At 39.1% G+C, this 86,098-nt stretch carries 76 protein-coding genes, 2 tRNA genes and 1 pseudogene (1 of these 79 cut by a window edge); 42 read left to right on the forward strand and 37 right to left on the reverse strand.

Annotated features, from left to right (window positions below; all coding sequences use genetic code 11):
- A protein-coding gene (locus tag ABDZ97_RS13410) for a carboxypeptidase-like regulatory domain-containing protein (protein ID WP_343788585.1) crosses the window boundary here: on the reverse strand, positions 1–225 show its beginning. It extends 411 nt beyond the left edge of the window; 225 of the gene's 636 nt are visible here — the first part of the coding sequence; it begins with the start codon at positions 223–225; the stop codon falls past the left edge of the window.
- A gap of 147 nt (positions 226–372) precedes the next feature.
- Here ABDZ97_RS13410 and guaB point away from each other — a divergent pair, with 147 nt between their 5' ends.
- The 5 genes from guaB to ABDZ97_RS13435 are packed head-to-tail and all read left to right on the forward strand — an operon-like array spanning position 373 to position 6,975.
- Complete coding sequence (gene guaB, locus ABDZ97_RS13415; protein WP_343788589.1) at positions 373–1,845, forward strand: IMP dehydrogenase; 1,473 nt, start codon at positions 373–375, stop codon at positions 1,843–1,845.
- Positions 1,846–1,853: 8 nt separating this feature from the next.
- Positions 1,854–3,812 (forward strand): peptidylprolyl isomerase, encoded by a 1,959-nt coding sequence (locus ABDZ97_RS13420; protein WP_343788592.1) that lies wholly within the window; start codon positions 1,854–1,856, stop codon positions 3,810–3,812.
- A complete protein-coding gene (locus tag ABDZ97_RS13425; RefSeq protein WP_343788595.1) occupies positions 3,799–4,665 on the forward strand; it encodes a hypothetical protein in 867 nt (288 codons plus the stop codon). Before ABDZ97_RS13420 ends, ABDZ97_RS13425 begins: the two co-directional genes overlap by 14 nt.
- Positions 4,622–5,998: a peptidylprolyl isomerase gene (locus ABDZ97_RS13430; protein WP_343788598.1), complete on the forward strand. Its 1,377-nt coding sequence runs from the start codon at positions 4,622–4,624 to the stop codon at positions 5,996–5,998. Before ABDZ97_RS13425 ends, ABDZ97_RS13430 begins: the two co-directional genes overlap by 44 nt.
- Positions 5,999–6,021: 23 nt before the next feature.
- The gene (locus tag ABDZ97_RS13435; RefSeq protein ID WP_343788601.1) at positions 6,022–6,975 is read left to right on the forward strand and encodes an AAA family ATPase; all 954 of its coding nucleotides are present in this window, start codon (positions 6,022–6,024) and stop codon (positions 6,973–6,975) included.
- On the opposite strand, the gene ABDZ97_RS13440 is transcribed toward ABDZ97_RS13435, so the two are convergent.
- Complete coding sequence (locus ABDZ97_RS13440; RefSeq protein ID WP_343788604.1) at positions 6,976–8,136, reverse strand: THUMP domain-containing class I SAM-dependent RNA methyltransferase; 1,161 nt, start codon at positions 8,134–8,136, stop codon at positions 6,976–6,978.
- A gap of 8 nt (positions 8,137–8,144) precedes the next feature.
- On the reverse strand, positions 8,145–8,759 hold the full coding sequence (locus tag ABDZ97_RS13445) for a trimeric intracellular cation channel family protein (protein ID WP_343788607.1): 615 nt from the start codon (positions 8,757–8,759) through the stop codon (positions 8,145–8,147).
- Positions 8,760–8,885: 126 nt separating this feature from the next.
- On the opposite strand from ABDZ97_RS13445, the gene ABDZ97_RS13450 reads away from it, so the two are divergent.
- Entirely contained in the window at positions 8,886–11,096 is a 2,211-nt protein-coding gene (locus ABDZ97_RS13450; RefSeq protein WP_343790993.1) for a patatin-like phospholipase family protein, read from the forward strand.
- Positions 11,097–11,198: 102 nt separating this feature from the next.
- Complete coding sequence (locus tag ABDZ97_RS13455) at positions 11,199–12,263, forward strand: VOC family protein (protein WP_343788610.1); 1,065 nt, start codon at positions 11,199–11,201, stop codon at positions 12,261–12,263.
- A gap of 7 nt (positions 12,264–12,270) precedes the next feature.
- Here the strand turns inward: ABDZ97_RS13455 and ABDZ97_RS13460 are convergent, their stop codons facing one another.
- The 5 genes from ABDZ97_RS13460 to ABDZ97_RS13480 all read right to left on the reverse strand — a co-directional run bounded on the left by ABDZ97_RS13460 (position 12,271) and on the right by ABDZ97_RS13480 (position 18,506).
- Entirely contained in the window at positions 12,271–12,765 is a 495-nt protein-coding gene (locus ABDZ97_RS13460; protein WP_343788613.1) for a hypothetical protein, read from the reverse strand.
- Between the two features lie 18 nt (positions 12,766–12,783).
- Positions 12,784–13,422 carry a hypothetical protein gene (locus ABDZ97_RS13465; protein WP_343788616.1) on the reverse strand — a complete coding sequence of 213 codons (639 nt, stop codon included), beginning with the start codon at positions 13,420–13,422 and terminating at the stop codon, positions 12,784–12,786.
- 78 nt (positions 13,423–13,500) lie between these two features.
- A complete protein-coding gene (locus ABDZ97_RS13470; protein WP_343788619.1) occupies positions 13,501–15,600 on the reverse strand; it encodes an alpha-ketoacid dehydrogenase subunit alpha/beta in 2,100 nt (699 codons plus the stop codon).
- A 107-nt stretch (positions 15,601–15,707) separates the two neighbouring features.
- The gene (locus tag ABDZ97_RS13475) at positions 15,708–16,382 is read right to left on the reverse strand and encodes a hypothetical protein (protein ID WP_343788622.1); all 675 of its coding nucleotides are present in this window, start codon (positions 16,380–16,382) and stop codon (positions 15,708–15,710) included.
- Positions 16,383–18,506, reverse strand: a complete 2,124-nt coding sequence (locus tag ABDZ97_RS13480; protein ID WP_343788625.1) for a S9 family peptidase — start codon at positions 18,504–18,506, stop codon at positions 16,383–16,385. It abuts the gene before it with no gap.
- 199 nt (positions 18,507–18,705) lie between these two features.
- On the opposite strand from ABDZ97_RS13480, the gene ABDZ97_RS13485 reads away from it, so the two are divergent.
- Genes ABDZ97_RS13485 through ABDZ97_RS13500 form a run of 4 tightly spaced genes read left to right on the forward strand, consistent with a single transcriptional unit; the run spans position 18,706 to position 22,536 of the window.
- Positions 18,706–21,060: a T9SS type B sorting domain-containing protein gene (locus ABDZ97_RS13485; protein WP_343788628.1), complete on the forward strand. Its 2,355-nt coding sequence runs from the start codon at positions 18,706–18,708 to the stop codon at positions 21,058–21,060.
- A gap of 60 nt (positions 21,061–21,120) precedes the next feature.
- Positions 21,121–21,600 carry a hypothetical protein gene (locus ABDZ97_RS13490; RefSeq protein ID WP_343788631.1) on the forward strand — a complete coding sequence of 160 codons (480 nt, stop codon included), beginning with the start codon at positions 21,121–21,123 and terminating at the stop codon, positions 21,598–21,600.
- 10 nt (positions 21,601–21,610) lie between these two features.
- Positions 21,611–22,036, forward strand: a complete 426-nt coding sequence (locus tag ABDZ97_RS13495) for a PaaI family thioesterase (RefSeq protein ID WP_343788634.1) — start codon at positions 21,611–21,613, stop codon at positions 22,034–22,036.
- A gap of 53 nt (positions 22,037–22,089) precedes the next feature.
- A complete protein-coding gene (locus ABDZ97_RS13500; protein WP_343788637.1) occupies positions 22,090–22,536 on the forward strand; it encodes a MarR family winged helix-turn-helix transcriptional regulator in 447 nt (148 codons plus the stop codon).
- A 55-nt stretch (positions 22,537–22,591) separates the two neighbouring features.
- Here the strand turns inward: ABDZ97_RS13500 and ABDZ97_RS13505 are convergent, their stop codons facing one another.
- Positions 22,592–24,490, reverse strand: a complete 1,899-nt coding sequence (locus ABDZ97_RS13505) for a M1 family metallopeptidase (protein ID WP_343788640.1) — start codon at positions 24,488–24,490, stop codon at positions 22,592–22,594.
- Positions 24,491–24,692: 202 nt separating this feature from the next.
- Here ABDZ97_RS13505 and ABDZ97_RS13510 point away from each other — a divergent pair, with 202 nt between their 5' ends.
- The 3 genes from ABDZ97_RS13510 (at position 24,693) to ABDZ97_RS13520 (ending at position 30,000) form a co-directional block, all read left to right on the forward strand.
- Complete coding sequence (locus tag ABDZ97_RS13510; protein WP_343788643.1) at positions 24,693–26,480, forward strand: peptide MFS transporter; 1,788 nt, start codon at positions 24,693–24,695, stop codon at positions 26,478–26,480.
- 27 nt (positions 26,481–26,507) lie between these two features.
- Complete coding sequence (locus ABDZ97_RS13515) at positions 26,508–28,652, forward strand: peptide MFS transporter (protein WP_343788646.1); 2,145 nt, start codon at positions 26,508–26,510, stop codon at positions 28,650–28,652.
- 169 nt (positions 28,653–28,821) lie between these two features.
- Positions 28,822–30,000, forward strand: a complete 1,179-nt coding sequence (locus ABDZ97_RS13520) for a histidine kinase dimerization/phosphoacceptor domain -containing protein (RefSeq protein WP_343788649.1) — start codon at positions 28,822–28,824, stop codon at positions 29,998–30,000.
- Positions 30,001–30,015: 15 nt separating this feature from the next.
- Here the strand turns inward: ABDZ97_RS13520 and ABDZ97_RS13525 are convergent, their stop codons facing one another.
- Together ABDZ97_RS13525 and pyrE are read right to left on the reverse strand one after the other, a co-directional pair.
- Complete coding sequence (locus ABDZ97_RS13525) at positions 30,016–30,420, reverse strand: SRPBCC domain-containing protein (protein WP_343788652.1); 405 nt, start codon at positions 30,418–30,420, stop codon at positions 30,016–30,018.
- Position 30,421: 1 nt separating this feature from the next.
- Positions 30,422–31,072, reverse strand: coding sequence for an orotate phosphoribosyltransferase (gene pyrE / locus ABDZ97_RS13530; RefSeq protein WP_343788655.1), 651 nt, complete (start codon positions 31,070–31,072; stop codon positions 30,422–30,424).
- Positions 31,073–31,080: 8 nt separating this feature from the next.
- Between pyrE and ABDZ97_RS13535 the strand changes: the two genes are divergently transcribed.
- Positions 31,081–31,686 carry an NUDIX hydrolase gene (locus tag ABDZ97_RS13535; RefSeq protein ID WP_343788658.1) on the forward strand — a complete coding sequence of 202 codons (606 nt, stop codon included), beginning with the start codon at positions 31,081–31,083 and terminating at the stop codon, positions 31,684–31,686.
- On the opposite strand, the gene ABDZ97_RS13540 is transcribed toward ABDZ97_RS13535, so the two are convergent.
- The 4 genes from ABDZ97_RS13540 to ABDZ97_RS13555 are packed head-to-tail and all read right to left on the reverse strand — an operon-like array spanning position 31,664 to position 34,676.
- Positions 31,664–32,188, reverse strand: coding sequence for a hypothetical protein (locus tag ABDZ97_RS13540; RefSeq protein WP_343788661.1), 525 nt, complete (start codon positions 32,186–32,188; stop codon positions 31,664–31,666). The genes ABDZ97_RS13535 and ABDZ97_RS13540 overlap by 23 nt on opposite strands.
- Positions 32,181–32,666 (reverse strand): GDYXXLXY domain-containing protein, encoded by a 486-nt coding sequence (locus ABDZ97_RS13545; protein ID WP_343788664.1) that lies wholly within the window; start codon positions 32,664–32,666, stop codon positions 32,181–32,183. The genes ABDZ97_RS13540 and ABDZ97_RS13545 overlap by 8 nt, the downstream gene beginning before the upstream one ends.
- Positions 32,663–33,727, reverse strand: coding sequence for a DUF4401 domain-containing protein (locus ABDZ97_RS13550; RefSeq protein ID WP_343788667.1), 1,065 nt, complete (start codon positions 33,725–33,727; stop codon positions 32,663–32,665). Before ABDZ97_RS13550 ends, ABDZ97_RS13545 begins: the two co-directional genes overlap by 4 nt.
- Positions 33,720–34,676: a DUF2157 domain-containing protein gene (locus ABDZ97_RS13555; protein WP_343788670.1), complete on the reverse strand. Its 957-nt coding sequence runs from the start codon at positions 34,674–34,676 to the stop codon at positions 33,720–33,722. The genes ABDZ97_RS13550 and ABDZ97_RS13555 overlap by 8 nt, the downstream gene beginning before the upstream one ends.
- A gap of 232 nt (positions 34,677–34,908) precedes the next feature.
- On the opposite strand from ABDZ97_RS13555, the gene ABDZ97_RS13560 reads away from it, so the two are divergent.
- Both ABDZ97_RS13560 and ABDZ97_RS13565 read left to right on the forward strand, forming a co-directional pair.
- Positions 34,909–35,283, forward strand: coding sequence for a BlaI/MecI/CopY family transcriptional regulator (locus ABDZ97_RS13560; RefSeq protein WP_343788673.1), 375 nt, complete (start codon positions 34,909–34,911; stop codon positions 35,281–35,283).
- The gene (locus ABDZ97_RS13565) at positions 35,273–36,466 is read left to right on the forward strand and encodes a M56 family metallopeptidase (protein ID WP_343788676.1); all 1,194 of its coding nucleotides are present in this window, start codon (positions 35,273–35,275) and stop codon (positions 36,464–36,466) included. The genes ABDZ97_RS13560 and ABDZ97_RS13565 overlap by 11 nt, the downstream gene beginning before the upstream one ends.
- A gap of 70 nt (positions 36,467–36,536) precedes the next feature.
- On the opposite strand, the gene ABDZ97_RS13570 is transcribed toward ABDZ97_RS13565, so the two are convergent.
- Together ABDZ97_RS13570 and ABDZ97_RS13575 are read right to left on the reverse strand one after the other, a co-directional pair.
- The gene (locus ABDZ97_RS13570) at positions 36,537–37,085 is read right to left on the reverse strand and encodes a hypothetical protein (RefSeq protein ID WP_343788679.1); all 549 of its coding nucleotides are present in this window, start codon (positions 37,083–37,085) and stop codon (positions 36,537–36,539) included.
- Entirely contained in the window at positions 37,078–38,673 is a 1,596-nt protein-coding gene (locus tag ABDZ97_RS13575) for a peptide chain release factor 3 (RefSeq protein ID WP_343788684.1), read from the reverse strand. The genes ABDZ97_RS13570 and ABDZ97_RS13575 overlap by 8 nt, the downstream gene beginning before the upstream one ends.
- A gap of 90 nt (positions 38,674–38,763) precedes the next feature.
- On the opposite strand from ABDZ97_RS13575, the gene ABDZ97_RS13580 reads away from it, so the two are divergent.
- Genes ABDZ97_RS13580 through ABDZ97_RS13590 form a run of 3 tightly spaced genes read left to right on the forward strand, consistent with a single transcriptional unit; the run spans position 38,764 to position 42,333 of the window.
- Positions 38,764–39,537 carry a murein L,D-transpeptidase catalytic domain family protein gene (locus tag ABDZ97_RS13580; protein WP_343788687.1) on the forward strand — a complete coding sequence of 258 codons (774 nt, stop codon included), beginning with the start codon at positions 38,764–38,766 and terminating at the stop codon, positions 39,535–39,537.
- A gap of 60 nt (positions 39,538–39,597) precedes the next feature.
- The gene (gene feoB / locus ABDZ97_RS13585) at positions 39,598–41,652 is read left to right on the forward strand and encodes a ferrous iron transport protein B (RefSeq protein ID WP_343788690.1); all 2,055 of its coding nucleotides are present in this window, start codon (positions 39,598–39,600) and stop codon (positions 41,650–41,652) included.
- Between the two features lie 9 nt (positions 41,653–41,661).
- Positions 41,662–42,333, forward strand: coding sequence for a hypothetical protein (locus ABDZ97_RS13590; RefSeq protein WP_343788693.1), 672 nt, complete (start codon positions 41,662–41,664; stop codon positions 42,331–42,333).
- A gap of 14 nt (positions 42,334–42,347) precedes the next feature.
- On the opposite strand, the gene ABDZ97_RS13595 is transcribed toward ABDZ97_RS13590, so the two are convergent.
- From ABDZ97_RS13595 to tgt, 5 genes are all read right to left on the reverse strand, one after another.
- Entirely contained in the window at positions 42,348–43,241 is an 894-nt protein-coding gene (locus ABDZ97_RS13595; RefSeq protein ID WP_343788696.1) for a YihY/virulence factor BrkB family protein, read from the reverse strand.
- Complete coding sequence (locus tag ABDZ97_RS13600; RefSeq protein WP_343788699.1) at positions 43,228–44,160, reverse strand: ABC transporter ATP-binding protein; 933 nt, start codon at positions 44,158–44,160, stop codon at positions 43,228–43,230. The genes ABDZ97_RS13595 and ABDZ97_RS13600 overlap by 14 nt, the downstream gene beginning before the upstream one ends.
- A gap of 3 nt (positions 44,161–44,163) precedes the next feature.
- Positions 44,164–44,592, reverse strand: a complete 429-nt coding sequence (locus ABDZ97_RS13605; protein ID WP_343788702.1) for a hypothetical protein — start codon at positions 44,590–44,592, stop codon at positions 44,164–44,166.
- A gap of 83 nt (positions 44,593–44,675) precedes the next feature.
- Positions 44,676–45,749: an LptF/LptG family permease gene (locus ABDZ97_RS13610; RefSeq protein WP_343788705.1), complete on the reverse strand. Its 1,074-nt coding sequence runs from the start codon at positions 45,747–45,749 to the stop codon at positions 44,676–44,678.
- Positions 45,750–45,752: 3 nt separating this feature from the next.
- Complete coding sequence (tgt, locus tag ABDZ97_RS13615; RefSeq protein WP_343788708.1) at positions 45,753–46,883, reverse strand: tRNA guanosine(34) transglycosylase Tgt; 1,131 nt, start codon at positions 46,881–46,883, stop codon at positions 45,753–45,755.
- 80 nt (positions 46,884–46,963) lie between these two features.
- On the opposite strand from tgt, the gene ABDZ97_RS13620 reads away from it, so the two are divergent.
- Both ABDZ97_RS13620 and ABDZ97_RS13625 read left to right on the forward strand, forming a co-directional pair.
- Entirely contained in the window at positions 46,964–48,106 is a 1,143-nt protein-coding gene (locus tag ABDZ97_RS13620; RefSeq protein ID WP_343788711.1) for a glycosyltransferase, read from the forward strand.
- On the forward strand, positions 48,097–48,702 hold the full coding sequence (locus ABDZ97_RS13625; protein ID WP_343788714.1) for an RNA polymerase sigma factor: 606 nt from the start codon (positions 48,097–48,099) through the stop codon (positions 48,700–48,702). The genes ABDZ97_RS13620 and ABDZ97_RS13625 overlap by 10 nt, the downstream gene beginning before the upstream one ends.
- Positions 48,703–48,728: 26 nt before the next feature.
- Here ABDZ97_RS13625 and ABDZ97_RS13630 read toward each other — a convergent pair whose 3' ends face one another.
- Positions 48,729–49,553: an ABC transporter permease gene (locus ABDZ97_RS13630; protein ID WP_343788717.1), complete on the reverse strand. Its 825-nt coding sequence runs from the start codon at positions 49,551–49,553 to the stop codon at positions 48,729–48,731.
- Between the two features lie 181 nt (positions 49,554–49,734).
- Here ABDZ97_RS13630 and rfaD point away from each other — a divergent pair, with 181 nt between their 5' ends.
- The 3 genes from rfaD to ABDZ97_RS13645 all read left to right on the forward strand — a co-directional run bounded on the left by rfaD (position 49,735) and on the right by ABDZ97_RS13645 (position 52,568).
- Positions 49,735–50,700 carry an ADP-glyceromanno-heptose 6-epimerase gene (gene rfaD / locus ABDZ97_RS13635; protein WP_343788720.1) on the forward strand — a complete coding sequence of 322 codons (966 nt, stop codon included), beginning with the start codon at positions 49,735–49,737 and terminating at the stop codon, positions 50,698–50,700.
- Entirely contained in the window at positions 50,701–51,462 is a 762-nt protein-coding gene (locus ABDZ97_RS13640) for an exodeoxyribonuclease III (RefSeq protein ID WP_343788723.1), read from the forward strand.
- Positions 51,463–51,548: 86 nt separating this feature from the next.
- Positions 51,549–52,568, forward strand: a complete 1,020-nt coding sequence (locus ABDZ97_RS13645; protein WP_343788726.1) for a hypothetical protein — start codon at positions 51,549–51,551, stop codon at positions 52,566–52,568.
- Here the strand turns inward: ABDZ97_RS13645 and ABDZ97_RS13650 are convergent.
- The 4 genes from ABDZ97_RS13650 to ABDZ97_RS13665 all read right to left on the reverse strand — a co-directional run bounded on the left by ABDZ97_RS13650 (position 52,557) and on the right by ABDZ97_RS13665 (position 56,858).
- Positions 52,557–53,291: a helix-turn-helix transcriptional regulator gene (locus tag ABDZ97_RS13650; RefSeq protein ID WP_343788729.1), complete on the reverse strand. Its 735-nt coding sequence runs from the start codon at positions 53,289–53,291 to the stop codon at positions 52,557–52,559. The two genes, ABDZ97_RS13645 and ABDZ97_RS13650, sit on opposite strands and share 12 nt — an antisense overlap.
- Positions 53,292–53,387: 96 nt before the next feature.
- Complete coding sequence (locus ABDZ97_RS13655) at positions 53,388–53,804, reverse strand: response regulator (RefSeq protein ID WP_343788731.1); 417 nt, start codon at positions 53,802–53,804, stop codon at positions 53,388–53,390.
- Between the two features lie 175 nt (positions 53,805–53,979).
- Positions 53,980–55,968, reverse strand: a complete 1,989-nt coding sequence (locus ABDZ97_RS13660; RefSeq protein WP_343788734.1) for a S8 family serine peptidase — start codon at positions 55,966–55,968, stop codon at positions 53,980–53,982.
- A 251-nt stretch (positions 55,969–56,219) separates the two neighbouring features.
- Positions 56,220–56,858, reverse strand: a complete 639-nt coding sequence (locus tag ABDZ97_RS13665) for a response regulator (RefSeq protein WP_343788737.1) — start codon at positions 56,856–56,858, stop codon at positions 56,220–56,222.
- A 216-nt stretch (positions 56,859–57,074) separates the two neighbouring features.
- Here ABDZ97_RS13665 and ABDZ97_RS13670 point away from each other — a divergent pair, with 216 nt between their 5' ends.
- Genes ABDZ97_RS13670 through ABDZ97_RS13680 form a run of 3 tightly spaced genes read left to right on the forward strand, consistent with a single transcriptional unit; the run spans position 57,075 to position 62,539 of the window.
- On the forward strand, positions 57,075–59,480 hold the full coding sequence (locus tag ABDZ97_RS13670; RefSeq protein WP_343788740.1) for a 3-hydroxyacyl-CoA dehydrogenase/enoyl-CoA hydratase family protein: 2,406 nt from the start codon (positions 57,075–57,077) through the stop codon (positions 59,478–59,480).
- A 58-nt stretch (positions 59,481–59,538) separates the two neighbouring features.
- Complete coding sequence (locus ABDZ97_RS13675) at positions 59,539–60,720, forward strand: acetyl-CoA C-acyltransferase (RefSeq protein ID WP_343788743.1); 1,182 nt, start codon at positions 59,539–59,541, stop codon at positions 60,718–60,720.
- A 43-nt stretch (positions 60,721–60,763) separates the two neighbouring features.
- Positions 60,764–62,539 (forward strand): acyl-CoA dehydrogenase family protein, encoded by a 1,776-nt coding sequence (locus tag ABDZ97_RS13680; protein ID WP_343788746.1) that lies wholly within the window; start codon positions 60,764–60,766, stop codon positions 62,537–62,539.
- Between the two features lie 26 nt (positions 62,540–62,565).
- Here ABDZ97_RS13680 and ABDZ97_RS13685 read toward each other — a convergent pair whose 3' ends face one another.
- Positions 62,566–63,516: a PorP/SprF family type IX secretion system membrane protein gene (locus ABDZ97_RS13685; RefSeq protein WP_343788749.1), complete on the reverse strand. Its 951-nt coding sequence runs from the start codon at positions 63,514–63,516 to the stop codon at positions 62,566–62,568.
- An 83-nt stretch (positions 63,517–63,599) separates the two neighbouring features.
- On the opposite strand from ABDZ97_RS13685, the gene ABDZ97_RS13690 reads away from it, so the two are divergent.
- The 8 genes and pseudogenes from ABDZ97_RS13690 to ABDZ97_RS13725 all read left to right on the forward strand — a co-directional run bounded on the left by ABDZ97_RS13690 (position 63,600) and on the right by ABDZ97_RS13725 (position 70,693).
- Positions 63,600–64,535, forward strand: coding sequence for a sulfatase (locus tag ABDZ97_RS13690; RefSeq protein WP_343788751.1), 936 nt, complete (start codon positions 63,600–63,602; stop codon positions 64,533–64,535).
- Positions 64,536–64,615: 80 nt separating this feature from the next.
- On the forward strand, positions 64,616–66,250 hold the full coding sequence (locus ABDZ97_RS13695; RefSeq protein ID WP_343788754.1) for a DUF1800 domain-containing protein: 1,635 nt from the start codon (positions 64,616–64,618) through the stop codon (positions 66,248–66,250).
- Between the two features lie 13 nt (positions 66,251–66,263).
- Positions 66,264–67,826 (forward strand): DUF1501 domain-containing protein, encoded by a 1,563-nt coding sequence (locus ABDZ97_RS13700; protein WP_343788757.1) that lies wholly within the window; start codon positions 66,264–66,266, stop codon positions 67,824–67,826.
- A gap of 156 nt (positions 67,827–67,982) precedes the next feature.
- Positions 67,983–68,055, forward strand: a tRNA-Gly gene (locus tag ABDZ97_RS13705).
- A gap of 42 nt (positions 68,056–68,097) precedes the next feature.
- Positions 68,098–68,182: transfer RNA gene (locus ABDZ97_RS13710), tRNA-Leu, on the forward strand.
- Positions 68,183–68,346: 164 nt separating this feature from the next.
- Positions 68,347–68,454: pseudogene (locus ABDZ97_RS13715) on the forward strand (ATPase); the annotation flags it as partial.
- Positions 68,455–68,633: 179 nt separating this feature from the next.
- Entirely contained in the window at positions 68,634–69,734 is a 1,101-nt protein-coding gene (locus ABDZ97_RS13720; protein ID WP_343788760.1) for a PDDEXK nuclease domain-containing protein, read from the forward strand.
- 122 nt (positions 69,735–69,856) lie between these two features.
- A complete protein-coding gene (locus tag ABDZ97_RS13725; RefSeq protein WP_343788763.1) occupies positions 69,857–70,693 on the forward strand; it encodes a protein NO VEIN domain-containing protein in 837 nt (278 codons plus the stop codon).
- A gap of 149 nt (positions 70,694–70,842) precedes the next feature.
- Here the strand turns inward: ABDZ97_RS13725 and ABDZ97_RS13730 are convergent, their stop codons facing one another.
- Both ABDZ97_RS13730 and ABDZ97_RS13735 read right to left on the reverse strand, forming a co-directional pair.
- Entirely contained in the window at positions 70,843–71,637 is a 795-nt protein-coding gene (locus ABDZ97_RS13730; RefSeq protein WP_343788766.1) for a LytR/AlgR family response regulator transcription factor, read from the reverse strand.
- The gene (locus ABDZ97_RS13735; RefSeq protein ID WP_343788769.1) at positions 71,573–73,312 is read right to left on the reverse strand and encodes a histidine kinase; all 1,740 of its coding nucleotides are present in this window, start codon (positions 73,310–73,312) and stop codon (positions 71,573–71,575) included. Before ABDZ97_RS13735 ends, ABDZ97_RS13730 begins: the two co-directional genes overlap by 65 nt.
- 407 nt (positions 73,313–73,719) lie before the next feature.
- Here ABDZ97_RS13735 and ABDZ97_RS13740 point away from each other — a divergent pair, with 407 nt between their 5' ends.
- The gene (locus tag ABDZ97_RS13740; protein WP_343788771.1) at positions 73,720–74,079 is read left to right on the forward strand and encodes a hypothetical protein; all 360 of its coding nucleotides are present in this window, start codon (positions 73,720–73,722) and stop codon (positions 74,077–74,079) included.
- Between the two features lie 116 nt (positions 74,080–74,195).
- Positions 74,196–75,092, forward strand: coding sequence for a hypothetical protein (locus tag ABDZ97_RS13745; RefSeq protein WP_343788774.1), 897 nt, complete (start codon positions 74,196–74,198; stop codon positions 75,090–75,092).
- Between the two features lie 348 nt (positions 75,093–75,440).
- Here ABDZ97_RS13745 and ABDZ97_RS13750 read toward each other — a convergent pair whose 3' ends face one another.
- Entirely contained in the window at positions 75,441–75,632 is a 192-nt protein-coding gene (locus tag ABDZ97_RS13750) for a hypothetical protein (RefSeq protein ID WP_343788777.1), read from the reverse strand.
- A 111-nt stretch (positions 75,633–75,743) separates the two neighbouring features.
- The gene (locus ABDZ97_RS13755) at positions 75,744–76,148 is read right to left on the reverse strand and encodes a helix-turn-helix domain-containing protein (protein WP_343788780.1); all 405 of its coding nucleotides are present in this window, start codon (positions 76,146–76,148) and stop codon (positions 75,744–75,746) included.
- A gap of 348 nt (positions 76,149–76,496) precedes the next feature.
- Here ABDZ97_RS13755 and ABDZ97_RS13760 point away from each other — a divergent pair, with 348 nt between their 5' ends.
- The 4 genes from ABDZ97_RS13760 to ABDZ97_RS13775 are packed head-to-tail and all read left to right on the forward strand — an operon-like array spanning position 76,497 to position 82,276.
- A complete protein-coding gene (locus ABDZ97_RS13760) occupies positions 76,497–77,324 on the forward strand; it encodes a hypothetical protein (protein ID WP_343788783.1) in 828 nt (275 codons plus the stop codon).
- Between the two features lie 2 nt (positions 77,325–77,326).
- A complete protein-coding gene (locus tag ABDZ97_RS13765) occupies positions 77,327–79,357 on the forward strand; it encodes a hypothetical protein (RefSeq protein WP_343788786.1) in 2,031 nt (676 codons plus the stop codon).
- Positions 79,358–79,389: 32 nt separating this feature from the next.
- A complete protein-coding gene (locus ABDZ97_RS13770; protein WP_343788789.1) occupies positions 79,390–81,312 on the forward strand; it encodes a T9SS type B sorting domain-containing protein in 1,923 nt (640 codons plus the stop codon).
- A gap of 49 nt (positions 81,313–81,361) precedes the next feature.
- Complete coding sequence (locus tag ABDZ97_RS13775) at positions 81,362–82,276, forward strand: PorP/SprF family type IX secretion system membrane protein (protein ID WP_343788792.1); 915 nt, start codon at positions 81,362–81,364, stop codon at positions 82,274–82,276.
- Positions 82,277–82,713: 437 nt separating this feature from the next.
- On the opposite strand, the gene ABDZ97_RS13780 is transcribed toward ABDZ97_RS13775, so the two are convergent.
- The 5 genes from ABDZ97_RS13780 to ABDZ97_RS13800 form a co-directional block, all read right to left on the reverse strand.
- A complete protein-coding gene (locus ABDZ97_RS13780) occupies positions 82,714–83,571 on the reverse strand; it encodes a hypothetical protein (protein WP_343788795.1) in 858 nt (285 codons plus the stop codon).
- 146 nt (positions 83,572–83,717) lie between these two features.
- The gene (locus ABDZ97_RS13785) at positions 83,718–84,203 is read right to left on the reverse strand and encodes a hypothetical protein (protein WP_343788798.1); all 486 of its coding nucleotides are present in this window, start codon (positions 84,201–84,203) and stop codon (positions 83,718–83,720) included.
- Between the two features lie 111 nt (positions 84,204–84,314).
- Positions 84,315–84,890 (reverse strand): hypothetical protein, encoded by a 576-nt coding sequence (locus ABDZ97_RS13790; protein ID WP_343788801.1) that lies wholly within the window; start codon positions 84,888–84,890, stop codon positions 84,315–84,317.
- A 188-nt stretch (positions 84,891–85,078) separates the two neighbouring features.
- Positions 85,079–85,339, reverse strand: a complete 261-nt coding sequence (locus tag ABDZ97_RS13795; protein WP_343790996.1) for a tyrosine-type recombinase/integrase — start codon at positions 85,337–85,339, stop codon at positions 85,079–85,081.
- Positions 85,340–85,585: 246 nt separating this feature from the next.
- The coding region (locus tag ABDZ97_RS13800; protein WP_343788804.1) for a hypothetical protein at positions 85,586–86,098 on the reverse strand (513 nt) is incomplete at its 5' end.

Here is an 86,098-nt window from a genome sequence, read left to right on the forward strand (position 1 = left end):
ATCTCCCGGTTTCGTTACCATAGAGAAATAACCGTAATAATCAGAAATAGTACCTCTTCGTGTAGTCTTATCATAAATAGCAGTAAACGGCATGCGTTCAAGACTATCAGAACTCAAAACAACTCCTGATAATTGAATCAACCTCTTGTCATCTTCCTGCCCGAAAGAAAACTGACTATATCCTGCCAGCAGGACACAAACCAACAAAGCTGCAAAATATCTCATGCTTACAAGTTTACAAAGGTTTATCAAAAGAAGTGCCAATTTAAGGTAAATTAACAAAAAATTTACTTTTTTCAATGACTTCGAAAGAAAATAGCACGTGCATTTTTATTACATTTGCAAGAATTTCTTTAAGAAGTAGTTCAATATATGGCTTTATCTGATATCAGCAAAGTGAGAGAAGGGTTGACATACGATGACGTTTTACTTGTCCCCGCGTACTCAGAGGTTCTTCCAAGAGACGTTCAATTAGAAACAAAATTCACAAAAAACATCCGGCTAAAAGCTCCGATTGTTTCTTCGGCAATGGATACAGTAACAGAATCTGCGTTGGCAATTGCCATTGCTCAACAAGGAGGAATTGGTGTGATTCACAAGAACATGACAATCGAAGAGCAGGCTTTGGAGGTACGTAAAGTCAAGCGATCAGAAAGTGGAATGATACTTGATCCCATAACCTTATCTGAAAATGCGGTCGTTCAGGATGCATTAAACCTGATGCGTGAAAACAAAATCGGGGGAATTCCTGTAACAGATGAAAACCGGATTTTGAAAGGAATTATTACGAACCGTGATTTGCGATTTGAAAAAAATCTGTCACGTCCGGTACGTGAAATAATGACTGCACAAGATATCATTACCACAAAAGACGGAACAGACCTTACGCAGGCAGAACATATATTGCAAGAATTTAAAATTGAAAAATTACCCGTTGTAGACGACAACAACAAGTTGGTTGGTCTGATCACCTATAAAGACATTATAAAAGTACGAAAGCATCCTAATTCATGTAAAGACAGCTTCGGTAGACTTCGTGTTGCTGCCGCTGTTGGAGTTACTGTTGATACGGTAGACCGTGTAAAAGCGCTTGTAGACGCAGGAGTAGATGCGATCGTTATTGATACGGCACACGGACACACAAAAGGTGTTGTTGAAAAATTAAAGTCGGTTAAATCACTATTTCCTCAATTGGATGTAGTTGTCGGAAACATTGCAACAGGTGAAGCAGCAAAGTATCTTGTCGAAGCAGGTGCAGATGCGGTGAAAGTAGGAATTGGTCCCGGATCTATTTGTACAACACGTATTATTGCAGGTGTCGGAGTTCCGCAATTAACAGCTGTTAATGATGTTGCCCGCGCTATTGAAGGAAGCGGTGTTCCTGTTATTGCAGACGGAGGAATCCGATACACGGGAGATATTGTAAAAGCAATATCAGTCGGAGCGGATACTGTAATGGTTGGTTCAATGTTTGCCGGAGTTGAAGAATCTCCGGGAGAAACGATCATCTACCAGGGAAGAAAATTCAAATCATACCGTGGTATGGGATCTTTGGAAGCCATGCAAAAAGGATCTAAAGACCGTTATTTCCAGGATGCTGAAGACGATGTTAAAAAACTGGTTCCAGAAGGAATTTCAGGACGTGTACCATACAAAGGACACTTATTTGAGGTGATGTATCAGATCATAGGAGGTCTGCGCGCCGGAATGGGATATTGCGGGGCTCCAACTATCGAAAATCTGAAAGGCGCTCAACTCGTTCGGATAACAAATGCCGGAATGACAGAATCGCACCCTCATGATGTCTCAATAACAAGAGAAGCACCTAATTATAGCTTAAAATAATATAAACTATGAAAAAACTAATCGCAGGTTTATTCTCAGTTACTGTTCTTTTTAGTTCACTGGCACAAAAAGATCCGGTTATTTTGACCGTTGATGGAAACCCGGTGACCAAAAGTGAATTTCTTCAGATTTACCTGAAAAACAATCCGAATCCACGTTATGATAAAGAAGCGCTGGATGAGTATATGGAGTTGTTTAAAAAGTTTAAACTAAAAGTTTTAGAAGCCGAGAAGCTAGAGTACGATACCATTCCCAAACTAGTCAAAGAATTGGATGGATATCGCAAGCAACTGGCTCTCCCTTATCTTGTAGATTCTACAAAAAACAATGAGCTGGTAAAACAAGCTTACGGACGTTTGCAGGAAGAAGTGCACGCCAGTCACATTCTTATCCGTGTGGATGAAAATGCATCTCCTGAAGACACCCTTAAAGCGTATAACCGCATTATGGAAATCCGTAAACGGATCGTAAACGGAGAGGATTTTGCTCATGTTGCACGTTCAAAAGGAGGTTCGGAAGACCCTTCTGTTCGTGATAATGGAGGTGATCTCGGTTATTTTTCCGCATTTCAAATGGTCTATCCATTTGAAGAAGCCGCTTACTCAACAAAAGTTGGTGATGTAAGCATGCCTGTTCGAACTAAATTCGGTTATCATATTCTCAAAGTTCATGATAGAAGACCTTCCAGAGGACTTATCAGTACTTCACATATCATGATCATGACTCCGAAAACGGCTAATGATCAGCAAAAAGATAATGCAGAAGAACGCATACATGAAATCTACGAACGGCTTCAGAAAGGTGAAAACTTTGAAGATCTTGCACGCAAGTATTCCGAAGATCAAACCTCCAAGTCAAAAGGAGGGTTACTTCCCGAATTTGGAACCGGAAGCCGTCAGAGAATGGTACCTGAATTTGAAGACGCAGCATTTGTCTTGAAAAACGATGGTGATTACTCTCAACCGTTCCGCACAGATTATGGTTGGCATATTGTAAAAAGAAACAGTCTTACCCCTCTGGAGTCATTTGACCAATTGAGAAGTGAAATTCAACAAAAAGTTAACCGTGATGAAAGATCACTGAAAACGCAGGCTTCTTTTATTGAAAAGTTGAAAAAGCAATACAAGTTCAAAGACAAAAGCAGCAAAGAACTGGCATGGTTTTACAATAACATTGACTCCAGTTATTACGAAGGCAAATGGAAAGCTCCCGATACAAAAGAAAACCCGGTGCTTTTCTCGTTCAACAAAATTACTTTCCACCGAAAAGACTTTGTAGAGTACCTGGAGAGTCTTAACGCAAAAGGAAGTAAAGGAGACTTGAATGTATTGGTAAATGATGCGTACAAAACATATGTTAAAGAACAGCTACTTGCATATGAAGAGGCTCAACTTGACAGTAAATATCCTGAATTCCGTGCATTAATGAATGAGTACAATGACGGAGTATTGCTCTATGAAATCATGAACGATAAAGTTTGGAATAAAGCAATCCGCGATACATCCGGACTGAAAGCATTCTTTGAGGAAAATCGTAACCAGTTTATTTGGGGAGATCGTATCGATGCAGAAGTTTATGAGTGTGATACGAAGGACATCGCTGCAAAAACGGCTGCTTTACTGAAAAATGATACCATCACTCCGATGGAGATCATGGCTAAAATTAACGAAAACTCTGCCCTTAACGTAAAAGTTAAAACCCAGAAATTTGAAGTTCAAAACACACCTTTCCTTGAAGGAAAAGAATTCAAAAAAGGAGTAAATGAAACATTTCAGTACGATAACAAATACTATATCGTTAAAGTGAAAGAGTTCATCCCCTCTCAGCCAAAGGAACTGACAGAAACAAAAGGGGCTGTCACCGCTGCTTATCAGCAACATTTGGAAGAACAATGGTTAAACGAACTGTCTGCCAAATATCCGATAGAAGTTAAAACTGAAGTTTTATACAGCCTTGACAAGAAGTAAAAACATAGTATTTCTCACAAAGGCTGCCCTACGTGGCAGCCTTTTATATTTCATTTGTCTCCTGTCTTCCTGCGATTCAGACAATGATCCTAAGGTCGTTCAATTAGGAAACGAAGACCTCCGGGAATCAGAACTGGAGTATTTATCAGAAACACACTCAAATCAAGAGGTAGGTGAAGAAGTTATAATTGACCAGTGGCTTCGAAAAGCTGTAATTCTGAATCAATTTGATAGTTTACCAGCTGACAAACAACATGAAATTAATTTCAAATTAAAAGAATATAAAGCCTCTTTAGTTCGTTATGAACTGGAAAACCTGTGGATAGAAAAGAATCTGGACACATTGATCACAGAAGACGAAATGCTTGCATTTTATGAAGAAAATAAAAAGGATTTTGAACTGAGCGACTTTATTGTAAAAGTGCTCTACCTGAAAATTCCATACAATGCACCTGAATTGGAAAAAGTAAACCGTTGGTATTTATTAAAACAACCCAAAGACACGGTACAACTGACAGAATACGCCAATAAATATGCTGCCAACTTCTTCTATAACACACAGAAGTGGATTTATTTCGACGATATTCTAAAAGAAATTCCCCTCGAAGGCATTGATAAAGAAAAGTTCATTCTTAACCGAACAAAAACAAGTTTTGAAGAGAATGGTTTTCTTTATTATTTAAACATACTGGATTACCGATTGAAAAATACACCTTCCCCTTTTTCATTGGAGCGTGATCACATACGTCAGCGTATTCTTACCCGGCGTATAACACAAATGCGGGAATCTCTCGACAAACAATTTATTGATGAAGCAATTAACAAATATGAAATACACTATTTTAATCGTTAGCCTGTTATCGGCATTTTCAGCTTTTGCTCAACCGGACTCACAACTGATTGACAAAGTTGTTGCCAAAGTAGGAACCAATGTGATCCTACTTTCAGACCTGCAATCGCAAAAGATTCAGGCTATGCAGGAAAACATTGAAGTTACTGACGAGTTAGAATGTACAATTCTGGAAGAACTTCTCTACCAAAACCTACTGCTTAATCAGGCTGATCTGGATAGTGTGACTGTTACCGACGAACAGGTTGACGCAGAGATGGAACAGCGTCTGCGAGTTATCGAAGGACAGATCGGAGGAAGAGAAGAGTTGGAAAAATTCTACGGAAAAACCGTTTCACAAATAAAAAAGGAATTCCGACCTGCGATCCGAAAACGACTGATAGGTCAGGAAATGGAACGTCAAATTACTGCTGAAGTAGTAATCAGTCCGAAAGAAGTTCGAGATTTCTTTCACTCGCTTCCCGAAGATTCTCTCCCGTATATTAATTCGAAACTGGGATTACAGCAAATCGTTATTTACCCTGAAATTACAGAAGCTGACAAACAAAAAACGTATGACCAACTAAATACGATCAGGGAACAGATTATTTCCGGAGACAAAACCTTCCGTGCAATGGCAGGCGTTTACTCTCAGGATCCCGGATCACGAAGTAAAGGAGGGGAAATAAAAGCGAGCAGAGGACAAATGGTAAAAGAGTTTGAAGCAACTGCTTTCAGTCTGAAACCCGGAGAAATTTCCCCTGTATTTGAAACGGAATATGGATTCCACGTTATGGAATTAATCGAACGAAAAGGCGATGACTATGTTTGTCGTCATATTCTAATGGTTCCCGAAGTTTCGGAAGAAGCTTTTATCATCGCCAGTGAAAAGATTGAAAAATGCCATGCAGAGCTTAAAAAGAATGAAATCACCTGGGAAGATGCTGTTTTAAAATATTCAAACGATAATTCGACCAATCAGAATAAAGGTTTATTAAGCAATCCTTATTCCGGAGAAACGCTTTGGGACATGGAAGACCTTAACCAGATTGATCAACAAATTTTCATCCTTGTCAATTCTCTTGAGGTAGGCGAAATTACCCGACCTTCTGTATATGACAACATGATGGAACGCAAACAAGGGGTTCGGATTGTCAGATTGTCTGAGCGTACAACTCCTCACAAAGCTAACCTGAAAGACGATTATCAGTTGATTCAAAATGCAGCACTGAATGAGAAGCGTCAAAAGATCATTAAAGAATGGACAGACGATAAAATCAACAATGCCTACATTCGAATTGACGAGAAATACAATGCGTGTGATTTCCGCTATAACTGGTTCAAAAATATTAATTAATTTAGGGTCAAATTAATCGAAACATGTCGGAAACAAAAGCAATTGACGAACTCGTACAAAAGTACAACCGTTTAAAACAAGAGATTCATAAAGTTATTGTCGGACAGGATGAAGTAGTTGACCAGGTTCTTATTTCGATTTTCTCCAAAGGACATTGTCTTTTGGTTGGTGTTCCCGGACTGGCAAAAACACTTCTTGTCAATACAATATCCCAATCTCTCGGGCTTTCCGGCAACCGGATTCAGTTTACGCCTGATCTGATGCCTTCTGACATTATCGGGTCTGAAATACTTGATGAAAACCGTCAGTTCAAATTTATAAAAGGACCTATTTTTCACAATATCGTCCTCGCTGATGAGATTAATAGGACACCTCCTAAAACTCAGGCTGCACTACTTGAAGCCATGCAGGAGAAATCGGTTACAGCTGCAGGTGTTACTCATAAACTACCACAACCATTTTTTGTTCTGGCTACTCAAAATCCAATTGAACAGGAAGGAACTTATCCCCTGCCTGAAGCACAATTGGATCGTTTCATGTTTAACATTTGGGTTGATTACCCTTCTTTTGAAGAAGAGGTCGCTATTGTAAAAGCAACAACGACCAATCAGGAAACAAACATCTCACCCCAGTTAACGGCTGAAGAAATACTACATTTTCAAAACAGTATACGACAACTTCCTGTTTCAGATAATGTAGTGGAATATGCTGTGAAACTGGTTGCCAGAACACGAAAAGACGATTCGTCTGCTCCTGAATTAACCAAACAATATATTTCATGGGGAGCAGGTCCAAGAGCATCTCAAAACCTCATCATAGGAGCGAAATGCCATGCCGCTCTGAATGGTAAATACTCTCCGGATATCGAAGATGTAAAAGCTGTAGCTCTCCCTATCCTACGACATAGAATTGTACGGAATTACCGGGCGGAAGCCGAAGGATATACGGTCGAAAAAATTATCGGTGAGCTTTTATAATTACTCTTCCTGTTGTATTTTCTTTTTTGATCCTTCGTAGATTGAGTAGTTTCTGAAACTACACTCAAGACTACCATTGAATATCTTCATCTTTCGGGAAGGTTTTAAAGCGACCGATTTCAAAGCATCTTCATTGGAGGAAATAACCCAGCATTCGTAACCTGCCAATTCATGCTTAAACCAGTCTCCTAAACGAGCATATAGTGCTTCTATCTCCTCTCCCATGCGTTCTCCGTAAGGTGGGTTTGTAATTAAGACTCCATTCCCCTCAGGAATTTTCAAATCCTCAAAATCTCCCATTACAAACTGCACACACCTCGAAACGGGAAGGGCCCGAATATTACGTTTTGCCTTGGTGACAACAATCTGATCAATATCTGAAGCTATAATCGAAAAATCTAATTTCACCGGCTTTTTAGGTGCGGCTTCGTAAATCCCCTCCCACAGCTCCCGATCAAAATTCAGGAGATTTTTGAATGCGTAATGCCTTCTTTCGATATTAGCCGGTATCCCCGCAGCCAATAATGCGGCCTCAATAACAAGGGTTCCTGATCCGCACATCGGGTCAATAAAAGTAGACTTACGATCCCACCCTGATAAATACAATAAACCGGCAGCAGCAACTTCGTTAAGCGGAGCTGGTCCTGTTTCGGTACGATATCCCCGCTTGTACAAGGGAGCTCCGGTTGTATTTAAAGAAAGTACACAATTCTTTCCTGATATATAGACATCAATACTTACCTGTGGGTTCTTAGCGTCAATATTAGGTCTGTCTCCTGTTTGTTCCCTGAACTGATCAACAATCGCATCCTTAATCAGAAGTTGAGGAAATTGTGTATTCGTAAACACATCACTGAAAATTGCTCCTTTAATAGCAAAGGTTTTTCCCTTATCAAACAGGGAAACCCAATTAATCTTTTTTGCCTGTGCGTACAAATCATCCTTATCCTTAAAAGAAAAAGCTGCCAGTTCCACCAACACGACAAGTCCGGTTCTGAGATACAGATTCAGATAATAGACATCTCGCCAGGCTCCTGTAATTCGTACTGCCCGATTCAGGATTTCCGGGTCATGGTACCCCAGTTCCTGCAACTCTTGTTGCACTGCTTTTTCGAAACCATATAATGTCTTAATCGTAATCTTCAATTTTTCTTCACTCATGACCTTTCTCACCATTTACTAATTTCTCTTATCTGCGGCATCTGCCATTTTTTCCAGACCGCCAAAACACGAATAATCATTATTATCAGGGCAGATACAATTGCATTAAACTCGGTTGAAAACCACCCCAAAACACTAATAATCATATAAAAAACACCTCCTACAATGACTGCTGTTGCGTAAATTTCCTTTCGAAACACCAACGGAATCTCATTACAAAGCACATCACGCAGAACCCCACCAAAAGTAGCCGTAATTACTCCAAGGAATATAGCCACAACCGGATATTGTTCCAGTCCAAGACTTTTTTCAATTCCATAAACCGCAAACAACCCAAGTCCGATCGTATCAAAAATGAAAAACGTCCTTCGCATTTCCTTGATGCGTTCACGAAAAATAATTCCGACAATTGCCCCGGCAAAAACAACAGAGATATAACTCAACGATTTCAACCATTCCACTTCAACAGATAACAATACATCACGAATTGTTCCTCCGCCAATGGAAGTCATAAATGCAATAAATATTCCTCCGAGCAAATCCATGTCTTTATCTGCTGCAGTCAGTAGCCCACTAATTGCAAAGAAAAAGATTCCTACATGGTTGATCAGATCAATTATCACAACTTATTCAGTCAAAAATTATAACTTTGAAATAAAACTCTGAACACAAAGGTATCATACCGTTTTATATTTGGCCTATTTCTATGCATTCTTTTCGCATTTTCAGCCCGTGCTCAGCGTGTAGGGCTGGTTTTTAGCGGCGGGGGAGCAAGTGGACTGGCTCATATAGGTGTGTTAAAAGCACTGGAAGAACACAATATCCCTGTTGATTATATAACCGGAACTTCGGCAGGTGCTTTAGTTGGTGCCTACTATGCCTGTGGGTATTCAGCCAGTGAAATCGAAGCGATTGTTCTGAGTGATCTTTTTCAGCTCATGACAAAAGGGGAGATTGAACCGGAGCATAAATTCAGCTTACGTCAGGAGGAAATAAACGCCTCCATGCTTAACATACCTTTCAGTAAAGACAGTATTCTATCAAAAAGTCTTCCGACCAGCTTCATAAAACCCGCTTTAATGGATTTTGAAATGCTGATCAGTCTGGGTGTCACATCTGCATCGACAGGAGAAAATTTTGATAGTCTGTTCATTCCATTTCGGTGCGTGGCTTCGGATATTGCTGACAAAAAATCGGTTATTTTTTCTGGAGGAGCACTCAATAAAGCAGTAAGAGCCTCCATGACTTTTCCATTTTACATGAATCCAATTCGTGTAAACGGGCGATTATTATTTGACGGGGGACTGTATAACAACTTCCCGGCAGATGTTATGTACCATGAATTTGATCCGGATTTCATCATAGGGAGTAATGTTTCTTCCAATGAACCTCCTCCTACTGAAGATGACGTATTCTCTCATCTGAAAAATATGTTGGTGAGTAAAACGACCTTTGATCTTCCCTGTGAAACAGGGGTCATGATAGAACCGAACATTGATGTTTCTACATTTGATTTTGACAAAGCACGAGAAGCAATTAACGGAGGTTATGAATCCGCTATTCTTTTAATGGACTCAATCAAACAGCAAATACACAGGCGAACCTCTCCCGAAGAATTGAAAGAAAAAAGAAAGCAATTCAGAAGTAAAATAATTCCCTTACAAATTGACCAGGTACATGCACAAGACAAAGGAGGAAAAACATCCTCTTTTGCGGAATCCACTATATCCGGAAAATTAAAACGTGGTTTTCTGGATGAACACAAATTGAAAAAACAATATTTCAGACTGATTGAAACTCCTCAGATCAGCTACCTGTTTCCAACGATTGATAAAACATCAGACAGTACGTACGGATTACATTTGAAAGTCAACAAATCCAAAGACTTCAAGCTTGCTGTAGGTGGTCATTTTTCGTCACGCCCTGTCAACACAGGTTACATAGGATTTTCTTACTACTCTATGGGAAAGGCCGCCTTTCGGGTAAATCTGGAATCCTATTTCGGGAAGTTTTACGGTTCAGTAAAAGCAAATATTGACTTTCATGTTCCATCAGTCCTTCCTGTAACTATTCAGCCGTATTTTGTCATGAACAGATGGGATTATTTTAGAAGTTTTGCCACATTTTTCGAACCCGTCAAACCTTCCTTCCTGATTCAAAACGAACTGTATTTCGGAAGTAAATTCTCTGTTCCGTTAACCAATACTACCAAAACAGGAGGAGACTTCCGACTCTTTTATCTGGATGATAGTTATTACCAAAGTGAGGACTTTGGCTTGTCCGACACCGCAGATCACACCTATTTTGATGGTGTTTCTTTACGATGGAGTTTAGAAAAAAATACGCTCAACAGAAAACAGTTTGCATCAGAGGGGCATGCATTCAAGCTTTTGGTAAATTATGTTTCAGGGCGGGAACACAGTGTATCCGGTTCAACAGGAAATGACAAATATGATATTGTAAAGGATCACAATTGGATTAACGTACAGGCTGAAGCCAACTATTTTTTTCTCAACACAAAGATCAGCCATACCGGAGGGCATCTGGTTGGTGTTTTCAATAGTCAGTCCCTGTTTAAAAACTATACAGCATCAATACTAAGTACCACCGCATTTGCTCCTACACCGGATTCAAGGACTTATTTTTTGCCGGAATACAGATCTCCGCAATACATCGGTTTTGGTATTAATCAGGTTTTTACGTTTAAAAACAGAATTGACCTTCGAATTGATGCTTATGGTTTTCAGCCTTTTGTAGAAATTGAGCGAAATCCGGACGGTTCATTCGGATACGATAGGGATGTTGGTCCTCCCCGATTCCTGGGATCTGCTTCGATTATTTATTTCAGCCCTTTGGGACCGATTCGTGGAACACTTAATTACTTCCCTTATCAAAACAAACCGATCTCTTTTCAGATTAGTTTCGGCTATGTTCTCTTCAATGAACGCGCCATACGATAAGTTGAATAAAAACTAATCCCTCTTCGATTTTTTCACTTATATCCCCTAATTCTGCAATCATGGAACAATCTTTACTATTTTTGGGGCAAATTATTAGGAGCTATGGAAAAAATCATCTGTGGAATTCAGCAAATGGGGATTGGTGTTCCCAACGTTCAGGAAATATGGAAATGGTATCGAAAGTTTTTTGGTGTTGATGTACGTATTTTCGAAGAAGCGGCTGAAGCTCCGTTGATGACTCGTTATACCGGCGGAACAGTACATAGCCGAACTGCTACACTTGCTTTAAGTATGCAAAGTGGAGGAGGTTTTGAGATCTGGCAGTTTACCAGCCGCCCTACCGAGAAAGCAGACTTTGAGATTCAGTTAGGTGATTACGGTTTATATGCCTGTCGTATAAAATCCCGTGATGTTCAGGCAAGTTATGTCTATATGAAAAGTAATGGTGCAGAGGTACTTGGAGAACCACAAAAAGCACCGGACGGATCATTCAACTTCTTCGTAAAAGATCCGAATGGGAATCTGTTTAATGTCGTAGAAGGCTCCGGTTGGTTCAAAGAAACGAATCACCCGGCACGAACAGGTGGTGTGGCAGGTGCGTTGATAGGCGTTAGTGATATTGAGAAAGCACTTCCTTTGTATCGTGATATACTGGGGTATGAAACCGTAGTATATGATTATACCGGTGTTTCGGATTGTTTCTCTGATCTTCCGGCGGGAAAAGGGAATTTCCGAAGAGTACTTTTGAAGCACAAAGACGAGCGCATGGGACCTTTCTCAAAGTTATTAGGTCCGACTCAGATAGAACTTGTTCAAAGTACAGATCGTACAGATTGTCGAAAGATATTTGAAAACCGATTCTGGGGGGATTGGGGATTCATCCACTTGTGTTTTGATGTTCAGGGCATGGATACTTTGCAGAAAGAATGTGAAGAAAAAGGATTTCCTTTCACTGTGGACAGCGGAAAAACATTTGATATGGGAGAAGCCGGCGGTCGTTTCTCGTACATAGAAGATCCTGATGGAACCTGGATAGAATTTGTTGAGACACACAAAGTTCCGGTAATGAAAAAGCTGGGTTGGTATATAAATCTGAAAAATAAAAAGCCCGGAAAACGACTTCCAAACTGGATGCTTTCTGCAATGGGAATGAACCGGGTGAAATAGACCGGTTTTATATCACAAATCCCATCAAAAGAGAAAATATAGCAATACCAATCATTATCATTTGGTGATTCATATCCCGTGTATCACCAAGTGAACTATCTGATTTTGAAACACTCGAATACCAGTTGTTTGAAAACCGAAATCCAGAAGAAGATCCCAGTACAAGGTCTTTTTGATACTTGCTTACAAATCGTATTTTAAAAACCAAGTACAATACTACCGTGAAGAACAATCCTTTCGAAAAAAACCAATCGAATTTGGCCCCTACTCCTAGGATACCTAAAATCCATGCTATAAGAAAAGGAAGATTGGACAAGTTATTCCCAAATGTTGAAACAGGTAGTATATAAGCAATTATATAAACAAAAACTATCTTATTCGTATCAAACCAGTTTCCAATCGCTAAAGAACTGCCGTATAAGAATAGTAGTAAACCAATCTCAGTCAGAGTAAATCGATCAATCCTAAATTTATATTTCCTTACAAAATTTCCGATTTGCATTTTTCAGGTCTCTTTCATTCAAAACACAGCACACACATTACGTAACACCCAAACTCCGCCTATTTTTTTCATTGACACAAAGTAACTAATTCCCTGATGTGTACAAAAACGCCACTCCGGATGAAACGTATAAAAGAAATAAACAGTTTTATAATCACTACTAAAAAACATTCTTGAATAGGCAACGGTTCCTATTGTTCTGATAGTATCCGTATTCTTTTTCCTATCAGATAAAACAGAAATACTGTCATAATCCATTACTCGCTCTACAGCTAGTTTTTTTGAATGGCAGCAATAAAAAGAACTCAAATCCAAACCAAGTTCTGCCTCTATAAGATACAAGTAGCTATCACCCGGACAATACAATGAATCGTACAAAAACAATAACCATCCGGAAGAATCTATAGCTGCTCTTTTTTGTTGAACATACGATTTTAAAATTGAATCAGCCTGCTCGTTACTTATATCTGCAGGTATCTCAGGTATGATAACTTCTCCTTCTCTCGGAGTAAAAATAGATACAGTCTGATTGATGACCTCAATTTCCAGTGCGTCTTCATCCATAGACCACTTATCCTCTTTACTGCCCCTACATGAACTCAGGAAAAATAAAACAGCAGATAAAACATATACTATTTTACATCTATTCTGCATCATTCAGCATCGCTTTATAGAGATAAAAAAAGGGTAAGCTTCATCCTGCCTACCCTTATAACAATCTTTTTATTAACTTATTTAATATCCCAAAAGTTCTTCCAGGACACTTTCTACTTTTTCTGCATTTGGCAACAATTCTGCTTCCAGAATCGAATTAAGTGGAATAGCAGGAGTATCAACAGATCCCACTATTTTAACCGGAGCATCCAATGCTTCGAAACAATTTTCCTGAATTCTTCCGGCAAGCCCTAAGGTAAAGCTGGCTTCTTTGGATTCTTCAGTAACCAGCATACATTTCCCATGCTTTTTAGTAGCCGCATACATTGCATCCGTATCAATTGGATTTAATGTCCGTAAGTCAACGATTTCAACTTGTCCAGGATAGTTTTTTGCAGCTTTCAAAGCCCAGTAAACACCCATTCCATAAGTAATAATCACACAAGACTTACCCTGCTGTATGTTTTCCTCAGTTGCTTCCTGTACAATACGTGCTTTTCCGAAAGGAATCACATAATCTTCATCCGGCTCTACTGTCACGGCTCCTTCCGTTCCCGGAATCTTACTCCAGTACAATCCCTTGTGTTCAAAAATAACCACAGGATTCGGATCATAAAACGCAGACTTCAACAATCCTTTCAAATCTGCTCCTGTCGATGGATAAGCTACTTTAACTCCTCTGATATTTGTCACTACAGACTCTACACTCGAAGAGTGGTAAGGTCCCCCTGATCCGTACGCTCCAATAGGAACGCGAATCACAGCGGAAGCAGGCCATTTACCATTTGACAGGTAATACGAACGACTCAGCTCAGTAAACAACTGATTTAATCCCGGCCAGATATAATCGGCAAATTGGACTTCGACAATCGGCTTTAATCCTGTACAGGCCATTCCGACGGTTGAACCGATAATAAATGCTTCCTGAATCGGAGTATTGAATACCCGATCATCTCCAAACTGCTGTGCAAGAGTTGCTGCTTCACGAAAAACACCTCCTAAACGACCACCAACGTCTTGTCCATACAACAACGCTTCCGGATGCTTTCCAAGGATTTCACGAACAGCAAAAAGTGCACTATCGACCATCACAGTTGGCTTTTTCCCTTCAGGCTGACGAGTCCCTCTTTCTTCAGTAATAGGTGTTGGTGCAAAAATATGATCCGTAACAGAAGATGGCTCCGGTTCCGGTGCATTGAATGCCTTTTCATATTCATCATCCACCAGCGAACGAACTTCTGCCTCAAGGTTAATAATATCAGCCTGATCAAAACCAGCCTGTACCATCAATTCTTTCATCTTTGGGTACGGATCCCGCGTTGCATGTTCATCCAGATCATCCCGGTACCATTCTTTTCGTACGCCGGAAGTATGGTGTCCCAACAAAGGAACCTTAGCATGAACAATAAACGGACGCCGTTCTTTACGCACAATGGAAATAACCTCTTCCATCGTCTGATATGACTCTTCAAAATCACTTCCATCGATTGTTCGGACTTCAATACCATTAAATCCTTTTGCATAATGTGAAATATCCTGCGCTCTGGTTTCTTTCGAATTGGCAGAAATATCCCACTCATTATCCTGAACAAGATAAATTATCGGAAACTGCTTCAAGGCCGCCATTTGGAATGCCTCTGAGACTTCTCCTTCTGTACAGGAAGCGTCTCCCAATGAACAAACGACTACCGGATTATTTCCTTGGTAGTCTTCCGATAACCCTTGTTTTTCTTTATATTGAATCCCCATGGCCACCCCGGTCGTAGGAATAGCCTGCATTCCGGTCGCTGAAGACTGATGTGGGATTTTCGGCATTGTATCGCGATCCAGTGAAGGGTGAGAATAGTACGTTCTACCTCCACTAAAGATGTCATCTTTTTTTGCAAACACCTGCAACATTAACTCGTAGGGAGTTACTCCAATTCCTAAAAGAATACTGTCATCCCGGTAATACGGAGAAACCCAATCCTGAGGAAGCAACTGCATACCTGTTGCTAGTTGAATGGCCTCATGTCCCCGCGATGTTGCATGCACATACTTTGCCGTCACTTTTGCATTCGCTTCATACTTTTCAGCTAATGTCTTGGCCGTAGCCATCAAAGTGAATGCTTTCTTAATAATACTCTTATCTGTTTTCGGTGTTTTTCCGGTCTTTTGTTGTTCCTTCAACGCCTCCGCCATAATCTCAATATTTTGCGGCTCGAAGATACGAAATAAAATTCCAGTTCAGAAGCATTTACAGGGATTTAACCGATTTTGTAATTGAGGTGAGAATCTCAATTCGCCTACTATTTACCGATACCAACACGAACGCCACTTCGGATACCAAACCGGTGTGCCCAATTCGCGTATGGCAGTAAATTTCTGTCCATCTCTCCCCTATCTGAATATGCTATTACGGGAACATCCAAGTCCAGAAAGAGACCTAACCGAAGTGCCGCTTTTTTTCGTTTTCCTAATCCTATTTTGTATCTGAAAAGTGATTTAATCAGCACCGATACATAATTTTGGTAACCCGATTCCTGATAATACTGTCCATAGCTTGAACTGTACTCCATCCAATCGGAATATACATTAGTCAACCAACTCACTCCTCCTCCGACAAGAAAAGACATCTCTTTTTCCGCCCACACTCGCCTCACGGTATACACCTGAACATGAGGGAGAAATAAATTTTTAAACAGCTTTCTGCTTTTGTGTTTATAACCAAAAGCAGCAGCAGCTCCTATCCCCCATTTTCCTTCACCAGGAATCATCTCAACTCCTCCTCCTATCATCAAAAAACGAGAAGTATATGAGGAATTGGAACGAACTGCATCCATGTAGCCCGCCCTAATATAAAATTCTCCCGCATACACCTTCTGCGGAAGAAACAAAGCTAAACTATCCTCTTCTGTTTGCGCATAAACAGCAGGTAGGATTACGATTCCTGAAAATACTGCTATAATAAAGGTCTTCAGCAATTATTTATTGTTTTCGAGAATATAGGTAAGCACCTTTTGCATAAGGTGTACCCTGTCTTTTCCTCGTACGTTGTGCTCATGCATAGGATACACAAAAAAGTCAACTTGCTTTCCTTTATCAATAAATGATTTGATCAACGAATGACTGTGTTGCATCACCACTACATCATCAATCGAACCATGGATTAGCAATAACTTCCCTTCCAGGTTTTCTGTTTTATTCAACAGACTGGCAGCTTCATATCCTGCTTCATTCTCATCAGGACGATCCATATAACGTTCACCATACATTACCTCATAGTATTTCCAATCCGTTACCGGGCCACCTGCCACACCTGTCGTAAACACTCCTGGCTCCCGCAACATGAGAGACGAAGTCATAAATCCTCCGAAACTCCATCCATGAACGGCCATTCTGTTTCCATCTACGAATGGCAAGCTTTTCAGATACGCAACACCTGTCAACTGATCTTCAATTTCGATTGTTCCTAACTGGCGGTGGATTACATTTTCAAATGCAAATCCCCGGTGCGCAGACCCTCTGTTATCCAGCGTATAAACAAGATACCCCTGCTCTGCCATCCAGTACATCCAAAGACTTGCTCCACCGAACCAGGAATTAGTAATTAATTGCGCGTGAGGACCTCCGTAGACATAAACAAGTACCGGATATTTTTTATTCGGATCAAAATCCGATGGTTTTATCAATCTTGTATATAATTCTGTTCCGTCTTTTGCTTTAAGTGTACTTATTTCAGCCTGCCCTAACACCAAATCTTTCATTTTATTTTCCGCCTCAACCAACGTTTTCACGGTTTTCCCTTTACGGTTCAAAATGCGAGCTATGTTAGGGATAGTAGTTGACGAATACTGATCAAAAACATGTGCTCCGTCATAACTAACAGTTACACTATGTGTTCCTTCTCCGGGAGTTAATTCAGTTTGTTTTCCACTGCTTACCTGAACAGCAAAAGCACGCATTTCCAACGGACTTTCTCCTGTCCCTTCAAAATAAACTTCTGTTCCTTTTGCATTTGTTCCTAAAATCCCTAAAGCTTCCCATGTATTATGTGTCAGTTGTCTGACAAAGCCTTTTTCTACCGAACATAAGTACAAGTTCATAAAACCGTCCTTTTCACTCATCCAAACAAATTCATCAGCTGACTGATTAAAGAAAAAAGCTGGATGTTCCGGCTCTACCCACTTATCATGTTTTTCTTCAAGTATCGTTTTAACAAACGCTCCCGATTCAGCATTATACATTTGCAATTGCATGTGATTTTGACCTCTGTTAACTTCTGCGATCAACACATGTTTTTCATCAGGTGTCCAGGAAAGATTCGTGAGATAATCCTCTTTGGCTCCCTTGGGTTCGATGTAAATTGTCTTTCCTGTTGTCATATTATATACCCCAACGCGCCCATGTTCACTTTTCTGACCTGTCATTGGATACTTAATAAAACTCGTTTCCCCCGGAGTTTTTGTAATATCCAACATCGGATACTCAGCTACATTTGTCTCATCCTTCTGATAAAAAGCCAGATAATTTCCCTTAGGGGACCAGAAAATTCCATCTGTAATTCCAAACTCACTTCGGGCTATCGCCTGCCCGGAAACGATATTTTTATCTTCATTGGCAGTAACAGGAATCTGCTTTCCGGAAGGTGTAGCAACATACAGGTTATTGTCAATCGTATATGCAACTGCTCCCGTCACAATCTCTAACTCGCCATTTTCTGCAAGCGCATCAAATTCCAGCGTTTTTTCCCCTTCTCCTGTTTTATAATTGTACAAAAAGTACTTATTGTTGTCCGCGATATAAAACGATGAAGCATCTTTCCATTGCAACCCCGAAAACCACATAATATCTTCTCCGGTTACTTTACTCACTTCTTTGATTGAAATGCGTTCTGTTTTTCCTTTCCCGGAAACAATTACCATATTCACATAGCCATCCAGGTAAGCATAATCTGAAGACTCCGGCAACCAATTAAATCCGAAAACATGCTCCGGATAATACCCCCTGTACTGATTCATCACAGCATCTTCAAGTGTAAGCTCCTTTTGAGCAAATAAAACAGGAAGAGTCACCAACGTAAGAATGAGAAAAAATATCGCTTTCATTTTATTTTTATTTTTCAGGGTAAAGATGCTAAAAAAAATGCTACTTCACCAAATAACACTATGGATTAGGAAGAAACGAACTGGTCTCCTTTTTTGACACTTTCATCGAATTAACAAACAGTTAACCTCCATTTTGTTTTAATTTTCAACAACTAAGCGTAATTTTGCCCCGTGAAACACACCTTAAAAAAGTGATTTAATGCGAGTATTGTTATTCGGAGTAGTAATTCTTGCACTTATGGGGAGCCTTACAACTGTCAACGCTCAGGTGACTCTTGCTTTTCAGGGTGGAGAAAATGGTGATAACTGGACTTACACTTCTACCGGTGCTGATGCCACTGCTACTTTTGAAGCCGGTCAATTTGCCAATCTTGTTTCAGGACAAAGATCCATTGTTGTCGGAGGAAATACCGGAGGAGGAAGTTGTATTGATGGAGGAAGTGGAAACGGTACACGAATGGACAACACATTCACCTTTGACCAGGTAGATATATCAACTTCCAATCAAAGTGCGAGAACACTCTCGTTTTTTTGGGGAAACCGACACCCTGTATGTAACGGAACAGGTTGGGACTCCGGAGATGACCTTACTTTTACCCCTGTTTTAGACGGAGTTGCTCAACCTACAATAACAATTGTTCAGGGAGCAGGAGACGCTGCGTTTGACATAAAAGAAAATCAGTATATTTACGATATCCCTGCCTGTGTAAACACATTTTCCTTTGCAATCTCAATCTCAACAAACAGAGACGATGAGCATTTATTTTTGGACGATGTAACTCTTTCGGCTCCGGTACTCAACAACATTCCTTCTGTAACAGCTTTAGCTTCGGGACCTTTGACTGTTTGCAACAGTGAAACATCGACCTATTCGGTAGCGCCTCAAAATGGTGTGGGTTTTACCTGGTCATTTCCCAATGGAACAAATGTTATCGGTAATAACGGCTCCGAGAGTACCAGTACAATTTCTGTCGACTGGAATGCACTTCCGACAGGTACCTATCAGATTTCTGTTACTCCCAATTACTCCGGATGCGGAACTTCCATGAACGGATCTCCCTACACATTTGATGTAGAAGTTAGTAGCTCATCTTTGACACAGGTCAATGCTCAAATTTGCGAAAACGACAGTTATACAATCGGAGGGCAAACTTACACAACAACAGGAAATTATTCCATTCTACTAACAAACAGCGCTGGTTGTGATTCAACTATCGAATTGTCACTTACTGTGACTCCGGAAACTTCAGTCGCTTTACAGGAGACGATCTGTGAGGGGAATTCCTACACGTTTAATGGTCAAAATATAGATCAACAAGGTACCTATACAGCAGTTTTTCAGTCACAAAGTGGTTGTGACTCGACTATCACATTGAATTTGACTGTACTTCCCTCCTATTCAGTACAAGAGCAATATTCCGTGTGTTCCGGAGATGATATGACCTATAACGGGACATCCTACACCTCTCCCGGAACGTATACTATTGCTTTTACCACACAGGATGGGTGTGATTCAACGATTACCCTGAATCTTATCGCTCCGGACGAAGAAACGGTAGAGTTAGATGTTTCCATTTGTGACAATCAATCGTATGATTTTAATGGCACTTCATTAACAACCGCCGGTACATACCCGGCAACATTTACCAGTTCATCGGGTTGTGATTCTGTCGTACAATTGAATCTGGCTGTCTACCCAACGTATTCTTTATTGCGTCCGGTTTCCTTATGTGGAAATGAATCGTTTGAATTTAATGGAACTGATTATAGTTTACCGGGCGACTACCCTGTGTCATTTATTTCTTCTGCCGGATGTGATTCGGTGATCACTCTCCGTATTTCGATTGACGATCAGATTGTACACTATCGCGAGGCAACAATCTGTGAAGGGGAAACTTACGAACTGGAAAACTTTACATTTACCGAGGCGGGTGAGTTTGAAATTTTTCACCCCAATCAAAATGGCTGTGATTCAATTACGCGTCTGAATCTTATCGTTTCACCTTCTCCGAAAGCTTCGTTTTCATACGAGATTATCCAAACAGGGGATGAATTCACAACCGTATCTTTCACCGATAACACGGATTACATTTCAGGATTTGGCAATAATGAATGGGATTTTGATGAAGGAACTATCCTCAATAACGTCAGTGAAACGGAACATGATCTCCCAAACGAAAACAATCGTGTTTACGCAGTTCAACTTATTGCAGAAAACAATCTGGGATGTATTGATTCTACCACTGCCCTTATTGAAATCACACCTCCTTTAAATGTTTATGTACCCAATACCTTCACTCCTAACAGTGGAAAATACAACAATACGTTTTACTTTGAAGTAAACGGGGATATTGACGTATACACTTTCTCTATGTTAGTCTTTAATCGTTGGGGGGAAATTGTATTTGAATCACAGAATAAAAATCGTCATTGGGACGGTACGTACAACAACACACCTGTGCCCTCCGGAACCTATACCTGGGTTATCCAGTTTACCCGAAAAAGCAATAAAGAAGAATTGCAATACAAGGGGCACGTTAACGTTTTACGTTGATAAAATACGATTGCTACTTATATATCAATCTATTTTCCGAACTTTGGAAAAAATCATAGGATGAGTTTAGTAAAATTTGAGAACATTGAAAAGGCTCTTGACAAAGTTGATAGTCTTGATGATGCCAGTGTAGAGAAATTATCAGAAACCTATACCCTGGCACAAACTGAGTTGGTTAATTACATTATGCAAGCCACTCTTGAGTATGAAAATGAAGACCTTGGCCCTTATATCATTTACTACTTCTGTATTGCAATGGAATCTTTTCAGCAAGCAGGAATAGAACTTGACAGAATAACTGACGACATGATTGACGGGTTCCATGATGAATTCATGGATGTTCTGGAAGAGTATACAAGAGAAGAAGATCCTCAAATTCTTGATACGTATATCAACCAACCGAATTTGCTTGCTTTCCTTGCGGAAGAACTGGACGGAGAAGACGAAGATGGTGAAGAGCTGGATATTGAAACTTCTTCTCAGTTGTTCATTGTATTATCAGCTATGACAGGGCTTTTGAACAGAGCTATAAAGAAATAAAACATACTGTATGAGTCCGGAAGAGATTACAAACACAATGATGCGTAATGATGCTTTCAGTCAATGGCTGGGCATTCAGGTTACCAGTACCCAATCCGGTTATTGCAAACTCTCTATGAAAACCCGTGATGAAATGTTAAACGGGTTTGGCATTCTGCATGGAGGTATCTCGTATTCGTTAGCGGACTCAGCACTGGCTTTTGCTTCAAATTCTCATGGGCAACACGCCGTAAGTATAGAAACATCAATCTCTCATCTCAAACCGGTGAGGACTGGTGAAACACTTACTGCCATCGCAACCGAACGTTCGATTTCCCACAAAATCGCAATTTACGATATTGAAGTCTTTAATGAGAACTCAGTTAAAATTGCTCTCTTTAAAGGGACTGTCTATCGCAAATCTACTGAATGGAAGAACGATAGCAAAAGTAGTTGACAATAGAACAAAGTAATTATATTTGTTTAGTTTATTGATTCAACCGACATTTCATGAGTGAACAGAATGACAAGAAAACACCAACGGTAGACTTTGTAGTCCGGCATATCTGGCATAAGATTGCACGGATGTATAATCAGAAAGCTGCCGAGCATGATGTAACCATCTCAATTGCATTCATATTGCTTATTATTGATAAAGAAGGAACTCCCAGTACCCAGCTTGGCCCGCGGTTAGGTATGGAACCTACGAGTCTTTCCAGAACCCTTAAAGCAATGGAAGAAAAGGGATTGATTTTCAGAAGTCCGGACAAAGAAGACAAACGAAAAGTCAGAATTTTTCTCACAAAATACGGTATTGAACAAAGAAAGCTTGCAAAATCAGTAGTTCTTGAATTCAACGAAAAGTTATATGCAAAAATCCCTAAAGGAAAATTAGCTGTCTTTTTTGACGTCATGGAACGTATTGACAAAATTGTAACACAGGAAATGGATAGTTAATTCCATTGTAAAATACAACTCAAAGCCCGGATTCCAGAAAATCCGGGCTTTTTATTTATTTACTACCGAATAGGATTCTGTCTATAGTCCCCGCAGTAATCGAATGGTAATTTCCTCTGGCCTTTTTATAGACTTGTTTTGCCCATTCTTTGTCGTCCTCTTTCTCTGTCAAAGCTTCGTATATCGGCTCAAGAAACTTTCTTCTTCCTACCTGTACTAAAAAAGCCTCCATTTCCGGGCGCACATCTCTATAACCTGTTCGAATACTCTTAATGTACCATTCAGACATAATTTCCGAATTTCCCCAATTCTTAAAACCAAACACCTGATCTAACTCTTTCATTCTATCCGTTTCTGTTGAATCAGGTAGTTTCCGAATAAAGTTCATCCATTCCTGTGTCACCCAACTTTTTCGGTTTACCCCCAATTGTTCTGCAGGCTTCCCTCCGATAAACAACGCTGCAATACTATCTACTTTCTCAAACCTGTCTGATGTGATCTTACGACAGTTATCAGGAATACCGGGACCATAAATCCATTCATCCGTATTAAAAGAGATAGACTCAGGCTCCAGCAAGTTCTTTTCTAAATACACCAAAAACTCTTCGGTCGTTAGGGTCTCAAAAGCATGAGAGGCAAAATAATCTCTGATAAAACGATCAAATTTCTCTCTCCCCACCTTATCTTCTAGTGTCATCAAAAACAAAGCCCCTTTGTTGTAGGCAATTGTAGTCATCCCTTCATCCGGGTCCCGTCCTGACAATGTTAATTTCAGGTGCGTGTCTTCAGGATGTTTTCCATCACCAATATCCTCTACTTCATGCATCAATTCCTGATACTCAATCAGTGTAAGCATTTCTGCTATTTCACGTCCGGCCACAGCCTCCATGATACGTGACTCAAAATAGACCGTAAATCCTTCATTCAGCCAAAAATCTTCCCATGTCGCATTGGTTACAAGATTTCCGGACCACGAATGTGCCAATTCATGCGCGATCAGAGATACCAAACTTCGATCTCCCGCCAATATGGTCGGTGTTGCAAATGTCAACCGCGGGTTTTCCATCCCTCCGAAAGGAAACGCCGGAGGTAGCACAATCACATCGTATCGCTCCCATTTGTACTTCCCGTATAAGTCCTCTGCCGTATTTATCATCTCCGGCATATCAGCAAATTCATAAACAGCAGCATCAATTACAGAAGGCTCGGCATATACACCTGACCTTTCATCCAGCGCTTTAAACCTAAGGTCGCCCACCGCCAGAGCAATTAGATACGATGGAATAGACTGATCCATTCTAAAGTGATAAATTCCATCTTTTGTTTTTTCCTGAGGATTTGTGGCACTCATCACAGCCATTAACTCTGACGGTACCTTCACGCGAGCACTATAGGTAATACGATTAGCAGGAGTATCCTGAATAGGAATCCATGTCCTAGTGAGAATAGCTTGTCCCTGCGTATATAAAAAAGGATATTTCTTTCCGGCAGTCAGATTCGGGCTCAACCAGTCTACCGCCTGCGTATTTTCGGTAGTTGAATAATGAATATGAACAATTGTCTCTCCTGAAAGAGCCACATAAAGAGGTTGCCCCAATAACGAGTCCATCGTCCCCAATCTAAAGAAAGTCGGTTGCTCTTGTTCACCTACTGTTACTTTATCAATCACAAGGTTTTTAGCATCCAAAACCATCGTATCAGTACCTTGCTTATTCTCGATCAGATGCGTAGCTACTCCTGAAATCGTTCTAGTATCAAAATTCACTTCGATATTCAGATCCAGATGTTTTGTGTACACCTCGTCTATATTGGCATAACTGTGCTTATCATCTACCCGAACTGTATTCAACTCCTTCTCTCCAACGGACATAACCTGTTCTTCTTTAGCCCCATCCGAACAAAACGAAAAAAGGAATCCACTAACCAGAACTGGGAAAAATACTTTATAATTCATAAAGACATCACTTGTTTTGCGTGCAAATTTACAACTATTACATTTGGTTTTCAACTCCATAAGATCAAGCCCCTTAAAAAAACGGCAAACAAACGAAATATCGGGACAGGACGTGATTTATCGAAATATTAATCAAAAGATAACCTCTTTTGAAAAGTTTTAACTATTTTCACCGACCAAACTTCACACTAAGAGCATAGTCATGACTAATTCAGATAGTATCACTGCTGAGAAGACGATTTTGGGACATCCCGTTGGTTTGTTTGTACTGTTTTTCACAGAAATGTGGGAGCGGTTTTCTTACTACGGAATGCGAGGACTACTCATCTTATACATAGCAGAATCAGCCTCTGCTGACGACCCAGGACTTGGATGGACAAATAAAGATGCAATCTGGTTATACGGTTGGTACACAATGTTAGTTTATTTGATGGCTATACCTGGTGGTATTGTCGCTGATAAGTGGCTCGGTCAAAAGAAAACCGTATTGATAGGTGGGCTTCTACTTTGCGCGGGACACGGTGTGCTTGCCATTCCGACAAGTTGGGCTTTCTTCTTAGGTCTTGCTTTAATTATATTAGGTGTAGGAGGTTTAAAGCCTAATATCTCGACTATGGTTGGTGGATTATATAAGCCCGGAGATATTAGACGAGACAAAGGATTTACAATCTTTTACATTGGAATCAACCTTGGTGCATTTTTAGCAGGAATAACTGTTGGAATTGCTGCTAAGATGTGGGGATGGCATGTTGGGTTTGGATTAGCTGGTATAGGAATGCTTTTAGGTCAGATTGTATACATGGCTGGGCAAAAGCATCTTAGACACGTCGGAAACTTCATTGGTAAATCTACAGATCAGACTGTTCTGGAAGCTGCTAAAAAACCTTTAACTAAAATTGAAAAGGATCGCATCGTCGTTTTACTACTTTCTTTCCTTATTATCATTGTATTTTGGGCAGCTTTTGAACAAGCAGGAGGCTTAATGAATCTGTACACTGATGAAAAGGTGAACCGAAATCTTGGAGATTGGTGGGAAATTCCTGCTGCTGTTTTCCAATCCCTTAACGCCGGATATATTATAATATTTGGAGCGATTGTAGCTGCTTTTTGGGCACATAGAAAATTGAAAGGAAAAGAGTCTTCATCTCTTTTCAAGATGGCTATCGGAACTATCATCATGGGATTAGGTTTTATTTTCATGATGTTTGCTTCCAGAGAGGCTTCTTCTGAGAACTTTGGTAAAGCGTCAATGGTTTGGATCTTTTTAGCATATCTGTTCCATACCATCGGAGAATTATCCACCTCACCAGTTTCTCTTTCTTTTATAACAAAACTGGCTCCTCTAAAATATGCATCTATTATGATGGGTATTTATTTTGCGGCAACAGGTCTTGGTAATAAACTAGCAGGAACAATTGGTTCTACCTCACAGTTAGAGGTCTATGAAGGAAAATTAACTTCTTCAAAAGATACAATTAATGCAATCACCGGAAAACAGGAGATTGAAACCAGTAAAAATAAAACGGAATTAGTTTACCCTATCAATTGGGATAAAAACATTGAACTTCAAAGTGAAGTTTATCTTTCAGGAAATACAATCGTATTCAAAAAATATCAGGGCGATAGAGTAATTTCCGATTTATTCGAACTTGACTCAAAGAACGAAAAACGTCTAAAGGAAGAACTATCAGAATACCAGGCTTCACAAGAAAAACCGCTACATGCTAAACTTTTATTAGAGAAGGATGAAGAAGCGGTAAAAGTTAAGGAAAACAGAGGTGACGGTAAAGACTATTCCGTATCGTTCGTTATATCTGAAACGCAAAATGCTCAGGAACTCAAAATATTTACCTGGATTACAATATTTACGGTAGCATTTGGTATTCTATTGATTATTTTCCTCAAAAAACTAAAAAAGCTGACACACGGAGCAGAAGAAAATGAGCGGGACATTCATGAAAATGAAGGCTTCGAATTAGCGGAAAATTAATTTTAATTACTCAATTACAGATTTTTTATGTCGACTCAAAAACCAGCATTTTTTCAATCTCAGGTTTTAGGACACCCTTCTGGTTTGTTCGTACTATTTTTTACAGAAATGTGGGAACGCTTCTCATTCTACGGAATGCGGGTTCTCTTAATAAACTTCCTCACAATGGCTGTGATTGGAGTGAATCCCGGATGGGAGTGGTCTGCTGAGAATGCAGGTACTCTTTTCGCAACCTATGCAGGACTATTGTATCTGACTCCTATTTTGGGGGGAATGATTGCAGATAAATTTTTGGGTTATCGGAATGCTGTAGCTGTAGGTGCGCTTATAATGACATTGGGACATGCTCTTATGGCAATAGAAACTGAAGCTTCACTATATGGAGGACTCGCTCTTCTTGTAATCGGAACAGGTTTCTTTAAACCAACTATGACATCTATTATATCCGAAATGTATAAAGACCTTCCTGAAAAGAAAGACGGTGCTTATACCATCTTCTATATGGGAGTAAATGCAGGAGCATTTTTTGGGATGATGCTCTGTGGATATCTCGCAGAAAAAATTGGCTGGTCCTGGGGATTCGGTTTAGCCGGAATATTCATGATGCTAGGTCTATTACAATTTTGGTTTTCGAAACCTCTTTTTGGAGAAATCGGTTCTGCACCTAAAAAAGAAGAGAAAAGTAAACCACAAACTTCTCAACTTGATACTTTAGAGGATATTTCATCTGATGATGAAAAGCAACCAAAAGAGACGTTAAATCCATTTACAACCTTCGACAAAGTATTTACTGTACTATCCGTTATTTTTGGGTTAGTATTTTTATTACATGGTCCATTTGCTATTAATGGCGTACCATTAATCCCTGATTTCTTTGGTATCTACTCCGATGGAGAAGAAATTTTGTCTCCTAAAATTACGTTTATACTGATTGGATTGGTTGTATTCTTCTTCCCTCTCATTATTTCAAGGATTTCAAGATATGAACGTGTAATCAGACATCGTATGATTACTGTTGTCATTTTTGCTTTCTTTACTATTTTCTTCTGGATGTCATTTGAACAGGGAGCTAGTTCTCTAGTAATATTTGCTCGTGACTTTACCGATCGAATTTTAGAAGGAAGTGCTGCTACAACGTTTTTAGTAATTGACTTACTTTTAACTTTTACTCCTCTTATTATTATCACATGGGTTCTGATAAAACTTTGGGGTGCATCAGCAAAAATAATCCGACTATCCAATATTATACTCGTTGTCTGTTTTATGGGAATTTGGGGACTTGCTATCTGGAAAACCAATCGTGACCTAAATACAAAATCGTACGAGTTAACAGTAGCGATGCATGTTACTCCGGATTTAGATAAAGATGGAAAGCAAAAAGTTGATAAAAAAACAGGAGAGTTATTATTTGCTAAAACCCCAGTAACAGTTGCAATGGAAAAAACACTTACTGACTCAGATAGTGTTGAGATAGTTACTAAAACAATTGGAGAATACAAAGAGTTAATCCCTGGTAATGAAATTCTGGCAACTTTTGAGCTTGGAGCTTTCCGATATGTTGATGAAGTTAAGGAAGGAATGATCTTAAAACAAATTGAACAACATCCAGGAAAATCAAGTCCTATTATTAAAGCTACATTGGGAGAAGTAGCCGGAAATGAAGTAGAGATTACAACCTCGTGGTTTTCTATCCTAAACTCTTTCTTTATTATTGCCTTCGCTTCACTGTTTTCTAAATGGTGGGAGAGTAAATATAACCCAAGTGCAGCAGTAAAATATGGATTGGGACTTATCGTAATGGCATTAGGATTCGGAATCCTTGCTATTGGAGCTAATGGACTAGAAGAAGGGATGAGAGTTAGTCTTGTTTGGCTTGTTTTTGCCTACCTCTTCCATACACTCGGTGAACTCTGCTTATCTCCTGTAGGGCTTTCTTATGTTAGTAAGCTTGTACCTGCACGCATGATTGGGTTTATGTTTGGTATGTGGTACCTAGCAATAGCAATAGGGAATTATGCTGCGGGATATCTCGGAGGTAAAATCGAAACGATACAGGAACAATATTCGATGTCTACGTTCTTCCTGATCTTCACTATTATCCCTATTTTCATGGGAATAGTAATCATCTTATTAAACCCTATGTTTAAACGATTAATGCACGGAGTACGTTAAAAGACACATACTACCCAGATATATTGCGAAAGCGGTGGTAATAACCACCGCTTTTTTTATCCCAAAAATCAGGATCATTCGTATTCAACTATCTATTTATTCATTTAATCCACAATAAATATAAATTAATCGTTGATTTATATTTTTAATTACTGTACTTTAGCAATAGATGTCACCCAAATCTCTATATCAGACAGAGTTAGAGACAATAGCTAAAAGTCGTATTCTTTTCAGTGAGGATACGGATGGTGTACTGCGGGATATCGGACAGCGACTTGCCAACTGCCTCGGAATACAACGGGTTAATATCTGGTTATTTAACGAAACGCGTAAGCAGTTAATTTGCATCGCTAATTACGACAATACTTCGGGTAAATTCTCAAAAGGGGAAAGTATCTATGAAGCAGATATCCCTTATTACTACTCACATCTGCTCACGGACGAGATTCTGGTAATTAATAACATTCATACAAACCCGGTTACAAACGAATTAAAAGACAACTACTGTAAGGAGCATAATATTTTCTCGATGATGGATGTTCCTATCTTTATTGAAGGAGAATTAGCCGGTGTTATGTGTTATGAACAGGTTGGGAAACTGAAAAAGTGGACCGAAGAAGAACAATTCTTTGTGCTGGCCATTAATCAATTAGTTTCACTGGTGCTGGAAACCAGAAAAAGGAAAGAAGCTCAGGTGAATCTGCAAAAAGCCTTACGGGATAAAGAACGACTATTAGCAGAAATGCATCACCGTATCAAGAATAACTTGTCTATGCTCGTAAGTTTACTTCGTTTGCAAGTGCGGGAAAGCAAAAACAAAGCTTTTATCCAGTTAGCCAATGATTTTGAAAACAGAATTTTTGCCATAGCCAAGATTCACGAACAATTATATTCGACCCGTAACTACATTGATATCTCACTCAAATTGTACCTGGAACAGTTGATTCACGAATATAGTACCTCTTATCCGGAGATTACATTTAACGTGCATCTGGCCGATTGTCACATCAGTACACATCAGATTGTACCACTGGGACTCATGTGTAATGAGGTTATCACCAACTCTATAAAACATGCCTTCCCCAAGTACACCTTTTCTGGAAAACCGGAAATAAACATCTCCCTACAATGTTCTGAAGAGCATATTATATTCATACTATCCGACAACGGAAACGGCTTTGATGTTACTAAAGAAAAAGAGAAAGAAACTCTCGGATTGAGCCTCGTTGACGATCTTGTTCAACAAATTAACGGAACACTCCTGATAGAAACCGCTACTAATAAAGGAACTGTTTACACAGTCACCTTTGATAATCCTGACATCTTTATTGAACGAGTAGAAGAGTAATCAGCGAAATTCGTTTTATGCTTCGAACCGCTTCTTAAGTCTTTCAGACATGTAGTTAAACAGATTTGTAAGCGGTTTTTCTACCATCATCTTCAAAAAGGTATTTACCTTTCCATCGAAGTGTAAATAACCGGATGACTGCCCTTCTCCCTCTTCGTTTATAAGGATCGTTAAAGAAAAAGGAAATGGTGTTTTCGCTCCGGAAACCATCTTAATTGTTGCTGGTTCATTCAATTCATCCTGAATCAACGATATTGTAGCAGCTTGCTGAACTTTAAAAGAACACGATTTTTCGTCCGCTTCCCAATTGGTTACCTTATCCTGAGGAAGAAGATGATAGATGTTTTGTGCATCTTTCAAAAAGTCAAATACTTCCTTTTGCGAAGCGTTAATCGTAACCTGTGTACTTTTAATTTCCATATTACTGGTTTTTTGGCGTCCATTCAGAAGGATTTTCCTTCCATTCACGTAAACTTTCCAAATCTGATTCCGTTACATAATTAGAATGAAGTGCCTGTTCAATCAGAAAATCATAATTCGAGAGTGTAATATAAGGACAATCTGCCTTTTCAAAATTCTCTTCTGCCACAGCAAATCCGTAGGTAAAGATTGCTACCAATCCCTTCACATTGCACCCTGCTTCTTTTAGCGCCTCAACAGCTTTCAGTGAGCTTCCTCCTGTTGAAATCAGATCTTCAATAACAACGACGTTCTGTCCTTCTTCAAAAACTCCTTCAATCTGATTCCCCAGACCGTGACCTTTAGCCGATGAACGTACATAAATAAATGGAATACCCAATTCCTGAGCAACCAAAGCTCCCTGAGCAATTCCCCCGGTAGCTACACCGGCTATTACATCCGGTTTACCAAATTTCTCCAATATCGCCTGACTGTAGCTCTGGCGAAGGAAAGTCCTGATATTTGGATACGACAGCGTCTTGCGGTTATCACAATAAATTGGTGATTTCCATCCCGAAGCCCATGTAAAAGGTTGAGCTACATTCAATTTTATTGCCTTAATTTGCAAAAGAAATTCGGCAACTTTAAGCGCGTTATCGTTGTTCAAAATCATGGCGACAAATGTACAAAGTTTTTATCGATAATAATATACTTTTTATAGGTTCTTCACAGGAACTCTCCTCACTTGAAGATCATATACGTAAACAGGCTTTTTCTTTAAAAAGGTCTGAGCTAAAGCTTTTTCACAAGCTTATTACAAAAGAAAAGTTTATTTTCATTGAAGCAGGCAATGAAGCAGAAGAAGTTCTTCAGGAACTTTTTTCCGACTACGAAAAAATTTCAGCAGCCGGAGGAATTGTACAACGAAACGATGAATTTCTGTTTATTCAACGTCATGGTTTATGGGATATTCCCAAAGGTAAAATTGAAACCGGAGAATCCATTGAAGAAGGGGCTATACGTGAGATCGAAGAAGAATGCGGTATTACCGGGCCTGTTATCAATCGAAAATTATGTGATACCTACCACACCTATTTCTTCAGGGGGAAAGACGTTCTTAAACGAACCCACTGGTACTTGTTTGACTACAATGGAGACGAATTGCTGATTCCACAGGAAGAAGAAGGAATAACAGAAGTCCGCTGGTTCAAAGAGAAGGATTTTGACCATATTCTGAAAAACACCTACGCATCCATTCAAGATGTTATTCTTTCAATGCGCTCCTGATTTTTTTACTTTTTTTTATCCATTTATCGAAAATAAGAATAGTAACTGATAGCATGATTGAAACACCTGCTATACTCCCATAACTTATACTAGATCTTTTTAAAAACAGTACTCCATCATCACACATTGTACACGACATATATTCTAAGTATCCGTATAAAATAGTCTGTATGATCATTGTAAAAGTAAAGAGTAATACAACTATTCCCAACTTTTTACTACTGCCTCTTTTCGAGACAGGAAAAATAACGTAGTAAAAGAGCATGCTGCTTATTCCAAAACTCAAATAATAAAACTCTGTATTCAAAAAATGAAAATACTTTCCAGTAAGTTGGATCTTTCCCCCACCAAAAAACACAAGTATTTCATTGATCATATCAATAATCATACTATCACATAAGAATGCAATACTAACACCGAGAATAAAAAATAAGAAAAGGAAGAATGTTATGCTTAATTTTCTTTTTACACTCATCTTTTCTTCTAAAAACCTATTATTCAATCAATTTTAATTTTTCGTCATATAACCCTACCAACACACTATTTCCTTTCTGGTCAATTCGCAAACCTCCATACTTTGCACGATCATACTTATCTCCCATCCCCTCCTGAAAGAAAAAAGACTCTGCTCCGATAGTTACTCTCCAGTCTTGCCGGGTATACTCAATTGGTAATTCATCCTCAGCGAGCCCCTCCGGTTTCTTCTGATAGCGGACAAACGAAGCAACGCCGTCCTCATCCAAACGAACGATACAAACACCTCGCCTGGGAATATCAGTATCAAAACTGTTATTGGTAATATCATATCGTAGGGTCATATAATCACCCTGCATTAAGGATCGGGGATCAACAGGTGCGAGTTTCAGAAGCACCAACTTACCCTCACTGAGTATCTCCTCCTTTTTAACAATTGAAAAAATGAAGAACAATAAAAAAAGAAGCAAATTTCCTAATAAAACATAACGAACCCACCTTTTCATTTCCAGTCAATTTTTTTATTCAAAAAGTAAAAGAATAGCAAAAACAATACTCCGGAAGTAAACAATACAACTGACTTTGTCAATAACGTAAATTCCAGATCATAGTAGTACTGAGAAATAAAATAAATTAATCCCACAATACCAACAGCTGCCCCTGTTTTGTGATTAACGTGAAAGGCCAGTAAGATCAGTAAAAAAGAAGAAGATATTGCGGGAGCATAAATCGTCGGAAGTAAGACGCATATAACAACAGCATAAATACTCCACTTTCGCTTTAACGAACGGACATCTAATGTTTCAAACAGATTATGCAGCACGTAAAAAATAGTTCCAAAAATGGATATGGATGTTAACCAGTAATAAGCATGGGAGAAAGGCAGAAGACCTCTTTTACCAATAAAAATCAGTGTCATCACCAAAGCAAAGACCATGCCTGTTCGTACCGGATAATAAATTCGGCTCAGGAGATTTCGTGCAGTGAGAATTCCGGCTTCATTGTAATACCATAAAGCAAGCAACCATGCCTGCAAAGGAATAAGCACCAAAATATAATGCTCTCTATATTCATTCATCAACAAGGTCAGTAGAGATCCGTTCACCATCAAAACAGCTACGAAACTCAATAAATATCCGGGAGTTACTAATAAAGACAGTACAGCTAAAAGAAATACCGTAAGACTCACAAAATCCTCGCTTTTATCCAGTTCTATAAGGCTTATACCTATAAAAACAAACCCGATTAAATAGGAACTCACACTGATTGTTCCAACAATAACTTTATTGTACTGCCTGTTAACCAAGGTTGATACTCCCACCATAATAAGCCCGAGAACCAACATCCCAATTCTATGTTCATAAATCCCGGTCAGGAACAGAAAAACCAGAAAAAAAAGGGTCGCTAATATTCCACCCAAGATGATCAGCACCTTTATTGCCAGATTATCTGATTCCCCGTCATCCAGTGCCGCAAAAATAGCTTGCTCATTCAACGCTTCGGTAGTATCTTCTTTGACATGAATTTTCTCGATAAACGCTTTAACCACTCCTGCTTCTTTACTCATTATTCCACTTCTTTTGTAAGTTAACGAACAGGCTCACTACCAGGGTTACGCTCAATATAACGAAAAGAGCTACCATGAAAAATACGATCTCGCTTTTTCCTTCTTTTAGAATCCATGTCGAAACAATCGTAATACCACTAAAGGCAACAAGTGCCAGATAAAATAAGCTTCTGTCTCTAAGCCCCTTGATAACTGCAAGAGAATATGCAATTGCAGCCAAAAGAAATAACAACCAGTAGCCTGTACTCACCTCATCAAACATTCCTACTGTAAGCCCCAAAGTAGCGTAAGTTACTGTAATCAGGGCAAGCGTATTTATAAACCAGCCCGGCAATTTCAACCTCTCTACTTTATGTCCTAAGATTTCAAAAGCCAGTAAAAAGAAACCGTTTACAAGGTAGAGTATGGTATAAAAAAGAATTTCGGACCAATCTCCGGCAACCTGCTCTTCAAACAAAAACAATGTTGTATTGACTAAAACAATAAAAATCAGCCATAAAACTGAAAAGTGTGATACAATCGTCCAGATTAAAATAAACAATGTCCACCCCAAAAAGAAATCGTAAGCATTTGCTCCTGTCTGATAAATCTGACCAAAAACAGCAAATAAGACACCAACCAGTACGGATGCAATAGTAATCAGTACATGCCTTGTAAACGTCGATACATGAATAAATAATGTAACAGAAACCGTAGCGATCAATACAACACTTACCAGGCCAAGTTTGAAGAATTTATGCATATCCTGCCAATTGTATGCAAAAAAGAAAATAATACCTGCCAGAGTAAACCCTACTCCCAAAGCCAGAATAAAATAAACAATAAACTTTTTTAGTGTGGAAGCATCATTATAGATGTATTCCTGTAACACTCCTTTTACTCTGTCCTTTGACCAGTTACTGTTTTGTACAATAAGATCAATATGTTTGTTCCTTAACGTATTTTTCATTCCTTTTTATCTGTAACTGCTACATAAGTTATCTCTCTCCGAAAATGAGCTTTCCGTCCAATTTGTTCGCTACTAGTTTCTTAAATATACTAAACAATTATGAGCATCCCCCAAAATCCTTTTCGACAAAGCAAAGATACCTTAATCATCTAATAAAATAGTTATACATCTAAAAAAATAGTTGTATATCTAATTTTTTAGTTATAAGTTTACAGAAATGAAATTCAATACTATGCAAAAAGTTGAACTTACAAAAGCTGAAGAACAAATTATGCAGGTACTATGGAAACTGGAAAAAGGCTTTGTTAAGGATATCATTCCTCATCTGCCAGATCCCAAACCCGCTTACAGTACAGTATCTACGATCATTCGCATATTGGTCGACAAAGGAGTTGTTTCCTATAAAGCCTACGGTAAAACACATGAATACTATCCACTTGTATCAAAAGAAATATACTCCAGACAACGGATAAAAGATCTTATGTTGGCTTTTTTTGACGGATCTCCCAGACAATTACTCTCTTTTCTTGCTAAAAAAGAAGATGTTTCACTTCAGGATTTTGAAGAAATTGTTAAAACCATAAAAAAAGGAACAGATGATGAATAATGGGATCACGTATATACTATGCTTCAGTTTTCTGGTACTCCTCTATAACTTGTTACTAGCTAAAAGAGGACTCGCCAAATGGGATCGTTTTCTGTTATTGTCCATTCCCGTTTTGGCTTACCTTCCTGTTGGAATTCAGACATTATCAATTTCTTCTGATTTGTCCTATCAACTTACACTTCCCTTATTTGAGGTTTCCCCGACTACATCTTCTCAATCCACATCCGGCACCTCATTTATTCTCCCGATCATCTATTTAACGGGTGTTCTACTCTCTGTTTCGGTTCTGTCCTATCGCCTTCTGCGAATAGTCAAACTGATCCGATCCTCTCAGTTCATTACTCAAAAAAAGGGTATTAAAATTTATCACTCCACGGTAAACGCATCCTTCGGGCGCATTGTTTTGATAGATCCATCCGCTACAAAAGAAGAGCAGGCGTTGATTCTTACCCATGAAACATTACACATCCATAAAAAACATACTATTGATCGCATTATTTCCTCTCTGGTACAGTGCTTTCTCTGGTTTAATCCTTTTGTCTACCTGTGGAAAAAAAACATTGAGGTGAATCATGAATACGAAGTAGATGAAATCATGATCCGCTCCGAAAATATCGAAAAATATTCATCCTTTCTGTTGCAACAAATGATGAAAACCAGCCACCCTATCCAATTATCACCTTTTAGTCAAATGTCTAATTTTAAAACACGAATTATGAGAATGTATCGTAAAAATTCTACAACAAAAAAGACAGGGACCATCTTGCTTTACAGTATGATTCCTGCAAGTCTGTTTTTTCTTTCTTTCGGAAGTTATTCTTTTACATTTCAGGAAAATTCTCCTCAAACAGTAGAAACAACTCCTCCCGATACTATTCAGGTACCTGACGAAAATCCTGAATTTATAGGTGGCCAAGAAGCACTTAATCAGTATCTCATCAAAAATATCAAGTACCCTGAAGAAATGAGAAAAAACAACATCGAGGAAAGAGTATATGTAGGTTTTGTGATCAACAAAGATGGCAGTGTCAGTGATGTTCAAATCAAACGGGGGAACTACGAACAATTTAACCAGGAAGCTATCCGTGTGATTTCTAAAATGCCGGCCTGGAATCCAGGTAAAAAGGATGGGAAGCCGGTAAAAACACAATTAGTTTTACCCGTACTTTTTGCACTTTCCTGATACTTCTACGGGAAGTATTAAATAAGAAAGCTGTAACTTAAAAAGTTGCAGCTTTTTGTATGAATACTGATTACTGGTATTCGTAACCTTTTTTCTTTACACCAAGATATACGGGAATAGTAAGTGGTAAAATTCTTTCCCTGATAATATTGTCGAGCTCTTTCTTTTCTCCCTTACAGATTTCATACATTTCCCGATTCTTCTTACTCTTTCCCAGAATGGCATAATACTTTTCACGATGTACCCCTTCATTTATAACCATTCCGGCACCCATCCCCTGTTTAACGACAAATGTCTTTCTAACGACCCGGCAGATAAAATAAGAATAGCCGGCAAATTTTTTCCTGACCGAAAAACGAAAGACACCTAAAATCCGATAGCGGTAATAAAATGCTTCCGTATCTTCTGGTCGTAACAAAAAATCCTTGTAAGAAAATTGCATCAAAGCAAAACAGAGAAGTAATAAGTAAGGCCAAAAAGTAAAAAACACATACGCACTTCCCTTAATAAAGAAAAGCATACCATAAAACAGCAAGAACATGTAACTTATTCCGACACCTGTTATTGGTAGTACAGTTCCCTGTCGGATAATTAGCAGTTTTCCTTCCTTCTTACTCACTACCCAATAAAAATTCTGAGGTTCTGTGGAATTTGATTTCCGGATAATCCCTCTCCGCCATCTGAAGAAGGAATGGTGTTTCCGCAAGAAAAACCCGGTTCCCGTCTTTATCTACAGCAACATTCGTTGTTTTGGCTTTCAGAAATTCCTGCATTTGCTGTTCATTATCCGATGTAATCCATGTAGCCAGGTGGAAATTTCGCGGACGGAACGTACACTTGGCTCCGTATTCATGCTCAAGGCGATACAATATCACCTCAAACTGAAGCTGCCCTACTGTTCCTACAATTTTACGATTCCCCGGTTGTTGAATAAACAGCTGTGCAACTCCTTCATCCATCAACTGCTTGATCCCTTTATCCAATTGTTTGGATTTCAACGGATCTAAATTCTCCAGTTCCTGAAAAATTTCAGGCGAAAAACTCGGAATACCTTTGAACGAAAAATTATCTTTTTCCGTCAATGTATCCCCAATCTTAAAGTTTCCTGAATCATACAAACCAATTACATCCCCCGGGAACGCCTCATCAATGACATTCTTATCCTGAGCCATGAAAGAGGTCGGGTTCGGAAATTTCATCTTCTTTGCATTTCGGACATGATTGTAAAATGTATTGCGCTCAAATCGTCCGGAAACAATACGAAGGAAAGCAATACGATCCCGGTGTTTTGGGTCAAGGTTTGCGTGAATTTTAAAAACAAATCCACTAAACTTATCATCTTCCGGTTCTATAAATCCTTTATCCGTATCCCTTCCTCTGGGAGCCGGAGATATTTCAATAAACGAATCCAACAGTTCCTTTACTCCGAAATTGTTTACCGCCGAACCAAAAAATACGGGGGCAACATCCCCTGCCAGATACTTCTCTCTGTCAAAAGGCTCATAAACCCCATCAATTAACTCCAGATCTTCCCGTAGTTGATTCGCTCCTTCTTCGCCAATAATCTCATCAATCTGAGCGTCATCAACATTTGTAAAAGAAACAACGTCTTTTGCTATTTTTGTTTTGTCCGGTTGAAAAAGGTTCAGTTGGTTCTGGTAAATACTGTAAACTCCCTGAAAGTTATATCCCATTCCGATAGGCCATGCCAACGGACGAACATTAATATTCAATTTTGACTCTAACTCATCCAGCAATTCGAATGGATCTTTCCCATCCCGGTCCATCTTGTTAATGAAAATAATAACAGGAGTTTTTCGCATACGACAGACTTCCATTAAACGCTCAGTCTGTTCCTCTACCCCATTTGCACAATCCACAACAAGTATAACGCTGTCCACTGCAGTAAGGGTTCTGTAGGTATCTTCCGCAAAATCCTTGTGACCGGGTGTATCCAGAATATTGATCTGTTTCCCGCGATACTCAAAAGCCATTACAGAAGTTGCAACGGAAATTCCCCGCTGCTTTTCAATTTCCATGAAGTCAGAAGTAGCCGATTTCTTAATTTTATTATTCTTCACCGCTCCGGCTGTCTGTATAGCACCTCCAAAAAGCAGAAGTTTCTCTGTCAAAGTAGTTTTACCGGCATCCGGGTGAGCAATAACTCCAAAAGTACGTCGTTTCCCTATCGCTTCTTTATGCTTCATCTTCAATCATTTGAGTATCGTGGAAATTTTCCCGCCGTTCATCTAAAACGGGCTGCAAATCTACAATATTTTCAGTAATTTAGTTGCATCATGCAAGGACTAAAAGCTACTTTTTTGAGAAGAGCCGCTCTCGTGTTTCTTCTTTTTTTTATTGGCTCACGGGAAAAAGCTTTGGCTTCTCTTCTTTCCGTTCACGACTTTGAGCAGCAGTATGTGGAATGTCAGATACAATCCGTTTATACACATTTACAGAACAAGGAGTTGTCTTTCGATGTCTGGGAAAAAGGTTTCAGAGGATACATCAGTCTCTACAAACAAGGGAAACTGGAAAATCCACGCTACCTGACTTTGGTTGACTTTTCACAACCTTCTTCGGAAGAACGTTTGTTTGTCATCGATCTGGTACAGCAAACTATTTCTTTTCAATCCCTTGTCTCACATGGAAGAAACTCAGGAGGACTTATGGCTACTTCTTTTTCTAATCGAAATTCTTCTTATCAATCCAGTCTTGGTTTTTATGTCACAGCTGAAACTTATTCAGGGAAGTTTGATTATGCGATGCGACTGGACGGTCTTGAGTACTCAAATTCAAATGCAAGGGAAAGAGCAATTGTTGTTCATGGTGCAGACTATGCCACTCCCGAATTCCTGAAGAAAAATAACGGAATATTGGGACGAAGTCTGGGATGTCCTGCCGTACCAAAAGAGTCCGCACATCACCTTATCGACCTTGTAAAAAACGGAAGTTGTTTCTTCATCTATTCCGAAAACAGAGAATATGCACGGCTTTCACGATTGCTGCGTTTCATTCCCGGAGTAGATGATCTGGCGCAACTTGAATGTCTCAGGGAACAATATTCCTGATTTTTCTTCACCGTTTGACTTTTCACAGCTAAATTTGACGTTCAATTAAATCAGAGAGCATTGAGGAAAATTGCGCTAGTGGGGAATCCCAACTGTGGGAAAACAACTTTGTTTAACCGTTTAACCGGACTAAACCAACGCGTTGGTAACTATCCGGGAATTACAGTAGACAAACGTTCGGGGAAACTAAAGTTAGGAGAGAATCATGACGTTGAACTCATTGACTTACCGGGAGCATACAGCCTTTCGTCCAATAGTATGGACGAACAGATTGTGCAGGATGTTCTGCTAAATAATGCTGCTGAAAGCCATCCCGATCTCATTCTTTCGGTAGTGGATGTCAGTAATCTTCACCGCAATCTTTTTCTCGCTTCACAGGTACATGATCTTGGCATCCCTATGGTATTGGTGCTGAATATGATTGATTTACTGGAAGGAGAGGTCATCCGTACAGAAGAGTTGGAAAAAGCATTCAACTGTCCGGTTATCAGTATCAGTGCTAAAGACGGTAAGGGAATGGATTCCCTTAAAAAGCTGTTGCTTCACAGTACACAACCCGAAGACAATCCTCATATCAATCTGGATGATAAATGGATTACAGATCCTGAAGTAATTCGGGAATTACTTCCTGACACATCTGTATACCAACGTTTCAAAATCACCAACCACATTGACAAACTCAGCTGGGTAGAACACCAACAAAAAATCAGTGACCTGGCTCATCAAAGTGGTAATTCAACTTATAAAGCAGAATTAAACGAAATCAATGCCCGTTACCGGTTTATTGATCAGCTTGTAAAAAAGGTGAAACTTACCAAAACGGATCTCCGTTCAAAACAAATTACAGAAAAGATTGATGCGATAACGACGCATCCGATTAAAGGACTTGCTGTATTCTTGCTTACGTTCTTTATCATCTTTCAGGCGGTATTCACCTTCGCTGCTTATCCCATGGATCTTATCGATTCCGGATTTGTCTGGTTGGGCGAATCAGTTGCTACTCTCCTTCCGGAAGGCATGTTAGCCGACTTCTTGGTGGATGGATTGTTAGCCGGAATAGGAGGTGTACTTGTATTCCTTCCACAGATCATGATTCTATTCGGGCTTTTCACCATACTGGAAGATTCCGGATATCTCGCACGGGTAAGTTTTATGACAGACGGGCTATTACGCAAATTCGGAATGAACGGAAAATCGGTTATTCCGCTTGTCGGAGGTTTTGCCTGCGCAGTTCCTTCCATTATGGCAGCCCGGACCATTGAAAACAGAAAAGAGCGTCTGATTACTATCTTTATCACTCCTTTGATGAGCTGTTCCGCACGACTTCCTGTTTATGTTTTTCTGGTTTCCTTTATCGCTCCTGATGACTATCTTCTCGGATTTATCAGTGTACAGGGACTTGTGATGATGGGAATGTATCTCCTTGGAATTGTTGTGAGTTTACTGGTGGCTTTACTGATCAACTATTTCATGAAGCACAAGTCCGGTTCTTCGTTTATTCTCGAACTCCCCAGGTATCGTTTCCCGAATTCCAAGAACATCCTGAGCTCGATGATTAACAAAGGAAAAACGTTTGTTACCGAAGCCGGAAAGATTATTCTCATTGCTTCGCTTGTATTATGGACATTGGGGTATTTCGGACCGCAAAAGGAAATGGATCGTATTGAACAAAAGTACGAACAGATGGCTTTGGAAAGCAACCTGAGTGAAGATGAACTTTCCTATCTGGAGAGTAGTGAAAAACTGGAATACTCCTACCTGGGATACATCGGAAAAGGCATAGAACCTGTTATCCGTCCGCTTGGTTTTGACTGGAAAATCGGAATTGCACTTGTTGCCAGTTTTGCTGCACGAGAAGTTTTTGTCGGAACTATGGCAACGATCTACTCGGTAGAAGACGATCCTGAAAGTGAAGGAGGATTAAAAGCTATAAAATTCAGTTATGCAACAGCTTTTTCACTCTTGATTTTCTACGTTTTTGCTCTTCAATGTTTAAGTACAGTTGCAATTGTAAAACAGGAAACAGGCGGATGGAAATGGCCTTCAATTCAGTTGGTTTCTTTTACAGCTCTGGCATATTTTGCCAGTTGGCTGACCTATATATTTGTTAAATAAGATTGGACAATGAAAATCATAAAACGCTTTCAATATTACGGCATCGGATTACTAATCGGTCTTATGCTTACGTTTGTTTTCTTCCAAAACAGAGGATGTTCCTGGCTTCCTGAAAACCGTGTGAAAAATGCCATTCTGGACAACGTAGTTGTTTTCAGCCAATCGGAGGAACTTACTCCGGAGCAAAAAGAAGATTACTTTCTCTTACTCAATAATGGTGACGTCAAGTTTGGTCTGAGTAAAAAAGACGGTGAACCCAAACTCTACTTTCTGAAAGGAGAGGACAGAAACGGAAGTGAAATTCAGGCTCAGTTCGAACTTCGAAAAGACGGTTTTATCAGTTTATGTACACCACTGACAAATAATACGGTCATTACGGATGGAATTTTTTCCGGAACCGCAAGCATGGAACACTTTCCGTTGGACACTGCTTTAGTAGCCTTCGAAAACGTAGCTAAATGTCAGGCAAAATACCTGGGGATATCCGAAAAACAAACACTGGAAGCTTTACAAAAAAGCGGGAAAGTGGATTACGACAAGAGTAATCCGGAAAATCCAGAAAAACCTGTTTATCACCTTACATTTACCTATCTGGATCAGGTCTATGCTACACGTGCGAATTGGTATAAAGACAAAATTTACATTACGTACTTTTATGATTCCGGTTCCGACTGTAAATAAATAACCGAAAGTAATCAGATCAATGGAGGCTGCACATAACTTCTGGGCTTAATCGGTCTTCCAATCGTTCGCGCATAGACCATTGTTATTTTTGCTCCGAGAAAAATAATCTGGGACGAATAAAACATCCAGGCCAGAATTACGAGTATAGTTCCCACAACACCTCCTCCCGCTGCAAAGAAATAATTCGTCAGGTAATATTTAATCAACAGTTGCCCGATGTATAATAAAACAGCTGTAAAAATGCTTCCCCGGATAGCAATTCCCCACTCGACAATACCATCATGCAAATATTTAAAAACAAACAAAAAGATAACTGTATTACTTAATAACGAAGTAATATGTTCTATTCCGAAAGTTAACCAACCATTAAATTCTCCTTCAAACAGGTCTGCTCCAAATGATACAAATGCTGTTTCCAGGAAATAAAAGACAACCACAACAACAGCCACTAGTGTCAACATTAAAAAGGCGACTAAACGAGCAAGAATATTATGAAAAATCGCTCGTTTCATCTGCACAACCTCTATATCAAAGAAATCATTTAAACTCGTTCGTAACGAACTGAAAATCGCAGAAGCAGAAAACGCCAACACCACAATCCCCACAACCTGTAACACAAAATTTCCCGCTCCCAGATCCACCAGTTTTAATGCATCTACTAACCAACTGACGTCCTCAATCCCTATCTGTTCTTTTGCTATCGCTGCAACAATTGAAATCAACTGATCCTGCCCCAGTATTTCTCCTATAGAAATAAAAAGTAAATACAACAAGGGAACAAGTGCAACGATTGTGTAATAGGCAAGAGAGGCTCCATGAATAAAACTTTTCTCCTGAAAAAACTCGTAAAAGCTCGTCTTCAAAAGTCTCCAAACCTGTTGTATTGTAATCCTATTCTTTGGCATAATCCGGTTCTATCATTAGTTTTTGAGGCAACGGAGAACTGGCATACAAGACCAACTCTTCTTCGCTGGCGGTCGTCCTGACCAGATGTGAAAAATACCCTCCCTGAAATGCTGTTTTCAATACTTTTACTTCAACTCCATCAGCTACAATACTGTAAGCATCCGGTCTGAACAAACGCTCTCTACCGTTTGAATGTATCACATTAATTTCCCCAAAAAATTGCGCTTCTTTACTATTTGTAGGATGAATATAAAAATTTACGGCTGAATCAACACGTTTTATCACTCCATCCTCCATATAGGCAATGTGATCTCCCCAGGCCATTGCTTCTTTACCATCGTGGGTAACCAGTATAATGGTTGTATTCCACCTGGAACGCATTTCATGAATATACAATTCCACACGTCTTCTGGTAAGTGGATCGAGATGAACAAAGGGTTCATCAAGTAGCAATATATCCGGTTCATTCGCCAACGCCCTTGCCAATGCCAGACGTTGCTGTTCTCCGCCGGAAAGTAAATAAGCTTGTTTCTTCCGTAATGATTCCAGCCCCATTACGGTGATCAATTCTTCTACAATCTCATCCCGGTCTCCCGTCTGATAATGGAGTACTTTCAGGCGAATATTTTCTTCTACCGTGTGGTACTTATCCAATGCAAAATCCTGATTAACAAGTTTTATCTCCGGATGCCCGGCAACCAAACGAAGGGAAGGTCCAACCACTCGTTTACCATGAAAGAAAACCTCTCCGTCATCCGCATCTTCCAGTCCTGCCAGGATTTTTAAGAGAGTTGACTTACCTCCTCCACTTCGCCCTACAACAACCAATGTTCCTCCCTCGTGTAGTTCCAGAGTTACTCCATCAAGCACCCATTTATCAGCGTACTTCTTTGTAATATTTCGGGCAGAGAGAATCATTTGTTAGCGTGCCAATTCTTCAGGAAAATCAGCTGCTGTTATATAAACCCCGGGAATAGGATTAGAAAACACCTCATAATCCTTAAAATATACCCGGATTATATGCATTCCTTCTTCCTCATCTACCGTAAACTCATGAAAGATATTCTCTGAAAATGCCAGCGGTGTAACCGAACCATCTTCACTCTTTACAAGTAATTGACGCATATTAGGAATGGAAAACGAAAAATGCTCTCCTTCTCCCATCATTCCCTGAAGAACATACTCAGACTGCTTCAATTCTTCGATATCAGAACATTCTCCCTTAATTTCCAATGCATCTTCCCAATAATACCGAAGGTTATTTTCTGACTCTTCCCCGTCATAGTTAGCATCTGCAAACTCCGGAGAGAAATCCTCATTCACAAGAAAAAAATGAGCCTTTACTCGCATAAAACTATTATTTTAAACAAAACTAATCAATTGTTCGGAAGGACTGAAATAAACTTCTCCGGCCAGGGATTGATGTTTACATTCTATTTGGGCGCCAGACGATACAAAACCAATCCGATTACACCAAAAACAAGATTCGGTATCCAGGATGCCAGCAAGGTAGGGAAACCAATATTTATTGCCGCAACGGAGGTTACCTGCATAGCGAAAATGTAAATAAACACAAATGCCAGACCTGTTGCAATATGTACCCCTATTCCCCCTCTGGATTTCCTGCTGGATACTGCCACTCCTATCAGTGTCAATACATACGATGCAAAGGGATAAGATGTCCGCTGGTGTTTAACCAATTCAAAAGCAGGAACGTTTTCATTTCCTTTCTGCTTTTCTCTTTCGATAAAATTGTTCAACTCTTCATAGTCCATAGTTTCAACAATATTATCTCTCCGGGCAAACTCATCGATACCAAAAGCAAATGTGGTATCCATTTTATCTCCATGTACTATTTCATCTCCTGTTTGACCAACTTTCCGTAAAAAGTAATCCTCCAATGTCCAGGTTTTATCCCCTGTAGGACGCAGCCTCTTCGCACTCAGAAAATATTCAAGTTTGTTATCTTCACTCCACTTTTCCATGTAGAAATCCTGGATGTATCCCTGATCTGACTTGTAATTCTTAAAATACACAGACTCTCCATTGGGAAAATCAGCGTGATAATTGGATACTGACAAACTAAAACGATAAAATTCTTCCTCAAATCCTAATCGCTTTGCATTGGCAGAAGGAAGAATGAAATGATTCATTGCCAACGACATCAAGGTAAGCAGGGTTGCTCCGATCATATAGGGACGAAGAAATCTGTGAAACGGTCTTCCGCTATTCAACATTGGGATAATCTCCGTATTCTGAGCCATTTTTGCCGTAAACCAGATCACTGAAATAAAAATGATCAGCGCTGAAAACATATTTCCATAAAAGAAAATGAAGTTTACATAATAATCAAGCACAATAGCTTTAAAAGGCGCCTTGTTCTCAATAAATTCCTGTAAACGTTCTGACAAGTCAAAAATTACGGCTAGCAACATGATCACTCCCATCATAAAAAAGAAAGTGGTCAAAAACTTCCGGATAATGTACCTGTCAATTATCTTCAGCATACTTTACAGCCTGTTTTGCAGTTTTGGAACCATTGCATTTTTCCACTCGTTAAAATCACCCGCCAGAATATGCTGGCGTGCTTCTTTCATCAACGTCAGATAAAAAGCCAGATTGTGTATGGTTGCAATTTGAATCCCCAGATTTTCTTTCGAAATAATCAAATGGCGCAAATAGGCTTTCGTATAGGCATGATCCACGTACGAAGTACCTGATTCATCCAATGGAGAAAAGTCTTTGTACCACTTTTTATTCTTGATATTGATAATTCCATTACGGGTGAACAACATTCCATGTCGGGCGTTTCTGGAAGGCATCACACAGTCAAACATATCCACACCCAATGCAATACATTCAAGTAAATTCACAGGAGTCCCTACTCCCATCAGATAACGGGGCTTTTCTTTTGGAAGGATCTCACAAACAAGATCAGTCATTTCGTACAAATCCTCATCCGGTTCCCCAACAGAAAGTCCTCCAATTGCATTACCAAATGCATCAAATGAACTGATTGCTTCTGCAGAAAGGGTACGAAGATCTTTGTATACACTTCCCTGCACGATCGGGAAAAGAACCTGATCGTATCCATACTTGGGTTGGGTTGCTTTCATCTGATCCATACAGCGTTTCAACCAGCGATGCGTCATGTGCATAGAACGTTTTGCATACTTGTAATCGCAAGGATAAGGTGTACACTCATCAAATGCCATAATAATGTCCGCCCCGATTGTCCGCTGAATATCGATAGCCCGTTCCGGAGTAAAGAAATGATAACTCCCGTCAATATGTGACTGAAATTTCACTCCTTCTTCTGTTATCTTCCTTGATCCTGCCAACGAATACACCTGATACCCACCGCTATCGGTCAGCATGGGTTTATTCCACCCGTTAAACTTGTGTAATCCTCCTGCGGCTTCAATAACTTCTAATCCCGGACGTAAAAACAGGTGATACGTATTTCCGAGAATAATTTCAGCACGGATATCTTCGTTTAACTCATGTTGGTGGACTCCCTTTACCGTACCGGCCGTACCGACCGGCATAAATATCGGAGTTTCAATAACTCCGTGATCCGTGTGAATTTCCCCGGCTCTTGCTTTTGATGCTTTATCTGTTGCTAAAAGTGAAAAGTGCATAAATATGTTGAAAAAAACGTGTGACAAAGATAACTGTATTCCGGTAAGTGTAACATCTTTGCAGTAAACTAGCAACAATTATGGATTTTTCTTTTCCGGAAATTGACTGGACTCCTACTGGAATCGTTTTTCTGGTTTTTGGTGTATCCGCTCTCGCACAACTTCTGTTTACACTACTAATTTTCAGTAGATTTACTTTTCACGCATCGAAAAAAAACAATAAACTTTCCGAAGTTCTGCCGGGCGTTTCCATCATAATAGCTGCACGCAATGAAGAGGATAATCTGTATCAGAATCTTCCGGCTGTACTCAATCAAAAATACCCGGAATTTGAAGTGGTCGTCGTAAATCATCAGTCAATCGATGATTCAAAACACATTCTACAAGCTTACCAAAAGCAATATCCGAATCTAAAGATAATTGATATCGAACGGAATCATCATTTGCGAAACGGAAAAAAACTTCCCCTCACAGTAGGGATTAAAGGAGCCAAATATGACCATTTTCTATTTACGGATGCCGACTGTGTCCCTGCATCAGATAATTGGCTGCGTTTAATGGCTGGTAAATTCAGTGATCGTCACCAATTAATTCTGGGGTATGGTCCCTATTCAAAAGCGAAAGGTTTTCTAAACTTCATTATCCGCTTTGACACGACCTTTATCGCAACCAATTACTTTGCTTTTGCTGCATCAGGCTTCCCATATATGGGTGTCGGACGTAACATGGCGTACACCCGTCAATTATTTGATAGTGTACAGGGGTTCAAAAAACATTATGCCATTCAGTCCGGAGACGATGATCTCTTTGTAAAAGATGTGGCCAAAAAACGGAATTACACCATCCAGTTTCACCCGGATTCATATTGCTATTCGGAAGGAAAAACATCCTGGAAAAAGTGGTTCGAACAAAAGCAACGTCACTATACAACTTCTTCGTCCTACAAAGTTTTCCATAAACTGTTGTTAGGAATATATCCGTTCACGCTGTTAGTTATGCTTGTAACTTTTGTTTCTTTGATTTTTAATAAAGAGTATTGGCTTTGGAGTTCAATGATTTTTGGAGGGGTTATTATTTTGAAATGGATCTTTCAGGGCATCAATTTCGGTAAACTGGGAGAAAAACGTATGGCATTTGCTCTCCCCTTACTGGAAATTATGTATGCTGTATTACTCCCCATTATCTACTACTCAGGCGATAAGAATGAACAACAATGGAAGTAGGCAATCATTTGACTGAAAAAGGGAAAAAAGATTTAGAGCTCGTATATCTGGCTCAACAAGGAGACCAAATGGCTTTTGCTGAACTTATGGAGAAATATCGCGACTCCATTTATTTCATGGTAAACAAGATGGTTCGCAATACAGATGATGCCGAAGACCTGACAATAGAAGCCTTTGGAAAAGCATTCCATCGTATCAATCAATACTCCCCTGATTTTGCTTTCAGTACATGGCTTTTTAAAATTGCTTCGAACAACTGCATCGACTTTATCCGAAAAAAACGACTACAAATGACCTCAATGGACACAACCTTTGAGGGTGAAGACGGGGAGTATTCAGGTATGCAAATTCGCACAGATGATCTTGATCCCGAGGAAGAAGCCATTAAGAAACAAAAAATAAAAATGATGCGGCTTTTGGTTGAAAAGCTAAAGCCTCGCTACAGAGTTTTGGTCGAAAAGCGTTATTTTGAAGAACTTTCCTACGAAGAAATCGCCGATGAACTGGACCTACCTCTTGGTACCGTTAAAGCGCAATTGTTTCGCGCACGCGAATTTCTGGCTGGAATGATTGAAAAGACAAAAGACGCAATCTGATTTACTGAAACTTACTCTCGTTTTTCTTATACGTAATCTGCCATTTCATCTTCCACTTTTTTGAAATAAAAAAGAGCTGAAACGAAAAGAATCAACACCATCGCAATAGATACATACATCAGGTTTCCTGGAGGGCTTCCTCCGAATAGCGACCATCTAAATCCCTGTACTACTCCTGCCATCGGATTTAGATAATACAAAGTACCCGCCCATTGCGGCAAGTGACGCGTAGCAAATTCAGCAGGATACGCAATAGGAGTAACATACATTCCTATCTGTACCATAAAAGGAACCACATGCTGAAAGTCCCTGTAGCGAACGCTCAATGCACTCAACCATATTCCTACACCCAAAGCAGCTATAACCCCGATAATAACAAAAACAGGAGCCATCCATACATTAGAACCGGGAGCAACGCCATAATATACCATCAAAAATAGCATGATTACCAGAGCAACGGCAAAATCAATGAAACCGACAACCGCTTTTGACAAAGGAATAATCAAACGGGGAAAATAGATCTTTTTCACCATCCCCTGATTCATAATAATTGAGTTTCCGGAATTTGTCATCACATACGAAAAATAACTCCAGATACTCATGCCTGCAACAGTAAACAATAAATGCGGAACTTCCGTTTCAACCCCCACAAATCGTCCAAACACCAACGACAGAATAAACAATGTCACCACCGGCTGTAATATCGCCCACAAAAGACCTATTGTCGTTTGTGCATATCTTACCCGAAAATCTCTCCAGGAAAGAGTAAGAAATAAATCTTTGTACCGGTATAATTCTTTAAAATCAGGAATAACAGATCGATGATCTGCATCAATAATTTTCTTTTCCATTATTTACTTTACTGGTGGCAATAGCGCAAATTTAGCATAAAGTTCGAACAACATCATGTAAAACCATCTTTTCCACTTATGTACCCATTCAAATCCCGGACGACAGAACCTCTATTATCCGTTTATACTTCCGATTTTGAAATGTCAGTCGTATCTTTGAGGCAAAAGAAAAGAAGTTAAGATGATTGTAGTTACCGGTTCAGCTGGATTTATAGCAAGTACTTTAGTAGGAAAACTAAATGCTCTTGGATATGGAGATATTGTTGTCGTTGATGATTTCTCAAAAAAAGAGAAAGAAAATAACCTGGTCGGAAAAACGATCCTTGCTAAAGTTCCCCGAAATGATTTTGAAAAGTGGATCAGCGAATACGGGAATGAAGTCAAATTTATTTTCCACCTTGGTGCAAGGACAGATACGACCGAATTCGACAAATCCATTTTTGATGAACTGAATCTTAACTATAGTAAAATGGTTTGGAATGCCTGCGTAAAGTTTCAGATTCCTCTGGTGTATGCCAGCTCAGGGGCTACTTACGGATTGGGTGAATTAGGTTACAAGGACGATCATGCACTAACCCCCAAATTGAAACCCCTGAATCCTTACGGAGACTCAAAAAACGACTTTGATATCTGGGCACTCCAACAAACAGAAACACCGCCATTTTGGGCCGGGTTGAAATTCTTTAATGTATATGGTCCCAACGAATATCACAAAGGAAGAATGGCTTCTGTTATTTTCCATGCCTTTAACCAAATCTCAGCAACAGGCGGAATGAAGTTATTCCGTTCTCACAACCCTGAATACAAAGACGGAGAACAACTTCGGGATTTCATCTATGTAAAGGACGTGGTGGATGTCTGTGCATTTCTCATGAAAGAGCAACCCGAAAGTGGATTATACAATCTGGGTACGGGAGAAGCAAGAACTTTCCTTGATCTCGTAAAAGCAACATTCAAAGCCATGGGCAAAGAAGAGCAGATCTCTTTCATCGATACTCCGGAAGATATACGTGACAAATACCAGTATTTTACGGAAGCAGATATGTCTAAACTCATCAATGCAGGATATACACAAGCATTTATTTCTCTGGAAGAGGGAGTCGAAGATTATGTAAAGAATTATTTAATCGAAAAAAACTACTTATAAATGCGCATCATCTCTTTCAATGTCAATGGCATCAGAGCTATTATGAATAAGGATTTTGACAAATCCATGCAAGATATGAACCCGGATATTATCTGTTTTCAGGAAACAAAAGCACAGGACGATCAGGTAGCTGAAGCACTTAAACAATTTAGCGACTTCCACCTGTATTCCAACTCTGCTGAACGAAAAGGGTACTCTGGAACTGCTATTCTTACAAAGGTGCAACCACTCGCTGTACATACTGATATTGGTATTGACGAACATGACAAAGAAGGTCGTGTACTAACGTTGGAATTTGATGATTTTTTTCTGACAACTGTTTACGTTCCGAATTCAGGTTCCGAGTTACTTCGATTACGATATCGCACCACCTGGGATATGGCTTTTCTTGATTATTTGAAAAACCTTGAAAAGACAAAACCGGTTGTTGTGTGTGGCGATTTTAACGTTGCTCACAAAGCTATTGATCTGGCACGCCCCAAGGAAAATTATAATAAGGCCGCCGGTTTTATGCAAGAGGAAATTGATGGTATGGATGCATTTACGTCCAACGGACTGGTTGACACATTCCGACACATACATGGAGACACAATAAAATATACATGGTGGAGCTATCGAGGGGGTGCACGTCAAAGAAACGTAGGCTGGAGAATCGATTATTTTCTGGTCAGCGAATCTTTTCTTCCACGTTTGAAAGATGCTTTTATAGTAAATGAAATCATGGGGTCTGACCACTGTCCTGTAGGAATAGAAATCAGTTAGATTAAAGCTGTTCTTTTTCCGGAACGATTTGTTTTGTATTAAAGGTTTTTCTTAATATTGTCCTTATTGACTAACAAACCTTTACTATGGGAAAAATAACAGGACGCCAGATCTGGAAAACCTTACACGCTGATTTAATTGGCAAAGACTCTCAAAGAGGGATTACACTAACTTATGGTTGGTTTGCTAATCAACTTGGGCATTTCGCTCTTGGTTTTGTACCTACCTCAATCGCTTATATACTCGGAGTTGAATTAAAAACAGCACTATTTTCCGTTGCCTGCTTCTGGTTAGCTTTTGAAATTTATAATGCCTCCTCTCCATTGTATAAGAAAGAGTATAAAGGAAATGGCACGTTCAAACCGCAGTGGAAAAATCTTACATTTGACACGTTCACAGACCTTTGCTTTTTTTGGACCGGATCTTTAACTTTTTACTTTATCGCCAGCACAGACAAAAACGGCTTGTATTTCTTCCTGGCCGGTTTGCTCCCCTTATTCTTTTTCGGGAGGTACTGGTTTCTCACAAAATTGTACCAACAGAATGCTTTTTTCCCTTATGCCTTTCGGTTAAGTCAGTGGAATGGGCGTCTAAAAACGGAAGATGCCGACTTTATCCGACACTATTTACGGCAACGTCCCCGTGAAGCGCATCATTTCATCGTTTCAGGTGCCAAAAAATCAGGAAAAACAACAATAACCGTAGGAATGGCCAATGAATTAGCCATTCGTCACAACAAAACAACCTACACAACTCTTAGCAAATGGGTTAGTGTACTTTCCGATTCGCAAGAGGAATTATCACGAGGAAACAAAAGCCTTTGGACCTGGCAGGAGAGTGAATTTCTATTAATTGACGACATCAACCCCGGGACACCAGAGGAAGCCAATAAATATAAAGCAACAGATATAGAATCGTTTATCAACAATTCAGGTTACGGAGATACGATCAAACAAATTTTAGGTAATACTTCTGTTGCCTGGGTAGTCGGAAGTTGTTCAAATGATGATGGTATTCGGGACTGGAAAGAAATGTTGATTCGAATCGGAATTCCGAAAGAGAAGATCACAACTATCGATCTGAATTCCTTTCAATCAGGGAAGTAGCCGGTTGTCGTAAGCAAAGGAGATCAGGCTTGTTGTATTGGAAACCTTAAAGCGTTCCAAAAGCCCGTCTATGTTTTTTTCCAGTTGTGAAATAGAGACATTCATTTCATCGCTGATTTCCTTATACGTACTTCCTCTGGAAAGAAAACGGATCATATCCAACTCGGCATCAGAAATCCGAAAAGGGTAAAACAGGCTTTTATTCAGGTTTCTTTCAAATTCATCCTTCTCAGGCCCGTATGCTGCAAAACGCATCACCTTACCAAACCGAAGTCCATAATCGACCTGAAAACGCCCGATAATACTTCGTAAACTTCCATCCTCAAAAGTGTCATGAACAGCAACACGAGCAACAACAGGTATTTCCTGCCCGTTTTTATTCATCACTTTTGTTTCAATTGTAAAGCTGTATTCTTTTAACCTTTCCTTTCTTTTATGCAGAAACTGGAGAGCTTTATCATTAATATCGTGCACAAAAGGAGCATAATGAGGGGAAGTCATATTCACAATATGCATCATAGATATTTCTGCATCAGGAACCCCCACAACGCCTTCCCAACCGTCGGCGTATAACATTCTCCCCTTTTCAAAACTGTAAATATAGATTCCTTCCAACGGATACTTATACAACCGCGTTTTATAAAAACGGTAATACTCGCTTTCCGGATCCATTGGGGTATCCGTTATAAACTGTTTTGAGTATGAACCAAAATCTTCAGACATTCGTAAATAGTGTAAGTCGTTTACTACCTATGCAATAATAGTAATTATTAGCCAACTAAGCAGTAGCCATCCTATTAAAAAACAGTTAGTAGCGCATTAATCAAAATAATGCCTGATCTCTTCACACAGGTATTTTTCTCCATTCATTACCTTTTCCACCCCCAGTTGCATTTCTTTCATAGGTGCATTTTTGGTGATGTATCCTTTGGCTCCGTTTTCAATTGCCCTCCGAACCATAACCGGCTCATTATGAATTGACAATATCATTATTTTAATCCAGGGATAACTTTCGGTAATCGTCTTGGTGATTTCTATTCCATTTTGTGAACCAGGCAGGTTGATATCCATAAAAATTAATTCAGGCTTCAAGTCCTCTATATATTCGGTGAGATTATCTGCTGAATACAAAACCTTAACAGTATTGAAAATATTCGTATCCCTCAGTAATTTTCCCCAGGCGTCAGCTATTAGTTTGTAGTCTTCGACTACCAGTGCATTTACAATATTTGTCATGTATATGGCTACAATTGATTAGGCTAATTTACTAAAAAACAATTCAATTACAGAGTGACAAATCCGTGCAAATGTATTATTCTTGAAAACCTAAGTAAGCCACATTATTTTAATTTACACTTTTGTAAAACATTTGACAACAACACTTCATCACAATCTGATCAAAGGAGGTAGCTTAATCTACCACCCATTTAATTGTTTTTACTTCTTCAGTATCGAAAAGAACACGGATCATTTTCATACCTGACTTCTCAGAGTAAATCTGTTGCTGAGCACCCTCTGCCACATCAAAACTTTGCTCCAAAACTCCTGCTGCACTAAATACCTGAACTGATTTTGCACCTTCAGCAAGAACAAGCGTCCCCTGCCCATTCGAAGGATTTGGATACACATAAGCATCTTTATCGGAAGAAATAGATCCATAATCTACAGAAACAACTCCTCCAACGTTACGTTCCCCATTATTGTCCACCTGGATCAATCTGTAATATTGGATTCCTGAATTAGGATTAAAATCTGTTAATTCGTAAGAATTTGTCGTGTGAGAAGCTCCTGCAGCTTCACGGTAACCGATTACCTCCCACTCTTTTCCGTCAATTGATTTTTCAATATCGTAGTATGCACTATTATTTTCAGATTCTGTTTCCCAGTAAACCAAAATATCTTCTTTCTGCGCCTCTGCGTCAAAAGCTGTTAAAGTTACAGGTAAAGCCAAAAGTGAATCTGTATCTAAAAACTCATCTTCACTGATAAGGTGCTTCTTAGTAAATACACATCCGGTTTCATAAATTACATCCACTGTGTAAATACGCACCTGTTCTCCATTTGCAGAGCTATACGAATCAAAGGTATAGTCAAATGATGTAACCGGCAATTCAGACTCTACATTTACAAAGATAGCTCCGTTCGGATCAAGGTAGTGGTGATTAATTGTGTGTGAAATCCAGGTAGGATCGAAAGCTGCAGCTGTTTCAACTGCACCGGCAGCATCAAGACGTCCTGCTCCCAAAAGTCCTTCATATCCAGGATTAAGGCTATCCACGCTAACAGCTGTAGATTTCAAAATATACTCTACCTCGCAGTGATTCAACGCTTCGTTCACTTCTTTCATTAAACCAACTGTTCCACTTACAATCGGAGAGGCAAAGGAAGTTCCGTTTCCGGTTGTATAGACATTGTTTGCAATTGAAAGTGCCATATCATATCCGGGAGCAACAAGATCCACAGTTGCATTGTGCTGGTGTGTTGAAGAAGCATCTCCGATATAACGCTCATGGTTATCGTTTGGTCCGATACTAGACACTGAAATAACTCCATCATATGCAGCCGGATAAACTAGACTGGACGGATCTCCACATGTACCTCCGTTACCTGCTGCTGCAACAATAACACTTCCATTCTCAAGTACTTCATTAATCATATCCTGATAGTATGAACTATACACACATCCACCAGCCCAACTCACATTAATCACGTGAGCACCCGCATAAGAAGCATCAAGAATACTGTTATAACTCATTCCGTAAAGCAAAAGATCACAATCATAACCTATAGAACTTTTTCCAACACCGTTATTTGTGTTTCCTGCAGCTGTAATTGCCACTGCAGTCCCGTGATCATAATTCGGATTATACATCCCCGGCTGAATATAGGAGTACTTACCTGCTAACTCCTCGTGATTAAGATCGAAGTTTGAATCGGTAATAGCGATTTTGATTCTTCGGTTTCCTGTCGTAACATCCCATGCTTCTTTTGCATTAATTAAATCCAAAGCATAGTCTGTAGCAAAAGCAGCAGTATAATCATTGGTCTCGTGTAAAGGAGTAATCGCAGGAACCAATTCCGGCTGCTCGAAATAATCTTTGCGTTTTGCAACTTCAGCTAAAAGCGTATTTACATCACATGCGCATGAAATTTCTACTACAGACTGAAGCTCTTCTTTTTTAGAAGCAGGAAATGCCTGCTGTACAGACGTTACTGACAATTGGCTGAACAGCTGGTTAATCTCACGCTGTTCGAACCAGATTTTTCCATTCTCATTTTTAACAGTCTCCAACATTCGGTCTGACAAACGAGTCATTACTTTATTCTGCTGAGATTGACCAAAAAGAACAACCTGAATGATCAGGGAAATTATCGTGATTAAGTAGTGTGTTGTTTTCATAATGCCTTCCTTTTTTTCTTCAAAGGAATAGCGACATCACTGATTCTCAAAAGATTTAAACACCCTCAAAATCAAAATACAAAAGGTTGTTTATACCCCTCTACGTACTTCGGTTTTTCCCTCTAAGCATTTATGCGTACGACTAGGTAATTGTACGTAAAACGCACTCTGAAATACGAATAGAAAGTACCTGAGTAGATTTGACAGATAATTCTGTCTATTATAAATCGTAAAGAAAAAGATAAGACAGACTAGATATAGCCTTTATCTTTTGCATAGGCACTCAGCAATGCTGCATTTGCCAGGTTAAGTTTTTTCAGAATATTATGCCGGTGAGCATCTACGGTACGACGGGAGACAAACAACTTATCAGCGATCTGACGTGAAGTCAACCCCTGCGCAATCAATGTGGTAATTTCAATTTCCTTGGCAGTCAATTCTTTCTGACTACTGTCATCCCCTCCCGAAAGGTTATTGAAAAACTGTTTATCCTTAATCTCTTTACAAACATACGTATCCCCATCGTACACGGAGCGAATTGCTGCTTCCAGCTCTTCTTTTGTTGTGTTCTTCGAAAGATAACCTCTTGCTCCGTTCTGAAAGAAACGTTTAACAAACGCCATATCATCATGGATAGACAATCCAATAACTCTTGTTTTAGGAAGTTTATCATTCACGACTGCAGCCACATCAATTCCCGAACCACCTTTAATATTAATATCCATCAGAACAATATCGGGTCGCAGATTCAAAATCCCCTCTATTGCATCATCTGAATTATCCGAATTCCCCACCACTTCAAAATCATCAATCTGTTTTAACAAACTCACCCATGCATCTACAATAAGCTGGTGATCTTCAACAATGTAAATTGAAATAGTTGTGGCCATAATTCTGTTGTTGTGTATCTGCAAAAGTAGAAAAAAAAGTGAATAGAAATTGCAATTGTTAAATTCTTTATTTAACTATGCATACATAGTATTTTTTACTATATTAGCCGAACCACATTTAAGGCACGTTACATTTAACGTTTTGATTACTATGAACAAGCGAAAAAATATTAACTTAACAGCACAGTAGGAATAAAAGTAAAAACAGTATATATTATGAGTAGAAAAATCAATAAAGTAGCCGTACTCGGTTCCGGTGTTATGGGATCACGGATAGCGTGCCATTTTGCCAACATCGGTTGTGAAGTACTGTTGCTTGATATTGTTCCCCGCGAATTGAATGAAAAAGAAGCGAAAAGTGGATTAACACTGGAAGACAAAATCGTCAGAAACAGGATTGTAAATGATTCGCTGAAATTTGCACTGACATCCAATCCTTCTCCGATCTACAGAAAGTCTTTTGCTTCGCGTATTACGACCGGAAACTTTGATGACGACATGTCAAAAATAGCGGATTGCGACTGGACAATTGAAGTGGTTATTGAAAGACTGGATATTAAAAAGAGTGTATTCGAACAAGTTGAAAAATACAGAAAACCGGGTACATTGATCACATCCAACACATCCGGAATTCCGATACACCTTATGACCGAAGGAAGGTCTGATGACTTTAAGGCCAATTTCTTCGGAACGCACTTTTTCAACCCGCCTCGTTACTTACAACTTTTAGAAATTATCCCCACGCCACACACTTCTCAGGAAGCCCTTGATTTCATGATGGATTACGGACGTCGATTTCTGGGTAAAAAGACGGTTCTCTGTAAAGACACTCCGGCATTTATTGCCAATCGCATTGGGGTTTATTCAATTATGTCTTTATTCCATACTGTTCAGGAAATGGGACTTTCTGTCGAAGCTGTCGATAAACTTACAGGACCTGTTTTGGGACGACCTAAATCAGCAACATTCCGTACTTGTGATGTAGTCGGATTGGATACTCTGGTACTCGTTGCAAACGGAGTTCGTGAAAATTGCCCTGATGACGAAGCGAATGACGCTTTCCAATTGCCGGAATACATCACTAAAATGGTAGAAAACAAATGGCTTGGTTCAAAAACAAAACAGGGCTTTTATAAAAAGGTAAAAGGAGAAAACGGTAAATCAGAAATTCTCAGTCTGGATCTGAATACTCTTGAATACAAAGCGCAGGAGAAAGTGAAATTCCCGACACTCGAAATGGCAAAACCCATTGACGATCTGAAACAACGTATTAAAATGTTGTTCATGGGAATGGATAAAGCCGGGGAGTTTTACAGAAAAACATCGGCTGGACTATTTGCCTATGTTTCCAATCGGATTCCAGAAATTTCAGATGACTTGTACAAGATTGATGATGCTATGCGAGCCGGGTTCGGATGGGAACTGGGTCCATTTGAATTATGGGACACAGTCGGTTTGGAACAAGGTCTTAAACTGATTGGCGATGCTTCTAAAGAAGTTGCTCAATGGGTAAAAGATATGCAAGCCAAAGGCATTACATCCTTTTACAAAACGGAAAAAGGAAAACGCTACTATTATGATGTCACTTCAGGTGATTATGCCATTATTCCGGGAACGGAAGATATGGTTCTTTTAGATGTACTTCGCGAAGAAAATACAGTTTGGAAAAATGCTGATTCTACAATCGTGCACCTCGGAGACGGAATCCTGAACCTGGAATTCCACACCAAAATGAACACAATTGGCGGAGGTGTCATTGAAGGCATCAACAAAGCAATTGACCTTGCTGAAAATGAATACAAAGGCTTGGTAATCTCCAATACAGGACAAAACTTTTCTGCCGGAGCGAATGTAGGAATGATCTTTATGATGGCTGTAGAGCAGGATTATGATGAGCTTGATTTTGCTGTTCGTTCCTTTCAGAATACAATGATGCGTATCCGTTACTCAAAAGTACCGGTAGTAGTAGCTCCTCACAATATGGCATTAGGTGGTGGATGTGAAATGTCGATGCATGCCGACAAAGTAGTTGCTCATGCCGAACTATATATGGGACTGGTTGAATTTGGTGTCGGGCTGATCCCCGGTGGTGGTGGATCCAAAGAATTCGCTCAACGACTCAGTCAGGAGTTAAAAGATGGAGACATCCGTATTAACCGTTTGCGTCAACGATTCCTTACTATCGGACAGGCTCAGGTATCAACTTCTGCTTATGAAGCTTTTGACCTGGGATATCTGCGCGAAGGAACAGATGAAGTAGTCGTGAGTCGCGACTACCAATTAGCGCGTGCAAAAGAAGCATGTGAAGCACTCATAAATAAAGGATATACACCACCAAAACAAGAACGCGACATTACTGTTTTGGGAAGTGAAGGACTGGGAATCGTTTATGTGGGAGCCAACTCTATGTTGAGTGGTAATTACATTTCCGAACACGATTCATTAATCTCTGAAAAACTGGGATTTGTACTTTGTGGGGGAGATCTCTCCGAAATGACCCAAGTTAGTCCGCAATACCTGCTAGACCTCGAAAGAAAAGCATTCCTTGAACTTTGTAAGGAACGTAAAACACTGGAGCGTCTGGAAAGTCTTGTAAAATCTGGTAAAATTCTCAGAAATTAATCCGGATTCTATTGACTGGTAAAGGTAAGTTATTAATGAATTAAATGAATTTCAAGAAATGGAAAAAGCATATATAGTAACAGGATTTCGATCAGCTGTCGGTAAGGCAGGAAAAGGCGGGTTCCGATTTACACGCCCTGATGACATAGCCGCTTCGGTAATTCGTCATTTGATGGATTCTGTACCTCAACTCGATCCGACACGTGTGGATGATGTAATTGTCGGGAACGCAACTCCCGAAGCAGAACAAGGGCTCAACGTAGGACGTATGATCTCATTAATGTCACTTGACACAGACAAGGTTCCGGGAATGACAGTTAACCGGTATTGCGCTTCCGGTTTGGAGACCATTGCTATTGCTCAGGCTAAAATAGAAGCAGGAATGGCAAACTGTATTATTGCCGGAGGAGCCGAATCCATGTCTGTTATGGCAATGGGAGGATGGCGTATTGTTCCGAATCCAAAGGTCGGGAAGAAAAATCCGGATTGGTATTGGGGAATGGGACTTACAGCAGAAGCGGTTGCCAAGGAATATAAGGTATCCCGCGAAGAGCAGGATCATTTTGCGGTTCGATCGCATGAAAAAGCTTTAAGCGCAATTGCTGAGGGTAGATTTAAACAAGATATCGCCCCGGTTGAAGTAGAACATATCTTTCTGGATGAACAAGAAAAAAGACAGGTAAAATCCTATATTGTTGATACGGACGAAGGACCCCGCGCCGGAACAAATTTCGAAGCAGTATCACGATTAAGACCTGTATTTGCTGCGAATGGAACTGTAACAGCCGGTAACGCATCACAGACATCTGATGGAGCTGCATTTGTATTGGTAATGTCCGAAACCATGGTAAAAGAATTAAATCTGGAGCCGGTTGCGCAATTACTTTCTTACAAGGCTGTCGGAGTTCCTCCCCGAATTATGGGAATAGGACCTGTAGATGCTATCCCTGCCGCTGTTAAGGCTGCCGGACTGCAATTGAATGACATCAATCTGTTTGAATTAAATGAAGCGTTTGCTTCTCAATCATTAGCTGTCATCCGTGAAGCCGGATTAAACCCGGATATTGTTAATGTAAATGGAGGAGCCATTGCACTGGGACACCCACTCGGATGTACCGGAGCTAAATTAACGGTTCAGATTCTTAACGAACTCCGTCGACGCAATCAGAAATATGGTGTTGTAACCATGTGTGTCGGAACCGGACAGGGAGCAGCAGGAGTATTTGAATTGCTTCGTTAATCCTGATGAATAAATAGAGTGACCAATAGTAAAACCGATAAAAATGAAAGCTATAAAAGGAGGTGAATTCCTCATCAGAAAGACAAACCCGGAAGATATTTTCACACCGGAAGAATGGACAGAAGAACAAAATATGATCGCACAAATGTGTGATGACTTTATTCAAAAAGAAGTAGAACCTAATCTGGACGCTATTGACAAAATGGAAGAAGGATTGATGCAATCGATACTGGACAAAGCAGGAGAACTGGGGATGCTTGGTTTATCTGTTCCTGAAAGCCTGGGAGGTATGGGAGTCGATTTCAAAACTTCTCTTCTGGCTACCGAAGCGTTGGGAAAAGGACATTCTTTTTCTGTTGCTTTTGGAGCACACACCGGTATCGGAACGTTACCTATTCTTTATTATGGTACGGAAGAACAAAAAGCAAAGTACATCCCCAAATTAGCTTCGGGAGAGTGGAAAGCTTCTTATTGTCTTACTGAACCGGGATCAGGATCCGATGCTAATTCGGGAAAGACAAAAGCCGTGCTTTCTGAGGATGGAAAAAACTACATCATCAACGGACAAAAAATGTGGATCACCAATGGGGGCTTCGCTGATGTCTTTACTGTTTTTGCAAAAATTGACGAGGACGAAAAACTAACGGCATTTATTGTAGATGCACATTCCGAAGGCATCTCTCTGAATCCGGAAGAGAAGAAAATGGGGATCAAAGGTTCCTCTACCCGTCAGGTATTTTTTAACAATGTAAAAGTACCGGTTGAAAACATGCTTTCAGAGCGTCAAAACGGATTCAAAATCGCTTTGAACATTCTGAACATCGGGCGGATTAAATTAGCTGCCGGAGTTTTGGGTGGTGCCAAAGAAGCAGTAACTCTTTCTGTTAACTATGCGAACGAACGTGAGCAGTTCGGACGTCCGATCTCAAAATACGGGGCTATACGCTCAAAAATTGCGGAGCAGGTAATCCGTTGTTATATCACGGAATCTGCAACTTACCGTGCCGGACAAAATATTGACGACGCAATCGAACAACTCATTGCGGATGGAATGGAAAAAGGAAAAGCAACCCTGAAAGGAATTGAAGAGTTTGCAGCAGAATGCGCTTTACTAAAAGTTCTGGGGTCAGAAGCATTGGATTATGTAGTAGATGAAGGAGTTCAGATTCACGGAGGAATGGGATATTCGGCCGAATCCAATATTGAACGTGCTTATCGCGATTCCCGTATCAATCGTATTTTCGAAGGAACGAATGAAATCAACCGTATGTTAACGGTAGATATGATCCTGAAACGTGCGATGAAAGGCGAACTAGACCTTATGGGACCCGCTATGAAAGTAGCCGGAGAATTAATGTCTATCCCTGAAACTCCTGAAATTCCGGAGGGACCTCTCGCCAATGAACACCTGTATCTGGAGAACTTCAAAAAGACAATTCTTATGGTAGCCGGTTCTGCTGTTCAAAAGCTAATGACAACGCTTGCCAAAGAACAGGAAGTACTTATGGCCATTGCAGACATGTCTATGTGGACGTATGCTTCTGAATCAGCACTATTACGCGTTCAGAAAAAGATCGACAAAGAAGGAGCAGATGCCTGCGAAGAAGAAATCGCCATTGTAAAAACATACTTCGTAGATTCTGCCGACCGAATTAATAAATCAGCAAAAGATGCGCTCAATGCTTTTGCGGAAGGAGACGAACTTCGAATGATGTTGATGGGACTGAAACGTTTTACGAAAACAGAACCGTTTAATACCAAAGAAGCACGACAGAAAATTGCACTGAAAGCAATTGAAGCTAATAAATACTGTTTTTAACAGAATCAATCATAGCACATTGATTGTTAAAGTCCGTTTGTTTCATCCGAAACAGGCGGGCTTTTTACTTTTCCGGGTTTTTGAATCCGAAACGAAAGAGTCGCTTCTATGGTATGTCTGACAGAAGACAGCATATCATACAACGAATATTCATAAGCAGCTCCAATAAACAAACGATTCCACACCTGAACGCCTGCCCCTGCGCTAAGTGTTCTCCCTGAGAAACGATAACCTGCCTGCCACCAGAAACGATTAAAGTGCATCCCTTTCACAGCAACAAAAACAGACGTTTTTACCCAATCTGTCAGTAGAAAAGCCGTAGGAATCAAACTAAATTTATCCCCCAGATCAAAGGTATAATCGGCTATCAGATTCGTATAAAAACCTCTCCCCTTCTTAAACAATGTGTTCAGATGTTGACCTCCTACCCCAACGTTCAACTTTCTCCACTGGAAATACAAACCGAAATTGACACTTACCGTTGACGATTCAAACTGTACATAAGGATCATTTACCGTTTGCGGAACAACAAACTCTTTACTCAGCCCTCTTTTATACCAGAGAACTCCCAATCCGGGAGACAAGCTAGCTTCTTTTCCCAACGCAAAAGTGTACCTGTAATTCAAACCTATCTTATGATTAATACTAAACCCTATTTCATCACGCATAGCAACAATTCCTACCCCGGAATTAATCCGGTTTATATCCATCTCGTACTGAAATAAATATGTCCGGGGGTTCCCGGACCCAAACCCTATCCACTGATTGCGATATTGAGTGTGTACTAAATATTTATCCACTATAGCAGTAGCTCCCGGGTTAAAATAGCCCCGATTGCTTTCATTCAGACTGAAAACCGGCTCTTGCTGAGCCACAACCAAAAGGTTTGTACACAGAATAAATAAGAATCCAACCCCTTTTGCAAAGGTCGTTTGGAGAACAAAAACATTTTTCAATAACTTTTTGTAGTAGTTCATCTTCATCACGGTATGTCTCTAAAAAGGTTAAGTGCTAAAGATAGCTCAATATTTACGTATCTTTATCCAAAAATTTTTCACACATGAGAGCTTTTCTCACTTTTCTTTTCTCTTTCTCCCTCTTACTCTCTGATGCTCAAACCCTTCCTTCAGAAGGTTTTAAAACAGAACATGTGGTTATTCTTATTATCGATGGTCCGCGTTATTCGGAAACATTTGGGGATACTACCTGTACCAATATTCCCAATATTTGTAATCAACTAGCCCCTCAAGGGGTACTTTATACGAATTTTCGCGCCAATGCCCCGCGTACAACAACGAATGCAGGGCACACGGCTATTACCACAGGTGTGAATCAGCGTATTTCCAACGATGGAAAACAATTTCCAAAATATCCTTCCATGTTTCAATACCTCATGAAAGAAAAAGAGGTAGATAAAAACAAACTCTGGATTATTTCCAGCAAAGGGAAGCTATCTATTTTGGGTAATACCAAACATAAAAAGTGGAAAGACCTGTATACACCACATGTGTATTGCGGAAGAAATGGAAACGGAGCTGATTACACAAAAGATTCCCAAACGATGAAACAAGTTCATCACGTTTTGGAGACCTACTCTCCTACCCTTACACTTATTAACCTGCTGGCACCGGACTCCTGGGCACATGGAGGTAATTGGGAACGCTATATTCAATCCATTAAAGAATCGGATCAATACGCGATGAAAATATGGGATATGATTCAGAATAATCCGCAAATGAAAGACAAAACAACGTTAATCATTACAAATGATCACGGACGAAATGCCGATGGATACAAAGACGGGTTCATTTCACACGGAGCCAATACGGAAAGTAATCGGCACATTTTCCTGCTGGGCATCGGTCCTGACTTCAAAAAAGATGTCAAAAGCGATTTTCCGCGGGAACTTACTGATATTTCAGCCACAGTAGCCCGTTTACTTGGATTCAGCATCCCTACTTCACAAGGTTGTGTAATGAACGAATTATTCCGGTAGGAACTATTTTCAGCAATTATCCGTTCGTTTTTTGGGTGATGGATTAGTTTTCATATATTTAGAACTCAAAACCCAAGAATATGAACACGCAAACTACTATGCGTCCTATTCCGGAAAATGAAACGGGAGACGGCGAAGTTCTCTCGCTCATTCCTTATACCGGACCCTGGACAAAGGAAGAAGCTGCTCACTTATTACGCAGAACGTTATTCGGTCCTACGCGCCAGCAAATTCTGGACGCTGTGGCAAACGGAATGAACAATACGGTTGATACACTTCTTGCCCCCGTTACGGACACGCTTCCTCTCACGTTTTCTACTGACGACACAATTTCCAATGTCGGGGAAAGCTGGGTCAACGAATATATGCCCGCAGGAGATCAGCAACCGACCATTGTTGCCCGTTTCGCTTCTCTTTTCGGATGGATTTCTCAAAACCTGTTCGAACCCAATCTGAGCATTCGGGAAAAAATGACTTTGTTCTGGCAAAACCACTTTGCGGTTACGTATGATAATGAACCCAAAATGTCCTACGATTATATTCAGCTTTTGCGGGACAATTGTCTTGGGAATTTCCGCCAGTTAATCAAGGATATTACTATTGATTCCCAGATGTTGGTGTTTCTGAACGGAGCATCCAACAACCAGTTCAGCCCGAATGAAAACTATGCACGGGAGTTACTGGAGTTGTACACGATTGGAAAAGGACCTCAAATCGGAGAAGGAGATTATACCAATTATACAGAAGATGACATTGCAGAGATTGCGCGCATTCTTACGGGATGGGTTGTAGAAAATTACCTGTCACAATCAGGAAACCTTGTCGGCAGTAATTTTTACGCGATCCTCCATGATCCCGGCACCAAGCAATTATCCGAAAAATTCGGAAATGCCATCATTAATAATGCAGATGCCGGAGAATATAGTGCACTTATCGACATCATTTTTCAGCAGGACGAAGTTGCCCGTTTTATCTGCCGAAAGCTGTACCGGTGGTTTGTCAATTACGATTTAACTCCGGAAGTGAATGCCACGATCATTGAAGAAATGGCGACAGAACTGATCGCTAATAATTACGACATTGAACCGGTTATGTCACTTCTTTTGCGCAGTGAACATTTCTATTCAATTGCCTTACGGGGAACTATTATTAAAAACCCGGTGGAATATATGGTATCCATGTACACCACTTCCGGTTCACAAATGAATTTTGATCTGCCAACAACGTACCAGATGCACCTGATTTTCGGATGGATTTCTGAAAATATCGGAATGCACTACTTTGCTCCTCCTCAGGTTGCCGGGTGGACCGCATATTACCAGTCTCCCGGATTCAGCCAGATGTGGATCAATGCTGCAACCATAAAAAAACGTGTAGAATATACCTATTATGCTTTGTACAATGGGCTTGACGCAAATGGTCAGCAATTTCCCATTGATGTTTTAAATCTTCTGGATTCATTTGACTATCCGAACGATGATGTTGAAGTCATTAAAGAGCTTGAATTACTCTATTGTTGTAAACCACTTTCTGCAACACAACGTAACTTTCTTGCCAACCAATTAAACGGAGGTTTTGGTTCTTCGGTTTGGACTACAGCGTATGATACGTATGCAACTGATCCCTCAAATCAGTCCAATGCCAATGTTATCAAAAACCAGATGAGAGTTACCCTTCTCAACTTGTTTAAAATGCCTGAATTCCACATCATCTAAAAACTACGGAGCTATGAAAAGAAGAGATTTTGTTAAAACCACATCATTGGGTGCCATCGGAGTTCCGTTTGTTTTTCAGGGAGTTCAGATGAATACTGTACTAAAAAAGCTATTTAATTATTCAAAAAATGCAGAAGACCGTGTTCTGGTTCTCATTCGCCTGAACGGAGGAAATGACGGGCTGAATATGGTAATTCCCCTGGATAAGTATGACAACCTTGTTATCCAAAGAGAAAACATCCTGATTCCGCAAAATGACATCATCGGTCTGGGAACAGGTTATCTGGGGCTACACCCTTCTATGGGAGGAATGGCTTCGATGTTTGACCACGGGAAACTGTCCATTCTGCAAAATGTAGGATACGAACAACAAAACCGTTCCCATTTTAAGTCGATGGACATCTGGACATCCGGAAATATTGGCGGAAGTACGGATACGGGATGGCTCGGACGCTATTTTGACAGCTATAACCCGGACTATCCTGTCGGATATCCCAATGAGGATTATCCCCATCCGTTTGCAATCAGTATGGGGTATGAAGTTTCTACCACCTGCCAGGGAATTGTCAGTAATTACTCTCTGGCCGTACAGGATCCGACAAATAATGCTGATTTGGGAACCAATATTTCGAACCCCGAAAACAGTTATTACGGAAATCATCTCGCCTACATTGAAGGAATTATTAATCAGTCCAATGTATACGGAGGGCATATTTCTGATGCCGTAGCGGCAGGAAATTCATTATCGACGCTCTATGACGAAACCAGTGCACTGGCTGTTCATTTGCGGAATATTGCCAAAATGATCTCAGGAGGGTTAAAAACCAAGGTCTATATTTTGAATATGACCGGGTTTGATACGCACGACGGACAGGTTGTTCAGGATGATGTTGCAAACGGGGTTCATGCCCAGTTACTGAAAACACTTTCGGATGCCGTTGCCGCATTCCAGGACGATTTGGCTCTGTTAGGAATTGAAGAACGCGTATTGGGAATGACATTCTCTGAATTCGGACGACAAATTGCCTCCAATGCAAGTTTTGGTACCGATCACGGCGATGCTGCTCCTATGTTTGTCTTTGGATCCTGTATTGACAGCGCAGTTCATGGAGACAACCCGGACATCCCCGATCAGATTATCAATCAGAAAGGAATTGATGTTCAATATGATTTCCGTGACGTATATGCCTCCATTCTTCACGATTGGTTTCAGGTTGCCGAATCAGAGGTACAATTTTTATTTGAACACCAGGTAAACCTGATCCCTATTGCCCGATCCTGTAACGGTCCGGTTGGTATTGAAGAGGATATTTTAGTTCGTCAGGGAACGTACTGTTATCCGAATCCGTGTTCTGAGTTCACCACTATCGTGTTCACCTCTCAAAACGAGCAAGTTTCCTTGACACTTCTGGACATGAATGGAAGAGTTATCCGAAATGAGTTCAGTAAACAACTGGGAATAAACGAACATCATGTAAAAATAGAGGTCAATGACCTTCGTGCCGGGAACTACTTCTACCTGATCGAAAAAGCATCGGGTTCAGTAAAAGGTCGTTTCCAGAAAATAGGACGTTGATATTTTTCCGAAATTTTTTGTGGACAGCAACAAGAATTAAAAAAAATGCTATATTTGCACCCCGAACGAAATACGTTTGGGGTGTTGCTTTAACAACGTTAAACACACCTTTGAGTCTGAAACAAACGAGTTAGAAAGACTTTTGAAATACGACAAGCGAGAGTAGCTCAGTTGGTAGAGCACAACCTTGCCAAGGTTGGGGTCGCGGGTTCGAATCCCGTCTCCCGCTCATAGCGATACTATCTTGATTTATCGGTCCGATAAATCAAATGCTCGAGTGGTGGAATTGGTAGACACGCCGGACTTAAAATCCTGTGACCTTTTTGGTCGTGCGGGTTCAAGTCCCGCCTCGAGTACAATTTGGGAAACCAAATAAAATCAAAACCCTTTAAACTTCAGTGTTTAAAGGGTTTTTTCATTTTTACACATCTCGTAAAATTCAAAAAATAGCACCCAAGGTGGTAACCTATTCGGTAACCTCTGCTTTATAATTGCAATAGGCTACCGAGGCCCTCTGTATCATGCAACAGAACTCGAAAAACTCTATGGCAACCGGGTAAGATCACGAATGCGTAAACTATTCAATCTTATTGCTTTTGATAGTAAAGCAAAAGACAAGCGCAAATGAAATTAAAAAAACATTAATTCCTGTCGCAAATATTAACTAAATTTACGACAAACCCAGACCACTTTTATGCATGTAAAATCTTGAAGATAAAATTCAAAGAACAATAAGATCAAAGCAAAAAGGTATTTTACGCTTCACAGGTCATTTCCCAGCAAATTAACCTAAAAATTAACCATCAAATGAATAAAGAATATAGCAAATCAATAGCTTCTCTCAAAGAACATGTGCGCTTGTCGCAGCAGCAAGCAGTGCTGTCTGTGAATACCCGCCTTTTGTTTTTGTATTGGGAAATAGGCCATTTCATTAATGTACAAAAAAAACATCAGGGCTGGGGAACTGAGGTAATTAAGCAAATATCCAAAGACCTTACGACTGAATTTCCTGAAATAAAAGGCTTTTCTGTTCGTAACCTTAATTACATGGCAAAATTTGCCGATATATATAGCGTCCGAAAAGTGCAACCACCGGTTGCGCAAATAGAAAATGTGCGTACAGAGGAAGAGGAAGAGGAAGAAAAGGAAATTATGCAACCAGTGGTTGCACAAATTAATACGCCTCTGGACTGGAGTGGTTTTGCCAATACACACTTAGCCAAAATAAGTTGGTCACATCACATTGTATTGATGGATAAAACTACCAGTGAGGAAGAACGCAATTATTATTTGCAACGCACCATTGCCGAAGGTTGGTCTAAAAGAGTGTTGGCCCATAAAATTGAGCAAAAACTCTACGAAAGCCAGGGAAGTTTACCCAATAATTTTGATGACACCTTGCCGGAACCACAAAGCGAACTGGCCAAACAAACCCTTAAAGACAATTATCTATTCGACTTTCTTGGTCTTGGAGATGAAGCGCTGGAACGTGATGTGGAAAATGCCCTCCTCAAACAAATCACCAAATTTTTGTTGGAAATGGGGCAGGGATTTGCATTTATGGGACAACAGTATCACATGGAAGTGGGTGGGCAAGACTACTACCTGGATCTGCTTTTTTATCATACACAACTCAACTGCTATTTCATTATTGAATTAAAAATTGACGATTTCAAGCCTGAATATGCTGGCAAGCTGAATTTTTATCTGAATGCAGCAGATGACCTCTTAAAACAAGAATACCAAAACCCAACCATAGGTCTTTTACTCTGTAAAACAGCCAACAAAGTAATCGCTGAATACAGTCTGAAATACAACAACAAACCCATTGGAGTGGCTACCTATCAACTCTTGCCTAAAGAAGAAAAGTTTGTGGAATTACTTAGTAAAAAAGGGGATCATGAGTAATGATAATATACAATATATTGTACACTATTCTTTCACTAGAATGCAAGGCTGTATGATTCATGGGGAAACTGTGGAGTTTGATACACTGTTGAATGAAATAACAGAAAAATTGAAATAGGACAATGAGCGCTTGGTCTAACATAGAAGTTGAATTGGCAGTAGCAGATTATTTCACTATGCTTGCTAAAGAACTAGCCGGTCGGAACTATTCTAAGGCAGAGCATAGAAGAAACTTGTTGCCATTATTAAGCGGTCGGTCTGAAGGAGCTATCGAATTCAAACACCAAAACATCAGTGCTGTTCTAATTAATTTGGGGCAACCCTATATCAAAGGATATCTTCCTCGATTCAATTTTCAAAAAATATTAGAAGACAAAGTGATTGACTATCTGATTGGACATAAATCCATAGAGGAACAATTCAAACAATTTGCCGAAGGAGAAATTGATCAGCCAATTATAAAGAAAGATTTCGATAAACTGATAGTAGAAGCTCCTACGGGCACTCAACTTGTTGAAGAACCTGCTGCAGCGTATACCAGAAGCCCGATTAAAACAAATTACCTGGAAAAAGAACAACGCAACCGGAATTTGGGAATGCTTGGAGAAGAATATGTTATGGAATTTGAAAAGTGGCAACTCACAATTTCCGGAAAGCAAAATTTGGCAGATCAGGTCAGATGGATTTCAAAAGAGGAAGGGGATGGAACTGGCTTTGATATTCTGTCAAGAAACCCAAACGGATCGGATAAATATATAGAAGTGAAAACAACCAAATTGGGTAAAGAAACGCCGTTTTTCTTCTCTCGAAATGAACTTATGTTTTCACAGAATAAGCGCAGTGATTATCACCTATACCGATTATTCAATTTTAATACGAATGTAAAAATGTTTGTTAAGAATGGAAGCTTGGACACGATCTGCACCTCTATTCCCATGACGTTTAAAGGCTATTTCTAAAACAAAAAACCACGCTACTTCAAGACAAAAATTAGTGAATAAGTACTAAAGCACTTTTAAAGCTACCGTCAATTCACTAACAACACTCTCGTTAATGTTTGCAATTAAAACACAGAGAACATTTTGCACCAGCCTAATTAGTATTATTTCTAAAAATAAATTTCAGAAAATGCTTTATAACGCAAACGAGATATGGCTATAACTTCTCCATTTTTCATGACTACCGATTTACTCATTTTTTCCTTTTTTATGTGGTCGATTTCTGCCATATTTACTAAATATGATTTGTGAATCCGGAAAAAAGAAGAAGAGATCGAATTAATTTCCGTTTCAAAATTATTGAGCGTAGTCGAACTCAAAATGGGCTTGTTTTTTTCTGTAAAAAAGATGGATGTATAATTTCCATCACCTTTAAAATGAGAAATTTTTTCAACCGGAATTTTATAGGTAGCATCACTGTTGTTAACAATAATAATATTATTTAACCTTGTTTTTTCAGGCTTTAAGTCATCAGCAGATAAACGTTCTTTCAATCCTTCTAAATCTTCTACCCCAATTGGTTTCAGTAAATAATCGTAGGCTCCTTTTTTTATGGCTTTAATGGCAAATTGATGATAACCTGTTGTGAAAATAATTTTAAACGGAAAATTCAATTTATCGAGTAACGGAAGCAAATCGAAACCGGAAGTTTCCGCCCCTAAAACGACATCTAAAAAAATTAATTCCGGCTGATATTCTTTGATTAAAAAAGCTGCTTCGGTTAAATCCTTAGTACTTCCAATTATTTTAATTTCGTTCCCAAAAACGGCGGTTAATTGCCTGGAAAGAACATTAATAGCATCTTTTTCGTCATCAATTATAATAACCTGGATCATATCATTAGCTAAATAGAGGGAGTTGAAATGTGATTTTTGTTCCTGAATTTCCTTGAACTGCAATTCCATCCTCAATTAAAATTCCATTGCTCTTTTTGGAATAAATATAAATTCGTTTTTTTAATAATTCAATTCCAAATGAAGTATGTTCTCCCTTTTCCTGTTTCCTCTCGATTGATTTTTTTCTTCCTACTCCGTTATCAATTACGGTTACAACTATCGTATCTTGCTCTTTCTCTATTTTAAGTTGTACAAATCCCTCGTAATCAATAGTTGAAAAGCCATGCAGCAAACTATTTTCAATCAGCGGCTGAATAAGAAAGCCGGGAATTTTATAATCCAACAGTTCCTCCTCCACTTTAATTTCAAAATCAAAGTTTTTGTTACGCAGTTTTTCAAGGATCAGGAAATTTTTTAAAAACTCTACTTCTTTTCCAATATGGATAAGATTTTCCTGACTATTCTCTAATGTGAGGCGCATCAACCTGGAAAAATTCACCAAATATTTCTGCGCTTCTTCCGGCTCATTATTGCCAATAAAATTATGGATCGAGTTTAAGGAGTTAAAAAAGAAGTGCGGATTCATTTGCAATTGCAGGGCTTGCTTTTTGAGGTGACTAATTTCTTTTTCCGTTTTGCTTTTTCTTATTCTAAACAGCAGATAAACAAGGATGATTAAAGCGAGTACAGCTATTCCTGTATACAGTAGGTAATTTCTAAAAGTCAGGGCTTCAATTTCGCGTTGTTGAACGTCATTACTCAGTTGCATGATTTTCTTTTCTTTCTCAGAGGCTTTATACTTCGTGTCCATCTCAATGGTTTGTGCTTCCACTGATCGATCTCTCAGAATGCGATCTTTCGCCAATAAACTGTCTAAATAATAGGCTTTATCTTGCAGATGAGAGCGAATAATGTATTCGTACGCTTTATAAGTCACGGACACATCATTGTCTTGAATTGAACTGGTGAGGGCTTGTTCGGAGTAAAGCAAACCTTCTTCCCAATTTTCCTCCAGAATTTCAAGTTTTGATAAATACAGGTACAAGGTTGTTTTTTGATTTTCCCATTTAGGTGAAGACAAAATCACTTCTTGTGCCCGAGAAAGGTAATATCTGGCAGAATCATATTCCGCTAATTTGGTTTTAATATCACCGAGTTGAATGTAAGAAACCGGATGCCCCCAATACCCCAGTGAAAGCACTCCGTAATAATTGGCTGAATCAAGCTCTTCTAAATTCGTATAATCTCTAGAAATACTATAGTACGCCTGCCCCAACCCCCGCTTTTCTTCCGGTTGGTTTTTCAGCATATCGTTTAGGTTCTGTCGATCTGTTTTCAATGCCTCATCAAACTTTCCTAAAGCCATATAAATGGTTGAAAGCAAACCATAAACATTGTTTTTAGGCAGCTGGTGTGCTTCACAAATGGCTAATGTATTTTGAGCAGTCTCAATGCCTTCATCTAATCTACCTTGAGACAAGAGCAATTGTGAATGATACAAATTAAACCGTAATTGATTAGCCGGCAGCAGATGATCAAAATATTTTGCTTCAATCAGCTTGAATAAATCATCAATACCATCAAATTTACCGTGTTCAATATAGGCTATGTATAAGTAGGAAACGGCTAATGCTTCTGTAGGCAAATCCTCCTTGTCTTTGCAAAACAGAGCAACTTCTTTTACTTCATTAATCCTATCCTCAAACGAAGGGTTTGATCTGGTTTCAAGTAAGAGTGCGATCACCTCTACATTTTTAGTAGAGTCTGATAACTGTTCAAAATTTGGAATCAGCTCTTGCGAAAAAGACGGAATAATGATAAAAAAACATATGCAGCTTAAAAATGCTTTCATTACTTATTAAATGATTAGATATTACAGTTTTCACAAAAGTAGTTAAAAACCTAAATTCCCCTCTAAACTCAGGTGATTTGTACCGTAAGTTTTATCCAAAACTCATCCGCTTTACTGGTGTTAAAAAACGCAATACCTATTAATCTGTTGATTAGGTTGAGACCAACTAAGCCACTTCCACTTGCATTACACATTAATATATTTACAGGTGCAACAAAAAATGATACACTATACGGATCAGCCGAATACTTTTCAAGGTTAAAAATAGCCATTCTCTAACTTTGCCAAAAAAAAGAAAGATGAAAACAAATTTATTGACAACAATTATTGGAACATTACTTATTGTAGTTGGAACTTTTTTACCGTGGGTTAGCGCTTTAGGCATATCTCTTAATGGATGGAAACAATCTTTTGGCTTTGCTGTATTCTTTGTTATAGTGGGCATAGTTGCTTTAGGACTTAACTTTTTAGGAAAAAAGTGGTCGAATATTGTTTCTATTGTTTTTTCAGTCATTTTAATTCTTGCTGCTGTGCTTGCTGTAACCGCATTTAATGAAAAATTTGGATCTGCCGGACCTGGTATTTGGATGGTTCTTATTGGAGGAGTCGTAAATAGTGTAGGATCAATATTGGGGTTAAAGCAAAAAAAGGCCGAATAACCTCTACTCATAACCGGAAATTAATTGTAAATCATTGTAAATGGCTTAAGTATGGTGCTTCAAAAACAATAGTTTTTAGCACCGTACTCTCGTTTAAATTTTATAAAAACTAAAAAATGTCCACGAAATTTATCTCTGCTCTCTGTGTTTTTTTCTGCACCTTCATCGTATTTGGGCAACTCCCGTTAAAAAAAGAAAACTACACCCAAACTGTAGCCAACCCAAAAACGATCCCTCTCTGTGGGGCAAGTGATATTGGGTTTTCAATTCCTATTGATGAATCGATAAAGAAATATGATAAAATTCAGATTCGATTTAGACGCAAAGAAATTGGTGAAATGGGACCGTTTAAAAATGTTAATGGCTCAGATCTAGGCTACATGGTATACTATCCAACGTCAAAAGCTTTTAAGGATTCCTACGAAGGTAAAAAAACATTGGAAGTTTGCATTAAACCATCCACCGCCACTACCACAAGCTACCTGTTTCTTGAAGGAGATTTATGCACTCGATTAAGAAATGCCAGGTATTACACCGCTTCTGAATACATAGTTGTAGTGGAAGGTTATTTTGAAAAGGGTACTGAAACGTATTGGGATGATTATTCGGAATCTGTAAAAACAAGAACCCTTTATGATTACTCAAAGGATGTACACTCTACCGTACCTTTCTCTTTTGTGATGACCGATGAGGATATGACGAAACTGGAAGAGATAGAAGCGCAAGAAGAATTAAAGGCAAAAATAAAAGAAAACGATAGCAAAATGTGGGGGATATACACGGTGGAATCAGAGATTCCGTTTGTTGGAACCACTCAACCTAGAATCGAAATTTATAATGCTTACCAGTTATTGCGTGATGATTTACTTAAAAAAGAAGATTATACAACGCTGTACGAAGTAAGTACCAAACTCGTGAATATCAAGCGTAAATACAACGTACTCAATAAAACACTAACAGGAGAAACCAATACAGAAGTTATTAAAGAAGAAATACTCAAGTTTCCCTATTAGGAATACGTGAATAGTAAGCCATCAACACATTGTTACCCGATTATTGTGGGGCACTCGTAGAACTGCTTAAATCTGTGAAGAAGCCCAAAGGCGATTAGCAAAAAAAGGGATTGAATTGCCGTGACATACCTCATCAATGAAATGTGTCACGGCAATTCATCAATAATCATGTAAAAGAACAAAAGACATACGACAAGAAGAGTAAAGTCTATAAATGCCTACTCAAAAAACCGGATCCTTCCCTAAGCAATTGTAAAGGTTGTCGATACTTAACTTACGAAAAGATGGAGATAAATGTCGTTGACCGGGAGAACCGTGAAATCTATAACAATATTGCAATTTAATAGATTACCTGAAGCCCAGGGAATTACCAAAATCAGGGTCAAATCGCTCAATTAAATCAAGCTCCTTTTCAGACAATGAATTTTCACAGGGTAAATTCATTGTTGCATTGTGATACACTCCCCTCTTTGTATTGAAATGATCTTCTAATGCCCTACCGGATCGGTACTCACCACTAAATCCCGAAAGCCGAGCCACTTTATCATAAAGTCGTGTAAAATAAACCGGGAATAGATGTCTTAAATAGTTGGTTACTGACCGTAGTTATACGGCCGCAACAGATAGATTAAAAGACACTTACTTATGTCTTTATTGATTATTGTTTAATAATTTTTCTAATAATTTGATGCGTGCTTCTTTTTCCTCAATCAAGTTTTCAAACAGTTTTCTGTTTTGCTCCAAAAGGTCTTTGTATGACTGTAAGAAATGCTCATCTATTGTGCGGTTGTTGTTATGATGAGGGCTATTATTGTAACCATTATTACCAACATATACAGATTCCAGAGGACGTTCAAAATCTGCAGGGCTTATATGGAAAAATTGAGCAATCTTTTCAATAGTCTCATCCGAAAATGCCGTTTTCCCATTTTCTAAATCGCTATACGCCTGTTGACTCATTTCCATGAAATGTGCTATTTCCAATTGCTTTTTATCATGCTGTTTTCTTAAAAAACGAAGTTTACGAGCATGTCCTGTAATAATTTCCCTATTCATAAGTCATAAAAAAATAAATTTTCACTTGTATTTTACAAGCTACCTATTCCTTCAAAATTAAGTACTTTTTTGATTTTGCTTGTACAATACAAGTAATTTTTAGTTCGTATACCCCATGACTACTTGTAAAATACAACTAACATAATTATCTGGTCTTTATTTTTTTAACAAATATTTCAGGAGCTGAATTTTTATGTTGCAACACAAATTAGCTACAACCAGAAGGTCTATTAACTAAATATCTACTTAATTATTAGGCATCTGACAGGGGAAGCCGAAAACCTACGACAGAGTAGGCACTTACCCAAAAAGTAACTATTAAATAGGAACATTAAAATCGAATCAAGTATGAAAAAACATCAATTACTATTGTATGTTTCCTTCTTCTCGTTACCGTTGGCGATGAGAGCACAAGAGGAAACACCTGCTCAGGATTCACCATTGATAGAGTTTGTTAAAAACAAGGAAAGTATAATTGACTTTAACAAATTGGATAACTTCAGTAATTATGGAAATACGGAAGAGAGAGACTTGAACAGGCAAACACCTGTAGAGTATATACATCTTGCTCTATCCAGTCCGGGAATTGAGAACGATATAAATTACGATCTTCCGGCAGATATTCTATCGGTTGATAACATTGACTATGACCTTAGTGGCTATAACAAAATACGGTTATTAGGTGAGAAAACAATTGTCTTAGGTACAGACACCGTTGAGAATAGTTCGCTTTTACAAATCACAGAGATATACAGCGTAAAAAAGGGGATAGATGAAATTACCCGATACGAAAACACCTATTATTCTTTTGTGAAAGACAGTAGCGTTGTCATGGAGGTCTTTCATAAAGAACGTTTATGGTCGGGAGGTTTGTCACAAATCTTTGAAGGGGTATCCATCAATACAGTGGGTCAGCATTCATCTATACAAATTGTACTTACGCCTAATCCTGCTTTAACAGACTGTACAGCTCAGTTTAGCTTATACGAAAGCGGAGAAGTTACGTTAAGAATTATCAACCAAAATGCGACTATGAACAAAAAGGTGTTTAGTGGTAATTTGAGCAGTGGTAGTCAGTCTATCCCGTTTTCCGTGGAAGATTTTGTTCCGGGAATTTATACGATTTCTCTTGAATTTGACAACAATTTTTATTCTTCTAACCTTATTATTAATTAATCATGAAATATCTAATTGTATTCATCTTTCTGATTTTGACAGGAAGTGTTTCGGCACAGACCTATCCGTGTCCGGTAAATGGAAATGCTGAGAGTAATAGCTTTTCGAATTGGACTACCTATACATCAACAGCTCAGGACCCTCAAAACCTCAATGCCTTTTCTCCCGGTTTTGATAGTGGCAGATTTGGGGTGCATGATGCTACTACTACTATCCCTCCTATGCTTGATTCTGGAGTAGATGGATATGGCGACTTCCCTATTCCAAGCGAGGGAACGTATTGTTTCAGAGTGGGGAATGCTGGAGTTGGTGCTCAGGCAGAAGCGATGCGATATACCTTTACGGTAACACCTCAGAATAAAATATTCAAACTGCGGTATGCACTGGTTCTTCAGGACGGTGGACATCCATCAGGAAAGAACCCTGCCGCATGGTTCTACTTTGTCAAAGGAGCAACTGTTACTCCTTCCTTTGAGGACTTTGCGGTATTTGGAAATACAATGCGTTCCTTTGTGGCAGACTTAAGTAATCCCTTTTACAAGCAGTCTGCAACAATTTCATCTGTTGTTTACCGTCCCTGGGAGTGTATAGAATTTGATCTTTCCGAATACGTGGGACAGACGTTATCGTTTGTGGCAATCGTTAGGGACTGTGTAGAAGGCGGACACTTCGGATATATGTATCTTGATGGACTTTGTACCGAATGGCCCGCAATAGCGGCAGGGTCACTGAATAAAACAGAGATGTGTCCACAGGAAACCCTTATTTTGAACGGTTCTGCTTCGGAGGGTGAAGACAGTTATTTTGTAGAGGTCGCGGAGATGGATCCTAATGATATGTATTCCTATGCCCCCGGTGGAATGGTGACGAGTGACTGGTTTGTAGCCCAGGAAGCACCCTCAAATTTTAATGTTTCATCTTATATAGCCTCAAAGGGGAAACAGTTCGAATGTGGAAAAAAATACAAGGTAAAACTAGCTGTTGCGAATCAGTGTGCCACATGGAATGAAACCAATTTTTGGGTCGATATTGTCTGTCCTGAGGTAGATTTAGGACCAGATGTTAACCAGTGCTGTGTGGGTGATGGGGTCGCTCAGGATTATGGGATTGGTGTTTCCCCTCCGGTTCCGGGAAATACGTATTCGTGGACATCTATACCTGCCGGATTTACGTCTAATTCGTCTTCTGTAAGTGTTATTCCGACTCAGAATACAGCCTATGTACTTGAGGTTACTGATCCGGGCGGATGTAAGGGTACTGATACCATAGCTTTTCGTTTTCTCCCTAATACAATCACTATCAATTTAACATCTGAATATAAGTTATGTGATAAGCAGCCATACGTTACTGCAAGTATTTCTGTGCCACACTGTATTCCTGACCCCGCATTTGAAGCATTGATCGGACTGGTAGATTATTCCGATATACAATGGCATTTTCAGCCGACAGGAGGTACTTCAACATTCATAGGTTCCGGTAAAACGATACACGCTCCTAATGCAGATGGGATCTTAACCGCATCGTACAACAATTTGGCATGTGAGTTCACAGGTTCTACAAGTTCTCAAAGTATGCAATTGTACTATCGACCGGGAGGACATGGACTGATAGCCCCGAATACCTTTACCCCCGATGGAGGAACATACAACAATGTCTTCCGCATATTGGAATTTGGTCCTGATGCGCCTGAAAATGTGGGAGAAGGACCTGCATACGATATTGTTGATTTTCGGTTGAGACTCTGGGATAGATGGGGTGAAAATTATAAAACCATTTCCAAAGCAGATGCAGGAAGACTTCCTCATGAAAATGTTATGCAAGGTGATATTTTTTGGGATGGTACATACAATGGTCTTGGAGTACAAGACGGGGTGTACAATTACACGCTGGAAATGCAGTATTGTGGAACAGATCACTTCGAAAGAGTGTGTTTGGACGGTAGTGAGGTTAATGCCTGTGTCCAATGGTTCTTAGGTCTTTTCTGTATAAAACGTTTAAGCGGATGTATTAGTCATGTAACTGTATTAAGATAATATCTTTGTACAATACCCGTTTATTAACGACAATGAGATTTACATATACTATCTTATTCGTATTGGTTGTCGGCTTCGCCTTTTCACAGGGCGAAGCCGATAAATGGGTTGTTAGTCCTAATTCACTGGTAGATTTTTCGGGAGGAGGAGCTGTTTTGACTGGCACTATTTCAAATGCTGATTTTGCAGAATCTGGAACCTGTATTTCGGACGCAACAGGGAATCTGTTATTTTATTCGGACGGAGAGATTGTATGGGGAGCAGACGGAAATGTATTACCAAACGGAAATGACTTATCTCCTGCGAGTTTAAGTAGTCTAAGAACAGTAACGCAAGGCAGTATTTTTATCAATACGCCCAATAATGAAAATCAGTATTATTTAGTTTCTCTATCTGCAAACGGAATGCTAAGCTACTCTGTTCTTGACCAAACGTTAAACGGTGGTATTGGAGATGTTATTTCTAAGCAAAATTTGCTGATCAGAGATACACTGACCGAAAAAATGGCAGTGACCAGGCATTGTAATAACCGGGATTATTGGCTGATTGTTATAAAATATAAGACTGTTACTACATCCGATTACACATTAGAATTTCTTAGTTACCTCGTGACAGAACACGGAATAAACCCTTCACCTGTCAAATCAAGTGTAGAGGCAGTTTGTTTATTCTTTGGAGAGATGAAGATTAATAATGCAGGTGATGAAATAGCATTTGCGGAAGCAAACACCTTAGTATTATGCAATTTTGATTCAAAAACAGGTATGGTTAGTCTTAAAAAACAGATCAATATGCAATTAGACCATGGTTACGGTATTGAATATTCCCCCAATGATTCACTTTTGTATATTAATGAGAAACAATACAATTTACATACTAACACTTTAACACACTTACTTCCTTATAAAAGCGGCTCTCACATGCAGAGAGGTATGGACGGGAAGATTTATTGTTTTAACTACCCTGAAAATGAAGTAAATATACAGCCCACAAGTTGGGGGGCTTACGGAAGTGGTACATTCCAACTTACATCCAATGCGGATGCTGTGTCTCATATTGCTTCTATTGCATCCCCGAATCTTTCGGGGTTGGCATGTGATTATATACCCCATGCTATTACAATCAATCACCCCGGTATTAATAAGAACTATATGAATCTGCCTTATATGGCTGCGTATCATTTTAATCATAAACCTAGTGATTTCAGTTTTTCAGGTACTTGCGCGAATACCTCTATTGATTTTTTTCTGGAAAACGGTTATACAGGCATTGACTCTATACATTGGCATGTTCCGGACTTAAATATGTCGGAACAGGGAGATACGGCTTCATTCGTTTTTCCGCATGCAGGAGAATGGACAGTAGAAGCGACAGTATTTCAGAATGGGATTGCAATTACATCTACCCAATGTATTACCATTTGCGGAAAAGAAACTATTCAGCTTCCCAAACACATAGACCTCTGTGATTACGCACCGTTTGAGATAAATCCACTAAACACGTGTGGGATTTCTTATTTATGGAATACAGGAGATACTACTTCGGCTATCTTTGTTAAAGAAGAAGGAACGTACCTACTTGAAATGACTACAGAATGTGGTGTTTTTTTTGACACCATGATTGTAGAAAAGAGCGAAAACTGTGCCGTACTAACTGAAATCCCTAATATAATTACAGCCAATAACGATGGCATAAATGATCTTTTTACAATTGAGTATAAAAATGCGGTTTCTTTCAGCTATGGGATTGTCAATCGTTGGGGCAATTTGGTAAAAGAGGGACAGGTAACCGTACCTCAGGCTTCTGTATTCAGTTGGAACAATACTGCTTTATGGGACGGCACTACACAAACAGGAGATCATGTTACAGATGGGACCTATTACTACCACATCACGTTTGAAACCTATAATGGTTCAATGATCGAAAAATCAGGCTTTTTGCAGGTTGTACACTGAGAAATGTCAACTGTTAAGAGCCTGGCAAAAAATAGTAAAATCACTACCTATGAATACAAGAGATAAAATAATCGGGGTGTTTACATTTTTAGTACTGAGTACACAGCTTTCAGCTCAGCAGGAACCTCTCTCGACTTTTTTTAGGGAGGGAAATCTCACGCAAACAAATCCCGGAATGACTGGTGCGGTTTATAAACATGCTGCGAATATACTATGGAGGGATTATTGGATTAAGAAAACGCCTCTGAATCTTCCACGTCAAACAACTTTTTGGACGAATTATTCTTACAAAATAGATAAAATTAATAGTGGAATCGGAATCAATTATCGCTATGATGCTTTAGGATATCAAAAAAGAAACACTGTGTCACTTTCCTATGCTTATCATATTCCGATTAAATCGCTTTTTCTTTCAATTGGTGTTTCCGGTGGGATCAACACATTAAATCGTAATTATTCTGATCTGACTTTTGCGTCTCCGGTTCCTAACCCGGATTATAACCCCGTTTTCACTTCAGATTTTGGAATCGCTTTGCGCCATGAAAAGTGGAATACTGGAATAAGCGTAACACAATGGAATAATCCGACATTCAGATCGGATAATTCAACTAAAAATTACACCCTTGATCCTCATTTTTGGTGGTTTGTAGATTACCGTTTCAAGTTGAGTGAGTATTGGGATTTAACCCCTCGGATTCAACTGGCAACCGATTGGGCTACACTCTCTACAACTATTCAACTATTGGCTTCGTGGAAGAAAAACCTTTGGTTTGGTGTAGGTGTAAAAAATGCTTTTCTCAAGAACGCTTTTTCCACTCATTCTTTTACAATTTCTCCAATGATTGGCTATGATATAAAAGGTATGTTCCGAATTGGTTATGCCGGAAACATTTCAAATACACCTGATCCGTATATGTTCAATCTTATGACGCATGAAGTAATAGTATCGTTTTTAATGAAATGATAGCAAAATCAGGATTGGTTTATGATGAAAATTACCGAAGTGTAAATCCCGTATTGTTGAAAAAATAGTTGAATTTTTTATTGGATTTTACCATGGTTTATTGTTGGCAGCTTTACTTTACTACACGTTTAATTAATGATATATTGATACACCTTTTAATGATGTACAAAGATTCTCTAAAGAAGTATCTTTTATTCTTCAGACATTTCAAGTCCGCTAGTTTTATAATAACCAGAAAAAATTTATCAATACCATCATATATTATTCACTTTAGGCAAAAAGTCAGAAGAGAAACTATCTATTGGAATCAAGTTGTCTTGATAGAATCTTAAATCTCTTTTTAATGACGTATTTTGGGTATTGCTGCTAACGTTTTGCAGTAGGCGATGTGGCGCTTTCTTTCGAGTGTTATTGTGCGCCATTTTGCTTGCTGCGTGTTATGTACATTCTTCATACTCGTGGATAATATGAAAACGGTCATGATTTTTATGAACGCCATCAATCCCACTAAAATATCCATTTGTAAATCCTGATTCTTCTATTAATTTATTTTCATTATCAAATTTCCGCTTATGAAAAGAATGAAGGGCACCAGTTGAAGATCTGACTTCAAAATTTATGATATTTTCATTCTTGTCGTATTCAAATATTCGTTCATAATAGATTTCACCATTTGAGAAATCTTTTATCGATTCTTTCAATGTTAATCCATTTTCAATTTCGATTTCAGTGGAAGTCAAGAGCGTACCATTTTCGTGAAACTCTTCTTTTAGAATTATTTCGTTTTTGCTGTTGTATTTTTCCTTGATTACAACTTTGAAATCATGCTCGAAACCTTTAATTATCGTTTCTCCTGAATTGTTCTTTGCATCAAATGTGTATTCTTGACTCTCCAATAATTCTTTGAAACGATAAAACTTGTTGTTCCAGTTGTCCCCATCGATGATTTTTTCTAACCTTTCTACCTCTTCATTATCTTGAATCATAGTTCTTATAAATCCAGAATCAGATTTTACTAGTGAAGTTTGCTCATACAGTGCGCCGCCAATGCTAAGTTTTTCGTCAATAATATCACCTTCAGCATCATATTCAAAAATTTGAGAGCTGTTTTCAATTCCACCTTGAGTTTCACTTTGACGAATCAAGTTACCATCTGAATGATATTCAAAATTTTGTTCAACCGGTGGTGATTCCCGATAATCAATTGAGTGAACCACATTCCCATTTTCATCATAAGATTCCTCATGAATAAGTGTTCGACTTTCTTTATCTACAGAGTATGATTTACGTTTCATCTTCATTGTACATAACGGCTCGCAGCTACGCACCGTGCGGTTTCGTTACTGCAAATGTTTTCTCGAAGTTACGAATGATTTCCTAATCCTAGCGTGACTTTTCGAAGCATAAGTTCCGTATGGTTCGTAGGTGCTGTTATATGCATTCATTCAAGTGTTCCGATAATTTTCGTAGGATTGTTTTTAGGTTGTAAAGTGTCATACTTAAAGGTGCTGAAGGAAAAAGGATAATCGTAATATCTCAATTCAACAAAGTTTTCCGAGTTGAAGTAAATGTCAGCCTCTTCGGGTAAATTATCTCCTTTTTCCCAGTCTATTTTCAGTACTCCATCTGAACAACTACAACTTCCTTCATCCGCAACTTTTCCATCTGGCGCATAATAGGTAATTGAATTTTCTTCTATCTGGAGCCACCTGCTTGACATTCCTCCTTCAAATACACCATTTTCCAACGTTCCTTTGTGTAAGCGAGACCTAACGTTTAGTTTTCCAATAATATTCTCACAGGTTTCAGCCTTAGAAAAATATGAGCACGAGTCCGGTCCATCATTGTCTCGCCATTCAGAATGATCAGCACAGAGGGTTCTGACTTTCGAACTGCCTTTACATCGAACAAAAGTAATTGCGGACATAGCTATTATTAAAATTATTGTACTTCTTTTCATGATGCTCTTAATTGCATATAACGGTTCTGTACTAGGCAATGTGGCGCTTTTCTCGAATGTAATTGTGCGCCATTTTGTTTAGTACATGTTATATGTATTTTCTTTTTCAGAATGATAATTCTCGTAATATTCGGTTAGAAATATTTTCCCTTTTTCCGTTAAATATGGTAAACTTGATTTTATCTCAATAAGACCATACGCGATATAAAAATTGATGACATTTTCATTCAATTCAGAGTTGTTTTGAAACACAGTGTCAACGTCAACAGAACGTGTAGTTATATATGCTACTTTATCAAATAATTTATGAAAGTGATGTTTGAAGAAATTTTTCATTGATGCTTTATGTTCATGAGAACGCATTCTTTCCTCGAAGAATAACTTTATCTTAAAAGCAACTTCATTAATCCACGGAATTATGAGAATTAACAAAATCGTAGCCCCAAGTGGGTAAGTGAATCCGTAAAGTGGGCTAATCAATTTATTGCTTATAAAATCCAATTTGTTAGACTCAAGATCTTTTGAACTAACAAAAAACAATACAACAAAAATTTTCCAGTTACAGATGATCCAACTAATAATGAAAGTTCCATAGAACGGACTTTTCATTCTTTCTTTTATCGTTGATTCAATTGTTGCTTTTATTTTTTCCATTGTTGCTGATTTGTGGACATAGTTACACACAACTAGTTTATACATCCAATTTAACCATACATTATCGTCTACAATATGGAAATATTGTACAGTTTTACTGAATATTACATTGTGAAAATTAATGAAATGTTTTTGATTTACAAATCATCAAACGGACTTTTTATTCGTTGTATACCTCTATTAATCAATCACATGTAAATATCGATTGTCTTTGAACTGCTGTGACCCAGCAATTCCTGTATATAGCGAAGATCAGTTCCGCTTTCCAATAAATGGGTAGCATAGCTACGCCGTAACCAATGAAGTGTGACTTTTTTCTTAATGCCTGCCTTTCTTACAGCTTTTTTTACTACTTCTTGAATGCTGATAGGGCTATATTGTTTCCCTGGGGTTTGCCCTTCAAATAGCCTTTTCTTGGCTTGAAGAGTTTGTAATATTGACGTAATAATTCAATGATTAGCTATGATATAAAAGGCAGGTTCCGAATTGGTTATGCCGGAAACATTTCAAATACATCTGATCCGTATATGTTCAATCTTATGACGCATGAAGTAATAGTATCGTTTTTAATGAAATGATAGCAAAATCAGGATTGGTTTATGATGAAAATTACCGAAGTGTAAATCCCGTATTGTTGAAAAAATAATTGAATTTTTTCTTGGATTTTACCTTGGTTTATTGTTATCCTCTTTTTTCTATCTCCACGAAACAACTCGATAATCCGAGTAATTTTCATCCATATCTTTCATTCTATTTTCTAAGGCACTGATTCCAATTTCTTTAAATGATTTCACTTCGTTATCAGTCATTATATGGTATATGTCGACTCCCAAAGCAACTGGTTTACAGATTGAAAGTTCAAACGTCAAGTCCGTTTTTTTGTAAATTGTGTATTTATATGGATTTGAAATTATCTGACAATTTTGAGTTGGTTTAATGCTTTCAATGTCAATTAGTTCTTTTTGAATCAAACGATATCTTTTTTGGCTTCCGTGACCGCCATCTTCATTGTAAAAGAAGAAAGGTCGATTACACTTAGGGCATTGATGAATTTCACAATTCCAATAAGGATATTCGTTAAGCAAAATGGGAGCTTGTTCTCCCCAATATTCTTTTGGAGACTTCCTATTTAGATCTTGTTCAATTTTCCCTATTCTTACTAATTCGGGTTCAAATTTCGGATTCCAATCATTCCAACCTTTGAATTT

The organism is Wandonia haliotis, assembly GCF_039523435.1.
GTDB classification, from domain to species: Bacteria; Bacteroidota; Bacteroidia; order Flavobacteriales_D; family Crocinitomicaceae; genus Wandonia; species Wandonia haliotis.

Excerpts from the sequence above, each read along its gene's own strand:
- guaB (WP_343788589.1), top strand. The coding sequence starts at position 373 with ATGGCTTTATCTGATATCAGCAAAGTGAGAGAAGGGTTGACATACGAT.
- ABDZ97_RS13420 (WP_343788592.1), top strand. The coding sequence starts at position 1,854 with ATGAAAAAACTAATCGCAGGTTTATTCTCAGTTACTGTTCTTTTTAGT.
- ABDZ97_RS13430 (WP_343788598.1), top strand. The coding sequence starts at position 4,622 with ATGAAGCAATTAACAAATATGAAATACACTATTTTAATCGTTAGCCTG.
- ABDZ97_RS13435 (WP_343788601.1), top strand. The coding sequence starts at position 6,022 with ATGTCGGAAACAAAAGCAATTGACGAACTCGTACAAAAGTACAACCGT.
- ABDZ97_RS13440 (WP_343788604.1), bottom strand. The coding sequence starts at position 8,136 with ATGAGTGAAGAAAAATTGAAGATTACGATTAAGACATTATATGGTTTC.
- ABDZ97_RS13455 (WP_343788610.1), top strand. The coding sequence starts at position 11,199 with ATGGAAAAAATCATCTGTGGAATTCAGCAAATGGGGATTGGTGTTCCC.
- ABDZ97_RS13460 (WP_343788613.1), bottom strand. The coding sequence starts at position 12,765 with ATGCAAATCGGAAATTTTGTAAGGAAATATAAATTTAGGATTGATCGA.
- ABDZ97_RS13465 (WP_343788616.1), bottom strand. The coding sequence starts at position 13,422 with ATGATGCAGAATAGATGTAAAATAGTATATGTTTTATCTGCTGTTTTA.
- ABDZ97_RS13470 (WP_343788619.1), bottom strand. The coding sequence starts at position 15,600 with ATGGCGGAGGCGTTGAAGGAACAACAAAAGACCGGAAAAACACCGAAA.
- ABDZ97_RS13480 (WP_343788625.1), bottom strand. The coding sequence starts at position 18,506 with ATGAAAGCGATATTTTTTCTCATTCTTACGTTGGTGACTCTTCCTGTT.
- ABDZ97_RS13485 (WP_343788628.1), top strand. The coding sequence starts at position 18,706 with ATGCGAGTATTGTTATTCGGAGTAGTAATTCTTGCACTTATGGGGAGC.
- ABDZ97_RS13490 (WP_343788631.1), top strand. The coding sequence starts at position 21,121 with ATGAGTTTAGTAAAATTTGAGAACATTGAAAAGGCTCTTGACAAAGTT.
- ABDZ97_RS13495 (WP_343788634.1), top strand. The coding sequence starts at position 21,611 with ATGAGTCCGGAAGAGATTACAAACACAATGATGCGTAATGATGCTTTC.
- ABDZ97_RS13500 (WP_343788637.1), top strand. The coding sequence starts at position 22,090 with ATGAGTGAACAGAATGACAAGAAAACACCAACGGTAGACTTTGTAGTC.
- ABDZ97_RS13505 (WP_343788640.1), bottom strand. The coding sequence starts at position 24,490 with ATGAATTATAAAGTATTTTTCCCAGTTCTGGTTAGTGGATTCCTTTTT.
- ABDZ97_RS13510 (WP_343788643.1), top strand. The coding sequence starts at position 24,693 with ATGACTAATTCAGATAGTATCACTGCTGAGAAGACGATTTTGGGACAT.
- ABDZ97_RS13515 (WP_343788646.1), top strand. The coding sequence starts at position 26,508 with ATGTCGACTCAAAAACCAGCATTTTTTCAATCTCAGGTTTTAGGACAC.
- ABDZ97_RS13520 (WP_343788649.1), top strand. The coding sequence starts at position 28,822 with ATGTCACCCAAATCTCTATATCAGACAGAGTTAGAGACAATAGCTAAA.
- ABDZ97_RS13525 (WP_343788652.1), bottom strand. The coding sequence starts at position 30,420 with ATGGAAATTAAAAGTACACAGGTTACGATTAACGCTTCGCAAAAGGAA.
- pyrE (WP_343788655.1), bottom strand. The coding sequence starts at position 31,072 with ATGATTTTGAACAACGATAACGCGCTTAAAGTTGCCGAATTTCTTTTG.
- ABDZ97_RS13535 (WP_343788658.1), top strand. The coding sequence starts at position 31,081 with ATGTACAAAGTTTTTATCGATAATAATATACTTTTTATAGGTTCTTCA.
- ABDZ97_RS13545 (WP_343788664.1), bottom strand. The coding sequence starts at position 32,666 with ATGAAAAGGTGGGTTCGTTATGTTTTATTAGGAAATTTGCTTCTTTTT.
- ABDZ97_RS13550 (WP_343788667.1), bottom strand. The coding sequence starts at position 33,727 with ATGAGTAAAGAAGCAGGAGTGGTTAAAGCGTTTATCGAGAAAATTCAT.
- ABDZ97_RS13555 (WP_343788670.1), bottom strand. The coding sequence starts at position 34,676 with ATGAAAAATACGTTAAGGAACAAACATATTGATCTTATTGTACAAAAC.
- ABDZ97_RS13560 (WP_343788673.1), top strand. The coding sequence starts at position 34,909 with ATGCAAAAAGTTGAACTTACAAAAGCTGAAGAACAAATTATGCAGGTA.
- ABDZ97_RS13565 (WP_343788676.1), top strand. The coding sequence starts at position 35,273 with ATGATGAATAATGGGATCACGTATATACTATGCTTCAGTTTTCTGGTA.
- ABDZ97_RS13575 (WP_343788684.1), bottom strand. The coding sequence starts at position 38,673 with ATGAAGCATAAAGAAGCGATAGGGAAACGACGTACTTTTGGAGTTATT.
- ABDZ97_RS13580 (WP_343788687.1), top strand. The coding sequence starts at position 38,764 with ATGCAAGGACTAAAAGCTACTTTTTTGAGAAGAGCCGCTCTCGTGTTT.
- ABDZ97_RS13590 (WP_343788693.1), top strand. The coding sequence starts at position 41,662 with ATGAAAATCATAAAACGCTTTCAATATTACGGCATCGGATTACTAATC.
- ABDZ97_RS13595 (WP_343788696.1), bottom strand. The coding sequence starts at position 43,241 with ATGCCAAAGAATAGGATTACAATACAACAGGTTTGGAGACTTTTGAAG.
- ABDZ97_RS13600 (WP_343788699.1), bottom strand. The coding sequence starts at position 44,160 with ATGATTCTCTCTGCCCGAAATATTACAAAGAAGTACGCTGATAAATGG.
- ABDZ97_RS13605 (WP_343788702.1), bottom strand. The coding sequence starts at position 44,592 with ATGCGAGTAAAGGCTCATTTTTTTCTTGTGAATGAGGATTTCTCTCCG.
- ABDZ97_RS13610 (WP_343788705.1), bottom strand. The coding sequence starts at position 45,749 with ATGCTGAAGATAATTGACAGGTACATTATCCGGAAGTTTTTGACCACT.
- tgt (WP_343788708.1), bottom strand. The coding sequence starts at position 46,883 with ATGCACTTTTCACTTTTAGCAACAGATAAAGCATCAAAAGCAAGAGCC.
- ABDZ97_RS13620 (WP_343788711.1), top strand. The coding sequence starts at position 46,964 with ATGGATTTTTCTTTTCCGGAAATTGACTGGACTCCTACTGGAATCGTT.
- ABDZ97_RS13625 (WP_343788714.1), top strand. The coding sequence starts at position 48,097 with ATGGAAGTAGGCAATCATTTGACTGAAAAAGGGAAAAAAGATTTAGAG.
- ABDZ97_RS13630 (WP_343788717.1), bottom strand. The coding sequence starts at position 49,553 with ATGGAAAAGAAAATTATTGATGCAGATCATCGATCTGTTATTCCTGAT.
- rfaD (WP_343788720.1), top strand. The coding sequence starts at position 49,735 with ATGATTGTAGTTACCGGTTCAGCTGGATTTATAGCAAGTACTTTAGTA.
- ABDZ97_RS13640 (WP_343788723.1), top strand. The coding sequence starts at position 50,701 with ATGCGCATCATCTCTTTCAATGTCAATGGCATCAGAGCTATTATGAAT.
- ABDZ97_RS13645 (WP_343788726.1), top strand. The coding sequence starts at position 51,549 with ATGGGAAAAATAACAGGACGCCAGATCTGGAAAACCTTACACGCTGAT.
- ABDZ97_RS13650 (WP_343788729.1), bottom strand. The coding sequence starts at position 53,291 with ATGTCTGAAGATTTTGGTTCATACTCAAAACAGTTTATAACGGATACC.
- ABDZ97_RS13655 (WP_343788731.1), bottom strand. The coding sequence starts at position 53,804 with ATGACAAATATTGTAAATGCACTGGTAGTCGAAGACTACAAACTAATA.
- ABDZ97_RS13660 (WP_343788734.1), bottom strand. The coding sequence starts at position 55,968 with ATGAAAACAACACACTACTTAATCACGATAATTTCCCTGATCATTCAG.
- ABDZ97_RS13665 (WP_343788737.1), bottom strand. The coding sequence starts at position 56,858 with ATGGCCACAACTATTTCAATTTACATTGTTGAAGATCACCAGCTTATT.
- ABDZ97_RS13670 (WP_343788740.1), top strand. The coding sequence starts at position 57,075 with ATGAGTAGAAAAATCAATAAAGTAGCCGTACTCGGTTCCGGTGTTATG.
- ABDZ97_RS13675 (WP_343788743.1), top strand. The coding sequence starts at position 59,539 with ATGGAAAAAGCATATATAGTAACAGGATTTCGATCAGCTGTCGGTAAG.
- ABDZ97_RS13680 (WP_343788746.1), top strand. The coding sequence starts at position 60,764 with ATGAAAGCTATAAAAGGAGGTGAATTCCTCATCAGAAAGACAAACCCG.
- ABDZ97_RS13685 (WP_343788749.1), bottom strand. The coding sequence starts at position 63,516 with ATGAACTACTACAAAAAGTTATTGAAAAATGTTTTTGTTCTCCAAACG.
- ABDZ97_RS13690 (WP_343788751.1), top strand. The coding sequence starts at position 63,600 with ATGAGAGCTTTTCTCACTTTTCTTTTCTCTTTCTCCCTCTTACTCTCT.
- ABDZ97_RS13695 (WP_343788754.1), top strand. The coding sequence starts at position 64,616 with ATGAACACGCAAACTACTATGCGTCCTATTCCGGAAAATGAAACGGGA.
- ABDZ97_RS13700 (WP_343788757.1), top strand. The coding sequence starts at position 66,264 with ATGAAAAGAAGAGATTTTGTTAAAACCACATCATTGGGTGCCATCGGA.
- ABDZ97_RS13720 (WP_343788760.1), top strand. The coding sequence starts at position 68,634 with ATGAATAAAGAATATAGCAAATCAATAGCTTCTCTCAAAGAACATGTG.
- ABDZ97_RS13725 (WP_343788763.1), top strand. The coding sequence starts at position 69,857 with ATGAGCGCTTGGTCTAACATAGAAGTTGAATTGGCAGTAGCAGATTAT.
- ABDZ97_RS13730 (WP_343788766.1), bottom strand. The coding sequence starts at position 71,637 with ATGGAATTGCAGTTCAAGGAAATTCAGGAACAAAAATCACATTTCAAC.
- ABDZ97_RS13740 (WP_343788771.1), top strand. The coding sequence starts at position 73,720 with ATGAAAACAAATTTATTGACAACAATTATTGGAACATTACTTATTGTA.
- ABDZ97_RS13745 (WP_343788774.1), top strand. The coding sequence starts at position 74,196 with ATGTCCACGAAATTTATCTCTGCTCTCTGTGTTTTTTTCTGCACCTTC.
- ABDZ97_RS13755 (WP_343788780.1), bottom strand. The coding sequence starts at position 76,148 with ATGAATAGGGAAATTATTACAGGACATGCTCGTAAACTTCGTTTTTTA.
- ABDZ97_RS13760 (WP_343788783.1), top strand. The coding sequence starts at position 76,497 with ATGAAAAAACATCAATTACTATTGTATGTTTCCTTCTTCTCGTTACCG.
- ABDZ97_RS13765 (WP_343788786.1), top strand. The coding sequence starts at position 77,327 with ATGAAATATCTAATTGTATTCATCTTTCTGATTTTGACAGGAAGTGTT.
- ABDZ97_RS13770 (WP_343788789.1), top strand. The coding sequence starts at position 79,390 with ATGAGATTTACATATACTATCTTATTCGTATTGGTTGTCGGCTTCGCC.
- ABDZ97_RS13775 (WP_343788792.1), top strand. The coding sequence starts at position 81,362 with ATGAATACAAGAGATAAAATAATCGGGGTGTTTACATTTTTAGTACTG.
- ABDZ97_RS13780 (WP_343788795.1), bottom strand. The coding sequence starts at position 83,571 with ATGAAACGTAAATCATACTCTGTAGATAAAGAAAGTCGAACACTTATT.
- ABDZ97_RS13785 (WP_343788798.1), bottom strand. The coding sequence starts at position 84,203 with ATGTCCGCAATTACTTTTGTTCGATGTAAAGGCAGTTCGAAAGTCAGA.
- ABDZ97_RS13790 (WP_343788801.1), bottom strand. The coding sequence starts at position 84,890 with ATGGAAAAAATAAAAGCAACAATTGAATCAACGATAAAAGAAAGAATG.